The sequence below is a fragment of the Streptomyces sp. NPDC087787 genome (assembly GCF_044743035.1).
Classification (GTDB): domain Bacteria; phylum Actinomycetota; class Actinomycetes; order Streptomycetales; family Streptomycetaceae; genus Streptomyces.
The window spans coordinates 57,672-147,480 of sequence record NZ_JBIUVQ010000019.1 but is presented as its reverse complement, the minus strand read 5'-3'; the positions used below and the strand labels follow the sequence as shown (position 1 = coordinate 147,480).

The window sequence follows — 89,809 nt, the reverse complement described above, 5'->3', positions numbered from 1 at the left end:
TCCGTGCGCAGCGGGTTGATCTCCGAGACGGCGCCGACGAACGTGGTTTTGCCCACGCCGAAGCCGCCCGCCACCACGATCTTCGCGGAGGTGGTGGAGCGGGAAGGACCGCCGCTAGAGCTTGCGAAGTCCACTGAGCACCCTTTCGAGCAGTGTCACGTCTGGCTGGCCACCGGCGTTCTCGTCGCCGCCGGGCTGATGGATGGCGACCAGGCCCGCCTCCGCCAAGTCGGCGACGAGGATCCTGGCCACGCCGAGAGGGATCGAAAGCAGGGCCGAGACCTCGGCCACCGATTTGATCTCGCGGCACAGATGGCAGATCCGCTGATGTTCGGGCAACTGGCCCTGCATCTGGTGCGGCTGCGCGGTGGTGTGCACCAGCGCCTCTATGGCGAGCTGGTACCGCGGCCTGGTGCGGCCGCCCGTCATGGCGTACGGGCGCACCAGGGGGTTGTTCGACGCCCCCGCGGGCGCCGGTTCAGGGGTGCGTGGCTGCGGCTGCACCGGCTGGATACGCGGCGCGGACGGCTGGTCGTACGGAGACGGACCAGGGCCCTGCGGCGTGTATGGCTGCCGGTGGTGGGGGGTGGAGGGAAAACCGTACCGGTTCGCCGAACCGTCGCCCGCGCCCTGTGCGGGGCCGTACGACCAGTTGCCCGAAGACGAACCGCCTGGGAGTGTTGCCACGTTCTCTCCTCCTCCGACTGTGCCGGGCCCCCACGGGGTGGGAGCCGCGTCCCGAAACCTTACGGCCCCGGGACGCCAAAAAGCACCGTCTGTCTGTTAGTTGAGAAGGCTCCCCTGGAGTTCCGCCCGGAGATCCGGCGTCAGGACCGTGCCCGCGCGGTCCACCAGAAGGGCCATCTCGTATCCGACGAGGCCGATGTCCGCATCGGGGTGTGCGAGAACCGCGAGCGACGAACCGTCGGAGATGGACATGATGAACATGAATCCCCGCTCCATCTCCACAACCGTCTGGTTCACGCTGCCGCCCTCGAAGATGCGCGAGGCACCGGCGGTCAGCGAGGTCAGACCGGAGGCAACGGCCGCGAGCTGGTCGGCGCGGTCGCGGGGGAAGCCTTCGGACATCGCCAGAAGGAGTCCGTCGGCGGAGACCACCACGGTGTGGGACACCCCAGGGGTGTTGTCCACGAAGTTGGTGATCAACCAGTTCAGGTTCTGTGCCGCCTGGCTCATCGGGCTCACACTAACGCTCCTGGTTGTAGGTGCTGTCAGGACCACTGTGTTCATTTCTTGTGGCCTGACCGTTCTTGTCAATTCCTGCACTGCGTCCGCGTTGGACGCCCTGGCGCAGGTTGCTCAGCCTGCCCCGGATGTCCTCGGGGGCGCGGGAGACCTGTGGGCCTCCCTGCGGGGTTGATTCCGCGGTGCCCTCGACCAGGTTGGCCTTGGGCACGCGCCGTGGCAGTCCGGAGGAGGTCACCCCGCCTGCCTTGGGCTTGCGAACCTGCGAAGCCTGCTGCCAGCGTTTGTCGTTCGCTGAATGCCAGCCGTCGCCGTCGCCCGCCGAAGTACCGTTCGGAGCTTCCTGGTCCACGGGCCCCGCGCCGTTCGAACCGCTCGCGACGGGTCCCCGACGGGGCAGCCCGGCGTCGGTCAGCTCGTGGGCGGCGGAAGGGGCCGGTCCCGGACGGTCGAAGCCTACGCGGTCCGCCGCGCCCGCGTCAGTGGCCTGCGCGGATTCCGCTTCCGGAGCGTACTCGTCCGGGTGGCCGTTCTGGTACCCGCCCTGCTGCGGCCAGCCGTCCTGGTAGGACTGCTCCTGGAAGCCGGCGTACGTCTCCGGCGCCGCGGCGTGCGCGGACGTGTGCTCCTGCTGCCCGGCTTCCGCATAGCCGGGGCCGGGGTAGCCGCCGTTGGACGAGTAGGCATCGCCCTGCGACAGGCCGGCGTCCGGCGCGTAGTACCCCTCGTCGTACGCCGGCCGGCCCTGCTCGTCGTAGGCCGCCTGCTGCTGGTCGTACGCCGTGTGCTGCGGTTCCTCGTACGACGTCTGCTGGTCGTACCCGCCCTGCTCCGGGAAGGGAGCCTGGCCGGTGTCGTACAGCGGCTGCTGACCGGTGCGCTCGTCCGGGTACCCGGCGGGCTCGGCCGTCTCCGGGCCCGCAGCCCCGTCGTGCGTCTGGGCCCCCAGGGCGGCGCGGCGCTCCTCGCGCTTGAGGGAGCGGCCGACGGGGTCCAGTTCCCGGGAGCCGTCGGAGGCGTCGGCGTACCGGCTGTCGTCGAAGCCGAGTTCCGCGGCGGTGCGCATCGGCTGCGAAGCGCCGAAGTCCTCGCCCTGCACCCCCTGCTCGGGGATGATCTGCGAGACGGTGAAGTCGTCGCGGTCCAGCGCCTGCTCGCCGCCACCGCCGTGGGTGATCGCGTCCGGCAGCATGACCAGCGAGGTGGTGCCGGCCTGCTCGCCGGAGGGGCGCAGCTGCACGCGGACGCCGTGCCGGTCGGCGAGACGGCCGACCACGAACAGGCCCATGCGCTGGGAGATCGCCGCGTCCACGGTGGGCGGGTTGGCCAGCTTGTGGTTGATGTCCGCGAAGTCCTCGGCGGTCAGGCCGATGCCCTTGTCGTGGATCTCGATCATGACCCGGCCGTCGGGCAGCCGGGTCGCGGTGACCCGGACCTTGGTCTGCGGCGAGGAGAACGTGGTGGCGTTCTCCAGCAGCTCGGCCAGCAGGTGCACGAGGTCGGTCACCGCGCGGCCGTGGATCTCGGCCTCGGGCACGCCGGACAGCTCGACGCGCTCGTACTGCTCCACCTCGGAGGAGGCGGCGCGCAGCACGTCGACCAGTGGGACCGGCTGGTCCCAGCGGCGGCCGGGCTCCTCGCCGGCGAGGACCAGGAGGTTCTCGCCGTTGCGGCGCATACGGGTCGCCAGGTGGTCCAGGCGGAAGAGGTTCTCCAGCTGGTCCGGGTCGGCCTCGTGGTTCTCCAGGTCGGTGATCAGGGTCAGCTGACCCTCGATCAGCGACTGGTTGCGTCGCGACAGGTTGGTGAAGATCGCGTTGATGTTGCCCCGCAGCAGGGCCTGTTCGGAGGCGAGCCGGACGGCCTCGCGGTGCACCTGGTCGAAGGCGCGGGCGACTTCGCCGATCTCGTCGGTCGAGGTGATCGGGATCGGCGCGACCCGGGTGTCGACACGGCCGGGGTCGGTCCGCGAGAGCTGGTCGACCAGCATCGGCAGGCGCTGCTCGGCGATGCCGAAGGCGGCGTTGCGCAGCCGGCGCATGGAGCGGCTCATCTGGCGGGCCACCAGACCGGCCAGGATGAACGCGGCGAGCAGGGCGACCACGACGATCGCGCCGGTGATGAACGTCGACTTCTTGGCGTTGTCGGCGATCGCGGCGGCCTCGTTCACCGCGGTGTCGGCCATGTCCGACTCGATCTGGCGGTAGGCGTCGAACTTGAGGGTGGTGACGGCCCACCAGTTCTCGGGCGTGATGCCCTGCTGTGCCAGGGCCGTGCGCGCCGCCGGGTCCGTGCTGCTCAGCGTGGCCAGCGCGGTGACCATTTGGGTCGGGTCCTGCGGCGGGGGCACGTAGTTCGGGTTCTTGGCCTTGGCCTGTTCGGCCATGGCCGCGGCCTTGTCCTGGATCTCCTTCTTCAGCGCGTCCAGCTTGTCCGCGTCCTCCTGGGTGCCACCGCCGATGTACTCCTCGACGGCGATGCCCTCCAGGTAGGCGTAGGACGACAGGGCGACGCGCTGGCCGGCCAGGCCGGTGGCGTCCGGGCCGGGCTTGATCAGCAGGTGCATGCCGATCGAGCGCTCCAGGGACAGCGCGGCCTTGGTCAGCGAGATGGCGTAGACGGTGCGGCCGTAGGAGGTGATGTTGCCGGTGCCCAGGCCGAGTTCGTTGGCGAACTCCATCAGCGGGTGGGCGACCTTGACGTAGCCCTCCTCGGTCTGCGCGCCGGGCAGCTTGGAGGTGAACGCCGCGGCCCGCAGCTTCTGCAGCTCGGGCTCCGTGTCGCGGAACAGCTTGAGCCGGCGCTCAAGACCGGCCTTGTGCGGCATGGACTGCGCGGCCTCGTTGAAGACGTCGGCCGCCTTGTCGGTCTGCCGGCGGGCCTCGGTGACGTCCGGGTCGTCCTGGCCCTTGCCCAGGAGCAGGGGGGCCGCGCTGACGTCACGCTCGTGGTAGAGGGCGTCGGCGTAACCCAGCGAGGCCTGCACCAGGCGGGCGGTGTGCTCGGCGTCCTGGGCGTCCTGCCAGGTGTTGATGGAGCTGTTGACCTGGAAGCCGCCCATGACGAGGCCGACCAGTACGGGCAGGAGCAGGATCGCGTTCAGCCGGGTTCGCACCCGCCAGTTGCGCGGGGAGAAGCGGCCACCACTCGCGGTGGCCGCTGCCGTCGGTTGCGAACCGGGCACGTGCGCGGGCGCCGCAGCACGCGGCGGCGGGGTGAAATTGCCCCGGGCCGACGGCTCGGGGCCGTTCTTGCTTCGCCTCACTCGACCAACAACCTCTCGGCGGGTCGGCACCTAGGTCGTGCCGCTGTGTCTCAGAACCTTGTCCGCCATCGACGGACCACTACCGGTGAGTACGTCTTTGGCCATGGGGTAGTTCAGGCATTCCAGCACGTCGACATGCGCACTTCCAAACAGCGGAAACGGGTGGTTCCGCGTGACGCACGTCCCACATAAAACGGTCATAAACAACTAGCCGCCGCAAAAGTCCGGGGGGTTGTGCGCACAGCGGCATCGCATGTGCGCGACGCGTGGCCATACCACGCGATTCCTCTGCCGAAACGTTATGAACACCGGGGCCGACCGTGTCAATGGACCCGGCCGGCCCCGGTGTGTCTACGACAACTGCCCTATGTCGCTCCCGACTTGGGAGCTGTATCTGGACCCCTGTTACCGCAGCCGGGCCATGAGGGCGTGTTCCACCAGGGTGATGAGGGCGGATTTGGCGTCGGCGCGGTGGCGGGCGTCGGTGGTGATGATGGGGGCGTCGGGGCCGATCTGGAGTGCTTCGCGGACTTCGTCGGGGTTGTAGGGCTGCTGGCCGTCGAAGCCGTTGAGGGCGATGACGAAGGGCAGTCCGCTGTTCTCGAAGTAGTCGACGGCGGGGAAGCAGTCGGCGAGGCGGCGGGTGTCGACGAGGACGATGGCGCCGATGGCGCCGCGGACGAGGTCGTCCCACATGAACCAGAAGCGGTCCTGGCCGGGGGTGCCGAACAGGTAGAGGATCAGGTCCTGGTCGAGTGTGATGCGGCCGAAGTCCATGGCCACCGTGGTGGTGGTCTTGTCCCCGGTGTGGGTGAGGTCGTCGATGCCCGCCGAAGCGGACGTCATCACGGCCTCCGTGCGCAGCGGGTTGATCTCCGAGACGGCGCCGACGAACGTGGTTTTGCCCACGCCGAAGCCGCCCGCCACCACGATCTTCGCGGAGGTGGTCGCCCGACCCCCGTCAGAGCTTGCGAAGTCCACTGAGCACCCTTTCGAGCAGCGTCACATCCGGTGCGCCACCGTTGTTCTCGTCCCCGCCCGGCTGGTGGATGGCCACCAGGCCGGCCTCAGCAAGGTCCGCGACGAGGATCCTGGCCACACCGAGCGGCATGGACAGGAGCGCCGAGACCTCCGCCACGGATTTCACCTCGCGGCACAGATGGCAGATCCGCTGGTGCTCCGGGAGCAGTCCCATCAGCGCTGCCGGGTCGGCCGTGGTGCTGATCAGCGCCTCGATGGCGAGCTGGTAGCGCGGCCGGGTCCGGCCGCCGGTCATCGCATAGGGACGTACCAGCGGCTGGTCGCCCTCATCCCCGTACGGCTCAGCGTACGGATCATGAGAGGCGGGGGGCGGGGTCATGAATCCTCCGGGCGGGCGGGACAGCAAGTCGGTCAGTCAAGCCGTCTGACGGGGCCGGTGGGGGGATTGTGGCGGCCGGACGGTGATTTGGTGAGTTGGATGGTGCCGGAGCCGGTCAGTGCAGCAGACTGCCCTGTAGTTCGGCGCGCAGATCTGGCGTCAGGACCGCCCCCGCGCGGTCGACGAGCAGCGCCATCTCGTAGCCGACGAGGCCGATGTCGCACTCGGGGTGGGCCAGGACCGCCAGGGACGACCCGTCCGACACGGACATCAGGAAGAGGAAGCCGCGCTCCATCTCGACGACCGTCTGCGACACATTGCCGCCCTCGAAGATCCGGGAGGCCCCGGCGGTCAGCGAGGTGAGACCCGAGGCCACGGCCGCGAGCTGGTCTGCGCGGTCCCGGGGGAAACCTTCGGACATCGCCAGTAGGAGTCCGTCGGCGGACACCACGACGGTGTGGGACACCCCGGGGGTGTTGTCCACGAAGTTGGTGATCAACCAGTTCAGGTTCTGTGCCGCCTGGCTCATCGGGCTCAACTAACGCTCCTGCTGGTGAGTGGGGCTGGGGAAACTGCCCGTCTGACCGTTACCGGCCTGACGGCCCTGTGCGATGCCCCGACGGAGATTGGTCAGCCGGCCGCGTACGTCGTCAGGCGCACGCGAGACCTGCGGACCGCTCTGGTGCTGTTGCTGCTGAGCCGTGCCCGGGACGAGATTGGCCCGGGGCACCCGGCGCGGCAGGCCGGAGGTGGTGACTCCGCCCGCAGCCGGCTGCCTGACACGTTCGGCCTGCCGTACGAGTTCGTCGTTCGGCGAGGTGCGCCAGGCGGAGGCGGCGGGACGCTGGGGGGCCGCAGGAGTCTGCGGCTGTTGCGGCTGCGGCCGCTGAGACTGCTGCGGCTGCTGGGGAGCGGCCGGAGCGGGAGCCGCTTCGCCGTGCTGCTGCTGCCGCTGTTCACCGTGGAACCAGTTGGTCTCCAGGGTGTCGAACAGCGGCGTACGGCCGTCGCCGGGACCCGGGGCCGGCGGCAGGGCCCAGGCGTCGTCCGGCCGCTGCTGCGGGGCACCCTGGCTGCCCGGCTCCGGGCGGGCGGGGCGCTGCTGCGGCCGCTGGGCGGCCGGACCGCGCAGCCCGCCGAAGTCGGCGGGACCACCCGGGTGGGCGTTCCGGCCGGGTGCGGCGTTGTCGTGGCCGGGCTGTGCGAACTGGCCGGTGGAGCCGTTGTCGTGACCCGGCTGTGCGAACTGGCCCGTGTTGCCGTTGTCGTACTGCTGCTGTGCGGCGAACTGGCCGGTGGAGCCGTTGTCGTACTGCTGCTGTGCGGGGAACTGGCCCGTGTTGCCGTTGTCGTAGCCCTGCTGGGCCGCGAACTGGCCGGTGGAGCCGTTGTCGTACTGCTGCTGTGCGGGGAACTGGCCCGTGTTGCCGTTGTCGTAGCCCTGCTGGGCCGCGAACCGGCCCGTGTCGGCCGGGTTGTTCTGCCCGGACTGACCGTAGACGTCCGAGCGGACGAACTGGCCCGTGTTCTGGGAGCCGTCCGTACCCGGCTGCGGCGCGTCGAAGTCGGGGCGGGGGAACGCCGAGGTGTCCGCGGCGGAGCCCGGGCCCTGCCGGTCGTCGAAGCGGGGTATCTCGGCCGTCGCGCCGGGTCCCTGCCGGTCGTCGATCCGCGGCATCTGCGAGGTCTGCGCCGAATCCCGCTCGTCGTGGCCGCGCGGTGCGTCCAGAGCGGCCCGGTGCTGAGCGTTCTCGTCGGCCCAACCCTGCGTACGGGACGGCCCGTTGCCGCCCGGCAGCTCGGCACGCGGGGCGCCGCGCGGCGGCAGCTGCGGCTGCCGGCCGGGCTCGCCGCCGTTCCCGCGCTGCGGGGGAACACCGCCGCGCGCGCCGCCGTAGGCGTCCTGACGGCGTCCGTCGCCGAAGCCCTGCGACTGCTGCTGGGCACCCGGGTGCCGTCCGTCGCCGAAGCCCTGCTGACCGCCCGCGCCGGGACCCTGCTGGCCCTGCGGCCCGCCGGGCGCCTGGCCGAAGGCGCCTGCCATGCCCGACGCGCCCGGACGGCCCTGCTGCGGCTGCCCCGGACCCTGCTGTCCGCGCGCTCCGCCCGGACCGCCGCCCTGGCGGCCGGCGCCGGGCAGCGCGGCCCGCGGGCCCTGGCCGCCACCGACCTGGCCGCGTGGAGCGGCTCCGGCACCGAGCCGGCCCGCCCCGCCCTGCTGACCGCCCGCGCCGAGGGCTCCACCGCCCTGCTGACCGCCCTGACGGCGGGCCGCGGCGGCACCGGCGGCGGCAGCCGCGGCGGCCGGACCGCCCGCGCCCGGGCCGCCGGGCTTGCCCCCGCCCGGCTTCTTCCCGCCCTGGGCGACATCGACGGGCAGCATGACGAGAGCCGTCGTACCACCGGAGTCGGAGGGGCGCAGCTGGATGCGGATGCCGTGACGCTGGGACAGACGACCGACCACGAACAGACCCATGCGGCGGGAGACCGAGACGTCCACGGTGGGCGGCGCGGCGAGCCGCTCGTTGATCGCGGCCAGGTCCTCCGGCGACAGACCGATACCGGTGTCGTGGATCTCGATCAGCACCCGGCCGTCCGGCAGCGCGTGACCGGTGACCTTGACCTTGGTCTGCGGGGAGGAGAACGAGGTGGCGTTCTCCAGCAGCTCGGCCAGCAGGTGCACGAGGTCGTTGACCACGCGGCCGGCGACCTCGGTGCCGGGCACCGAGGCCAGCTCGATGCGCTCGTACTGCTCCACCTCGGACGCGGCGGCGCGGAGCACGTCGACCAGCGGGACCGGACGGGTCCAGCGGCGGCCGGGCTCCTCACCGGCGAGGACGAGGAGGTTCTCACCGTTACGGCGCATGCGCGTGGCGAGGTGGTCGAGCTTGAACAGCGAGGACAGCTGGTCCGGGTCGGCCTCGCGGGACTCGAGTTCGGAGATCAGCGAGAGCTGGCGCTGGATCAGACCCTGGGAGCGGCGCGAGAGGTTGGTGAACATCGCGTTGACGTTGCCCCGCAGCAGGGCCTGCTCGGCGGCGAGGCGGACCGCCTCGCGGTGCACCTCGTCGAAGGCCGTGGCCACCTGGCCGATCTCGTCGCGGGAGTGCACACCGACCGACTCGACGGACGTGTCGACGTCCTGCGGGTCGGTCTCCGAGAGCTGGCGGACCAGCTCGGGCAGGCGTTCCTGGGCGACCTTGGTGGCGGTCTCCTGGAGCCGGTGCAGCGAGCGGATCATGGAGCGGGCCACGACGAAGGCGCCGACCAGCGACACGCCGAGGACGAGCAGGATCAGCACACCGGAGACGATGGCGTCGTACTCGGTGGCGCTGCGCAGCTCGCGGGCCTTCTGCTCCATCTCCTCGAGCAGCGTGTGCTCGATCTTCTTCATCTGCTCGATCTTGGTCGAGCTGTCGTCCACCCAGTCGCGGTAGGAGCGCTTGTTGGCCGCCTTGACGCCGTCGGGGTTGTCCAGGACGCGCTTGGCGTAGGTGTCCGCGGACAGAATCGTCGGGTTGCCCTCCGAGATGGGCTTGATGAGCTCCTCGGAGCCCTCCCCGTAGATGTTGCGGAAGCTGTTGAGGTCGGAGGTCTGACTCTCCAGCGCCTGCTGGGCGTAGAGGCGGTCGTTGTCCGAGAGGTTGCCGACGTTGATGTTGTTGGCCGGCAGGGCGGCGGCGATGACGGCACGCTGGACGGACGCGTACTCCTTGGCGGAGGAGAAGGCGGACAGGGCACGCGTCCGCTGGATCATCTGCGGGTTGCTGGTCGCCTCGGCCATGTCCTGGGAGAGGGCGAGCAGCTCGGTGATGAGCCGGTGGTAGCTCTCGACCGTGCGGGCCGAGTTCTCCTTGGACTGGTACGCGTCCTTGCGGATCTTGCCGAGGCCGTTGAGGTCGCTGGCCAGGCCGACCAGGGTGTCGCGGACACCGAGGAGGTTGCCGTCCTTGCTGGCGGCGTCGATCTCCTCGGACGCGGTCAGGAAGTTGGCGCGGGCGCGGTCGGTACGGTCCCGGTAACCCTGGATGGTGATGGCGCTCGCGGGCGAGGGGTTGGTCAGCGGGCCCGCGGACTGGTCGCGCTCCTCCTGGAGCGCGGCGGCCAGTTCGGTGGCCTGCTTGGTCATGACCGTCAGCAGCTTCATGTTGTCGAGCTGCTGGATGTCGTCCATGCTCTCGCTGATACGCAGCCCACCGAGCGTGGTGGCGGCGGCCACGGGCAGCGTGAGCAGTGCCACCAGACGGGTGGAGATGCGCCAGTTGCGCAGTGCCATGCGCGAACCGGTGCCCACCGGAGTCTGGTTCCCGGACTGCGTGGCCGCCGAAGCCGGGCCCGACGCCGGCGCACCGGTCGGGCCGGTCGTGCCCGAGCGTCCGGTTCGCTCCGCGCCGTCGCCGCCCGAAGCCGGATTCTGGGCGTGCTGGGGCGAGGAGCTGACGGCCATGGGGCCAGTCCCGCCGTGCGGCTCCGGCTCCGCCGAAGCGCTGCCATCCCTCTTGAAACGTCCCTGCACTAGCGTCGCAACCTCTGGACCAGGCGTCCCCCCGCGCGAACGGAAGGACGGTGTCGGCGTTGTGGGAAGAGCCCTGAACGCACTTCCCGGATGGTCGTGAGTGACCGGCGCTGGCTCCCCCTTCTCACCGCCACTCGGCGCTGCGTTGCGCCCCCTGCGCGCCGGCTCGATCCTGCGGCGGTCCGTGGCATTCCAGCACAGTGGCGGATCTCCAACAAGGCATGTGGGCCAGGCTGTGACCTCCGTGACAGCCCGTGAGTGACGGGTTACCTGCCGTGGAAAGTGATCTCCCGTATAGGGGACATTTCGCTACGTACCCGCGAGTCACTTAAGGTGTCCCGGTCGGCATGATCGGGAGCGGAATGATGGCTTCAGTGGGTCAATGTCCGATTCGGCGCTCAGGGGCGCGCCTGCGAATCGCCCGGATTGTCCATGGCTTCGTGAGCAAACTCACACCGACATCACGGGCTCTTCACGCCTTCGGCCGGGAATTGAATGTTTAGCCTGACGCTTTACAGGGATGGCAAATCCGACAACCGGCGCCCGAACGTGGGGTCATGCGGCCTCCCGGTGCCCGTAGACGACAAGGTCTCGTACAACCGTGAAGACGACGATGATGTTCCGCAACATAGCCAACCCCCGGCGCACGACGCTGACGCACCTCGAGGGAACCGAGACGTTGCAGATGCCGGAGCAGCCGGAGCACTCCGTCTCCCTTCCCGAGCAGACCGCCAACCCCCGACGCACCATTCTCATGGAGGCACCCGTCGCGGCCGTCGCCGCGGAGTAGCACGCGGTCCGGACACGGACGAAGGATCACGGGGCGTTCCGCGCGGGACGCCCCGACTCATGCCCCGCACGCCGTAATCGCGCGAGGTCCGGGGCCCGGCCGCGTTAGCCTGGAGCGTCAGACTCCAGCCGTTTCAGTCAAGGGGCCAAGCAACCCGTGCGCATCGCCAGGTTCTCCATCGACGGGAACGTCGCCTTCGGCGCGGTCGAGGGCGACAAGCCGGACGAACTCGTCCTCGACATCATCAAGGGCATCCCGTTCGCGGACTTCGAGCTCTCCGGCACCCGGGTGCCGCTGAGCAAGGTACGGCTGCTGCCGCCGGTGCTCCCCAACAAGGTCGTGGCCTTCGGCCGCAACTACGCCGAGCACGCGCGCGAGCTCGGCAACGAGGTGCCCGACGCCCCGTTCGCCTTCTTCAAGCCGTCCACCTCGGTGATCGGCCCCGGCGACCCGATCCAGTACCCCTCCTTCTCCCAGGAACTGCACCACGAGGCCGAGCTGGCCGTGGTCATCGGCCGCATGTGCCGCGAGGTCCCGCGCGAGCGCGTCAAGGACGTGATCCTCGGCTACACCTGCGCCAACGACGTCACCGCCCGCGACGTGCAGCGGCGCGAGAAGCAGTGGGCCAGGGCCAAGGGCTTCGACACCTCCTGCCCGCTCGGCCCCTGGGTGGAGACGGACATCGACCTCACCGCCGCGGCCGACCTGACCATTCAGCTCACCGTCAACGGCGAGCAGCGGCAGCTCGGCCGCACCAGCGAGATGATCCACCCGATCGAGGATCTGATCGTCAACATCTCCGAGGCCATGACGCTGCTCCCCGGCGACGTGATCCTCACGGGCACCCCCGCAGGGGTCGGCCCCCTCAACGTCGGCGACGAGGTCGCCGTCACCATCGAAGGCATCGGCACTCTCACCAACAAGGTTGTCAAGCGTGGCTAGCGCACCAGACTCCCCAGTACGCGTACGTTTCTGCCCGTCCCCCACCGGTAACCCCCACGTGGGCCTGGTCCGCACCGCCCTGTTCAACTGGGCGTTCGCCCGGCACCACCAGGGCACGCTGGTCTTCCGCATCGAGGACACCGACGCGGCCCGCGACTCCGAGGAGTCCTACAACCAGCTCCTCGACGCGATGCGCTGGCTGGGCTTCGACTGGGACGAGGGCCCCGAGGTCGGCGGACCGCACGCGCCGTACCGGCAGTCGCAGCGCATGGGCATCTACGCCGACGTCGCCCGCAAGCTGCTCGACGCCGGACACGCCTACCACTGCTACTGCTCCCAGGAGGAGCTGGACAGCCGCCGCGAGGCCGCCCGCGCGGACGGCAGGCCGTCCGGCTACGACGGCCACTGCCGCGACCTGAGCACCGCGCAGGTCGAGGAGTACAAGGCGCAGGGCCGGGCGCCGATCGTCCGCTTCCGGATGCCCGACGAGACGATCACCTTCACGGACCTGGTCCGCGGCGAGATCACGTACCTCCCGGAGAACGTCCCGGACTACGGCATCGTCCGCGCCAACGGCGCCCCGCTGTACACCCTGGTCAACCCGGTCGACGACGCGCTCATGGAGATCACCCACATCCTGCGCGGCGAGGACCTGCTCTCCTCCACCCCGCGCCAGATCGCCCTGTACAAGGCGCTGATCGAACTGGGCGTCGCCAAGGACATCCCGGCCTTCGGGCACCTGCCGTACGTGATGGGCGAGGGCAACAAGAAGCTCTCCAAGCGAGACCCGCAGTCGTCGCTGAACCTCTACCGCGAGCGCGGCTTCCTGCCCGAGGGCCTGCTCAACTACCTCTCGCTGCTGGGCTGGTCGCTCTCGGCCGACCGGGACATCTTCTCCGTCGAGGAGATGGTCGCGGCCTTCGACATCGCGGACGTGAACCCCAACCCGGCCCGCTTCGACCTGAAGAAGTGCGAGGCGATCAACGCCGACCACATCCGCCTGCTGGACGTGAAGGACTTCACCGAGCGCTGCGCCCCCTGGCTCAAGGCCCCCGTCGCGCCGTGGGCGCCGGAGGACTTCGACGAGGCCAAGTGGCAGGCGATCGCCCCGCAGGCGCAGACGCGTCTGAAGGTCCTGTCCGAGATCACGGACAACGTCGACTTCCTGTTCCTGCCCGAGCCGGTCTTCGACGAGCCGAGCTGGACCAAGGCGATGAAGGAGGGTTCCGACGCCCTGCTCCGCACCGCCCGGGAGAAGCTGGAGTCCGCCGACTGGTCCTCCCCCGACTCCCTGAAGGAGGCCGTCCTGGCCGCCGGCGAGGCCCACGGCCTCAAGCTCGGCAAGGCCCAGGCCCCGGTCCGCGTCGCCGTCACCGGCCGCACGGTCGGCCTGCCCCTCTTCGAGTCCCTGGAGGTCCTGGGCAAGGAGAAGACGCTGGCACGGATCGACGCGGCGCTCACCAGGCTCGCGTCCGCGTAAGCACCGTGTGACGCACACAGGGCGGCAGCCGGCTCGGCTGCCGCCCTGTCATATGAGGACAGCCGCGGGCAGGGGTGCCTGGTGCGCGACGGCCTGCGGAACCCGGGCCGCTTTCGCGTACCGTCGGTGTCATGCCGATCAAAGCCGTGCTCTGGGACGTCGACGACACGCTCTTCGACTACACCACCGCCGACCGCGCCGGTATGCGCACGCACCTGGTCGCCGAGGGGCTGCTCGACGGGTACGCGACCGTGGAGGACGCCCTGGCGCACTGGCGGCGGATCACCGACGAGCAGTGGGCACGGTTCTCGGCGGGGGAGGCGACCTTCGAGGAGCAGCGGCGGGACCGGGTGCGGGTCTTCCTCGCCCGGCCGGAGCTGGCCGACGACGAGATCGACGCGTGGTTCGCGCGCTACCTGGGGCACTACGAGGCCGCCTGGGCGCTCTTCCCGGACGTGCTGCCCGTCCTGGACGCGCTCGCCGCCAGCCACCGGCACGCCGTGCTGTCCAACTCCAGCATCCACGTCCAGGAGCGCAAGCTGCGCGCCCTCGGCGTGCGCGACCGCTTCGAGACCGTGCTGTGCGCCGCGGAACTCGGGGTGTCCAAGCCGGAGCCGCGGGCGTTCCACGCGGCCTGCGAGGCGCTGGAACTCGGCCCGCACGAAGTGGCGTACGTCGGCGACCATCCGGACATCGACGCGCGGGGCGCCGCCGAGGCCGGGCTGCTGTCGGTCTGGATCGACCGCGCGGGCGTGCACGCCGGCGGCCGGGACGGCGGCGGTTGGCGCCGGATCGCCTCGCTCGCCGAACTGCCCGCGATCCTCCGCGCCGATACCCGTTTTGGAGCCCCGTCCACCTTCAGGTAATGTTCTTCCTGCGCCGCGGGGCGGACCGAAGGTTCGGAGCCGCGGATGCAACACTAGAAGAGGATCCCGACGGGATCTTGCCTTCCAGTGGCCTATGGTGTAATTGGCAGCACGACTGATTCTGGTTCAGTTAGTCTTGGTTCGAGTCCAGGTAGGCCAGCTCGCAGAGCTCATCTGCACCGCGGATCTCATCCGCAGGCCCCCGTTGTGTAGCGGCCTAGCACGCTGCCCTCTCAAGGCAGTAGCGCCGGTTCGAATCCGGTCGGGGGTACGGATCTCAGGAGTGTTCCGGAGATCAAGGGCCCCCGTTGTGTAGCGGCCTAGCACGCCGCCCTCTCAAGGCGGTAGCGCCGGTTCGAATCCGGTCGGGGGTACGACTGGTCTAAACCATCATTGGTCTATGGTGTAATTGGCAGCACGACTGATTCTGGTTCAGTTAGTCTTGGTTCGAGTCCAGGTAGACCAGCTCGGGCCTGCGGAAACGCAGTGTCCACGCCCCCGTTGTGTAGCGGCCTAGCACGCCGCCCTCTCAAGGCGGTAGCGCCGGTTCGAATCCGGTCGGGGGTACGCAGTCGGAAGGGCCCTCCCCCTGGGGAGGGCCCTTCTGCGTGTTTCCCTTGTTGGTCATGGCGATGGGACCGACGCTCGCGGAACTCCACCGCGACCGTGACGGCGGACTCCTCGGAGCCAGGCAACTGCTGGCGGGGCCGCGCGAGGTGCACATCGTGCAGTACTGGGGGTCCAAGGAGAAGCTCCTCGCCCACGCCACCGCGCCCGACCGGAGCCACCGCCCGGCCTGGTCCGCGTTCAACCGCCGGCTGCTGCGCGAGGGAAGGGGCAGGGTCGGCTTCGGGCACGCGACCTACGTGGTCCCGGCCGGCGCCCATGAGGCCACCTGAGTGTGCTGTGTCCCCAGTCCATGCCTGTGGCGACCTCTGTGTCCGCAGTCCATGCCTGTGGTGTCTGTGACGTCTGTGTCCGCAGCGGCTGGCGCGCAGGGCGGTGGACAACGGGCCGACCCCGGCCGAGAGTCGCTCGGCCGGGGTCGGGTGGTCATGTGTGGGCGTTGGTGTCGGTGTCCCGTGCGCGGGGCCTGCCGCGGCGTTGAGGCCGGCCCTGCGGGGCGCGGGGGTCAGCCGGAGCGGCGCAGGGCCTCGGACAGGCGTGCGGCGGAGTCGATGACCGCCTGGGCGTGCATGCGCCCGGGGTGGCGGGTGAGGCGCTCGATGGGTCCGGAGACCGAGACGGCGGCCACCACGCGGTTGGAGGGGCCGCGCACCGGCGCGGAGACGGACGCGACGCCCGGCTCGCGCTCGCCGATCGACTGGGCCCAGCCCCGGCGCCGTACGCCCGACAGGGCCGTCGCCGTGAAGCGGGCGCCCTGGAGACCGCGGTGGAGCCGCTCCGGCTCCTCCCAGGCCATCAGGACCTGCGCCGAGGAGCCCGCCTTCATCGTGAGCGTGGAGCCGACCGGGACCGTGTCCCGAAGGCCGGACAGACGCTCGGCCGCGGCGACGCAGATGCGCATGTCGCCCTGGCGGCGGTAGAGCTGCGCGCTCTCGCCCGTCACGTCCCGCAGGTGCGTGAGCACCGGCCCGGCGGTGGCCAGCAGGCGGTCCTCGCCCGCGGCCGCGGCCAGCTCCGCGAGGCGCGGGCCGAGGATGAACCGGCCCTGCATGTCGCGCGCCACCATGCGGTGGTGTTCCAGCGCCACGGCCAGCCGGTGGGCCGTGGGTCGTGCCAGTCCGGTGGCCGCGACCAGGCCCGCGAGGGTGGCCGGACCGGACTCCAGAGCGCTCAGGACAAGGGCTGCCTTGTCCAGAACGCCGACGCCGCTACTGTTGTCCATGCAACGATACTTGCGTCTCACTCTGTGAAACGCAAGTTCAATTTTCCGTGGAACACGCCACTCTGGTAGTCACAGCGGCCCGCGTCGACCGGCGGGCTCTGCGGCGGACGCCCGAAGGGGGGCGCGGGTGCCGCATCCTCAAGATCTCTAGTTGGGCCGGCGCGCTTCGCGTCCGGCCGGAGGGAAAGCGATGGGTAGGACACTCGCGGAGAAGGTCTGGGACGACCACGTCGTCCGGCGCGCCGAGGGCGAGCCCGACCTCCTCTTCATCGATCTGCACCTGCTGCACGAGGTGACCAGCCCCCAGGCCTTCGACGGCCTGCGCAAGAGCGGCCGCGGTGTGCGCCGGCTCGACCTGACCATCGCGACCGAGGATCACAACACCCCGACCCTGGACATCGACAAGCCCATCGCGGACCCGGTCTCCCGCGTCCAGCTGGAGACGCTGCGCAAGAACTGCGCCGACTTCGGGGTCCGGCTGCACCCGCTGGGCGACGTCGAGCAGGGCGTCGTCCACGTGGTGGGACCGCAGCTCGGTCTGACCCAGCCCGGCACCACCGTCGTCTGCGGTGACTCCCACACCTCCACGCACGGCGCCTTCGGCGCGCTGGCGTTCGGCATCGGCACCTCCCAGGTCGAGCACGTGCTCGCCACCCAGACCCTGCCGATGGCCCGCCCGAAGACCATGGCGATCACCATCGAGGGCGAACTGCCCGAGGGTGTCACGGCCAAGGACCTGATCCTGGCGATCATCGCGAGGATCGGCACCGGCGGCGGCCAGGGCTACATCCTGGAGTACCGCGGCTCCGCCATCGAGAAGCTCTCGATGGAGGCCCGCATGACCATCTGCAACATGTCGATCGAGGCCGGCGCCCGCGCGGGCATGATCGCCCCCGACGAGACCACCTTCGCCTACCTCCAGGGCCGCCCGCACGCCCCCGAGGGAGCCGACTGGGACGCCGCGGTCGCGTACTGGAGGACCCTGCGCACCGACGACGACGCCGTCTTCGACGCCGAGGTCGTCATCGACGCCGCCGAACTGTCCCCGTTCGTCACCTGGGGCACCAACCCCGGCCAGGGCGCGCCGCTTTCGGCCGACGTCCCCGACCCCGCTTCGTACGAAGACGCTTCGGAGCGCCTGGCCGCCGAAAAGGCCCTGGAATACATGGGGTTGGAGGCCGGACAGCCGCTGCGCTCCATCGGCGTGGACACCGTCTTCGTAGGCTCCTGCACCAACGGACGCATCGAGGACCTGCGGGCCGCCGCCGACATCGTGCGGGGCCGCAAAGTCGCCGACGGCGTACGGATGCTGGTCGTCCCCGGCTCCGCGCGCGTGGGTCTCCAGGCCGTCTCCGAGGGCCTGGACGTGGTCTTCAAGGAGGCCGGCGCCGAATGGCGGCACGCGGGCTGCTCCATGTGCCTGGGCATGAACCCCGACCAGCTCGCCCCCGGCGAGCGCTCCGCCTCCACCTCCAACCGCAACTTCGAGGGCAGGCAGGGCAAGGGCGGCCGCACCCACCTGGTCTCCCCGCAGGTCGCCGCGGCCACCGCGGTCCTCGGCCACCTGGCCTCCCCGGCCGACCTGTCCGACGCCGCCGCCCCCACGCCCGCTGGAGTCTGAGAGATCATGGAAGCCTTCACCACCCACACCGGCCGGGCCGTCCCGCTGCGCCGCAGCAACGTCGACACCGACCAGATCATCCCCGCCCACTGGCTCAAGAAGGTCACCCGCGACGGATTCGAGGACGGACTCTTCGAGGCCTGGCGCAAGGACCCCGACTTCGTGCTCAACCGCCCGGAGCGCGACGGCGCCACGGTCCTGGTCGCCGGCCCCGACTTCGGCACCGGCTCCTCCCGTGAGCACGCCGTCTGGGCGCTGCAGAACTACGGCTTCAAGACCGTGATCTCCTCCCGCTTCGCCGACATCTTCCGGGGCAACTCGCTGAAGAACGGCCTGCTCACGGTGGTCCTGGACCAGAAGGTCGTGGACGCCCTGTGGGAGCTCACCGAGAAGGACCCCCGGGCCGAGGTGACCGTCGACCTGGTCGCCCGCGAGGTGCGCGCCGAGGGGATCACCGCCTCCTTCGAGCTGGACGAGAACTCCCGCTGGCGGCTGCTGAACGGGCTGGACGACATCTCCATCACCCTCCAGAACGAGACCGACATCGCCGCGTACGAGGCGAAGCGCCCGGCCTTCAAGCCGCGCACCCTGCCGGTCTGATCCCCGGCCCCGGCCGATGACCGGCCGCCGAGCCGGACACCCCTCTCCGGCGCCGTGGCAAGTCGACTTTCGGCCACCGTACGACCCGGCTGTACCCCCGATCGAGGCGATCGGGGGTACAGCCTTTTTTATGTCCGTACCACCCGGCGCGCCACCGTCGAGACGCTCAACTTCCCACGTTAAGCGGGATGTTGCCGGGGTAGACGAGGCTCCGGAGCCTGCCCGGCGCAGCCGCCCGGACGGTCGCCGCAGGCGTCAGTTGCCCCCCAGCGCAGGCGACAACTCGCCCCAGATGGCACAATCTGTGCATGGACAACGACGGCCAACTCGAGCTCTATACGGCGGTCGCGGCCCAGCTCAAGGAAGCGCACCAGAGGGTGCGCGCACTGCAAGTCCCGGAGAGCGTACGGATGGCGCTGACCCGGAAGCTGCTGGTCATTACGGCCGCGGCCAAGCACGATCTGGCCGGTGCGACAAGGCGTCTGGAGCGGTTCATGGCAGACCTCGACCAGGGGCGAATCCCCGGCGAGGAAGGCTGAACAGCCCGAGGCCGTCGAGTCCGTTGCGGCACAAGGGTGATTAGCCCGTTTCGTGTTTGATTTGCGGTATATATCTGCCTAACGTGCGAAAACGCTTGAACACTTTCGTTCCGGCAAGGTCTCCGAAGGGGAAGACGTGAACAAGGCGCAGCTCGTAGAAGCGATTGCCGACAAGATGGGCGGCCGCCAGCAGGCCGCCGATGCGGTGGACGCGGTACTGGACGCCGTCGTCCGCGCGGTCGTCGCGGGAGACCGGGTCTCGGTCACCGGCTTCGGGTCCTTCGAGAAGGTCGACCGTCCCGCCCGTTACGCGCGCAACCCGCAGACGGGTGAGCGGGTGCGGGTCAAGAAGACCTCCGTTCCCCGCTTCCGGGCCGGCCAGGGCTTCAAGGACCTGGTGAGCGGCTCGAAGAAGCTCCCGAAGCACGACATCGCGGTCAAGAAGGCGCCCAAGGGCAGCCTCTCCGGGCCGCCCGCCACCATTGCCAAGGCCGTCGGCAAGAAGGCCGCGGCGAAGAAGACCACCGCGGCCGCGAAGAAGACGGCCGCGAAGAAGGCCGCGCCGGCGGCGAAGAAGACCACCGCCAAGAAGGCCGCCCCGGCCAAGAAGACCACGGCGGCCGCCAAGAAGACGACGGCCACGAAGGCCGCCGCCAAGAAGACCACCGCCAAGAAGGCGCCGGCGAAGAAGGCCGCGGCCAAGAAGGCCCCCGCCAAGAAGTCGACCGCCCGCAAGACCACCGCCAAGAAGACCGTCGCCCGCGGCAAGTAGCGGCGCAGGGGCACTCACGCGCCGGGCCGGACTCCCGAGGGAGCCCGGCCCGCGGTGTGTTCGGACTCCGCCGGCGCGGCCGCGGGGTGCCTCGCGCCGCGTGGACGGTCCTCCCGCCTGCTCAGAACGTCTGCAGCGTCACCAGGGTGATCCGCAGGCCGTTCCCCTCGCCCTCGGTCTCGATCCGCACCCGCTGTCCCGGCCGCAGCAGCCGCAGACCGCCCGCGTCGAACGCCGGCGCTTGGAAGGACACCGGGGTGCCGTCGTCCAGCAGCACCTGCCCGCTGCGGCTCTCGGGGTCGTACGTGTATGCGGTCGCCTGCATGACGGCAGCCTACTGCCCCCGGGCCGGCAGCCGCGCCGCCACCGCTGCCGTCCGCGGCCCCACGCCGAGGGCCAGAGCCGCCCGCAGATCGTCCCCGGTGTCCACGTCCTGGCGCACGGATTCCACCGCGTCCAGGGACAGTTCCACCGCGCCGGACGCCCGGTGACGGGCCCGGGAATCGGTACCGAAGGAAGGGAGCAGCGGATGTCCGGGGGAGGCCGCCAGCAAAGTCGTGCCGACGGCCGCGGAATCCGCGAGAAATGCCCGCGGGAATTGCCCGGCCATCGCCAGGACCCGGGCCAATTCCATGGGCCGCAGCGCGGGAAGATCGGCGTTCAGGGCCGCCACCGGAGTCCGGGGGCGCGCGGCCCGCACCACCGCCGCTCCGTGCGCGAGGGCGGCGTTCAGGCCGGCCCGCGGATCGTCCGCGACGATCCGGGCGCCCACCGCCGCCAGCTCCCGCGCCGCCTCGGTGTCGTCCGTGACGACCACCACATCCGCGACGCCCGGGCAGGCCAGCGCGGCCGCCACCGTGTCCATGGCGAAGGCGAGGGCCAGGCCGGGACGCACCCCGTCGCCGGCGGTGTCCGACAGCCTGCTCTTGGCCCGGTTCAGGGGCTTCAGGGGAATGACCAAGGTCCACTGCACCGGCGTTCCGCCCCTCTCGTGTGGTCCTCATTGTCCCCCGGACCGTCCGGCGGACCGGGAAGGGAAGAGGCGCGAAGCCCCCTTCCAAAGACGCTCCCCGTGACGTGCGGGCGTACGGTGTTCTCGACAGACAGGCGGCCTGGGGCGACACTTGTGCGGCCCCCCAGGCCCTAGAGGAAGGTGTCCGCGTGCCCCGCCGCAGAATCGGCTTTTGGTATCGCTTCGCAGCGGCGATCTGCAAACCGCCACTGGTGGTTCTGATGAAGCGGGACTGGCGCGGAATGGAGCACATTCCGGCCGACGGCGGATTTATCACCGTGGTGAACCACAATTCGCACGTCGACCCCTTCGCGTACGCCCACTATCAGTACAACACCGGGCGCGTTCCGCGATTCCTGGCGAAGAGCGGGCTTTTCAGGAAGGGACTGGTGGGCGCCACGATGCGCGGCAGCGGGCAGATCCCCGTCTACCGCGAGAGCACGGACGCGCTGAGCGCGTTCCGCGCCGCCATCGACGCCGTGGAGCGCGGCGAGTGCGTCGCCTTCTACCCCGAGGGCACTCTCACCCGCGACCCCGACGGCTGGCCGATGACGGGCAAGACCGGCGCCGCCCGGGTCGCCCTCCAGACCAAGTGCCCGGTGATTCCGGTCGCCCAGTGGGGCGCCAACGAACTGCTGCCGCCCTACGCCAAGAAGCCCGACCTGCTGCCCCGCAAGACCCATCACGTGCTCGCCGGGCCGCCCGTGGACCTCTCCCGCTTCTACGACCAGGAGATGACTCCGGAGCTCCTCAAGGAGGCCACCGAGGTCATCATGGCGGCCATCACCCGCCAGCTGGAGCAGATCCGGGGGGAGAAGGCGCCCGCCGAGCCGTACGATCCCCGCCGGGAGCGGATCGAGCAGCGCCGCCGAACCGAGGCGCAGACACAGGGCAGGACCGTGCCGGCCGCGCAGCGCGGGCCGGACGTGCGGGAGTCCGTACAGGAAGAGGGGCAGGGCGCGTGAGCAAGCCGGTCAAGGCGGCCGTCTTCGGTACCGGATCGTGGGGCACCGCCTTCGGCATGGTCCTCGCCGACGCCGGTTGCGAGGTGACCCTGTGGGCCCGCCGCGCCGAACTCGCCGACGCGGTCAACTCCACCCGGACCAACCCCGACTACCTGCCCGGAGTCGAGCTCCCGGAGAACCTGCGGGCCACGGCCGACGCCGCCGAGGCCGCCCGCGACGCCGACTTCACGGTGCTCGCCATCCCCTCGCAGACCATGCGGGCGAACCTCGCCGAATGGGCGCCGCTGCTCGCCCCCGACACCGTCCTCGTCTCCCTGATGAAGGGCGTCGAACTCGGCTCGGCCATGCGGATGAGCGAGGTGATCGAGGACGTCGCCAAGGTGGGCGCCGACCGCATCGCCGTCGTCACCGGGCCCAACCTGGCCCGGGAGATCGCCGCCCGCATGCCGGCCGCCGGTGTGGTCGCGTGCACCGACGAGGACGTGGCCCGCCGGCTGCAGGCCGTCTGCCACACCCCGTACTTCCGGCCCTACACCAACACCGACGTGGTCGGCTGCGAACTCGGCGGTGCCGTCAAGAACGTGATCGGTCTGGCCGTCGGCATCGCGGACGGCATGGGTCTCGGCGACAACGCCAAGGGCTCGCTCATCACCCGCGGCCTGGCCGAGACCACCCGGCTCGGCATGGCCCTGGGCGCCGACCCGCTCACGTTCTCCGGACTCGCCGGCCTGGGCGACCTGGTGGCCACCTGCTCCTCGCCGCTGTCGCGCAACCACACCTTCGGCACCAACCTCGGCAGGGGCATGACCCTCCAGGAGACCATCGCGGTCACCAAGCAGACCGCCGAGGGCGTCAAGTCCTGCGAGTCGGTGCTGGATCTGGCCCGGCGGCACGGCGTCGACATGCCCATCACGGAGACCGTCGTCGGCATCGTGCACGAGGCCAAGCCGCCCGTGGTGGCCCTCAGGGAGCTGATGTCGCGCAGCGCCAAGCCCGAACGCCGCTGAAACCCGCCCCGTTCGGCCGTCCGCATCACGTAGCGCGACCGTCCGTGCGACGCTGAGCGACGGGCCCCGGGGCGGGCACTGACGTCACGGATACCAGCGGGTACTCTCATCGCGATATGAGCAGCGAGAACCTCCCCCAGAGCCCCGAGCAGCCGTCCCGCAAGCCCCGCGTGGCCGTCGTGTGCGGCGGCCGCAGCTCCGAACACGGGATCTCCGTGGTCACCGCGGGCGCGGTGCTGAGTGCCATCGACCGGACCAAGTACGAGGTCCTGCCGATCGGCATCACCCGTGACGGCCGCTGGGCCCTGACCGCCGACGAGCCGGAGCGCATGGCCATCACCGAGGGCCGCACCCCGAGCGTCGAGGAGCTCGCCGACTCCGCCGAGGGCGGCGTGGTGCTGCCCGTCGACCCGTCCAACCGCGAAGTCGTCTACAGCGAGCCCGGTTCGGTGCCCAAGGTGCTCGGCGAGGTCGACGTGGTCTTCCCGGTGCTGCACGGTCCCTACGGCGAGGACGGCACCCTCCAGGGCCTCCTGGAGCTGTCCGGCGTGCCGTACGTGGGCTCGGGCGTGCTCGCCTCGGCCGTCGGCCAGGACAAGGAGTACATGAAGCGGGTGTTCACCTCCTTCGGGCTCAAGGTCGGCCCGTACGTGGTGATCCGGCCGCGCGAGTGGGCGCGGGACCCGTCCGCCGCCCGCAAGAGGATCGTCGACTTCGCCGGCGAGCACGGCTGGCCGCTGTTCGTGAAGCCCGCGCGCGCCGGTTCGTCGATCGGCATCACCAAGGTCGACGACCTGTCCGGCCTCGACGAGGCGATCGAGGAGGCCCAGCGGCACGACCCGAAGGTGCTCGTGGAGGCCGCGCTGCGCGGCCGCGAGATCGAGTGCGGGGTGCTGGAGTTCGAGGACGGCCCGCGGGCCTCCGTACCGGCCGAGATCCCGCCGCCCGAGGCGCACGCGTACTACGACTTCGAGGCCAAGTACATCGACTCCACGCCCGGCATCGTGCCCGCCCCGCTGACCGACGAGGAGACCGCCGAGGTGCGGCGGCTCGCGGTGGACGCGTTCGAGGCGGCCTCCTGCGAGGGCCTGGTCCGCGCGGACTTCTTCCTCACCGAGGACGGCGAGTTCGTGATCAACGAGATCAACACCATGCCCGGCTTCACGCCCATCTCGATGTACCCGCAGATGTGGCAGGCGAGCGGGATCAGCTACCCGGAACTGGTGGACCAGCTGATCCAGGCGGCACTGCGCCGCTCCACGGGCCTGCGCTGACCCCGTACGTCCAGGGGGCCCGGGACACCTTCCGGTGTCCCGGGCCCCCTGGACGTGTGCCAGGCGCTCAGTCGGCGATCCCCTTGGGGATCGCCTTCCTCACGGCCGGGGCCAGATCGACCAGCGGCGCGACCCCGTGGTCCGTCCGCCCCGCGGGGATCGTCACCTCCACATAGGCCAGGCGCAGTGCGGTGGTGAAGCGGAACGAACCGTCCCCCTGCTTCTGCAGCAGCCAGTTCACATCGTTCACCTCAGCCCCGTCGGACTCAGGATCGTCCATCGCGGCGGGCCGCGGGACACCGCAGCGCAGTATGATCGCCGGGCTTCCCCAGCCCGCGGTCAGCACGGAGGCGGGCCGGGGGTCCTCGCGGCCCAGTCCGTCCACTTTCCCGGGCAGTTCCCGGTCCAGATCGCGGCACAGTCCGGCCACCGACGGCCCGGGGGCGGGAACCGCCACGGTGGCGCTGTCGCCGCTCGGGGAACAGCCCGCGACGGTGACCAGCGCGGCGAGGACGGGCAGGCCGAGAAGCCGGTGACGGAAGAAGCTCACCGGCCAAGGGTAGACGGGGGCTACAGATGCACGACCGGGCAGGTCAGGGTTCGTGTGATGCCGTCCACCTGCTGGACCTTCGCGACCACCATGCGGCCCAGGTCGTCCACCGTGTCGGACTGGGCGCGCACGATGACGTCGTAGGGCCCCGTCACGTCCTCGGCCTGGATCACTCCAGGGATCTTGCCGATCGTCTCTGCGACGGTCGACGCCTTGCCGACCTCCGTCTGGATCAGGATGTACGCCTGTACCACGGAACCTCCAGGGCGGCCACGAGGATCATCTGGGGGAAAAGGAACGCCACGGTATCGCGTCGTCACACGCCGTGGGGAGACCCGGGAGAGCCGTGACGCACGCGCCGGGGTGCAGGTAGGACAGAAGTTGACGGTCATCTCGACCGTAGCGAGGACCGCGTTGACGCGCGACCGGGAACGTGATCCGGGAACGCAACCGGAATACACAGGGACAGAAGGGGCGAAAGGCCGATGAAGGGCACTGTTGGTGAGCTCGGGGAGTTCGGGCTCATCAGGGAGCTCACCTCCCGTCTCACCACCACCCCGGCGGTCCGGGTCGGCCCCGGCGACGACGCCGCGGTGGTCGCCGCCCCCGACCGCAGGGTCGTGGCGAGCACCGACATACTCCTCGAGGGACGGCACTTCCGCCGGGACTGGTCCACGGCGTACGACGTGGGCCGCAAGGCGGCCGCCCAGAACCTCGCGGACATCGCCGCCATGGGCGCCGTGCCGACCGCGCTGCTGCTCGGCCTGGTCGTCCCCACCGAACTGCCGGTCGCCTGGCCCACCGAGCTGATGGACGGCCTGCGCGACGAGTGCCAGGTCGCCGGGGCCGCCGTCGTCGGCGGTGACGTGGTGCGCGGCGACACGATCATGGTGTCGATCACCGCGCTCGGTGATCTGCGCAACCACGAGCCGGTCACACGCGCCGGCGCACAACCCGGCGACCTGATCGCGGTGACCGGCTGGCTGGGCTGGTCCGCGGCCGGGTACGCGGTGCTCTCCCGGGGCTTCCGCTCGCCCCGCGCCTTCGTCGAGGCGCACCGCCGTCCCGAGCCGCCGTACCACGCGGGGCCCTCGGCCGCCGGGCTCGGCGCCACCGCGATGTGCGACGTCAGCGACGGACTGATCGCCGACCTCGGGCACATCGCCGAGGCCAGCAAGGTCCACATCGACATCCGCTCGGGAGCCATAGACATCCCCTCGCAGATGAACGACATCGGGCAGGCCGTCGGCGTCGACCCGTTGCAGTGGGTGCTGACCGGGGGAGAGGACCACGCGATCGTGGCGGCCTTCCCGCCGGACGTGAAGCTGCCGGCCCGCTGGAAGGTGATCGGCGACGTGCACAGCCCCTCGGCGCTGCCCCAGGTCACGGTCGACGGCGCGCCGTGGACCAGCAAGGGCGGCTGGGACCACTTCGGGGACATCGAGTCGTGACCGCCGCCCCTCCCCGGGTACTGACCGTCGCGGGCTCCGACTCCGGCGGCGGCGCCGGCATCCAGGCCGACCTGAAGACGATGCTCGCGCTCGGCGTGCACGGCATGAGCGTGATCACCGCGGTGACCGCGCAGAACTCCCTCGGTGTGCAGGGGGCCTGGGAACTGCCCGTGGAGGCGGTCCGGGCCCAGTACCGCAGCGTCGTGGACGACATCGGCGTCCAGGCGGTGAAGACCGGGATGCTGGGCTCGGCGGAACTGGCCGGGGCGGTGGCCGAACTGATCGCCGGGACGGACGCGCCCGCGGTCGTCGACCCGGTCGGCGTCTCCAAGCACGGCGACCCGCTCCTCGCCGGGTCCGCGCTTCGGACCGTACGCGAAAGGCTGCTCCCGGTGGCGACCGTCGCCACGCCGAACCTCGACGAGGTGGCCCAGCTCACCGGCGTCCGGGTCCGGGCGGAGGAGCAGATGCGGGAGGCCGCGGCGGCGATGCTGGCGTTCGGGCCGGAGTGGGTGCTGATCAAGGGCGGCCACCTCGCCGGGCGGGAGGGCGGTGACCAGGCCGTGGACCTGCTCACCGACGGCGCCGAGGAGCACTGGCTGCGCGCCCCCCGGTACGACAACCGGCACACGCACGGCACCGGCTGCACCCTCGCCTCCGCGATCGCCTCGCACCTGGCGAAGGGCCGGTCGGTGCCGGAGGCCGTGACGGAGGCCAAGGCGTACGTCACCGGCGCGATCGCGGCCGGCTTCGCGCTCGGCGGGGGGATCGGACCCGTGGACCACGGCTGGGCCCTGCGGAGGCCTTGGGCGGGGTAGTCGCGCGGCCCGCGCACCGGCGGCCCGCACGGCTCCCGGTGTGCGGGCACGCGTGCGCGTGGCAGGCGTGCGCGGGCACGGCAAAAAGCCGGTCCACCGAGGTGGACCGGCTCAGTGCAGCGAACCAGCGGTGGCCGCGCGCTTAGCTGTTGCTGTGCGTCAGCGCGAGACCTTGCCGGCCTTGATGCACGAGGTGCAGGCGTTCACGCGCTTCGGCGTCCCGCCGACCACGGTACGCACGCGCTGGATGTTCGGGTTCCAGCGACGGGGCGTACGGCGGTGCGAGTGCGAGATGTTGTTGCCGAAGCCCGGCCCCTTGCCGCAGACGTCGCAGTTGGCAGCCACGGGTCACTCCAAAGACTTCAGATGCACTTACGGTTGATCCCGGCATGCCGGGATCAAGATCTCAGGCTCGGAGAGCCCTTCTTGAAATCTGAGTGGCGTTGCCAGGGGGGAAAGCCCGATCAGGATCGGGCAACCGGAGCAGCATACAACGGCTGCGTCCGTAAGGCGAAACTACCACGGCGGCTCCGCTGCCCCCGCGGGCCCTCTTCCGTCGGGCACCGCCCCTGGGTCTACGCTGCGTCCAGTCCAGCAGCTCAGGGAGGCGCAGGTGGCGCAGGTGGCGCAGACGTTCGACGCGCCGGCGGTGCGCACCTGGTGCGGACTGGCGCTGCGGGCCCTGGGACGCGCGCGCGAGGAGATCGACGCGATCAACGTCTACCCCGTGGCCGACGGGGACACCGGCACCAACCTGTATCTGACCGTGGAGTCCGCCGTCGCGGCGGTGGAGGCCGTGTTCGCCGCGCACGAGGTGGGCGACGGGACCGGCGTGGCCCTCCCCGGCCCTTCCCTGGCCGACGCCGCGCGGGCGATGGCGCACGGCGCGCTGATCGGGGCCCGCGGCAACTCCGGGACCATCCTCGCCCAGCTGCTGCGCGGCATGGCCCAGGTGTTCGCCGCCGACGGTGACCGAACCCGGACCGACGGGCGCGGTCTCTGCCTGGCCCTGCGGCGCGCCGCGGACTCCGCCCGGCAGGCCGTGGCGCACCCGGTGGAGGGCACGGTCCTGTCGGTGGCCTCGGCCGCCGCGGACGCGGCCACCGGGGCGCGCGGAGACTGCGGTGCCGTCGCCCTGGCCGCCTACGAGGGCGCCTGCGCGGCCCTCGCAGCGACCCCCGGCCAGCTGGCGGTCCTGGAGCGTGCCGGGGTGGTCGACGCGGGCGGGCGGGGACTGGTGGCGGTCCTCGCGGCCCTGGTGGAGACGTGCACGGGACGGGCGCCGGAGCAGGGCACGTCCCCTTCGGCGGTCGCGGTGCCGGGTGACGGCGGCCCGACGGTGCCGCACGCGCGTGTGTGCTCCGCCGGGGACGACGGGCCCGGCGCCTGCGCGCCGCCCGCGAGCGGTCCCGCCTTCGAGGTGATCTACCTGCTGGACGCCGAGGACGCGGCCGTCGCCCGCCTGCGCGAGCGGCTCGACGGGCTGGGGGACTCCCTCGTCGTGGTCGGCGGCGACGGCCTGTGGAACGTTCACGTGCACGTCGACGACGCCGGCGCGGCCGTGGAGGCGGGCGTGGAGGCCGGGCGGCCGCACCGCATCCGGATCACGCACTTCGCCGCCGACGACGCGCACACCGGCGGACCCGGGCGGCCGCCGCACCGGGAGCGGGCCCAGCGCGCCGTGGTGGCCGTCGTACCCGGCGAGGGCCTGGCCGGGCTCTACACCGAGGCCGGGGCGACCGCGGTGCTCGCCAGGCCCGGGGAGCAGCTCGCCAGCGGGGAGCTCGTCGACGCCGTACGGCGGGCACACGCGCGCGAGGTGGTCCTGCTGCCCAACGACCCCGAGCTGCGCCACACCGCGTCCGCGGCGGCCGAGCAGGCCCGCGGTGACGGTGTCCGTGTGGCCCTGATCCCGACCCGGTCGGCGGTGCAGGGCATCGCCGCCCTCGCCGTGCACGAGCCGGAGCGCCGCTTCGACGAGGATGTCGTCGCCATGACCTCGGCGGCCGGCGCCACCCGGCACGCCGAGGTCATCGTCGCCGAACGCCAGTCGTGGACCACGGCCGGCATCTGCCAGGCCGGTGACGTCCTCGGTCTCATCGACGGGGACGTGGCCGTGATCGGCTCGGACGTCTCGGCCACCGCCGAGACCGTCCTGGACCGCATGCTCGCGGCCGGCGGCGAACTGGTCACCCTCGTCCTCGGAGACGAGGCCCCCGACACGATCGCCACCCGCCTCCAGACCCGGGTCCGCGAGTCCTACCTCGCCGTCGACACGGTCATCTACGAGGGTGGCCGCCAGGGAGCGCTGCTGCTCATCGGCGTGGAGTGAGCCACGCCTCCCCGTCCGGCCACCGCCGGTCAGTCGTCCGGTCCCTGCTCCAGCGCGCGCAGGAGCCTTTCGGCTCGTGCGCGCCGGGGTGGTGCCTCGGTGTCTCCGTCGTCGGCGTCCTCGTAGGCCGCCAGCACGGCACGTGCGTGTGCCGTGGCTTCGGCGGGGCGGCCCAGGTCGGCTGCCAGACGGCCCGCGGCCAGTTCCGCCGCGGTGCGGTCGTGCAGGCCGGCCGGACCCAGCAGGGCGAAGGCGGCGATCGCCTGCTCCAGCCTGGCCAGGGCCTCCTCGGCCACGGCCTCGTCCGCCGCGCCGCCCGCGAGCAGGTCGCCGAACTGCCGGTGGGTCTGCCCGAGTTCCGCGACCAGCCGCTGCCGCGCCGCCGCGTCGTCCACCGCCTCCAGCGCCGCCTCGCACTCCGTGACCGCGGACCCCATCAGCTCCCGCGCCGCGTCCGGGCCGGCCCCGGTGCCCGATGCCAGCCACGCGCGTGCGCGCAGGGCGCGGGCCAGGCCGTGCACGTCGCCCAGGGACCGCCACAGGTCGCCCGCGCGCGTGTACGCACGATCCGCCTCCTCGTGCAGCCCCGCCCGGCTCAGCGACTCGGCGGCCAGATGGGCGAGGGTCGCGTGGTCCTGCTGCTCGGGCCAGTGCCGTGCGATCTCGGCGGCCTGCAGCCGGCGTTCGGCCGCCGCCCGGTGTTCCCCGAGCTCGCTCAGACAGTCGCCGAGCCACCACTGCGTCTGCACGACGGCCCCGTCGCCGTGCGTGTCCGCGGACAGGTCGGGCAGCGCGGACTCCAGCACCTCCGCGGCCTCCGCCCACCGCCCCAGCCGCAGCAGCAGACCGCCGAGCTGCTGCCGGGCCCAGGCCCCGAGCGCCGGTCCCTCGCCCGCCTCGTCGGCCCAGTGCGCGGCCTCCAGGGCGTGTTCCGCCGCCTCCTCGGTCCGGTCAAGACCGCCGAGCACCTCGGCGAGCTGAAGGTGCAGCTGTGCCCGGCCCGCGGCCTCAAGATACGTCCCGCCGTGCTCCAGGGCCGCCCGCAGCGCCCGCTCGGCGCCCTCCGGGTCGCCCAGATGGTGCGCGAGCGCCGCGAGCCGTGCCTCGTACTCCACCGCGAACCACGGCACACCCGCCCCGGCGTACTCGGCCGCGGCCCGCTCGAACAGCTCCGCGGCGCCCCGCAGGTCACCGGCGCGCGCGGCGGTCTCGGCGAGCATCGCCCGCGCCTCGGCCGCCCGGGCCGCCAGCCGCACATCGTCCCCGGTGTGCCCCTCCACGAGGGCCAGGACCTCCCGCACGGCCTCCTCGGCGGCGGACAGCGCCCCCGGGTCCACGGGCCCCCCGGCCTCGTACACCGGCCGCATCAGGATCCGTGCCCGTCCCATCACCACGGACGCGGTCTGCCGAACGCCGGTGCCGTCCTGCGCGTACAGCGCGAGGACGCGCTCGTAGGGCTCGGCGACCGCGGCGAGCGCCCCGTCCACATCGCCGGTCAGTGCCCTCATGTACGCGGCACGCGAGCGTGCCGCCAGCGCCTCGCCCGGGTCGCCCGCCCGCGCGTACCACTCGGCGGCCCGCTCGAACAGCGCGACACCCTCGGGGCCCCGGCTCATCGCCTCGTGGTCGGCGATGTCCGCCTGGTCACGGGCCGCCAGCTCGACGCCCTCCGCGGCCCGCGCGACCGCCGCCCACGCCTCCGTGGCGTGCGGCCGCAGGGTGTCCGACAGCCGCCGCGCCTCGGTGATCAGCGCGGGCAGGCCGGCTTCTCCGGCCGCCGCTGCCGCGGTCGCCGCTTCAGCCGTCTCCGTGGGGAGCGCCCGCGCGGCGGGAGCCGAAGCCGTGCCGGCGGGCCGCCGCGCCGTGCGCACGCCCAGCGGCAGCCGCTCCACCAGCGGGCGCCGCGCCATGTGCGCGCGTGCCCGCTCGCCCACCCGGGCCGTGCCGTTGCGCTCGTCGAAGCGGACCGCCAGGGCCGCCGCCTCCGCGCGCGCGTGCGCGGCGAGTTCGCCGGCCGTCCAGTCCCGCCCCGCGGGACCGGGCACCGTCTGCCCGTCCCACCCCAGCTCGACCAGCCGCTCCATGAGCAGGGCCGTCACCGCCAGGAAGTCCAGCCTGCTGAGCGGGTTCCCGTCGTCCGTGAAGTACGCGGGCCGCTCGGCCAGCAGCTCCAGGGCCCGCGCCTCGTTGCCGGTCAGCGCGCAGAACGCCACATGGTCGGCGTAGGCGCCCCGCATGCTCTCCATCGGTCGCACCAGCCTCAGGCCCCGCAGATGGTGAGCGCGCGCCTCGTCGAGGCGGCCGAGTCGCAGCAGGGGCAGCAGCGAGGAGGCGAGGACGCCGTGCGGCTCGTGGGCGCAGGAGAACTCGCCGTCCAGCACCGGTCGCCACAGCTCGACCGCCTCCGCGTCCCGGCCGCACTCGGCCTGCCACAGGCCCTGGTCGTGCAGTTCGCAGGCGTGGCAGTCGGCCATGCTGTCCCGGTCGGCGGCCAGCCACGCCGCGTACGCACGCTCCGCCCGCGCGAGGTCCCCGATGTGCCGGGCGACACTGAACTCGGCGCTGCGCACGGCACGTTCGGAGTGGCCGGCGAGCCGGTATCGGTGCTCCATCTCGCCGAGCCACTTCTCGATCGCGGCCAGCGGGATGTGCGGCTGCCCCAGCATGCCCGCCGACATCCACTTGAAGACCCAGTGCAGCGAGTGGGTCTCGTACTCGTCGAAGTCCTCGGGGTGGTCGTCCCACATGCGCAGCAGCCGCGCGAACGGGACGAACATCTTGTCCTTCTCGGAGCTGTAGTTGTAGACCTTCAGCTGGTGTCCGAGCGCCTCGATCACGGCGAGCGGGATGTTCAGCCGCTCGGCCTCGGCGAGCAGCAGCTCCGCGCGCGCGTTGCGGGCCGGGCCCTCCGGCCGCTCGCCGTTGGCGGCCAACTCGCGGCGCAGCGAGTCGAAGTCGGTGATCTCACTCATCGGTGGCCGTCCCCCGTCGCGTCGGTGTCGCCGTGCGTGGCCCACTCCAGCAGGCCGATGAACGCCCGGTTCAGCAGCGCCGAGTCCGCCGGCCGCAGCGGACGCTGCGCCATCAGCAGCGCCTGCCCATACAGCGACTCGGTCGCGGTGCCGATGAGTTCCGGGTCGCCGAGCGAACCGATGCGGCGGATCAGCGGGTTGAGGTGGTTGAGCACCAGACGCGCGCGTGGGGCGCCGCCGCGCAGCGAGCCGAGGATGCCCGCCCACAGGTCGTCGGCCTGCTCCTCGGCCTCGGCGCGGGCCTGCTCGTGCCGGGCCGCCCGGTCGTCCAGGTGCAGCGCCGGCACGGACAGCGGGTGGAAGGCGCGCAGCACGACGTCGCAGCCCAGCGGGTCCAGCCGGGCCCGCGCGGCGGCCAGGAACCCCGACAGGGCCAGCTCCTCGGCCGGGTCGACGGAGTCCAGGTGCGCGGTCACGGTGTCCGCGTCCAGCTCGGCGACCACCGTCCCCGGTCGCACCGACGGCAGCGCCTCGACCAGCTCGCTGTCGTAGGTGTAGCCGCCGTTGACGACGCCGACGCCCTGCGCGGAGGCGATCGGCGCGACCTGCCGGTACTCCTCGACCGTCCGCGTGAAGTGCACGACGGGGTGCCGTCGGGCGAACTCCTCCAGGGACAGCCGCCCGTCGGTCGTCTCGAAGGGCAGCCACGGCAGCATCGTGCGCAGCATCTCCGCGTCGTGCCGGGCCAGCGACTTGACACCCAGGAAGTGCACCGACAGGAACGCCTCCAAGCGCTCCGGATCGCCGGCCGCGAGAGAGGTCAGCCAGGACCGTATCCGCTCCCCGAGCGCCTCGCGCACGGCGGCCAGCGTCTCGTCCTCGTACAGCGACTCCCGCGAGGCGGTGGGCCGCAGACTGTCCGTGTCGAGCACGCAGCGCACGAAGAACGCCCAGTCGGGCAGGAGCTGTTCGGCCCGCTCGGTCAGCAGCATGCCCTTCAGGTGCACGCGGTGACCCGCCCGCTGCGCCGGGCTGACCGCCGACGGCAGCACGTAGGCCACCCCGCGGATCCCGGCCAGCGGCACGTCCAGGCCGATGGCGTCCAGCGGGGTGAACCCGAACACCTCGTGGCAGTGCCGGGCCAGGGCGACCCGGCGGGCCGCGGGGGAGGGGTACGCCCGGTCCCAGGGCGCCGGCAGGTCGGTGACCGCCTCCTCGCCCACCCGGACGTCGTAGGGCAGCAGCGACCCGAAGTCCCGTGCCAGCGCGAGCACACGCTGCTCGGTGAGCCACTCGCCCGCCCCGGCCCGGGCCTGGAGGTGCACGGTGGTGCCGGGTTCCGGGCGGGCGGAGTCCGGCAGGGTCCGCACGGTGTACGAGCCGTCGTCGCGCGCCGTCCACTCCACGGGAGGCGCCTCGGGCGTCCGGGCGCTGCGGCTGACCACCCGGATCCGTTCGGCCACCACGAAGCAGGCCAGCAGGCCGATGCCGAACTGGCCGAGGAAGTCCGAGCGCGTCTCCCGCAGGCCCTCGGCCCGCTTGGAGCTGCGGCCGATGGTGGCCAGCAGTTCGTGCACGTCGGACTCGGTGAGGCCGACGCCGGTGTCCTCCACCCGGAGGGTGTCGCCGTCCGCGAACAGCCGTACGCGCGCCGGGGCGCCGGGCTCCTCCGCGCGCCGGGCGGTGATGGCGTCCACGGCGTTCTGGAGCAGTTCGCGCAGGTAGACCTTGGGGCTGGAGTACAGGTGGTGCGAGAGCAGGTCCACCAGCCCCCGCAGATCGACCTGGAACATATGGGCCGGGCGGGGCTCGCCGGACTGTGATGAGTGGGATGCCTGTGCTGACTGTGAGGTCTGGAAGTCCATCGTCGCAGCGCCGGTGGGGGGATCTCAGGTCGGCGCGGGGTAGGGCGGCACCTGTGAGGCGGCAGCCGCGGGGATGGCCGGAGCGCGTCATCCTAGGCCCTGCACGGACCGGCTGACCAGGGGTTTCCCCGGAGGTTTACGGCATTGTCGGTGCCGTGGTGTGCAATGGATCTCGTGCCCGCACTGCAAGAACCACTGAAACAGCCACTGAAGTCAGTGCTCGGCCCCGCCACCGCGAAGGTGATGGCCGAGCACCTCGGCCTGCACACCGTCGGCGACCTCCTGCACCACTACCCACGCCGGTACGAGGAGCGAGGCCAGCTCACCCACCTCGCCGACCTGCCCATGGACGAGCACGTCACGGTGGTCGCCCAGGTCGCCGACGCCCGCCTGCACACCTTCGCCTCCTCCCGCGCGCCCCGCGGCAAGGGCCAGCGCCTGGAGGTGACGATCACGGACGGCAGCGGCCGGCTCCAACTGGTCTTCTTCGGCAACGGCGTGCACAAGCCCCACAAGGAACTCCTGCCGGGCACGCGCGCGATGTTCGCGGGCAAGGTCTCGGTCTTCAACCGCCGACTGCAACTTGCCCACCCGGCGTACGAGTTGCTGAACGGAGAGGACGGGGAGGCGGTCGAGAGCTGGGCCGGCGCGCTCATCCCGCTGTACCCGGCCACCGCCAAGCTGGAGTCCTGGAAGATCGGCAAGGCGGTCCAGACCGTCCTGCCCAGCGCCCAGGAGGCGCTCGACCCGCTGCCCGAGTCGCTGCGCGCGGGCCGCGGCCTGGTCACCCTCCCCGAGGCCCTGCTCAAGGTCCACCGCCCGCACACCAAGGCGGACATCGCCGACGCCCACGCCCGGCTGAAGTGGGACGAGGCCTTCGTCCTCCAGGTCGCCCTCGCCCGCCGACGCCACGCGGACACCCAGCTCCCCGCCGTCGCCCGCGTACCCGGCCCGGACGGTCTCCTCGCGGCCTTCGACGACCGCCTCCCCTTCACCCTCACCGACGGCCAGCGAAAGGTCTCCCGCGAGATCTTCGCCGACCTGGCCACCGAGCACCCGATGCACCGTCTGCTCCAGGGAGAGGTCGGCAGCGGCAAGACGCTCGTCGCCCTGCGCGCCATGCTCGCCGTCGTCGACGCGGGCGGGCAGGCCGCGATGCTCGCGCCCACCGAGGTGCTGGCCCAGCAGCACCACCGGTCGGTCACCGAGATGATGGGAGAGCTGGCCGAGGGAGGCTTGCTGGGCGGCGCCGAGCACGCCACCAAGGTGGTGCTGCTCACCGGGTCCATGGGCGCCGCGGCCCGCCGGCAGGCCCTGCTCGACCTGGCCACCGGCGAGGCGGGCATCGTCATCGGCACGCACGCGCTGATCGAGGACAAGGTCCTGTTCGACGACCTGGGACTAGTCGTGGTGGACGAGCAGCACCGGTTCGGCGTCGAACAGCGCGACGCCCTGCGCGGAAAGGGCAAGCAGCCCCCGCACCTGCTGGTCATGACCGCCACTCCCATTCCGCGCACGGTCGCGATGACGGTCTTCGGCGACCTGGAGACCTCCGTCCTCGACCAGCTCCCGGCGGGGCGCTCGCCCATCGCCAGCCACGTCGTCCCGGCCGCCGACAAACCGCACTTCCTGGCCCGGGCCTGGGAGCGGGTGCGCGAGGAGGTGGCGAAGGGCCACCAGGCGTACGTGGTCTGCCCGCGCATCGGGGACGAGGAGGACGATCCGAAGAAGGCCGCCGCGAAGAAGTCCGCCGAGGACGAGGCGGAGAAGCGCCCGCCGCTCGCCGTGGTGGACATCGCCGACCAGCTCGGCAGGGGCCCGCTGCACGGCCTGGGGGTCGAGGTGCTGCACGGCCGTATGCAGCCCGACGACAAGGACGCGGTCATGCGCCGCTTCGCCGCCGGCGAGACCGACGTCCTGGTCGCCACCACGGTCATCGAGGTCGGTGTGAACGTACCGAACGCCACGGTGATGGTGATCATGGACGCCGACCGCTTCGGCGTCTCCCAGCTGCACCAGCTGCGCGGCCGCGTCGGCCGCGGCTCGGCGCCCGGCCTGTGCCTGCTGGTCACCGAGATGCCGGAGGCGAGCGCCGCCCGGCAGCGGCTGAACGCGGTGGCCTCCACCCTCGACGGCTTCGAGCTCTCCCGCATCGACCTCGAACAGCGCCGCGAGGGCGACGTCCTAGGCCAGGCCCAGTCCGGTGCCCGCTCCAGCCTGCGGGTGCTCGCCGTCATCGAGGACGAGGAGATCATCGCCGAGGCGCGCGAGGAGGCCGCCGCGGTGGTGGCCGCCGACCCCGAGCTGGAGCGCCTGCCCGGGCTGCGCACGGCGCTGGACGCGTTGCTGGACGAGGAGCGGGAGCAATACCTGGAGAAGGGCTGACAGACTGGGACCGGCCCGCACCCGAGCCGCCCCCCACGGCCGCCACGACCAGGCCGTCCCCGACAAGCAAGGACCAGACATGACCCGCGTGATCGCCGGCCGGGCCGGCGGACGCCGTCTCGCCGTACCGCCGGGCAACGGAACCCGCCCCACCTCGGACCGGGCGCGCGAAGGCCTGTTCTCCACCTGGCAGTCGCTGCTCGGCGGCCCGCTGGACGGCGAGCGCGTCCTGGACCTGTACGCCGGCTCGGGCGCCGTCGGCCTGGAGGCGCTGTCGCGGGGCGCCGGGCACACCCTGCTCGTGGAGGCCGACCAGCGAGCGGTCCGCACCGTCCGGGAGAACGTGAAGGCGCTCGGCCTCCCCGGCGCCGACGTACGTGCGGGCAAAGCGGAACAGATCGTCCACACGTCGCCCCCGGCGAAGCCGTACGACCTCGTCTTCCTCGACCCGCCGTACGCGGTCTCCGACGACGATCTTCGCGAGATCCTGCTCACACTCCGCACTCAGGGGTGGCTCGCGGCCGACGCCCTCGTCACCGTGGAGCGCAGCACCAGGGGCGGGGAGTTCACGTGGCCGCCGGGATTCGAAGCGATCCGGGCCCGTCGTTACGGCGAAGGGACGTTTTGGTACGGTCGCGCCGCCTCTACGTGCGAAGACGCACGATGACCGAACCGGAGAGCGAGGGATTTCAAGTGCGCCGCGCCGTCTGCCCCGGGTCGTTCGACCCCATCACCAACGGACACCTGGACATCATCGCCCGCGCCTCCCGTCTCTACGACGAGGTCTACGTCGCGGTGATGATCAACCAGTCGAAGAAGGGCCTGTTCGAGATCGACGAGCGGATCGACCTCATCCGGCAGGTCACCGCCGAGTACGGCAACGTCCGCGTCGAGGCCTTCCACGGCCTCCTCGTCGACTTCTGCAAGCAGCGCGACATCCCGGCCATCGTCAAGGGTCTGCGCGCCGTCAGCGACTTCGACTACGAACTGCAGATGGCCCAGATGAACAACGGCCTCTCCGGGGTCGAGACGCTGTTCGTGCCCACCAACCCCACCTACAGCTTCCTGTCGTCCTCCCTGGTCAAGGAGGTCGCGGCCTGGGGCGGCGACGTCTCCCACCTGGTGCCGCCGCAGGTCCTCGAAGCCCTCGCCGGGCGGCTGAAGAAGGACTGAGGCGGGTGACGGCCCGTCACCCGGTGTCCGGCGATCACCTCATGGACGTACAGTCGTCCCGTCCGTCTCCGACACATCGGTAGTCCAACACACCTGTAGAGAGTGGCGAGCACACGGTGGACGTGCAGAAGAAGCTCGACGAGATCGTGTCCACGGTCTCCAGCGCCCGGTCCATGCCCATGTCGGCGTCGTGCGTGGTCAACCGCGCCGACCTGCTCGCACTGCTCGACGAGGTGCGCCAGGCCCTGCCCGGCTCCCTCGCCCAGGCCCAGGAGCTGATCGGCGACCGCGACCAGATGGTGCAGGAGGCCCGGCGCGAGGCCGAGCGGATCATCGAGACGGCGCACGCCGAGCGCGGCTCGCTGATCTCCGGCACCGAGGTCGCCCGCCGCTCCCAGACCGAGGCCGACCGGATCCTCGGCGAGGCCCGGCAGGAGGCCGAGGAGGTCCGCGCCGAGGCCGACGAATACGTCGACTCCAAGCTCGCCAACTTCGAGGTCGTCCTCACCAAGACCCTCGGCTCGGTCGGCCGCGGCCGCGAGAAGCTGCTCGGCACCGGCCCCGGCCTCGACGAGGACGGCTACGAGGACGAGGACGCCCCCGAGCGCAGCCACGACCCCGAGACGCTGCGCCGCAACGCCGACGCGTACGTCGACGCCAAGCTCGGCGCCTTCGAGGCGGTCCTCGCCAAGACCCTGGAGGCCGTCGGCCGCGGCCGCCAGAAGCTGCACGGCCGCATCGCCACCGACGACCTCGGCGCCCTCGCCGACGACACCACCACCGTCCAGCACTCGAGCGACGCCGACTACCTCGCCGACCTCGCGGCCCTGGCCGACGCCCCGGCCGCCGTGCCGGCCCCGGCGGCCCCGCCCGCCGAGCAGCCCGCCCCGCCGCAGTACGAGCCGCAGCCGGCCTACGGCTACCAGCAGCCCGGGCAGGCCGATCCGTACGGCGGCTACCAGCAGGGCTACGGCCGGCAGGACCAGTACGGCTACCAGCAGCCCGACCCGTACGCCACCGCCGACGCCACCGGATACGCCCAGGCGCAGGGCGCCTCCTTCCAGGCCTACGACGCCCAGCCGGGCGCCTACGACCCGAACCAGGCCCAGCAGGACCCTCAGGACCACCACGGCTACGCACAGCCGCAGGCCCACGCCCTCGACGAGACCAGCCTCTTCGACACCGGCATGATCAGCGCCGAGCAGCTGCGCGCCTACGAACAGGGCCGAGGGCTGTAGGCAGGCCGCCGATTGGGCCGAGAGCCAAAGGTCAAGTATCCTGGCCCTTCGGTCGCGCATACGTCCGCGATCCGCGCTGCCCGGAACATCACCGGGAAAGCGTCCCCCCGAGTTTGGAAACCGAAAGCAGGAATGGCTCAGAACGCCCGCCTCGACCACCGCGACCCTCTCGTGTTCGACACGCACGAGCTGGGGCGGCGGCCCGGCGCGCTGCAGCGCCTGACCCGCACGGTCCCCGCCCCCAAGGACCTCGGTCTCCAGGGCGTCGTCGGAGTGCCGGAAGGCGCCCCGGTGGAGCTCGAACTCCGGCTCGAGTCGGTCATGGAAGGGGTGCTCGTCACAGGCACCGCCCGTGCACAGGCCGAGGGGGAGTGCGTAAGGTGTCTGGAGCCGCTCGAGCTCGATCTCGAAGCGGACTTCCAGGAGCTGTTCTCGTACCCTGACGCCGACGAGCGGGGCCGCGTGTCCGCGGAGCCCGACGCCGACGCCGAGGACGACGAGGACAGGCTCTTCCTCGAGGACGGACTCTTCGGCCTCGAACCTCTGCTGCGCGATGCGGTGGTGCTCGCACTGCCGATGCAGCCGGTGTGCCAGGAAGACTGCCCTGGGCTGTGCTCCGAGTGCGGTGCGCGGCTCCTGGACGACCCGGACCACCACCATGACGCCGTCGACATCCGTTGGGCGGCTTTGCAGGGACTCGCCGACACCATGAAGGACGGCGAGAAGGACGAGATGAGCGGCGGCGCGCCTCGATCGGCACGCCCCGACGAGAAGCAGGAGAAGTAGCCGTGGCTGTTCCGAAGCGGAAGATGTCGCGCAGCAACACGCGCCACCGCCGGTCGCAGTGGAAGGCTGCGGTCCCCACCCTGGTTGCGTGCGAGCGCTGCCACGAGCCCAAGCAGCAGCACATCGCGTGCCCGTCGTGCGGCACCTACAACAAGCGCCAGGTCCTCGAGGTCTGAGCGGCTGGTGAGAGGCACTGTGTCCACTGCCAAGAAGGCGGAAGGCGCCGAAGCGGGCAACCACCGCCGCCGCGGAGCCGCTCCGTCGGACAACACGGCCTCGTCCCACACGCTTCTGGAAGGGCGGCTCGGCTACAAGCTCGAGTCCGCCCTTCTGGTGCGCGCGCTGACCCACCGTTCCTACGCGTACGAGAACGGCGGTCTGCCGACGAACGAGCGGCTGGAGTTCCTCGGTGACTCCGTCCTCGGCCTGGTCGTCACGGACACGCTGTACCGCACCCACCCCGACCTGCCCGAAGGCCAACTGGCCAAGCTGCGGGCCGCGGTGGTCAACTCGCGTGCGCTGGCGGAGGTCGGGCGCGGCCTCGACCTGGGCGCCTTCATCCGGCTCGGCCGCGGTGAAGAGGGCACGGGCGGCCGGGACAAGGCGTCCATCCTCGCCGACACCCTGGAAGCGGTGATCGGCGCGGTCTACCTCGACCAGGGCCTCGACGCGGCCTCCGAACTGGTGCACCGCCTGTTCGACCCGCTGATCGAGAAGTCCTCCAACCTCGGAGCCGGCCTGGACTGGAAGACCAGCCTCCAGGAGCTCACCGCGACCGAGGGGCTCGGCGTGCCCGAGTACCTGGTCACGGAGACCGGCCCCGACCATGAGAAGACCTTCACTGCTGCCGCTCGCGTCGGAGGCGTCTCGTACGGCACCGGCACCGGCCGCAGCAAGAAGGAGGCGGAACAGCAGGCCGCGGAGTCCGCGTGGCGGGCCATCCGGGCCGCGGCGGACGAGCGCGCCAAGACGGTGGGATCCACCGACGGCGCCGGTGACGCGCCGGCCCCCGCCTGAGAACCGGAAAACCGAGCGCGGCCGTCCGGCGGTACTCCGCCCGCGGGCCGCGTCCAGCAGAACGCGACCGAGCGCCCGTCCCCGCCCCGGGGCGGGCGCTCGGCCCGTGACGCGGCCACATCGGCCGCGACGTGTGAACGGGGGAGTCATGCCCGAGCTGCCCGAGGTCGAGGTCGTACGACGCGGACTGGAACGGTGGGTCGCGCACCGCAGCGTCGCCGACGTCGAGGTGCTGCACCCGCGTGCCGTACGCCGCCACCCGGCCGGCGCCGAGGACTTCGCGCACCGCGTCCGGGGTCACCGGCTCGGCCTGCCCGGCCGCCGCGGCAAGTACCTGTGGCTCCCCCTGGAGGACAGCGGCCAGGCGGTCCTGGCCCACCTGGGCATGAGCGGCCAGCTACTGGTCCAGCCCGTCGGCGCGCCCACCGAGAAGCACCTGCGCATCCGCGTCCGCTTCGCCGACACGTTGACGTCAGCCGATCGCGCGGCTGGGGCCACCGAACTCCGCTTCGTCGACCAGCGCACCTTCGGCGGCCTGTCGCTGCACGACACCACCCCCGACGGGCTGCCCGACGTCATCGCGCACATCGCCCGCGACCCCCTAGACCCGCTGTTCGACGACGAGGCCTTCCACCAGGCCCTGCGCCGCAAGCGGACCACCATCAAACGGGCCCTGCTCGACCAGTCCCTGATCAGCGGTGTCGGCAACATCTACGCGGACGAGGCCCTGTGGCGCTCCCGCGTCCACTACGAACGGCCCACCGCGACCTTCACCCGCCCCGGCACGGCCGAACTGCTCACCCACGTCCGGGAGGTGATGAACGAGGCCCTCGCCGTCGGCGGCACCAGCTTCGACAGCCTCTACGTCAACGTCAACGGGGAGTCCGGCTACTTCGACCGCTCCCTGGACGCCTACGGCCGCGAGGGCCTGCCCTGCCGCCGCTGCGCCACCCCGCTGCGCCGCCGCCCGTGGATGAACCGCTCCAGCTACTACTGCCCGAAGTGTCAGCGGGCGCCGCGCGCGGTGTCGTAACGCTCGCGTGCCGCCAGGACGTCGTCCATGCGCCCCTCCACGCAGTGGATGAGGGCCAGCAGGCGTTCGGCGACCTCGCGGCCCAGCGCCGTGAGCTCGTAGTCCACCCGCGGCGGATTGGTCGGCCGGGCCTCCCGGTGCACCAGGCCGTCCCGCTCCAGCGCCTGGAGGGTCTGGGACAGCATCTTCTCGCTCACGCCGTCGACCCTGCGGCGCAGCTCGTTGAAGCGCAGCGAGCCCTCGTACAGGGCGCCCAGCGCCAGCCCGCCCCAGCGCCCCGTGACATGCTCGAGCGTCCCGCGCGAGGGACAGGCCCTGGCGAACACGCTGTACGGGAGGTCCTGGGGCTGCGGGGTGCTCATACCCTCCAGCGTACTGGCGCACAGCGCTGACCATCAGACGGCGCTAACCACGAGTCAGTGCCCCCCGACCGTTCGGAGACCCGAGTCGGAGCCCCGATTCGCGGTCAGGGCACAGGCCGAGGGTGTGGATGTCCCACGCCTTGCAGACTCCGGGTGGCCCCGGCCTGGACCGCCGCTGCCTGGACCGCCGCCTCTACGAGCTGGGACGGCCCGACCGGCCGAGCACGGAGACGGAGCGCCTGCAGCCGCAACCCGCACGCGTGGACATGTGGCCCATGGACGGCCGGCATGAGTGTCCGCGATCGAAGCGTCCCCGACCCGTCACTTCCCCGGCTCCCCCAGGTCAGTACCCGAAGTCCTGCGTCCACCACGGACCGCCGGAGCCGAAGTGCACGCCGACGCCCAGGGTCTTGAAGTCGCAGTTCAGTATGTTGGCGCGGTGGCCCGGGCTGTTCATCCAGGCGTCCATCACCGCCGCCGCGTCGGCCTGCCCGCGGGCTATGTTCTCGCCGCCGAGGCTGGTGATGCCGAGCTTCGCCGCCCGGTCCCACGGCGAGGCGCCGCTGGGGTCGGTGTGGTCGAAGAAGTTCTCGGCGGCCATGGCCTCGCTGAAGTCCTGGGCGAGGCCGGCAAGCGCGCTGCTCGCCGTCAGCGCGCTGCACCCCACCTTCGCCCGCTCCTCGTTGACGAGCCTGAGCACCTCGGCCTCGACGGCCGCCTGCGTGGGGGCGGCGGTCGGGGCCTCGGTCTTCGCCGGGGCGGCCTGGGAGGCGGTCTCGGCCGGCGCGGTCTCCGGCTTCTCCGGGGCGGTGGTCGGCTTCGCCTCCGGTGCCTCGGTGGGCGTGGCCGACGCCTCCGCGTCCGGCTTCGAGGCCGGAGCCGACTCGGAGGCGGACCGCTGCGACGGCACGGGCCGGTCCGCGCCGCGGCTCGTCGTGGAGCCGCCGGCCTGGCCGCCCGCGTCGGCGCTGCCGGAGGTACCGCCCAGCGGGGCCTCGCTGTTCGTCGGCGAGCCCGCGGCCTGCACCTTGTCGGCGCCGCCGCCCGGGCCGCCCAGCTTGTAGTTCTCCAGACCGGGCACCGCGCCGGTGGCGACCGCGACGGTGCCGAGGGCGACCGCGGCGGAGACCCCGAGCAGCCCCGTGCGGACCGGCGTCGCGGCCTTCTTCTTCCGGCGGTGCCCCCGCTCCCGCGGCCCGTCCGCCGGGCTGAAGCCGTCCGCCGGGAAGATCACGGTGGTGCTTGCGTGGGCGGAGCCGTCGTCCGTGTCGAAGAGGTACTCCGGAGCAGGAGCCGTGGTGGGGGCGTCGCTGTACAGGTCCGGGTTCAGATAGGGCGCGATGCCCAGGCGGCCGTCGTCGCCCTGCGGGCGGCTGTCCCACGGATCGCGGTCGGGCTCGTACTCGTACGAGCCGTGCGTCCGACTGTCCCCCGTGGCGCGGCCCGTGGCGGCGCGGCCGGCGTCCCAGCGTCGGTGGCGTCCCATGTGCTGGCCTTCCTCGTCTCTCTCGGTCGACGCGCGCCCTGAGCCGACGCGGTCAACCCAACTCACACGATCGAGTGAGTTTCAGATGAGATTCATTGGATCGGGACGGTACCGCATGGCGCCAGGGGCGGAGGTGCCGCGAGAGACATTGGCCGGTTAGGTTGCACCCATGAGCGAGGATGTTCGACTGGTCGCCTGGGTCCGCGGACACGTCCAGGGAGTGGGTTTCCGCTGGTTCACGCGGGCCAGGGCGCTGGAGATCGGTGACCTGAGCGGTTTCGCCCTCAACCTGGGGGACGGGCGCGTGCAGGTGGTCGCCGAGGGCGCCCGCGAGGGGTGCCAGAAGCTCCTGGACTGGTTGCAGGGCGGCGACACGCCCGGACGCGTCGACGGTGTCACCGAGATATGGGACACACCTCGCGGCGGCTACGACGGGTTCGCGATCCGCTGACCGTGTGGCGCGGTGGGGCCCCGACGGCGGCGGCGGCATCTGCCACCGGCACCTGCCCGGAGGGAAAAGGAGCAGGTGGTTGCCAAGAAACGCGCGGCATGGCAGGCTCCGCACAGCAGGATGATCCGCACGCCCCGAAGGGCCCGCAGGAGTCGCAGCGCCACCTGGTTTCCGGTCGCGCGCCCCCGGGACACCCATGGATACGGGGCGTGATCGTGTTGACCGTCAAACTTTTTGGTGAGACGCTGAAAGCCCGCGCACCTCAGCTGTTTGGCATGGATGAACGGCACCACAACTCAGGCAGTGCCAAGCACCACGGGTGCAAATCCCTCACGACCCACACCGCTTCGGTCGGTCACTCAGTGTGGAGGACCATCCATCATGGCAAAGGCGCTTCTCGGTTACGTCGGCGGCTCCGACCCTCGACTCCTCGCCGAGATGCGACGGCTCCAGCAGCGCGTCCAGGACCTGGAATCCGAGCTTGTGCGGATCCAGGCGGAGAACGACGCCCTGACGGCTGCCGCTTCTCACGACAGGATCATGGAGCGCGTCGACGCACACCAGGCGGAGCCTGCGCTCACCTGATCACTGCATCACACAACGACACAGGGGTTGGGCTGTCGTCAACCGCTCAGTTGTCAGAGTTGCAAGGGACGCTTCGGCGTCCCTTCGTTCTTTCCCCCCGCCCTTCTTGCCCCGCCTTCGTTGCCCCCGCGCATCCTTTCACCGTCTTTGACATTTGGTCTGCCCTGCATATTCAGAGACGAAACCGCGCGGTTGCGGGGGTTGGTGAAGTGGGGTAGTGGCTGCCGGTAAAGTCCGGCTGCGTGCACCTCAAGGCCCTGACCCTCCGCGGGTTCAAGTCGTTCGCCTCGGCGACCACGCTCCGGTTCGAACCGGGGATCACGTGCGTCGTCGGTCCGAACGGCTCGGGCAAGTCCAACGTCGTGGACGCGCTCAGCTGGGTCATGGGTGAGCAGGGGGCCAAGTCGCTGCGCGGCGGCAAGATGGAGGACGTCATCTTCGCCGGCACCACCGGGCGCCCGCCGCTCGGCCGCGCCGAGGTGTCCCTGACCATCGACAACTCCGACGGGGCCCTGCCCATCGAGTACGCCGAGGTCACCATCACGCGGATCATGTTCCGCAACGGCGGCAGCGAGTACCAGATCAACGGCGACACCTGCCGGCTGCTCGACATCCAGGAACTGCTGTCCGACTCCGGCATCGGCCGCGAGATGCACGTCATCGTCGGCCAGGGCCAGCTCGACTCCGTCCTGCACGCCGACCCCATGGGCCGCCGCGCCTTCATCGAGGAGGCCGCGGGCGTCCTCAAGCACCGCAAGCGCAAGGAGAAGGCGCTCAGGAAGCTGGACGCCATGCGGGCCAACCTCGCGCGCGTGCAGGACCTCACCGACGAACTGCGCCGCCAGCTCAAGCCGCTCGGCCGGCAGGCGGCGGTCGCGCGCAGGGCCGCGGTCATCCAGGCCGACCTGAGGGACGCGCGCCTGCGGCTCCTGGCCGACGACCTCGTCGGCCTGCGCGAGGCGCTGAGGACCGAGGTCGCCGACGAGGCGGCCCTGAAGGAACGCAAGGAAGCCGCCGAGCAGGAGCTGAAGAAGGCGCTCCAGCGCGAGGCGCTCCTCGAGGACGAGGTGCGCAGGCTCGTCCCGCGCCTCCAGCGCGCCCAGCAGACCTGGTACGAACTGTCCCAGCTCGCCGAGCGCGTACGCGGCACGATCTCGCTCGCCGACGCGCGCGTGCACAGCGCCACCTCCGCGCCGCCCGAGGAGCGGCGCGGCCGCGATCCCGAGGAACTGGAACGCGAGGCCGAGCGCGTCCGCGAGCAGGAGGCGGGGCTCGAGGCGGCCCTGGAGGAGGCCCAGCACGCCCTGGACGACACCGTCGCCCACCGCGCCGAGCTGGAACGGGAACTGGCCGTCGAGGAGCGGCGCCTGAAGGACGCGGCCCGCGCCATCGCCGACCGCCGCGAGGGCCTGGCCCGGCTCGGCGGCCAGGTGAACGCGGCCCGTTCGCGCGCCGCCTCCGCCCAGGCCGAGATCGAGCGGCTGGCCGCCGCCAGGGACGAGGCCCAGGAACGTGCCGTCCACGCCCAGGAGGAGTACGAGGCGCTCAAGGCCGAGGTCGACGGACTCGACGCGGGCGACGAGGAACTGGCCGGGCGGCACGAGGCGGCGAGGACGGCGCTGGCCGAGGCGGAGGCCGTCCTCACCGCGGCCCGCGAGGCGGTCACCGCGGCCGAACGCAAGCGGGCGGCGACCCAGGCCCGGCACGACGCCCTCGCCCTGGGCCTGCGCCGCAAGGACGGTACGGGCGTCCTGCTCGGCGCCAAGGGCCGCCTCACCGGCCTGCTGGGCCCCGCCGCCGAACTCCTGACGGTCACCCCCGGCTACGAGACCCCCCTGGCCACCGCCTTCGGCGCCGCCGCCGACGCCTTGGCCGTGACCACCCCCACCGCGGCGGCCGACGCCCTGCGCCTGCTGCGCAAACAGGACGCGGGCCGGGCCGCGCTGCTCCTCGCCGGCCCCTCACCGGAGACCACCGAGGCCCCGCCCGGCCCGGCACCGGACCACCCCTTCGCGGCCGAGTTCGTACGCGGTCCCGCCGGGCTGATGCCCGCCGTGCGGTGGCTGCTGCGGGGAATCGTCGTGGTGGGGACGCTGGAGGACGCGGAGGACCTGGTTCTCGCCCGGCCGGAGCTGACCGCGGTGACCGCCGAGGGCGATCTGCTCGGGGCGTACTTCGCCCAGGGCGGCTCCGCGGGTGCGCCCAGCCTGCTGGAGGTACAGGCCTTCGTGGACGAGGCCGCCGCCGAGCTGGAGCGGCTCGCCGTGCGGTGCGAGGAGCTGACCGAGGACCAGCAGCGGGCCGCCGAGCGGCGCGGCCGGTGCGCGGCGCTGGTCGAGGAACTGGGGGAGCGGCGGCGGACCGCCGACCGGGAGAAGTCGGCCGTCGCCCAGCAACTGGGCCGGCTCGCCGGACAGGCACGCGGCGCCGCCGGGGAGGCCGAGCGCTCGGCCTCCGCCGCCGCCCGCGCTCAGGAGGCCCTCGACAACGCCCTCCAGGAAGTGGGCGAGCTGGCCGAGCGGCTCGCCGTGGCCGAGGAGATGCCGATCGAGGAGGAGCCCGACACCTCCGCACGCGACCGGCTCGCAGCCGACGGTGCCAACGCCCGCCAGACCGAGATGGAGGCCCGCCTCCAGGTCCGTACGCACGAGGAACGGGTCAAGGGGCTGGCCGGCAGGGCCGACTCGCTGGACCGGGCCGCCCGCGCCGAACGCGAGGCACGCGCGCGTGCCGAGCAGCGGCGCGCCCGGCTGCGCCACGAGGCGGAGGTGGCCTCGGCCGTCGCCGCCGGCGCCCGGCAGCTGCTCGCCCACGTCGAGGTCTCCGTGGCCCGCGCCGAACAGGAGCGGTCCGCCGCCGAGGCCGCCAAGGCCCGTCGCGAGCAGGAACTGACCGCCGCCCGCACCGAGGGCCGGGAGCTCAAGGCCGAACTCGACAAGCTGACCGACTCGGTCCACCGGGGCGAGGTGCTCGGCGCCGAGAAGCGGCTGCGCATCGAGCAGCTGGAGACCAGGGCCCTGGAGGAACTCGGGGTCGAACCGGCGGGCCTGATGGAGGAGTACGGGCCGCACCAGCCGGTACCGCCCTCGCCCCCCGCCGAGGGCGAGCAGCTCCCGGAGGACCCCCAGCACCCCCGCAACCGGCCCCGGCCCTACGCACGGGCCGAGCAGGAGAAGCGGCTGAAGGCCGCCGAGCGCGCCTACCAGCAGCTCGGCAAGGTCAACCCGCTCGCCCTGGAGGAGTTCGCGGCGCTGGAGGAACGCCACCAGTTCCTCAGCGAGCAGCTCGAGGACCTCAAGAAGACCCGCGCCGACCTGTTCCAGGTCGTCAAGGAGGTCGACGAGCGCGTCGAGCAGGTCTTCACCGAGGCCTACCGGGACACCGCCCGCGAGTTCGAGGGCGTCTTCGGCAGGCTCTTCCCGGGCGGCGACGGCCGGCTCGTACTGACCGACCCCGACAACATGCTCACCACGGGCGTGGACGTCGAGGCGCGCCCGCCGGGCAAGAAGGTCAAGCGGCTGTCCCTGCTCTCCGGCGGCGAGCGGTCGCTGACCGCCGTGGCGCTGCTCGTCTCCATCTTCAAGGCCCGTCCGAGCCCCTTCTACGTCATGGACGAGGTCGAGGCGGCCCTCGACGACACCAACCTCCAGCGGCTGATCCGGATCATGCAGGAACTCCAGGAGGCCTCGCAGCTCATCGTGATCACGCACCAGAAGCGCACGATGGAGGTCGCCGACGCGCTCTACGGCGTCTCCATGCAGGGCGACGGCGTGTCGAAGGTCATCAGCCAGCGCCTGCGGTAACGGCCCGCCGCGTGAGCGGCGGCGGGGGAAGCCGGCGCCCGCGGCGGCTACCCGGCGCGCGTGCGGTGGCGGGCGGGTCCGCGTGCGCTCGCCACTTCGGGGTAGTCGGATCATGCCTGACCCCCACCCCGGCAGCGCGTGCCGGTGTGCCCGAGGAGTACATGTGACCACCACGCAGGCCCCAGGCCCAGGAGCCCGGACAGCCCACCCCGAACATCTCGGGCACGTCATCTTCATCGCCGCGGCCGCCGCCATGGGCGGCTTCCTGTTCGGGTACGACAGCTCCGTCATCAACGGCGCCGTCGAAGCCATCCGGAGCCGCTACGGCATCGGATCCGCGGAACTGGCCCAGGTCATCGCCATCGCCCTGATCGGCTGCGCGATCGGCGCCGCCACCGCGGGCCGTATCGCCGACCGCATCGGCCGCATCCGCTGCATGCAGATCGCCGCGACCCTGTTCACCATCAGCGCCGTCGGCTCCGCCCTGCCGTTCGCCCTCTGGGACCTCGCCTTCTGGCGGATCGTCGGCGGTTTCGCCATCGGCATGGCCTCGGTCATCGGTCCCGCCTATATCGCCGAGGTCGCCCCGCCCGCCTACCGCGGCCGCCTCGGCTCCTTCCAGCAGGCCGCGATCGTCGTCGGCATCGCCGTCTCCCAGCTCGTCAACTGGGGACTGCTCAACGCCGCCGGCGGCAACCAGCGCGGCCGGCTGCTGGGCCTGGAGGCCTGGCAGGTCATGCTCGGCGTGATGGTCGTCCCGGCCGCCCTGTACGGACTGCTGTCCTTCGCCATCCCCGAGTCCCCGCGCTTCCTGCTCTCCGTGGGCCGCCGCGAGAGGGCACGCCGGATCCTCGCCGAGATCGAGGGCGACCACATCGACCTCGACGCCCGCGTGGCCGAGATCGAGAACGCCATGAAGCGCGAGCACAGGTCCAGCTTCAAGGACCTGCTCGGCGGCAGCTTCCTCTTCAAGCGGATCGTCTGGATCGGCATCGGCCTGTCCGCCTTCCAGCAGTTCGTCGGCATCAACGTCGCGTTCTACTACTCCGCGACGCTGTGGCAGTCGGTCGGCGTCAACCCGACGGAGTCGTTCCTCTACTCGTTCACGACGTCGATCATCAACATCGTCGGCACCGTGATCGCGATGATCTTCGTGGACCGCATCGGCCGCAGGCCGCTCGCGCTCATCGGCTCGTCCGGCATGGTCGCCGGTCTCGCCCTGGAGGCCTGGGCGTTCTCGTACCCCCTGGCCGGCGGCAAGCTGCCGGCCACCCAGGGCTGGGTCGCCCTGATCGCGGCCCACGTCTTCGTCCTCTTCTTCGCCCTGTCCTGGGGTGTCGTCGTCTGGGTCCTGCTCGGCGAGATGTTCCCGAACAAGCTCCGCGCCGCCGCCCTGGGCGTGGCCGCCTCCGCGCAGTGGATCGCCAACTGGGCCATCACCGCGAGCTTCCCGTCGCTGGCCGACTGGAACCTCGCCGGGACCTATGTCATCTACGCGGCCTTCGCCGCGCTCTCCATCCCGTTCGTCCTGAAGTTCGTCAACGAGACGAAGGGCAAGGCGCTGGAGGAGATGGGGTGACCGGGCGGCCGCCGGGCCGGTGTTCCGGGGGCACGCGGCCCCGTCGGGACTACCGCTGACCGCGCAGGTGGTCGCGCATACTGGACGCGTTATGGAAACCATCATCCTTGCTGTAGTCATCGCCGTGGTGGTGCTCGGCGCGCTCGGCGGGCTCATCGTCGGCAGCCGGCGGAGGAAGCCGCCGCCCCCGCCGCCGCCCTCGGCGCCCGACATCACCGCCCCTCCGGCCGAGCCACACGTCGGCGAGGAGGCCGAGACGCCGCGGGAGGAGCCGCGGCGGACGATCGAGGAGGTGGACCTCCCCGGCGGCTCGGCTCCCACCGCCGTCGAGGAGCCGCCCGTCGAGGAGCTCCCCGCACCCCCGATCGAGGTGCCCGAGCCCACCGCCGGCCGTCTGGTGCGGCTGCGCGCCCGTCTCTCCCGCTCGCAGAACGCCCTGGGCAAGGGCCTGCTCGTCCTGCTGTCCCGCGAGAACCTCGACGAGGACACGTGGGAGGAGATCGAGGACACGCTGCTGACCGCCGACGTCGGCGTGCAGCCCACCCAGGAACTGGTCGAGCGGCTGCGCGAGCGCGTGCGCGTGCTCGGCACCCGCACCCCCGAGGAGCTGCGCGGACTCCTGCGTCAGGAGCTGCTCACGCTGATCGGGCCCGACATGGACCGCATCGTGAAGACCGAGCCGGCCACCAGCAAGCCGGGCATCGTGATGGTCGTCGGCGTCAACGGCACCGGCAAGACCACGACGACCGGCAAGCTCGCCCGCGTCCTGGTCGCCGACGGCCGCAGCGTCGTGCTGGGCGCCGCCGACACCTTCCGCGCGGCCGCCGCCGACCAGCTCCAGACCTGGGGCGAGCGGGTCGGCGCCTACACCGTGCGCGGACCGGAGGCCGGCGACCCCGCCTCCGTCGCCTTCGACGCGGTGAAGGAGGGCAAGGAGATGGGCGCCGACGTGGTGCTCATCGACACCGCCGGCCGCCTGCACACCAAGACCGGCCTCATGGACGAGCTCGGCAAGGTCAAGCGCGTCGTGGAGAAGCACGCGCCGCTCGACGAGGTGCTGCTCGTGCTCGACGCGACCACCGGACAGAACGGCCTGGTCCAGGCCCGCGTCTTCGCCGAGGTCGTCGACATCACCGGCATCGTGCTCACCAAGCTGGACGGCACGGCCAAGGGCGGCATCGTGGTCGCCGTCCAGCGCGAGCTGGGCGTGCCGGTCAAGCTGGTCGGCCTCGGCGAGGGCCCGGACGACCTGGCCCCCTTCGAACCGGAGGCCTTCGTCGACGCCCTCATCGGCGACTGACCCCCACCCTCCACAGCGCCCGCCCCACCACCGGGGCGGGCGCTTTCGTGTGAGGCCGTCGCGGTGGGGCTGAACCCGCGCCCCGGTCCTCGCTCGCCGACAGGAGGCCGCTCGCCGAAGGAGGTCGCCGCCGTCGCCGTGCCGAGCCCGTCGCGCTACGCCCGGGAGCGGTGGGCCACGTAGGCCAGGGTGCCGAGGAGGAGGCGGGCCTGAGGGGGCTTGGCCGCGTCCAGGGCAGGTGGGCGGAGCCAGCGCACCGGGCCGCGGCCGCCGCGGTCGGAGGGCGGGGCCGTGAGGAACGTACCGGGGCCGAGGCCGCGCAGGTCGAGGGAGCCGGGATCGTCCCAGCCCAGCCGGTAGAGCAGGGCGGGCAGCTCGGCGGCGGCGCCGGGGGCGACGAAGAACTGGGCCCGGCCGTCCGGCGTGGCGGTCACCGGGCCGAGAGGCAGGCCCATCCGCTCCAGCCGGGCCAGGGCTCGGCGCCCGGCCGGCTCTGCGACCTCGATGACATCGAACGCGCGGCCGACGGCCAGCATCACCGCGGCCCCCGGAAGCTCCCGCCACGCCCTGGTCGCCTCGTCGAGCGTGGCCCCGGCCGGGATCCCGGGCGCGAAGTCCAGGGGATGGGCGCCCGGAGCCGGGCAGGCCGTGCGGCCGCAGGAACAGGCCCCGCCGACGGCCCGCGCGCCCCGCACCACGTCCCAGCCCCACAGCCCGGTGTACTCGGCGACCGCCGTGCACTCCGACGAGCGGTACGACCGGCCGCGCCGCCGCGTGCCGGAGCGGATCTCGCGCATACCGCCGATCGTGAAGCCCATGCCCCCTCCAACGGGTCCACCGCCCCGATGGTTACGAGACGAATGTTCATCGTCACCCTCCGTTGCCGCGCCTCCCCGGTGGTGCCGGGTCCGGGCGGCGTGCGGAAGTGCCGCGGGTGGTGCGCCCGGCAGTGCGCGCCCTCGCGTGCACCGCTCCACCCGCCCGCGGCCGGCCTATGTCAAGTGAATCGCTCCTGGGCCGGCGCGGGTTCATACGAAGGGGTGGCGAATGGTGGCGTTTCAGCGATCCCCGTGGCTGAGCGGGTGACCGTAGGATTACTGTGAGTGTGCGAGGCCTGGGGGCACATGCACTCATGGGTATGCCGGAGGCAACTCGGCAGTCGGTTCGAAGGGTGAGAATCGGCGGACGAAAGGCCTTGTTGACCGGCATTCTGATAGGGCTTGGCGCACCAAGCGAGCAAGTGGTCTCAGGGATGGGGGCGTTCCAGTGAGCGGCAACGGCGGAAGCGGGACGAGCGCTGCGAGCGCGGACAAGCGCCCGAACGAGCTGCTCGCCTCGTGGTTCGCGCGCAGCGGCTGGTCCAAGGGCGAGCTGGCCCGCCAGGTCAACCGCCGCGCCCGCCAGCTGGGCGCCAACCACATCTCCACCGACACCTCGCGCGTCAGGCGCTGGCTGGACGGCGAGAACCCGCGCGAGCCGATCCCCAGGATCCTCTCGGAGCTCTTCTCCGAGCGTTTCGGCTGCGTCGTCGCGGTGGAGGACCTGGGCCTGCGCACCGCACGCCCGACGCCCTCCGCCACCGGTGTCGACCTGCCCTGGACGGGCCCGCAGACCGTGGCCCTGCTCAGCGAGTTCTCGCGCAGCGACCTGATGCTGGCGCGGCGCGGCTTCCTCGGAACGTCGCTGGCGCTGTCCGCGGGCCCGTCCCTCATCGAACCGCTCCAGCGCTGGCTCGTGCCCGTGCCCCCGGCGCCCCTGGCGGAGCCCGAGCCGCAGGCCGCCTCCCGCCGCCCCGGCCGGCTCTCCCGGCCCGAGCTGGAGCTGCTGGAGACCACCACGGTGATGTTCCGGCAGTGGGACGCCCAGTGCGGCGGCGGCCTGCGCCGCAAGGCCGTCGTCGGCCAGTTGCACGAGGTGACGGACCTCCTCCAGGAGCCCCAGCCCGAAACCACCGGCCGCCGGCTGTTCAAGGTCGCCGCCGAACTCGCCGAACTGGCCGGCTGGATGAGCTACGACGTGGGACTCCAGCCCACCGCCCAGAAGTACTTCGTGCTCGCCCTGCACGCCGCCAAGGAAGCCGGCGACAGGCCGCTCGGCTCCTACGTCCTGTCCAGCATGAGCCGCCAGATGATCCACCTCGGCCGCCCCGAGGACGCCCTGGAGCTCATCCACCTCGCGCAGTACGGCAGCCGCGACTGCGCGAGCCCGCGCACCCAGTCCATGCTGTACGCGCTGGAGGCCCGCGCCTACGCCAACATGGGCCAGCCCGGCAAGTGCAAGCGCGCCGTGCGCATGGCCGAGGACTCCTTCGGTGACGCCGAGGACTGGGACGAGCCGGACCCCGACTGGATCCGCTTCTTCTCCGAGGCCGAGCTGTACGGAGAGAACTCCCACTCCTTCCGCGACCTCGCCTACGTCGCCGGCCGCAGCCCCACCTACGCCTCCCTGGCGGAGCCACTGATGCGGAAGGCCGTGGACCGGTTCGCCGAGGACCACGAACACCAGCGGTCGTACGCCCTGAACCTCATCGGCATGGCCACGGTGCAGCTGCTCCAGCGCGAGCCCGAGCAGAGCACCGAGTACGCGAGGCAGGCCATGAGGGTGGCCAAGAAGGTCCGCTCCGAGCGCGTGAACACCCGTATCCGCAAGACCGTCGACAACGCCGTGCGCACCTACGGGGACGTCGCCGAGGTCATCGACCTGACCGAACAGCTCGCCCTCGAACTGCCCGAGACCGCCGCCGAGGCCGTCTGACAGCGCCTCCCCGACCCCGGCCGCGGCCGGCCCTCCCGAACTGCCCGACTCGGCTCCCCCATGCCTGGTCATCGGAAGGCCGCCCGCGGTCGGCCTGTTCTTCCGTACGGGCTTCACGGCACGTCATCACGCGATTCACCGCCACGTAACACAGCAGACCTCTTCGTCATCCGGGCGAAACAACGAGAGGCGTCCGCCGAAACCGCGCTCGGCCAGTCTCGTGACACGGTCGGCCGGCCCACTTCACGCCGACTCGCCGACCGGACCGAGCAAGGCTTCGCCCGGCCGCCCGCACGGGGCCGTACCGACCGACGAGGAGACGCCGATGGCACCAGCCGCCATCATGCTGGCGGCGGACGCGCCCAAACTGTCGTCCGCCAACACCGGCTTCATGCTCATCTGTTCCGCCCTCGTGATGCTGATGACCCCCGGACTGGCCTTCTTCTACGGAGGCATGGTCCGGGTCAGGAGCACGCTGAACATGCTGATGATGAGCTTCATCAGCCTCGGAGCCGTCACCGTCCTGTGGGTGCTCTACGGCTTCTCGATGGCCTTCGGCACCGACCGGGGCTCCCTCATCGGCTGGACCTCCGGCTTCGTCGGCTTCAGCGGCATCGGCAGGACCGAACTGTGGCCCGGACACACCATCCCGGTCTTCGTCTTCGCCGTCTTCCAGCTGATGTTCGCGATCATCACCCCCGCTCTGATCAGCGGCGCCCTGGCCGACCGGGTGAAGTTCAGCGCCTGGACACTGTTCCTGGTGCTGTGGGTCACGGTCGTGTACTTCCCGGTCGCCCACTGGGTCTGGGGCCCCGGCGGCTGGGCCGGCACACTCGGAGTGATCGACTTCGCGGGCGGTACCGCCGTCCACATCAACGCCGGCGCGGCGGCGCTCGGCGTGATCCTCGTCATCGGCAGGCGCATCGGATTCAGGAAGGACCCGATGCGCCCGCACAGCCTCCCGCTCGTCATGCTCGGCGCGGGCCTGCTGTGGTTCGGCTGGTTCGGCTTCAACGCCGGCTCCTGGCTCGGCAACGACGACGGCGTCGGCCCGCTGATGTTCGTCAACACCCAGGTGGCCACCGGCACCGCCATGCTCGCCTGGCTCGCCTATGAGAAGGTCCGGCACGGCGCGTTCACCACCCTCGGAGCCGCCTCCGGCGCGGTCGCCGGACTGGTCGCGATCACCCCGTCCGGCGGCGCCGTCTCCCCGCTCGGCGCGATGGCCGTGGGCGCCGTCGCCGGAGTCCTGTGCGCCATGGCGGTCGGCCTGAAGTACCGGTTCGGCTACGACGACTCCCTCGACGTGGTCGGCGTCCACATGGTCGGCGGCGTCGTCGGCTCCCTGCTGATCGGCTTCTTCGCCAGCGGCAAGGGCCAGTCCGCCGTCCGGGGCCTGTTCTACGGCGGTGGCCTGGAGCAGTTCTGGAAGCAGTGCGCCGGAGTCTTCGCCGTCCTCGCCTACTCCCTGATCGCCTCCGCGGTCCTCGCCTTCCTGCTGGACCGGACCATCGGCATGCGGGTCACCGAGGACGAGGAGGTCTCCGGCATCGACCAGGCCGAGCACGCCGAGACCGCGTACGACCTCACCGGAGCGGGCGGCGGCGTCGGCGGCGTCGCCGCCCCGGCCCTGGCCGCCGCGCAGATCAAGAAGGCCGCCACACGCAGCAGGAAGGTGGACGCATGAAGCTCATCACCGCCGTGGTCAAGCCCCACCGGCTCGACGAGATCAAGGAGGCCCTCCAGTCGTTCGGCGTCAACGGCCTCACCGTCACCGAGGCGAGTGGCTACGGACGCCAGCGCGGCCACACCGAGGTCTACCGCGGAGCCGAGTACACCGTCGACCTGGTGCCCAAGATCCGCATCGAGGTGCTCGCCGAGGACGACGAGGCCGACCAGCTGATCGAGGTCGTCGTCAAGGCCGCCCGCACGGGCAAGATCGGTGACGGCAAGGTCTGGTCGGTGCCGGTCGAGACGGCGGTACGGGTCCGCACCGGCGAGCGCGGCCCGGACGCGCTCTGAACGGCGAGGACAGGAGCCGCCGATGACGGGCGCGGACGTACGAGGCGAAGCGGAGAAAGGCTACGCGGCGGCCCGGCTGTGGCTCCTCACCGAGGGGACACCGTCGGGGCGACCGCGCCGGACCGCGCTCGCCGGACTGACCGACGGCTGGCTCGCGGAGCTGTTCACCGCGGCGGCCGGTGGGCTGCGGGGCGTCGCCCTCGTCGCCGTGGGCGGCTACGGGTGCGGAGAGCTGTCGCCCCGCAGCGACCTGGACCTGCTGCTCCTGCACCACCGCGGCGACTTTGAGGAGATCGCCGCCCTCGCCGACCGCCTCTGGTACCCCGTGTGGGACCTCGGTCTCGCCCTCGACCACGCGGTCCGCACCCCGGCGGAGGCCCGCAGGGCGGCGCGCGAGGACCTCAAGGTCCAGCTCGGCCTGCTGGACGCCCGGCACCTCGCCGGCGACCTCGGCCTGACGACCGCACTGCGCACCACGGTCCTCGCCGACTGGCGCAACCAGGCGCCGGAACGGCTGCCCGAACTCCGCGAACTGTGCGCCGAACGCGCCGAACGGCAGGGCGAGTTGAGGTACCTCCTGGAACCCGACCTCAAAGAGGCCCGCGGCGGCCTGCGGGACGCCACCGCCCTGCGCGCCGTCGCCGCCTCCTGGCTCGCGGACGCCCCGCGGGAGGGCCTCGCCGACGCCCGCCGCCGGCTGCTCGACGTGCGCGACGTCCTGCACCTGACGACGGGCCGCGCCACCGACCGGCTCGCCCTGCAGGACCAGGACCAGGTCGCCGCGGAACTGGGCCTGCCCGACGCCGACGCGCTCCTGCGCCAGGTGTACGAGGCGGCCCGTGTCCTCTCGTACGCCGGTGACGTCACCTGGCGCGAGGTGGGGCGCGTGCTCCGGTCACGCGCCGTGCGGCCGAGGCTGCGCGCCCTGCTCGGCGGCGGGAAGCAGGTCGCGGAGCGCACCCCGCTCGCCGAAGGCGTGGTGGAACAGGACGGCGAGGTCGGGCTCGCCCGCACCGCGCGCCCCGAGCACGACCCCGTGCTGCCGCTGCGCGCCGCTGCCGCCGCCGCGCAGGCAGGCCTGCCGCTCTCCCCGCACGCGGTACGGCACCTCGCCACCACCGCGCGCCCCCTGCCCACGCCCTGGCCCGCCGAGGCCCGCGAACAGCTCGTCACCCTGCTCGGCTCAGGCCGTCCCACCGTCGAGGTCTGGGAGGCACTGGAGGCGGAAGGGCTGATCACCCGGCTCCTGCCCGACTGGGAACGGGTGCGCTGCCGCCCGCAGCGCAACGCCGTCCACCGCTGGACGGTCGACCGCCACCTGATCGAGACCGCCGTCCGCGCCTCCGCCCTCACCCGGCGGGTCGGCCGCCCCGACCTGCTCCTGGTCGCCGCGCTGCTGCACGACATCGGCAAGGGCCGGCCCGGCGACCACTGCGCGGCCGGGGAGCCCGTCGCCGTGGAGGTCGCCGGGCGCATCGGCCTCGACCCGGCGGACACCCGGGTGCTCGCCACCCTCGTACGCCACCATCTGCTGCTCGTCCGGACCGCCACCCGGCGCGACCTGGACGACCCGGCCACCGTCCGCGCCGTCGCCGAGGCGGTCGGCACCCAGAGCACCCTCGAACTGCTGCACGCCCTCACCGAGGCGGACGCCCAGGCCACCGGGCCCGCCGCCTGGTCGTCCTGGCGCGGCTCCCTCGTCACCGACCTGGTCGGACGGGTCCACGCGGTCCTCGCCGGGGACATGTCCGACGAGCCCGAGCCCGCCGCGCCCACCGCCGAGCAGGAACGTCTCGCCATCGAGGCCTTCCGCACCGGCGGGCCGGCCCTGGCCCTGCGGGCGCGGACCGAGCCGCCCGTCGAGGAGCACCCGGGGGAGCCCGAGCCGCTCGGCGTCGAACTGCTGATAGCCGTTCCCGACCAGCCCGGCGTCCTGCCCTCGGTCGCCGGAGTGCTGGCGACCCACCGGCTCACCGTCCGCACGGCCGAGCTGCGGCCCCTGGACCTGCCGGACGGCGTCGAGGGCGGCTCCGTGCTCCTGCTCGACTGGAGGGTCGCCGCCGAGTACGGCGCACTGCCCCAGGCCGCCCGGCTGCGTGCCGACCTGGTCCGGGCCCTGGACGGCTCCCTCGACATCGCCGGCCGCCTCGCCGAACGCGACGCCGCCTACCCGCGCCGCCACGGCGTGGCCGCGCCCCCGCCCCGGGTCACGGTCGCCCCGGCCGCCTCCCGGCACGCCACCGTGATCGAGGTCCGCGCCCAGGACGCGCCGGGACTGCTCTTCCGGATCGGACGGGCGCTGGAGGACGCGAAGCTACGGGTGCGCAGCGCCCACGTCAGCACGCTGGGCGCGAACGCCGTGGACGCCTTCTACGTCACCGGCCCCGCGGGCGACCCGCTTCCCGGCCAGGAGGCGGCGTCGGTGGCGCGACGGCTGGAGGAGGCGCTGCGGACGTGACGCGGCGCACGGGCGGGGACGAATCCCTTGCGGGGCCGGATACCCTGGAGGGCGATCCATCCTGTCGCCTATGCCGAGGACCGACGCCGCCGTGTTCGATACTCTCTCCGACCGCCTCTCAGCCACCTTCAAGTCCCTCCGGGGCAAGGGGCGCCTCAGTGAAGCGGACATCGACGCCACGGCTCGCGAGATCCGCATCGCGCTGCTCGAAGCCGACGTCGCCCTCCCGGTCGTGCGTTCGTTCATCAAGAACGTCAAGGAGCGCGCCCTCGGCGCCGATGTCTCCAAGGCGCTGAATCCCGCCCAGCAGGTCCTCAAGATCGTCAACGACGAGCTGGTGACCATCCTCGGCGGGGAGACCCGCCGTCTGCGCTTCGCCAAGCAGCCGCCCACCGTGATCATGCTGGCCGGTCTCCAGGGTGCCGGTAAGACCACCCTCGCCGGCAAGCTCGGCAGGTGGCTCAAGGAGCAGGGCCACTCCCCGCTGCTGGTCGCCTGTGACCTCCAGCGCCCGAACGCCGTCAACCAGCTCAGCGTCGTCGCCGAGCGCGCCGGCGTCGCCGTCTACGCGCCGGAGCCGGGCAACGGCGTGGGCGACCCGGTCAAGGTCGCCAAGGACTCCATCGAGCACGCGCGGACCCAGGTCCACGACATCGTGATCGTCGACACCGCCGGCCGCCTCGGCATCGACCAGGAGATGATGCAGCAGGCGGCGGACATCAGGGACGTCGTCAGCCCCGACGAGATCCTGTTCGTCGTCGACGCGATGATCGGCCAGGACGCCGTCAACACCGCCGAGGCCTTCCGCGACGGCGTCGGCTTCGACGGCGTGGTGCTGTCCAAGCTCGACGGTGACGCCCGCGGTGGCGCGGCCCTGTCGATCCGGCAGATCACCGGCAAGCCGATCATGTTCGCGTCCAACGGTGAGAAGCTCGACGACTTCGACGCCTTCCACCCGGACCGGATGGCCTCCCGCATCCTCGACATGGGTGACCTGCTCACCCTGATCGAGCAGGCGGAGAAGACGTTCAGCCAGGAAGAGGCCGAGAAGATGGCCTCCAAGCTGGCGTCCAAGAAGGGCCAGGACTTCACCCTGGACGACTTCCTGGCCCAGATGGAGCAGGTCAGGAAGATGGGCAGCATCAGCAAGCTGCTCGGCATGCTGCCCGGCATGGGCCAGATCAAGGACCAGATCAACAACATCGACGAGCGGGACGTCGACCGCACGGCCGCGATCATCAAGTCGATGACCCCGGGCGAGCGCCAGGACCCGACCGTCATCAACGGCTCGCGCCGCGCCCGTATCGCCAAGGGTTCCGGCGTCGAGGTCAGCGCGGTGAAGAACCTGGTCGAGCGGTTCTTCGAGGCGCGCAAGATGATGTCCCGCATGGCCCAGGGCGGCGGGATGCCCGGCATGCCGGGGATCCCGGGCATGGGCGGCGGTCCCGGCCGGACCAAGAAACAGCCGAAGAAGGCCAAGGGCAAGCAGCGCTCCGGCAACCCGATGAAGCGCAAGCAGCAGGAGCAGGAGGAGGCCGAGCGCCGCGCCGCCGCCCAGTCCGGCGGCGCCCTCGGACTGCCGCAGCAGGGCGGCCAGGACTTCGAGCTTCCGGACGAGTTCAAGAAGTTCATGGGCTGAGGCCCACCCGAGCGCCGTACGGGATCCGCGTGTCACCCGTACGGCGTCTTGACGCGACGAGGGCGCCCTTCCGTGGAGGGGCGCCCTCAGCGCGTGCCGGGGTGCGCCATGTGCCGTAACGTCCAGATATGAGCAATGCCGCGCCGTCGCGCGATGGCTCCGACCAGCCGTGGCGTACCGAGGGCACGCCGGACGAGCCGCCCGGGCGGCCCGGTGGCAGGCGGATGCGCGGCAGGTGGTGGGGGCTGCTCGTCACCGCGGTGATCGTCTTCCTGGTGGCCTACGGCGGGCTGAGCTACTACAACCAGGGCAACGAGCCGACGATCTCGTACACCGAGTTCAGCAGGCAGCTCGGCGCCGGCAACGTCGCCACGGTCTACTCCAAGGGCGACGCGATCCAGGGCCGGCTCAGGAGCGCCCAGGCCAATCCGCAGGGCGGGGGCAAGTACACCAAGTTCAAGACCCAGCGCCCGGCCTTCGCGGACGACAAGCTCTGGCAGAGCCTGAGCAGCCACCATGTCACGGTGACCGCGCAGCCGGTCGTGCAGGAGCGCGGCCTGCTGCCGAACCTGCTGCTCTCGCTGGCGCCGATCGTGGTGCTGGCCGCGCTGTGGATCTTCTTCGCGCGGCGGATCGGCTCGGGTCTCGGCGGGCCGGGCGGTCTGCTGGGGCGCAAGGCGCCGCCCAGGCCGGTCGAACTCCATCCGGGCACCCAGCGCACCACCTTCGCGGACGTGGCGGGCATCGACGAGGTCAAGGGCGAGCTGGACGACGTCGTGGACTTCCTGGAGCATCCGGACGCCTATCGCCACATGGGCGCGAAGATGCCGCGCGGGGTGCTGCTCACGGGGGCGCCGGGCACGGGCAAGACGTTGCTCGCGCGGGCCGTGGCCGGTGAGGCGGGTGTGCCGTTCTTCTCGGCGTCGGCGTCCGAGTTCATCGAGATGATCGTGGGGGTGGGTGCCTCCCGGGTGCGCGAGCTGTTCGCCGAGGCCCGCAAGGTGGCGCCGTCGATCGTGTTCATCGACGAGATCGACACCATCGGCCGGGCCCGGGGCGGCGGCGCCTCGATGGGCGGGCACGACGAGCGCGAGCAGACGCTGAACCAGATCCTGACGGAGATGGACGGCTTCTCCGGCTCGGAGGGCGTCATCGTGCTCGCCGCCACGAACCGCGCCGACGTGCTGGACCCCGCGCTGACCCGGCCGGGCCGTTTCGACCGGGTGGTGAGCGTCTCCCCGCCCGACCGGGGCGGACGCGAGGCGATCCTGCGGATCCACACCCGCCGGATCCCGCTCGCCCCGGACGTGGATCTCGCCCGGGTGGCGCGTACGACTCCGGGCATGACCGGGGCGGAGCTGGCCAACCTCGCCAACGAGGCCGCCCTGCTCGCGGTCAAGCGGCGGCAGGAGCAGGTGACGCCGGCCGACTTCTCGGAGGCGCTGGAGAAGGTCCAGCTCGGCGCGGAACGTGCGCTGGTGATGCCCGAGGAGGAGCGCAGGCGCACCGCGTACCACGAGAGCGGGCACGCCCTGCTGGGCATGCTCCAGCCCGGCGCCGACCCCGTTCGCAAGATCACTATCGTGCCGCGCGGCAGGGCGCTCGGAGTGACGCTGTCGACGCCCGAGTCCGACAAGTACGCGTACACGGAGGAGTACCTGCGGGGCCGCATCATCGGCGCGCTGGGCGGCATGGCGGCGGAGCACGTCGTCTACGGGGTGATCACGACCGGCTCCGAGCACGACCTGGAACAGGTCACCGGCATCGCCCGCGGGATGGTGGCCCGCTGGGGCATGAGCGAGCATCTGGGCCGCCTCTCCGCCCTCCCGGACGACGCCCAGCAGGCCTACGGGCTCGCCGCCGCCCCGCAGACCCTGGACGCCATCGACAGCGAGATGCGGCGCATCGTCGACGAGTGCTACGACGAGGCATGCCGCAAGCTGCGTGACCACCGGGAGCAGCTGGACGCGCTGGCGCAGGCGCTGCTGGAGAACGAGACGCTGGAGGAGGCCGACGCCTACCGGGTCGCCGGGATCACCCGGCTGCGCAAGGAGGCGGAGGCCGGCGACGGCGTCCGGTGAGACCCGTCCCGCGAGTTCAGGGCGTCCGTGCGATCAGGTACCGGAAGACGTTGGGCATCCACACCGTGCCGTCCGGGCGCTGGTGCGCGTGCAGGGCCTCGGTGAGTTCCTTGTCGACCTGGTCCTGGTCGGTGGCGGCGACGGCCGCGTCGAACAGCCCCGTGGAGAGCAGTCCGCGCACCGCGCTGTCGAGGTCGGCGTACCCGAACGGGCAGGCGACGCGGCCGGAACCGTCGGGCCGCAGACCGGCGCGCTGGGCCACCTCCTCCAGGTCGTCGCGCAGGGCGGGGCGCCAGCTTCCGGGACTGCGCAGCGGATCGGCGAGCTTGGTGGCCACCCGCAGCACGGACGAGGTCGCACAGCGCTCCGGCGGTCCCCAGCCGGCCAGGACCACGGGCGCGCCCTTCTCAGTGAGCGGTGTCGCGGCGGCCAGCAGGCCGGCGAGCCCCTCCGAGTCGCCCGCGAGGCAGCCGATCGGCTCGAAGGCGGTCACGAGGGTGTACGGGTCGGCTCCGGGATCGGCGGCGTCCCGTGGCGAGCCGTCGACGATCCGGGCAGTCGTACGCGTACGTGTGTTCCACGGCTCCGGCAGCAGCCGCTGCCGGGCGAGGGCGAGCCGTTCCGGGCAGGAGCGGTCGACGCCGGTGACCGTCGCGCCTCTGGCCGCGGCCAGGAGCAGGGCGAGTCCGGCGCCGCAGCCGAGGGCCAGCAGCCTGGTGCCGGAGCCCACCTCCAGTCGCGCGTAGACGGCCTCGTGAAGCGGGACCAGCATCCGCTCCTGGATCTCGGACCAGTCACGCGCGCGTGCGCGTGCATCCGGGTCGGCCGCTGTCGCCGTGTGTCGTAAGTGCCGCCGCACGAGCGCAGGTGTCATGGATAGGCGCCCCAATCCGCCGAGTGCTGCCGTTGTGCCCGGTTCCGTGGCCCCCGTGCAGTGCGCTCCCACTTCCCCCGTATGCCAGGTAACTCCGTGCCCTCGCTCGCGTCCAGGGGTCGCGGGGCCCCGCTTGCGTCCTGGGGCGGTACGGGCCGGGATTTCACGTACCGGCAACCTGGGGCCGAGATCGACGTGGCCGGAAGTCGGCTGTCCCGTGGGCCGGTGTCGGATGCGGCGAGCGCACCGGGTAACGTCGGGGGTCTCCGACCGGTTGAGGCTCTTTGGCCCGGGAAGCGGCCGAAACGCCTCTTGCGCGTGGCCCGATCCCGCCGCCCCCGGCGTGCGGGAGTGTCGTACGCGCCGGCGCGTACTCCCTTTGCGCACCACCTTGGGAGGAGCTGTGCGGCTTCTCCGCAGATCAGCGCACCCGCCCTCGTCAGGACGCATCAGTGACGACTGACGGGTACGTGCAAATTATTTGGGATGCCCCGGAATAGGAACACAGCGGCCCCTCGGCTCGTTGTCATTACGTGAGCACGACACCACCTGTTCTCGCCGCAGAGCTGGCGCAGGCGTGGGCCGACATTCAGCGGTACCACCCCGAGCTGCCGGACCTTGCCGCGCCTGAGTCCCTGATCGGGGAGTCCTCGTCCGCATGCGGACACGAACTCTCCTTCGAGCGACTGCTTCACGAGGCAGTCCATGGCGTAGCCGCCGCGCGCGGCGTACGCGACACGTCCCGTGCCGGCCGCTACCACAACCGCAGGTTCCTCGCGATCTCCGAGGAGCTGGGCCTGGACCACCCCGAGGAGCCGCATCCGAGCAGCGGCTTCTCGCTGGTCACGCTCAGCCCCGAGGCGAAGCGGCGCTACCGCCCGACGATCGAGCGCCTCCAGCGTGCGCTGAAGGCGCACTCGGCCGCCATCTCCACCGACACCGGCCGCAGCTTCCGCGGACCCGCCGCCCGGCACGGCTCCTCCGGTGGCGGGGTCAGGGTCAAGGCGGTGTGCGACTGCGGCCGCAATGTGCGGGTCGTCCCCTCGGTCCTGGCCCAGGCCCCGATCATGTGCGGCGGCTGCGGCAAGCCGTTCAGGATCCCGGAGCCGGTGGGCGCGGCGGCCGGCTGACCGGCCGGCGGCGTCCCGGCATCTCGTGGGTGCCGGACGAGCAGCAGGACGGTGCGCGGGACGCCGCCGTACACGGCGGCGTCCCCGTCGACGCGGGCAGGACCCCGCGTTTCGCGGCACCCGGGCGCCGGGTGCCGCTCAGTCGTGCCCGGAAGCCGCCCCGGCGCCCTCCGCGGAAAGGGCCCCACGGGGTGTGGCACAATGGCTAGCTGTACTCGACAGCCGCACAGGACCCCTCTCTCCTCCGGCTGACGCGTCCGTCGGGCACTCGGGTACCGCAACCCCACGCGGCGTCTCCGCCGTGCCCAACCACGTCAAATCCAGGAGAACCCACTCCCGTGGCAGTCAAGATCAAGCTGAAGCGTCTGGGCAAGATCCGTTCGCCTCACTACCGCATCGTCGTCGCCGACTCCCGTACCCGCCGTGACGGCCGGGCCATCGAGGAGATCGGTCTGTACCACCCGGTGCAGAACCCCTCGCGCATCGAGGTCAACGCCGAGCGTGTGGCGTACTGGCTCTCCGTCGGCGCCCAGCCGACCGAGCCCGTGCTCGCCATCCTGAAGAAGACCGGCGACTGGCAGCAGTTCAAGGGCGAGCCCGCCCCTGCGCCGCTGCTCCAGCCGGCCGAGAAGGCCACGCGCCCGTCGTTCGAGGCCCTCGGTGGTGACGACGAGAACAAGGGTGAGGCCATCACCCAGAAGAAGAAGGCTGAGAAGAAGGACGAGGCCGGCGCCGAGTCTTCTTCGGCTGAGTCGACCGAGGCCTGAGCAGCATGCTCGAGGAGGCGCTTGAGCACCTCGTGAAGGGCATCGTCGACAACCCTGACGATGTGCAGGTCGCCTCGCGCAACCTGCGCCGCGGGCGCGTGCTCGAGGTCCGGGTCCACCCGGACGACCTCGGTAAGGTGATCGGCCGCAACGGCCGCACCGCGCGCGCCCTGCGCACCGTCGTGGGCGCCATCGGCGGCCGCGGAGTCCGTGTCGACCTCGTCGACGTGGACCACGTCCGCTGACGCTTTTCGCAACCGGCTCGGGCCGGGGAGGGCCGCTGGGCCGTCCCCGGCCCGTAGTCGTATGAGCCGCCCGGTGGCTCGTGTTCTGACGTTCCGACAGGAGATCTTCCACGTGCAGCTGGTAGTCGCACGGATCGGCCGCGCCCACGGCATCAAGGGCGAGGTCACCGTCGAGGTACGTACCGACGAGCCCGAGCTGCGGCTCGCCCCCGGCGCCGTCCTGGCCACCGACCCGGCGTCCGCCGGTCCGCTGACCATCGAGACGGGCCGCGTCCACAGCGGTCGCCTCCTGCTGCGCTTCGAGGGCGTGAGCGACCGCAGTGCCGCCGAGGCCCTGCGCAACACCCTCCTGATCGCCGAGATCGACCCGGAGGAGCTTCCCGAGGGCGAGGACGAGTACTACGACCACCAGCTGATGGACCTCGACGTCGTTCTGGAGGACGGCACGGAGATCGGCCGGATCACCGAGATCTCCCACCTGCCCTCCCAGGACCTGCTGATCGTCGAGCGTCCGGACGGCACCGAGGTGATGATCCCGTTCGTCGGGGAGATCGTCACCGAGATCGACCTGGAGGAGCAGCGGGCGGTCGTCGACCCGCCGCCCGGCCTCTTCGACGACCGCTCCGAGCCCGACGAGGCCGCCGACGCGCCCGGCGCCTCCTCGCGCACGCCCGCGGAGGACTCGGAGGACACGGAGGACACGGAGGACACGGGGAACTCGGAGGACGAGTCCTGATGCGGCTCGACGTCGTCACGATCTTCCCCGAGTACCTGGAGCCCCTGAACGTCTCCCTCGTCGGCAAGGCACGCGCGCGCGGGCAGCTGAACGTGCACGTCCACGATCTGCGCGGCTGGACGTACGACCGCCACCACACGGTCGACGACACGCCCTACGGCGGCGGTCCGGGCATGGTCATGAAGACCGAGCCCTGGGGCGACGCCCTGGACACCGTCCTCGCCGACGGCTACGAGACCGGCTCCCACGCGCCCGCGCTCATCGTCCCGACACCCAGCGGCCGCCCCTTCACCCAGGAACTCGCCGTGGAGCTCTCCGAGCGCCCCTGGCTGATCTTCACACCGGCCCGCTACGAGGGCATCGACCGCCGGGTGATGGACGAGTACGCCACCCGCATGCCCGTCTACGAGGTCTCCATCGGCGACTACGTCCTCGCCGGCGGCGAGGCGGCCGTACTGGTCGTCACCGAGGCCGTGGCGCGGCTGCTGCCGGGCGTCCTCGGCAACGCCGAGTCGCACCGCGACGACTCCTTCGCGCCCGGCACCATGGCCAACCTCCTGGAGGGCCCCGTCTACACCAAGCCGCCCCTCTGGCGCGGCCAGGGCATCCCCGAGGTGCTGCTCAGCGGCCACCACGGCAAGATCGCCCGCTGGCGGCGCGACGAGGCCCTGCGGCGCACGACGGCCCACCGGCCCGACCTGATCGAGCGCTGCGATCCGAAGGTCTTCGACAAGAAGGACCGCGAGATGCTGTCCATCCTGGGCTGGGCGCCGGACCCCGAGGGCGGGGCGCGGGGCCGATTTTGGCGCCGGACCGACGGCGTGGAAGAATAGACCGCTGTTGTGCGCCGTCCGGCGTGCGCCCCTGCCGCAGGGGGACACGACGCCCGTTCCGACCCGCGCAGCACCCGATCCCGTACATCTAGTTCCCGTTGATGACCTGTGGCATCAACGAAGAAAGCAGACGAAATGTCTCACCTGCTCGACTCCGTCGACGCCGCGTCGCTGCGCGAGGACGTCCCGGCCTTCCGCCCGGGCGACACCGTCAACGTGCACGTCCGCGTCATCGAGGGCAACCGCTCCCGTGTGCAGCAGTTCAAGGGCGTGGTGATTCGTCGCCAGGGCTCCGGCGTGCGCGAGACCTTCACGGTCCGCAAGGTCTCCTTCTCCGTCGGCGTCGAGCGCACCTTCCCGGTGCACACCCCGATCGTGGAGAAGATCGAGCTCGTCACCAAGGGTGACGTGCGCCGCGCCAAGCTGTACTACCTGCGTGAGCTGCGCGGCAAGGCCGCGAAGATCAAGGAGAAGCGCGAGCACTGAGCGCCTCCCGGAGTTCATGGCGGGGCCGGATAACATTCGGCCCCGATGGACACCGAAGCACAGCAGACGGAGCGCGACCGCTCCTCCCGCCCTTGTGACGGCGAACCCGGGACGACCCCGGGGACGCGGGGGCCGGAGGAACGGTCGCGTTTCGCGTTGATCTCGCGGATCACCGAGTGGCTCCCCGGCGGGAGGATCACCCTGACCGCGCTGAGCTGCCTGGTCCTCCTGCTGCTCCTCAACACGTTCGTGATCCAGCCGTTCGAGATTCCGAGCGGATCCATGGAACCGGGATTGAGGATCGGGGACCGCGTTGCCGTAAACAAGTTGGCGTACCGTTTTGGAGCCGTGCCGCGGCGCGGCGACGTCGTCGTGTTCGACGGCACCGGGTACTTCGGGGACGGCGACTACATCAAACGCGTTGTGGGTGTGGGCGGAGACCATGTGGTCTGCTGTGACAAGGAGGGCAGAATCCAGGTGAACGGCCGGTCGGCCGACGAGTCGGCGTTCCTCCATCCCGGTGACAGCCCGTCCACCGTGCCCTTCGACGTGGTCGTGCCCGAGGGCACCCTGTTCGTCCTCGGTGACCACCGCGGCGACTCCAGCGACTCCCGCGACCATCTGGGCTCGCCGGGCGGCGGCATGATCCCGGTCGGCGAAGTGATCGGCCGGGCCGACTGGATCGTCTGGCCCTTCGGCCACCGGACCCACCTGCACCGCCCGGACGCGTACGCGCGCGTGCCGGCGGCCGGCCACGCGGACGGCACCCATGGGTAGCCGCGGCAGACCGCGCGGCGTCTCCGCCAACGCCGCCGACAACCTCCTGCCCACCGGGGCACGGCGTGCCGCAGGCCCGGCCGGCGGGCGCAGCCGCGCGGAGCGGCGCAAGCTGCAACGCAAGGTCAAGCGGCGGCGCAGGCGCTCCGCGGTCCGGGAGATACCGCTCCTGGTCGGCGTCGCCGTGCTCATAGCCCTGGTGCTGAAGACCTTCCTCGTACAGGCCTTCGTGATCCCGTCCGGCTCCATGGAGCAGACGATCCAGATCGGCGACCGGGTCCTGGTCGACAAGTTCACCCCGTGGTTCGGCGCCAAGCCGCAGCGCGGGGACGTCGTCGTCTTCCACGACCCCGGCGGCTGGCTGGCCGGGGAGCAGACCGCCCACAAGGACGACCCCGTCGGCGTCAAGCAGGTCAAGCAGGGCCTGACCTTCATCGGCCTGCTGCCCTCCGACGACGAGAAGGACCTCATCAAGCGGGTCGTCGGCGTCGGCGGTGACCACGTCAAGTGCTGCGACACGCAGGGCAGGATGACCGTCAACGGCGTTCCCCTGAACGAGGCGGCTTACCTCCATCCGGGCAACGCACCCTCCAACACCCAGTTCGATATCACCGTCCCCCGGGGCCGGCTGTGGGTGATGGGCGACCACCGGGACAACTCCGCCGACTCGCGGGCCCACCAGGACACCCCGTACGGTGGCACCGTCGCGGAGACGTCCGTGGTGGGGCGGGCCATGGTCATCGGCTGGCCCGTCGGCCACTGGACCATGCTGAAGGAGCCGAAAACCTTCTCCTCCGTGTCCGACGCGGCGGCGGGGTCGACCGCCGCTCCCCGGCTGTCGCATAGGGTTGCACCGGACGATCCGAACGGATCGGTTCGACTCCCGAGCCCTGCGGAACTCCCGCTCGTTATGGGAGTGGTGGGCCTGCGCCGCGCATGGGGCAGGCGGTGGCACGGAGTGAGGAGTTGGCGTGGGGGATGTGGCGGTCGGCGCACGGTCCGGACACGACGGCGAGGAGCACCGCGGACACCCCGAAGGAGCGGCGGACCCCGCTGCGCGCGGCGCCGTGGCCTCCGGGAGTGAGAGCGAAACAGCCGAGGACGGCACGGTGACGGAGTACAACGACGGCGGTGACCAGGGAAGCGGGAGCACCCCCGAGGCGAGGAAGCCCCGCTCCTTCTGGAAGGAGCTGCCCATCCTGATCGGTATCGCGCTGGTACTGGCGCTGCTGATCAAGACCTTCCTCGTACAGGCGTTCTCGATTCCCTCGGACTCGATGCAGAACACCCTTCAGCGGGGCGACCGCGTCCTGGTCGACAAGCTGACCCCGTGGTTCGGCTCCGAGCCCGAGCGCGGCGAGGTCGTCGTCTTCCACGACCCGGACGACTGGCTGGCGGGCGAGCCGGCGGCCAGCCCGAACGCGCTGCAGACGGTGCTCAGCTGGATCGGCCTGATGCCGTCCGCGGAGGAGAAGGACCTCATCAAGCGCGTCATCGGCGTCGGCGGCGACACCGTGGAGTGCAAGAACACCGGCCCGCTGCTGGTCAACGGCAAGCCGCTGGACGAGCAGTCGTACGTCTACGCGGGCAACACGCCGTGCAGCGTCGACGACCAGGGCGGCCAGTTCAAGGTGCACGTGCCCAAGGGCTTCATCTGGGTCATGGGTGACCACCGGCAGAACTCCCGGGACTCGCGCTACAACCAGAGCGACGAGAACCACGGCATGGTCCCGGTGAAGGAGGTCGTCGGCCGTGCCATCGTCAAGGCCTGGCCGATCAACCGCTGGGGAACGCTGCCCGTTCCGGACACCTTCGACCAGCAGGGCATCAACCAGCGGTCCTCGGCGGCGGGCGCTCTGTCGGTGGCCCCCGAGGGTGTGGCCCTGACCGCGGTCGTGCCGGTGGCGGTGTGGCGGCGCAGGCGGGCGGCGAAGGCCGCGGCCGGCACGGGCACGCCCACGACGGCCACGGGAGGCCGCTGAGCCCCGCCCGCGGCGGCCCGCGCTCGTGAGTCCACCGCTGTGAAGCCCTTGTGGAGCGTGCGGCGGTGGCCGGGCAGGAGGGGCTGACCCGTTCCGGTACCGACCGGTAGGGTGCGGGTCCATGGGTGGTGAGAGCGCGACGCGTACGTCCCCGCGCAGCGGCGGCACAGGCAGGAACCCGGTGGGCGGCAGAGCCGGACAGCGGCTGTCCGGACTGGCCGTGGCCGTGGGGCTGGCGCTGTTCCTCGCGGGATTCGTGTGGGCGGCGGTGGTCTACCGCCCGTACACCGTGCCCACCAGTTCGATGGCGCCCACGATCGGCATCGGCGACCGGGTGCTGGCCCAGCGCGTCGGCGGCGACCAGGTGCACCGCGGTGACGTGGTCGTCTTCCACGACAAGAACTGGGTGCAGAACTCCGCCGTGATCAAACGCGTGGTCGCCGTCGGCGGCGACACCGTCTCCTGCTGCGAGAAGGGCAGGCTGACCGTCAACGGCAAGCAGATCGACGAGCCGTACCTGAAGGGCGCCGTCGCCGAGGCCGGCGGCTTCCCGACCGTGAAGGTGCCCCAGGGCCGGCTGTTCCTGCTCGGAGACGAACGCCAAGGCTCCCTGGACTCCACCGCCCACCTCACCGACGCGGCCGCGGGCACCGTCTCGCGCGACGCCGTGGACGCCCGGGTCGACGCCGTCGTCTGGCCCATGAAGGGCCTGCTGGAGCGCCCCACCGGCTTCCAGGCGCTCGGTGCCCTCTCCCAGCCGGGCCCGCTGCGCACGATCACCACGATGATCGTGGCGGGCGCCGTCCTGGTCCTCGCCGGGGGCGCCTACGGCCCGGTCGCCGCGCGGCTCGGCGGCTCGCGCGCCCGCACCCGGACGGAGCCGGCCGGTGCTCGCTGAGGACGCCGGGGGCGCCGGGAACGCGGACGGCCGGCCCGGAGGGCTGCGCAAGGTCGCACGGGTGGTCCTGCTCGACCCCGAGAACCGCGTCCTGCTGCTGCACGGCCACGAACCGGACGACCCTGCCGACGACTGGTGGTTCACCCCGGGCGGCGGCCTGGAGGGCGCCGAGACGCGCGAGGAGGCCGCCCTGCGGGAACTCGCCGAGGAGACCGGCATCACCGAGGTCGAACTCGGCCCGGTGCTGTGGCGCCGGACGTGCTCGTTCCCGTTCGCGGGCCGACGCTGGAACCAGGACGAGTGGTACTACCTGGCCCGTACGGACCGGACGGCGGTCGAGGCCACGGCCCTGACGGAGCTGGAGCGGCGCAGCGTCGCCGGAGCGCGCTGGTGGACGTGTCAGGAACTGATCCGGGCACATGAGACGGTGTATCCGACCAGACTCGCCGAGCTGCTGCGCACACTGCTCGACGAAGGTCCCCCGGCCGGGCCCGTGACCCTCGACACCGAAATCGTCTAGGGCCTCATGGGACTGGCGCACAATGGTGGGATCGCACGGCTGAAGGGGAACATGCCATGAGCGCCGAGGACCTCGAGAAGTACGAGACCGAGATGGAGCTCAAGCTCTACCGGGAGTACCGCGATGTCGTCGGTCTGTTCAAATTCGTGATCGAGACCGAGCGGCGCTTCTACCTCACCAACGACTACGAGATGCAGGTCCACTCAGTGCAGGGTGAGGTGTTCTTCGAGGTGTCGATGGCCGACGCCTGGGTGTGGGACATGTACCGGCCGGCCCGGTTCGTGAAGCAGGTACGCGTCCTCACGTTCAAGGACGTGAACATCGAGGAGCTGAACAAGAGCGATCTGGAGCTGCCGGGCGGGTGAGGGTCGTTCAACCGACCCTCACCCGCGCCCCCGCCTCGATGCCGCTGCTCTCCTGTTGTCACTCGCGTGAGTGACCGCGTTGTCCACAACCGGTGAGTAGCCCACCAAGATCCACTCCGTGGGGCCGGATGCGTGACCGTGGGCGCCGGAGGTGGTGCCGACATGAACGCACGAAGCGCGCTCGGCAGGTACGGAGAGGGCCTGGCGGCCCGGCGGCTGACGCAGACCGGCATGACGGTCCTGGAGCGCAACTGGCGCTGCGGCAGGACCGGTGAGATCGACATCGTGGCCCGGGACGGCGACGTCCTGGTCGTCTGCGAGGTGAAGACCCGCCGGGAGGGGCTCTTCGAGCACCCGATGGCCGCGGTCACACCGGAGAAGGCCGAGCGGCTGCGCGGCCTCGCGGAACGCTGGATCCAGTCCCACGGAGGGGCGCCGCCGGGAGGCGTCCGCATCGACCTGGTCGGCGTCCTGCTGCCCCGGCGCGGCGCCCCCTTGGTCGAGCACGTACGGGGGGCCGCCTGATGGGCTTCGCGCGTACGTGCTCCGTGGCCCTCGTCGGTGTCGAGGGCGTGGTCGTCGAGGTCCAGGCCGACCTGGAACCGGGCGTCGCCGCCTTCACCCTGGTGGGCCTGCCGGACAAGAGCCTGACCGAGAGCCGGGACCGGGTGCGGGCCGCGGTGGTCAACTCCGGCGGCGAGTGGCCGCAGAAGAAGCTCACGGTCGGACTCAGCCCGGCCTCGGTGCCCAAGGCCGGCAGCGGCTTCGACCTGGCCGTGGCCTGTGCGGTGCTCGGCGCCGCCGAGCGGATCGACCCCCGGGTACTCGCCGACATCGTGATGATCGGGGAGCTCGGCCTGGACGGGCGGGTGCGCCCCGTCAGGGGCATCCTGCCGGCGGTGCTGGCCGCCGCCGACTCCGGTTACGAGCAGATGGTCGTGCCCGAATGCGCCGCCGCCGAGGCCGCGCTGGTGCCCGGCGTCTCCGTCCTCGGCGTCCGAAGCCTGCGGCAGCTGATCGCGGTGCTGACCGACGAGCCGGTGCCCGAGGAGGACCCGGACGAGCAGGGGCGACCGGACCCGCTCCTTGCGGGCCTGCGCCTGCCCGGCACGGGAGCGGCCGCCGGAATGCACAGCGTGGGCGCCGCCCAGCAGGACCAGGGACACGACCTCGCCGACGTCGTCGGCCAGGTCTCGGCCCGTACGGCGGTCGAGGTCGCCGCGGCCGGGGCGCACCACCTGTTCCTCGAAGGACCGCCGGGCGCGGGCAAGACCATGCTCGCCGAGCGGCTGCCCGCCCTGCTGCCCCGCCTCGCCCGGGAGGAGTCCCTGGAGGTGACGGCGATCCACTCGGTGGCCGGACTCCTGCCGCCGGGCAGACCGCTGATCGACCTCGCCCCCTACTGCGCCCCGCACCACTCGGCCACCATGCAGGCCCTCGTCGGGGGCGGCCCGGGCGTCGCCAGGCCGGGGGCCGTGTCGCTGGCCCACCGTGGCGTGCTCTTCCTGGACGAGACCCCGGAGTTCAGCAGCCACGCCCTCGACGCCCTGCGCCAGCCGCTGGAGGCGGGCCATGTGGTGATCGCCCGCAGCTCCGGGGTGGTGCGGTACCCGGCGAAGTTCCTGATGGTGCTCGCCGCCAACCCCTGCCCCTGCGGACGGTTCTCGCTGCGGGACACCCTGTGCGAGTGCCCGCCCTCGGCGGTCCGCCGCTACCAGGCCAGACTGTCCGGGCCGCTGCTCGACCGGGTCGACCTGCGGGTCGAGGTCGACCCGGTCACCCGCTCCGAACTCACCCGGCGCGAGGCCGGGGGCGAGGCCACGGCGGCGGTGGCCGACCGGGTGCGGGCCGCCAGGGAACGCGCGGCGGCCCGGCTCGCGGGCACGCCGTGGCGGACCAACAGCGAGGTGCCCGGCCGCGAGCTCCGCAGCCGCTGGCAGGCGGCGGCCGGCGCCATGGACGAGGCCGAGCGCGGTCTGGAGCGGGGGGTCCTCACCGTGCGCGGACTCGACCGTGTCCTGCGAGTCGCCTGGACGGTCGCGGACCTCGCCGGCCACGACCGGCCCGGCGCGTCGGACGTCGCCCTGGCGCTGCAACTGCGCACCGGAGTGCCCCGGGGCGTGCCCATGGCCATCGGGGCGCCGGCGTGAACACCGTCCCGCCCCCCGACGGCGAGCTGCTCGCCCGGGTCTTCCTCGGCCGGGTGCTGGAGCCCGGGGACGCGGTCGGCGGGCGGTGGCTGCGCGAGTTGGGGGCGGTGGAGGTGGCCCGGCGGCTGCGCGAGGGCGCCCCCCGGCTCGCCGGGGTGTCGGACAAGCGGTGGGCGGGGCTGTGCGCCCGCGCGGCAGGGGCCGATCCCGGACGGGACCTCGCCGCGGCGCGGGAGGCCGGGGTGCGGTTCGTGCGCCCCGGGGACACCGAGTGGCCCGCGCAGCTCGACGACCTCGGCGACGCGCGGCCCACGGGACTGTGGGTGCGTGGCCGGCCCAGCCTGCGGATATGGGCGCTGCGCTCGGTCGCGGTCGTCGGCGCCCGCGCCTGCACCCAGTACGGCGCCCACATGGCCGCGGCCCTCGCCGCCGGCCTCGCGGAGCACGGATGGGTCGTGGTCTCCGGCGGCGCCTACGGAGTCGACGGGACCGCCCATCGGGGCGCGCTCGCCGCGGGCGGTGCCACCGTCGCGGTACTGGCCTGCGGCGTCGACCGGCCCTATCCGCGCGGGCACACCGAGTTGATCAGCAGGATCGCTCAGCAGGGACTGGTGATCGGCGAGTTGCCGCCCGGTGACCACCCCACGCCGAGCCGGTTCATCGTCCGCAACCGGGTGATCGCGGCGCTCACCCGGGGCACCGTGGTCGTGGAGGCCGCCCACCGCAGCGGATCACTGGTCACCGCACGGGCGGCGTTGCGGCTGGGACGGCACACCATGGGGGTGCCCGGACCGGCCACCAGCGCGCTCTCCGCCGGTGTCCACGAACTCCTGCGCGACGGGGCGGTGCTGGTCACCGACGCCGCGGAAGTCGTCGAACTCGTCGGAGACATGGGCGAACTCGCCCCGGACCGGCGCGGGCCCGTACTCCCGCGCGACCTGCTGGAACCGGACGCCCGGCAGGTTCTGGCCGCGTTGCCGGCGCGCGGCGGGGCGACGCCGGACGAGGTCGCCCGCGGTGCCCGGACGACCACGGACGACGCGATCGCGAAACTGTACGAACTCCGGTCACTGGGTTACGTCGAACGACACGGCGATGGATGGAAGTTGACACGCCAGGCGCTGATCTCGGCCCGGGAAGGGCGCGAGCGGTGCTGACCGAGCGTGTTCGGCCGTCCGGGGGAGGCCCGACGCCGTTGGGGATTCCCGCAGTTGGGCGCCGCGGTGGTCACCGAGGGTGACAGGCGTGACCCGGTGGGGCGCATCGCGGAACGAATCTGCGCACGCTTCGCGCCCCGTCCTTAGCGCACCGCGACACTTCAGTCACGCTACGCTCACGTGGTTCGGACCGCAGATACCACCCAGACCGACAGCTCACTCGGACGCCCGCATTCCACCGCAGAACGACGCAAGGCGACTCATGCCCCAGCACACCTCCGGGCCCGACCGGGCGGCGATCCCCCCAGCCGCCCGTGACGGTGGCAGCGTGCGGCCGCCCGCTCCTTCGACGCTCGAGGAGCTGTGGCGGTCGTACAAGGCGACGGGGGACGACCGGTTGCGGGAGCAGCTGATCCTGCACTACTCGCCGCTGGTGAAGTACGTGGCGGGCCGGGTGAGCGTCGGCCTGCCGCCCAATGTGGAGCAGGCCGATTTCGTCTCCTCAGGGGTCTTCGGGCTCATCGACGCGATCGAGAAGTTCGACATCGAGCGGGAGATCAAGTTCGAGACCTACGCGATCACCCGGATCCGGGGCGCGATGATCGACGAGCTGCGGGCGCTGGACTGGATCCCCCGCTCGGTACGGCAGAAGGCGCGGAACGTGGAGCGGGCGTACGCGACCCTGGAGGCCCGGCTGCGACGCACCCCGACGGAGGTCGAGGTGGCCGCCGAGATGGGCATCGCGGTCGACGAACTGCATGCTGTTTTCAGCCAGTTGTCGCTGGCCAACGTGGTGGCGCTGGAGGAGCTGCTGCATGTGGGCGGCGAGGGCGGCGACCGGCTGAGCCTGATGGACACGCTGGAGGACACCGCCGCCGACAACCCGGTGGAGGTGGCCGAGGGCCGGGAGCTGCGGACGTTCCTGGCCCGTGCGATCAACACGCTGCCCGAGCGGGAGAAGACCGTCGTGATGCTCTACTACTACGAGGGCCTCACTCTCGCCGAGATCGGCCATGTGCTCGGTGTGACCGAGAGCCGGGTCAGCCAGATCCATACCAAATCGGTGCTCCAGCTGCGGGCGAAGCTGGCGAGCTTCGGCCGCTGACCCGGGCGGAGTCGCTCCCGGTCCGGGTGGCACATCCGTAAAGTGGTTGACGTGCCAAGGATTCGAGCGGCCTCCGTGGCCGAGCACCGGTCGATGCAGCGAGCCGCCCTGCTGGACGCGGCGCGGACCCTGCTGTCCGAGGGCGGGACGGAGGCGCTGACCTTCCCGGCCCTGGCGGAGCGGACGGGGCTCGCGCGTTCGTCGGTGTACGAGTATTTCCGGTCGCGGGCCGCCGTGGTCGAGGAGCTGTGCGAGGCCGACTTCCCGGTGTGGGCCGCGGAGGTCGAGGCCGCGATGGCCTCCGCCGACAGGCCCCCGGCCAAGGTCGAGGCGTATGTGCGCAAGCAGCTGGATCTGGTTGGGGACCGGCGGCACCGGGCCGTCGTGGCGATCTCGGCGAGCGAGCTGGACGCGGGCGCCCGGGAGAAGATCCGGGCCGCCCACGGCGGGCTCGTCGCCATCATCGTGGAGGCGCTCGGCGAGCTGGGCCACGAGCAGCCGCGGTTGGCGGCGATGCTGCTTCAGGGCGTGGTGGACGCGGCGGTACGTCGCATCGAACTGGGCGCCGCGGAGGATCCGGCGTCCATCGCCGAGGCCGCCGTCGCCATGGCCCTGCGCGGCGTCTGCGGCTGACCCTGCGGCGAGGCGCCGGTGCCACGCCCTCCGTGACCAGCGCAGGGGCATCAGGGCAGTGGCACACCCAGGACCGGGAGCAGTCTCGTTGGTCCGTTCAGGAGCCATGGGGGGAGCAGGAGGAGAGGGTTCAGGTAGGTCCTGCCGCGCAGCAGGCCCCAGTGGACGCACGGGCCTTCGCAATGCCGGCCCGTGGCCTCGACCGTGCCGACGACCGCGCCCGCCGTCACCTCGTCGCCCTGCTTCACCGACGCCCTCACCGGCTCGTACGTCGTCCGAAGCGGTGGTTCGCCGGTGCCGGACAGCTCGATCGACACCACGCCCCTGCCGGCCACCGGGCCCGCGAAGAACACCCGCCCCGCCGCCACCGCCCGGACCTGGGCACCCGGCGGCGCGCTCAGGTCCACGCCCCGGTGCCCGGGCCCGTAGACCGTCGCCGGTGGATCCCAGCCGCGCAACACCCCGGGCCGCACCCCCACCGGCCACACCCGACCCACGGCGGGCACGGGCGCATCCTCTTCCCCGGACCCGGACCCGGACCCGGACTCGGACCCGGACCCGGACTCGGACCCGGACCCGGACCCGGACTCGGACCCGGACCCGGACCCGGACTCGGAATCGGGACCGGGAGCCTGGCCGGGATCGGGGCCTGGCCCGGGACCGGGACCTGACCCAGGGCCAAGTGGCCCAGGGCCTGGCCCAGGACCGGCCGGCGTGGTGGGGTGGTCGCCCGCCCAGGTCGTCCATGTCACCGAGCCCGCCAGCGCCGCCGAGGCCGCGAGCGCCATCAATACCACCGAGGCCACCAGGGCCATAAGGGCCACCGAGGCCGCCGGGGCCGCCGCCCGTCCGGGCAGAAGACGCCGCCGGACGCCGGCGGCCGTCCGTCGCATCGCACGCATCCGAAACATGCGCCCACCGTCCCGCACCCCGCCGGCTGCGACCGGAACCTGTGGACGACTCACCCATTGTGGACAGCGGCGTCACCCGGCGCCCCGCGGGTCCCGTACACTTCTGGTGGCGACCCGGGTCACTGGGTCGACTTCGCACGCCCCGACACTCGGACCGGCAACGGCCGGTGTCAGCGCCCCTCGGTCCCTCGTGGCACGGCGCACCGCGGGCGTCAGGCGCGGAAGCCGTCCGGCATCCGCGGCACAACCGAGAAACTCAAGGAGATACGGCCATGGCCGTCGTCACGATGCGGGAGCTGCTGGAGAGCGGCGTCCACTTCGGTCACCAGACCCGTCGCTGGAACCCGAAGATGAAGCGCTTCATCTTCACCGAGCGCAACGGCATCTACATCATCGACCTGCTCCAGTCGCTGTCGTACATCGACCGCGCCTACGAGTTCGTCAAGGAGACCGTCGCCCACGGCGGCACGGTCATGTTCGTCGGTACGAAGAAGCAGGCGCAGGAGGCCATCGCCGAGCAGGCCACCCGCGTCGGCATGCCCTACGTCAACCAGCGCTGGCTGGGCGGCATGCTCACCAACTTCTCGACCGTCTACAAGCGCCTGCAGCGCCTGAAGGAGCTCGAGCAGATCGACTTCGAGGACGTCGCGGCCTCCGGTCTGACCAAGAAGGAGCTCCTGGTCCTCTCCCGCGAGAAGGCCAAGCTGGAGAAGACCCTCGGCGGTATCCGCGAGATGCAGAAGGTGCCCAGCGCCGTCTGGATCGTGGACACCAAGAAGGAGCACATCGCGGTCGGCGAGGCCCGGAAGCTCAACATCCCGGTCGTCGCCATCCTCGACACCAACTGTGACCCCGACGAGGTCGACTACAAGATCCCGGGCAACGACGACGCGATCCGCTCCGTCACCCTGCTCACCCGTGTGATCGCCGACGCGGTCGCCGAGGGCCTCATCGCCCGCTCCGGTGTCGCCACCGAGGGCAAGGGCGAGAAGGCCGCGGGCGAGCCGCTCGCCGAGTGGGAGCGCGACCTGCTCGAGGGTGAGAAGAAGGCCGAGGAGGCCCCGGCTGCGGAGGCTCCCGCCGCGGAGGCCCCTGAGGCTCCCGCCGCGGAGGCCCCGGAGGCTGCCGCCGCCGAGGCTCCGGCCGCCGAGGGCGAGCAGGCCTGACCCGTCAGCGCCAGCGTTGACGGCGGGAGCGGCGACATGAAGTCCGCTCCCGCCGTTCACCCGTAGGTCAGTACCGAGTCGGGAATCTGCAGCTACATGTAGACCGCAGACCGTGCAGATCTTCGATCCTCCAGACTTCGAGAAAGATTCACAGACTCATGGCGAACTACACCGCCGCCGACGTCAAGAAGCTCCGTGAGCTCACCGGCGCCGGCATGATGGACTGCAAGAAGGCGCTGGACGAGGCCGAGGGCAACGTCGAGAAGGCTGTCGAGGCGCTCCGTATCAAGGGCCAGAAGGGCGTCGCCAAGCGCGAGGGCCGCTCCGCCGAGAACGGCGCCGTGGTCTCGATCATCGCCGACGACAACTCCTCCGGTGTCCTCGTCGAGCTGAAGTGCGAGACGGACTTCGTCGCCAAGGGCGAGAAGTTCCAGGCCGTCGCCCGCACGATCGCCGAGCACGTCGCCAAGTCCTCCCCGGCCGACCTCGACGGCCTGCTCGCCTCCGAGATCGAGGCCGGCAAGACCGTCCAGGCGTTCGTGGACGAGGCCAACGCCAACCTCGGCGAGAAGATCGTCCTGGACCGCTTCGCGCAGTTCTCCGACGGCTTCGTGACCGCGTACATGCACCGCACGATGCCCGACCTGCCCCCGCAGATCGGTGTCCTCGTCGAGCTCGACAAGCCGAATGCCGAGGTTGCCAAGGGCATCGCCCAGCACATCGCCGCCTTCGCGCCGAAGTACCTCGCCAAGGAGGACGTGCCGGCCGACATCGTCGAGTCCGAGCGTCGTGTCGCCGAGGAGACCACCCGCGCCGAGGGCAAGCCCGAGGCCGCGATCGCCAAGATCGTCGAGGGCCGCCTGAACGGCTTCTTCAAGGACGCGACGCTGCTCGGCCAGCCCTACGCCCTGGACAACAAGAAGTCGGTCCAGAAGGTTCTGGACGAGGCCGGTGTCACCCTGAAGCGCTTCACGCGCATCAAGGTCGGCATCTGAGTCCACGGTCCGTACCGCGACGGACCCCCGACCCCGATAGGGTCGACAGCAGTCGTCCACGTCGCGCGCGTGTGCAGCCACACGCGCGTGACGGACGGCAGCAGATCTGACGAGGAGGCCATTGCCGCTGCATGGGATGCGAATCACGCCCCACCGGCAATGGCCTTCTTCGCATGTGCACCACGTAACAGAGGCGGGATCTCATGACCACCAAGGCCCAGAAGAGCGACGACGGCAAAGTACCCGGCCGGTTTCTGCTGAAGCTGTCAGGAGAGGCCTTCTCCGGCGGCGGGGGCCTGGGAGTCGACCCGGACGTGGTGCACGCCATCGCCCGTGAGATCGCGGCGGTCGTACGCGACGGAGCGGAGATCGCGGTCGTGATCGGCGGCGGCAACTTCTTCCGCGGTGCCGAACTCCAGCAGCGCGGCATGGACCGCGCCCGCTCGGACTACATGGGCATGCTCGGCACCGTGATGAACTGCCTCGCCCTGCAGGACTTTCTGGAGAAGGAAGGCATCGACAGCCGGGTCCAGACCGCCATCACCATGGGCCAGGTCGCCGAGCCGTACATCCCGCTGCGCGCCGTGCGCCACCTGGAGAAGGGCCGCGTGGTCATCTTCGGCGCCGGTATGGGCATGCCGTACTTCTCCACCGACACCACCGCCGCCCAGCGCGCCCTGGAGATCGACGCCGAGGCGCTGCTCATGGGCAAGAACGGCGTGGACGGGGTTTACGACTCCGACCCGAAGGCCAACCCGGACGCCGTGAAGTTCGACTCCCTCGGCTACGGCGAGGTCATCACGCGGGACCTGAAGATCGCCGACGCGACGGCGATCACGCTGTGCCGGGACAACAAGCTCCCGATCGTCGTCTTCGAGCTTCTGAAGGAGGGCAATATCGCCCGCGCCGTCAAGGGTGAGAAGATCGGCACGCTTGTGGGCGACCAGGGCGACCAGGGCGACCAGGGCGACCAGGGCAGCCGGGACTGACCGGCCGACCCCGTACCGCGGGTCGCCGGAAAGAGACCTGTCCGGGCGCCGGACGGGACGGACTCCGACCGGAGGATGGACAATGTCCTGCCGGTCGGGAACCGTGCAGGAAGAACGCGACGAAGCCGGTCGCCGGTCCCGACAGGGAACCGCAGCCGGGCCTACTCAAGACACGCAGGAGCAAGTGGTGATCGAAGAGACCCTCCTCGAGGCCGAGGAGAAGATGGAGAAGGCCGTCGTGGTCGCCAAGGAGGACTTCGCCGCGATCCGCACCGGCCGTGCGCACCCGGCGATGTTCAACAAGATCGTGGCCGATTACTACGGCGCGCCGACGCCGATCAACCAGCTGGCCTCGTTCTCCGTGCCGGAGCCGCGCATGGCCGTCGTGACCCCGTTCGACAAGACCGCGCTGCGCAACATCGAGCAGGCGATCCGCGACTCCGACCTGGGCGTCAACCCGAGCAACGACGGCAACATCATCCGCGTGGTGTTCCCCGAGCTCACCGAGGAGCGCCGCCGCGACTACATCAAGGTCGCCAAGGGCAAGGGCGAGGACGCCAAGGTGTCCATCCGCTCCGTGCGCCGCAAGGCCAAGGACGCCATCGACAAGATGATCAAGGACGGCGAGGTCGGCGAGGACGAGGGCCGTCGTGCGGAGAAGGAGCTCGACGACACCACCGCGAAGTACGTGGCGCAGGTGGACGAGCTGCTGAAGCACAAGGAAGCGGAGCTGCTCGAAGTCTGATGGACGACACTTCCTGGGGAGCGCCGCGGCAGGCCGGGTACTGGGGGCCCGCGGACGGGCCATCCGCCCATCAGGGGGGACCCGTCCCGGGGGCCGCTCCGGCGGGTGCCGCGTACGATGCGCATGACGCCCAGCGGACCCGCCCCATGCCCGTCGTGCCCGACGCGCCCGCTCACGGCGGAAACCAGGATGACGACCGCGGTGCCGCCCAGCCGGGCGGCGCCTCGTTCCGCGACGACATGCCGCAGCAGCCGCACCAAGCGCCGCAGCCGTGGCCTCACGACACGCCGCAGACACCGTCCTTCCACAGGACGGCGTCGCAGAATCCGGAGCCCATGCCCGACGCCCCGCAGCCGGCGCCCGCGCCGCAGAAGAAGAACGCGGGCCGCGACCTGGGCGCCGCCATAGGCGTCGGCCTCGGACTCGGCGTGGTGATCGTCGTGTCGCTGTTCGTCGTCAAGGCCGTCTTCGTGGGCGTCATCGCGATCGCGGTCGTGGTCGGCCTGTGGGAGCTCACCAGCCGGCTCCAGGAGCGCAAGGGCATCAAGGCGCCGCTCGTGCCGCTGGCGGTCGGCGGTGCGGCCATGGTGGTCGCCGGGTACGTCCGGGGTGCCGAGGGTGCCTGGGTGGCGATGGCGCTGACGGCGCTCGCGGTCCTGGTCTGGCGCATGACGGAACCGCCGGAGGGTTACCTCAAGGACGTCACGGCCGGCGTCTTCGCGGCGTTCTACGTGCCGTTCCTGGCCACGTTCGTCGCGATGATGCTGACCGCGGACGACGGTCCGCGCCGCGTGCTGACCTTCCTCCTGCTCACGGTTGTCAGCGACACGGGCGCGTACGCCGTCGGCTGGCGTTTCGGCCGGCACAAGCTCGCCCCGCGCATCAGCCCGGGCAAGACCCGCGAGGGCCTGTTCGGCGCGGTGGCCTTCGCGATGGTGGCCGGCGCGCTGTGCATGCAGTTCCTGATCGACGACGGCGCCTGGTGGCAGGGCCTGCTGCTCGGCCTCGCGGTCGCCGCCACCGCCACGCTCGGCGATCTGGGCGAGTCCATGATCAAGCGGGACCTGGGCATCAAGGACATGGGCACCCTGCTCCCCGGCCACGGAGGGATCATGGACCGCCTGGATTCCCTGCTGCCCACCGCGCCCGTGGCCTGGCTCCTGCTGGTCCTCTTCGTCGGCTCCGCCTGATCCCGCGACCGGCCATCGAGCCCCCACCCGACAGGTGGGGGCTCGATGCCGTTCCCCCCGTGGATCAGGATTCAGTGGTCGGCTTGCGTCCTGCCGTCCACGGGTCGTGCCGCCCTGTAGAGGGTGAACGCCCGATGAGCGACTTGAGCCGCCAGGAGCGCGAACAAGGTTCCCCCCAGGCACCGTGTGAGAAGGCTCCACCAGTCCACTGCCGGCCCCGCAAGAATCCGCACCGTCCACCAGACGTCGTAGGCCACCTTTCCGGCCAGTCCCGCAGCCAGGAGAGCGGCGGTCCACCAGCGCTTGGGCCACCCATCGGTCATGTCTCTCCCCCTGGCGAAATCACTCACCATCACCGGCCGTCTCCGGAGTGTGCCATGCCCGCTGCCTGCCCGTTCAGGCAGGAGGCGCGTCGGCGGACGCGATGGGCAACGGTGCGGCGGGCTGCGGCGTCTGGACGAGTGCCGGCTTCATCTTGGGCCAGGCTGTGTGAGGAGGGCTTGTGGCGCGGGGCATGCAGGAGCAGGACGGTGCGGGGCGTGAACTGAACGCGTACGAGCGGGTGCTCGCTGAGGACCGTCGGGTCGTGCGCGAGATGCTCCGTGTGAGTACCGGCGGTGCCCATGCCGGGCTCGCCATCATGGTCATCGTCGTCGCCTTGATCGCTGCCGCTGGCGGCGCCCAGTGGGCTCTGATGGTCGGTGGAGCGGTCGCGGCCTGGTTCGCCGTCGCCCTTCTCGCGGTTGTCCGTGGCGGGCGCCGCGGGTGGGCCGCCGTCACGCGGTCTTACCTCCTGACTTTCGGCTGGGCCAGTTGGCTGTGACTGCCGCGGCCGTTGTGTGGCTGGCATGGCCATGCCCCGCCGGCTGTAGGCTGCGCCGGCAGGCGCGACCACACGAGGAACCTCATGGAGCAATCGACGTCCACGCCGAACCGTCTGGCCAACAGCGGCCTCGGAGCCGTTCCGGCGGTTGTCCGCCTTGCGTACGCGACGCAAGCCGATACCGCCATCGCACGGCTTGCGGCTGGTCTGGGCGTGATCGGGTTCGCTGCCCTGACGGTGCGGGGATATCGACTCAGTGTGACGTACGAACACTCGCGGCTGGTGATCCATGGCTACCTGCGCACACGAGTGATCGACCGAAAGCGCATCACGGAGATCACGGACTTCCCCGCGGTGCGGTGGACGGCTCGCAACGGACGTAAGCGATGGACCCCCCTCACGGCGTTCATGACGAGCCCGGGTGAAATCTCGGCAACCCGTCTCCAGAAGGATCGTGTCATCAGGAAGCTGCGACAGTGGGCGCGGCATTAGCATCCCCGGGCGCCCTGCGGCAGCGCGGATTGGATCTGCGACACTGGTACAGCCATGCCTAAGCCCGGAGAACTCACTTTCGTCGCCCCGCGCGGAGCCAAGAAGCCGCCGCGGCATCTTGCCGACCTGTCGCCCGCCGAGCGCAAGGAGGCTGTCGCCGCGATCGGCGAGAAGCCGTTTCGTGCGAAGCAGCTCTCGCAGCACTACTTCGCGCGGTACGCGCACGACCCGGAGCAGTGGACCGACATCCCCGCCGGGTCCCGCGCCAAGCTCCAGGAGGCGCTGCTTCCCGAGCTGATGACGGTCGTACGGCATCTGTCGACCGACCAGGGGACCACCCGCAAGACGCTGTGGCGCCTGTTCGACGGCACGCTCGTGGAGTCGGTGCTCATGCGCTACCCGGACCGGGTGACCATGTGCATCAGCTCGCAGGCGGGCTGCGGCATGAACTGCCCGTTCTGCGCCACGGGACAGGCCGGGCTCGACCGGAACCTGTCCACCGCCGAGATCGTGCACCAGATCGTCGACGGGATGCGCGCCCTGCGGGACGGCGAGGTCCCCGGTGGTCCCGCGCGCCTGTCGAACATCGTCTTCATGGGCATGGGCGAGCCGCTCGCCAACTACAACCGCGTCGTCGCCGCCATCCGCGCCCTGACCGCCCCCGAGCCGGACGGCCTCGGGCTGTCCCAGCGGGGGATCACCGTCTCGACGGTGGGCCTGGTTCCGGCGATCCACCGGTTCTCCGACGAGGGCTTCAAGTGCCGGCTCGCCATCTCCTTGCACGCACCGGACGACGAACTGCGCGACACGCTCGTCCCGGTCAACACGCGGTGGAAGGTGCGGGAGGTGCTCGACGCCGGATTCGAGTACACCGCCAGGTCCGGGCGCCGGCTGTCCATCGAGTACGCGCTGATCCGGGACATCAACGACCAGGCGTGGCGTGGCGACCGGCTCGGCCGGCTGCTCAAGGGCAAGCCCGTGCACGTCAACCTCATCCCGCTGAACCCGACGCCCGGCTCGAAGTGGACCGCGTCCCGGCCCGAGGACGAGAAGGCGTTCGTCGAGGCGATCGCCGCCCACGGTGTGCCGGTGACCGTCCGGGACACCCGGGGCCAGGAGATCGACGGCGCCTGCGGTCAGCTGGCCGCCACCGAAAGGTAGCCGGGCGGTGGCCGGACGGTAGGCTGGGAATCTACACATCTTCATATTCCGACAGGGGAGCGCCACAGCGCTGAGAGTGCGGCACCGGCCGCAGACCCTCTGAACCTCGCCCAGGTCATTCTGGGTAGGAAGTTCGGTCATCACTCAAGCTGTTGTGCCCTGCCCGGGTGTCCCTCGCGGACCCCGGGCAGGGCCGCGTCTCTTCCTGGCCAACCCCCAGGAGGACATCCAGTGCACATCAAGACGTTCGCCGTAGCCGCGGTCGGGCTCGGCCTGGTCACGCTGTCGGCGTGCGGCTCGTCACCCGACGGCAAGGGCTCCGCGGGCTCCAAGACGGTGACCCTCGTCAGCCACAACTCGTGGGCCGCCTCCAAGAGCGTCATCGCCGACTTCGAGAAGAGCTCCGGCTACAAGGTGAAGGTCCTGGAGGACGGCGACGCCGGCCAGGCCGTCAACAAGGCCATCCTCACCAAGGACAACCCGCAGGGCGACGTCTTCTTCGGCGTCGACAACACCCTGCTGTCCCGCGCCCTGGACAACGGGCTGTTCCAGCCGTACGAGCCGAAGGACGCCGACCTGATCCTGCCGCAGTACCGGGTCGACGAGGCCAAGCACCGGGTCACGCCCATCGACACCGGCGACATCTGCGTCAACTACGACAAGAAGTACTTCGCCGACCACCGGCTGACCCCGCCAGCCTCGTTCGACGACCTGATCAAGCCGGAGTACAGGAACCTCCTCGTCACCGAGAACGCCGCCACCTCCTCGCCCGGCCTCGGCTTCCTGCTCGGCACCGCCGCCAGGTACGGCGACCAGGGCTGGCAGGACTACTGGAAGAAGCTCAAGGCCAACGGCGTCAAGGTCGTCGACGGCTGGGAGCAGGCCTACAACCAGGAGTTCTCCGGTTCCGCGGGCGGCAGGAAGGCCAAGGGCGACCGGCCCCTCGTCGTCTCCTACGCCTCCTCGCCGCCCGCCGAGGTCATCTACGCCGACCCGCGGCCGAAGACCGCGCCGACCGGCGTCGCGCAGGGCACCTGCTTCCGCCAGGTCGAGTACGCGGGACTGCTCAGCAACGCCAGGAACACCGAAGGGGGCAAGGCCTTCCTGGACTTCCTGATCACCAAGGAGTTCCAGGACGACATGCCGCTGAGCATGTTCGTCCACCCGGTGCGCGAAGCCGCCCAGGTGCCGCCGGAGTTCGTGAAGTACGGCCCCCAGGCCAAGAACCCCGAGACCCTGGCCCCCGACAGGATCGCCGCCAACCGTGACCAGTGGGTCAAGTCGTGGACCTCGCTCGTCCTCAGGTAGGCCGCGGACGCGGCCGCCGGACGGGGAACGCGGCGCGGCTCGGCCTCATGGCCGTGCCCGTCGCGTTCTTCGCGGTGTTCTTCGCCTACCCCGTGACCGCGATCGTCCGGCGCGGCCTGGAGACGGACGGGGCCTGGCAGTTGGGGCGGATCACCGATGTGTTCGGACAGTCCGACATCCGGCACGTGCTGTGGTTCACCACCTGGCAGGCGCTCGCCTCCACCGCGCTCACCCTGCTCGTCGCCCTGCCCGGCGCCTATGTCTTCGCCCGCCTCGACTTCCCCGGCCGGCACGTCCTGCGGGCCGTCGTCACCGTGCCGTTCGTGCTGCCCACCGTCGTGGTCGGCACCGCGTTCCTCGCGCTGGTCGGGCGCGGCGGCCTGCTCGACGAACTGTGGGGCGTCCGGCTGGACACCACGGTGTGGGCGATCCTGCTCGCCCACGTCTTCTTCAACTACGCCGTCGTCGTACGGACCGTGGGCGGACTGTGGGCGGGGCTCGACCCGCGCCAGGAGGAGGCGGCCCGGATGCTCGGCGCCTCGCCGCTGACCGCCTGGCGCAAGGTCACCCTCCCCGCGCTGGCCCCAGCGGTGGGCGCCGCGGCGCTGATGGTCTTCCTGTTCACGTTCACCTCCTTCGGCGTGGTGCAGATCCTCGGCGGCCCCGCCTTCTCCACCCTCGAAGTGGAGATCTACCGGCAGACCTCCGAGATCTTCGACCTGGCGACCGCGGCGGTCCTGACGATCCTCCAGTTCGCAGCGGTGGGCGCGATCCTCGCCGTGCACGCCTGGACCGTACGGCGCCGGGAGACCGCGCTGAAGCTGGTGGACGCCTCGCTGACCGCCCGCCGGCCGCGCGGCGCCGGGCAGTGGACGCTGCTGGCCGGCGTCCTCGCCACCGTCGCCGTCCTCCTCGTGCTGCCGCTCGCGGTGCTGGTGCAGCGGTCGCTCGCCGCGCCCGGCTTCGGCTACTACCGGGCGCTGACGAACGCGGACGGCGGCACCTTCCTGGTCGCGCCGATCCACGCCGTCGGCACCTCCCTGAGCTACGCCGCCGCGGCGACCGCCATCGCCGTGGTGATCGGCGCGCTCGCCGCCGCCGCTCTCACCCGCCGGGACGCCGGCCGGCTCGTGCGCGGCTTCGACGCGCTGCTGATGCTGCCGCTCGGGGTCTCGGCGGTGACCGTCGGCTTCGGCTTCCTGATCGCCCTGGACCGGCCGCCACTGGACCTCAGGCAGTCCTGGATCCTGGTCCCGCTCGCGCAGGCCCTGGTCGGGGTGCCCTTCGTCGTACGGACCATGCTGCCCGTGCTGCGCGCGGTGGACGTACGGCTGCGGGAGGCGGCGGCCGTGCTCGGGGCCTCGCCGTGGCGGGTGTGGCGGGAGGTCGACCTGCCGCTCGTACGGCGGGCGCTGCTGATCGCCGCCGGTTTCGCCTTCGCCGTGTCCCTGGGGGAGTTCGGGGCGACCGTGTTCATCGCGCGGCCCGACAGCCCGACGCTGCCGGTCGCCGTGGCACGGCTGATCGGCCGCCCCGGCGACCTCAACTACGGCCAGGCGATGGCCCTGTCGACGATTCTGATGGTGGTGTGCGCGGTGGCGCTGCTGGTGCTGGAGCGGCTGCTCCCCCAGTCTCGAACAAGCTCGACCGGGGGGACCCCCATCGATCGGAGCGGGGAGTTCTAGATGCTGCTGAGCCTCGATGCCGCGACCGTGCGCTTCGGCGGACGGGCCGTGCTGGACGCGGTCGACCTCTCGGTCGCCGAGCACGAGATCGTGTGCGTGCTCGGACCCAGCGGCAGCGGCAAGTCGACGCTGCTGCGCGCGGTGGCCGGGCTTCAGCCGCTGGACTCCGGACGGGTGCTGCTGGACGGGCGGGACCAGTCGGGGGTGCCGGTGCACCGGCGCGAGGTGGGGCTGATGTTCCAGGACCACCAGCTGTTCCCGCAGCGGGACGTGGCCGGCAACGTCGGTTTCGGACTGCGTATGCGCGGCGCGGTGAAGGGAGAACGGGACGCCCGGGTGGGGGAGTTGCTGGAGCTGGTCGGGCTGCCCGGGGCCGGGCGGCGTGCCGTGGCCGCGCTCTCCGGCGGGGAGCAGCAGCGGGTGGCCCTGGCCCGGGCGCTCGCCCCCCGGCCGCGACTGCTGATGCTGGACGAGCCGCTGGGCCAGCTCGACCGCTCGCTGCGGGAGCGTCTCGTCGTCGAACTGCGGGAGCTGTTCGGGCGGTTGGGCACGACCGTGCTCGCCGTCACGCACGACCAGGGCGAGGCGTTCGCCCTCGCCGACCGGGTCGTGGTGATGCGGGACGGCCGGATCGCCCAGTGGGGCACGCCACTCGAGGTGTGGCAGCGGCCGGCCGATGCGTTCGTGGCACGTTTCCTCGGCTTCGAGAACGTGGTGGAGGCGAGCGTGGACGGAGAGGTCGCGGTCACCCCGTGGGGCAAGGTGCCGGTGCCCGACGGCTCGGCCCAGGGCTCCCGCACCCTCCTCGTCCGGCCCGCCGGAGTCCGCCTGGTCCCCGCCGACGAGGGTCTGTCCTGCACGGTGACCGCGCGCACCTTCAAGGGCACCCACGTCACCGTCCACCTCCAGCCCGCCAACGCCCCGCGTCTGGAGGCGGCCTGCGCCCTGCGTACGGCACCGGAGGTCGGGGACGAGGTGGCGGTGGAGTTCGACACGGCCGAAATCCTGGTGCTGGAATGATCGCGCGGCACCTAGTGTGCGGAGCATGACGCTACTTGCCTACGACCGTTACTGCGATCAAATCACTTACCAAATCGACGAGTTGAGGTCTCTGGTCACCTCCGGGGCCGACTTGTCCAGCACCGTGCCGACCTGTCCGGACTGGACACTGGAGAAGCTGGTCCGGCACGTGGGCGGCGCCCTGCGCTGGGCCGAGGCGCTGGTCAGGACCCGCGCGCAGGAGAACATCCCGCCCACGGAGATCCCGCTGGCCGTAGGCCCCGAGGCGCAGGGCGACCCGGTCGCCCTTGACGCCTGGCTGGCGGAGACCGGCCGCATCCTCGTCGGGGCCCTCCGCGAAGCCGGACCGGACACGAAGGTGTGGACCTGGGGCGGGATCCTCGACGCCGGCTTCTGGGCCCGCCGGATGACCCACGAGATCACGATCCACCGTGCCGACGCGGCGCTCACCGCGGGCCGGCC

Annotated in this window: 83 protein-coding genes, 5 tRNA genes, 1 pseudogene and 1 riboswitch (1 of these 90 running past the window's edge); of the genes and pseudogenes, 68 read left to right on the top strand and 21 right to left on the bottom strand. The window is 71.7% G+C overall.

The window, feature by feature from the left end; genetic code table 11:
* The 8 genes and pseudogenes from ACIOWN_RS27735 to ACIOWN_RS27700 all read right to left on the bottom strand — a co-directional run.
* A pseudogene (locus tag ACIOWN_RS27735) lies at positions 1 to 134 on the bottom strand (ATP-binding protein); the annotation flags it as partial.
* Positions 115 to 687, bottom strand: coding sequence for a DUF742 domain-containing protein (locus ACIOWN_RS27730; protein WP_326804252.1), 573 nt, complete (start codon positions 685 to 687; stop codon positions 115 to 117). The gene ACIOWN_RS27730 and the pseudogene ACIOWN_RS27735, both read right to left, overlap by 20 nt.
* Before the next feature lie 96 nt (positions 688 to 783).
* Positions 784 to 1,197 (bottom strand): roadblock/LC7 domain-containing protein, encoded by a 414-nt coding sequence (locus tag ACIOWN_RS27725; RefSeq protein ID WP_100572183.1) that lies wholly within the window; start codon positions 1,195 to 1,197, stop codon positions 784 to 786.
* 10 nt (positions 1,198 to 1,207) lie between these two features.
* Positions 1,208 to 4,471, bottom strand: a complete 3,264-nt coding sequence (locus ACIOWN_RS27720) for a nitrate- and nitrite sensing domain-containing protein (protein WP_401983635.1) — start codon at positions 4,469 to 4,471, stop codon at positions 1,208 to 1,210.
* Between the two features lie 405 nt (positions 4,472 to 4,876).
* A complete protein-coding gene (locus ACIOWN_RS27715) occupies positions 4,877 to 5,452 on the bottom strand; it encodes an ATP/GTP-binding protein (RefSeq protein WP_100572092.1) in 576 nt (191 codons plus the stop codon).
* Positions 5,433 to 5,831 carry a DUF742 domain-containing protein gene (locus ACIOWN_RS27710; protein ID WP_358735643.1) on the bottom strand — a complete coding sequence of 133 codons (399 nt, stop codon included), beginning with the start codon at positions 5,829 to 5,831 and terminating at the stop codon, positions 5,433 to 5,435. The genes ACIOWN_RS27715 and ACIOWN_RS27710 overlap by 20 nt, the downstream gene beginning before the upstream one ends.
* 115 nt (positions 5,832 to 5,946) lie before the next feature.
* Positions 5,947 to 6,360, bottom strand: coding sequence for a roadblock/LC7 domain-containing protein (locus ACIOWN_RS27705; RefSeq protein WP_362353581.1), 414 nt, complete (start codon positions 6,358 to 6,360; stop codon positions 5,947 to 5,949).
* Positions 6,361 to 6,369: 9 nt separating this feature from the next.
* Complete coding sequence (locus ACIOWN_RS27700; RefSeq protein ID WP_401983634.1) at positions 6,370 to 10,347, bottom strand: nitrate- and nitrite sensing domain-containing protein; 3,978 nt, start codon at positions 10,345 to 10,347, stop codon at positions 6,370 to 6,372.
* A 601-nt stretch (positions 10,348 to 10,948) separates the two neighbouring features.
* Between ACIOWN_RS27700 and ACIOWN_RS27695 the strand changes: the two genes are divergently transcribed.
* From ACIOWN_RS27695 to ACIOWN_RS27650, 10 genes are all read left to right on the top strand, one after another.
* Positions 10,949 to 11,137, top strand: a complete 189-nt coding sequence (locus tag ACIOWN_RS27695) for a hypothetical protein (protein WP_362353550.1) — start codon at positions 10,949 to 10,951, stop codon at positions 11,135 to 11,137.
* Between the two features lie 156 nt (positions 11,138 to 11,293).
* On the top strand, positions 11,294 to 12,079 hold the full coding sequence (locus tag ACIOWN_RS27690; protein ID WP_100571776.1) for a fumarylacetoacetate hydrolase family protein: 786 nt from the start codon (positions 11,294 to 11,296) through the stop codon (positions 12,077 to 12,079).
* Entirely contained in the window at positions 12,072 to 13,559 is a 1,488-nt protein-coding gene (gene gltX, locus ACIOWN_RS27685) for a glutamate--tRNA ligase (protein ID WP_362353548.1), read from the top strand. The genes ACIOWN_RS27690 and gltX overlap by 8 nt, the downstream gene beginning before the upstream one ends.
* 131 nt (positions 13,560 to 13,690) lie before the next feature.
* Positions 13,691 to 14,425, top strand: coding sequence for an HAD family hydrolase (locus ACIOWN_RS27680; RefSeq protein ID WP_401983631.1), 735 nt, complete (start codon positions 13,691 to 13,693; stop codon positions 14,423 to 14,425).
* An 88-nt stretch (positions 14,426 to 14,513) separates the two neighbouring features.
* Positions 14,514 to 14,585 (top strand) — tRNA-Gln (locus tag ACIOWN_RS27675).
* A gap of 38 nt (positions 14,586 to 14,623) precedes the next feature.
* Positions 14,624 to 14,696 (top strand) — tRNA-Glu (locus ACIOWN_RS27670).
* Between the two features lie 30 nt (positions 14,697 to 14,726).
* Positions 14,727 to 14,799 (top strand) — tRNA-Glu (locus ACIOWN_RS27665).
* 20 nt (positions 14,800 to 14,819) lie between these two features.
* A tRNA-Gln gene (locus ACIOWN_RS27660) sits at positions 14,820 to 14,891 on the top strand.
* A 28-nt stretch (positions 14,892 to 14,919) separates the two neighbouring features.
* Positions 14,920 to 14,992, top strand: a tRNA-Glu gene (locus tag ACIOWN_RS27655).
* 59 nt (positions 14,993 to 15,051) lie between these two features.
* Positions 15,052 to 15,324: a monooxygenase family protein gene (locus ACIOWN_RS27650; RefSeq protein ID WP_401983630.1), complete on the top strand. Its 273-nt coding sequence runs from the start codon at positions 15,052 to 15,054 to the stop codon at positions 15,322 to 15,324.
* Positions 15,325 to 15,557: 233 nt separating this feature from the next.
* Here the strand turns inward: ACIOWN_RS27650 and ndgR are convergent, their stop codons facing one another.
* On the bottom strand, positions 15,558 to 16,274 hold the full coding sequence (gene ndgR, locus ACIOWN_RS27645; RefSeq protein ID WP_100571774.1) for an IclR family transcriptional regulator NdgR: 717 nt from the start codon (positions 16,272 to 16,274) through the stop codon (positions 15,558 to 15,560).
* A 190-nt stretch (positions 16,275 to 16,464) separates the two neighbouring features.
* Between ndgR and leuC the strand changes: the two genes are divergently transcribed.
* The 4 genes from leuC (at position 16,465) to ACIOWN_RS27625 (ending at position 19,806) form a co-directional block, all read left to right on the top strand.
* Entirely contained in the window at positions 16,465 to 17,895 is a 1,431-nt protein-coding gene (gene leuC / locus ACIOWN_RS27640) for a 3-isopropylmalate dehydratase large subunit (RefSeq protein WP_362353542.1), read from the top strand.
* Between the two features lie 6 nt (positions 17,896 to 17,901).
* Positions 17,902 to 18,495 carry a 3-isopropylmalate dehydratase small subunit gene (gene leuD, locus ACIOWN_RS27635; protein ID WP_362353541.1) on the top strand — a complete coding sequence of 198 codons (594 nt, stop codon included), beginning with the start codon at positions 17,902 to 17,904 and terminating at the stop codon, positions 18,493 to 18,495.
* 308 nt (positions 18,496 to 18,803) lie between these two features.
* The gene (locus tag ACIOWN_RS27630; protein ID WP_362353539.1) at positions 18,804 to 19,034 is read left to right on the top strand and encodes a hypothetical protein; all 231 of its coding nucleotides are present in this window, start codon (positions 18,804 to 18,806) and stop codon (positions 19,032 to 19,034) included.
* A 136-nt stretch (positions 19,035 to 19,170) separates the two neighbouring features.
* Positions 19,171 to 19,806: an HU family DNA-binding protein gene (locus tag ACIOWN_RS27625; RefSeq protein ID WP_362353537.1), complete on the top strand. Its 636-nt coding sequence runs from the start codon at positions 19,171 to 19,173 to the stop codon at positions 19,804 to 19,806.
* A 121-nt stretch (positions 19,807 to 19,927) separates the two neighbouring features.
* On the opposite strand, the gene ACIOWN_RS27620 is transcribed toward ACIOWN_RS27625, so the two are convergent.
* Together ACIOWN_RS27620 and cofC are read right to left on the bottom strand one after the other, a co-directional pair.
* Positions 19,928 to 20,131: a hypothetical protein gene (locus ACIOWN_RS27620; protein ID WP_362353535.1), complete on the bottom strand. Its 204-nt coding sequence runs from the start codon at positions 20,129 to 20,131 to the stop codon at positions 19,928 to 19,930.
* Between the two features lie 9 nt (positions 20,132 to 20,140).
* On the bottom strand, positions 20,141 to 20,779 hold the full coding sequence (gene cofC, locus ACIOWN_RS27615) for a 2-phospho-L-lactate guanylyltransferase (protein ID WP_401983628.1): 639 nt from the start codon (positions 20,777 to 20,779) through the stop codon (positions 20,141 to 20,143).
* A 188-nt stretch (positions 20,780 to 20,967) separates the two neighbouring features.
* Between cofC and ACIOWN_RS27610 the strand changes: the two genes are divergently transcribed.
* From ACIOWN_RS27610 to ACIOWN_RS27600, 3 genes are all read left to right on the top strand, one after another.
* Positions 20,968 to 21,783: a lysophospholipid acyltransferase family protein gene (locus ACIOWN_RS27610; protein WP_362353531.1), complete on the top strand. Its 816-nt coding sequence runs from the start codon at positions 20,968 to 20,970 to the stop codon at positions 21,781 to 21,783.
* Entirely contained in the window at positions 21,780 to 22,790 is a 1,011-nt protein-coding gene (locus ACIOWN_RS27605; RefSeq protein WP_362353529.1) for an NAD(P)H-dependent glycerol-3-phosphate dehydrogenase, read from the top strand. Before ACIOWN_RS27610 ends, ACIOWN_RS27605 begins: the two co-directional genes overlap by 4 nt.
* 116 nt (positions 22,791 to 22,906) lie before the next feature.
* A complete protein-coding gene (locus ACIOWN_RS27600) occupies positions 22,907 to 24,064 on the top strand; it encodes a D-alanine--D-alanine ligase family protein (protein ID WP_362353527.1) in 1,158 nt (385 codons plus the stop codon).
* A gap of 67 nt (positions 24,065 to 24,131) precedes the next feature.
* Here the strand turns inward: ACIOWN_RS27600 and ACIOWN_RS27595 are convergent, their stop codons facing one another.
* Positions 24,132 to 24,614 (bottom strand): DUF3515 domain-containing protein, encoded by a 483-nt coding sequence (locus ACIOWN_RS27595; RefSeq protein WP_401983627.1) that lies wholly within the window; start codon positions 24,612 to 24,614, stop codon positions 24,132 to 24,134.
* Positions 24,615 to 24,634: 20 nt separating this feature from the next.
* Entirely contained in the window at positions 24,635 to 24,868 is a 234-nt protein-coding gene (locus ACIOWN_RS27590; protein WP_100571763.1) for an Lrp/AsnC family transcriptional regulator, read from the bottom strand.
* 231 nt (positions 24,869 to 25,099) lie between these two features.
* Between ACIOWN_RS27590 and ACIOWN_RS27585 the strand changes: the two genes are divergently transcribed.
* Both ACIOWN_RS27585 and thiD read left to right on the top strand, forming a co-directional pair.
* Positions 25,100 to 26,065 (top strand): thiamine-phosphate kinase, encoded by a 966-nt coding sequence (locus ACIOWN_RS27585; protein ID WP_401983626.1) that lies wholly within the window; start codon positions 25,100 to 25,102, stop codon positions 26,063 to 26,065.
* Entirely contained in the window at positions 26,062 to 26,883 is an 822-nt protein-coding gene (gene thiD, locus ACIOWN_RS27580) for a bifunctional hydroxymethylpyrimidine kinase/phosphomethylpyrimidine kinase (RefSeq protein WP_362353521.1), read from the top strand. Before ACIOWN_RS27585 ends, thiD begins: the two co-directional genes overlap by 4 nt.
* Before the next feature lie 159 nt (positions 26,884 to 27,042).
* On the opposite strand, the gene rpmB is transcribed toward thiD, so the two are convergent.
* Positions 27,043 to 27,228 (bottom strand): 50S ribosomal protein L28, encoded by a 186-nt coding sequence (rpmB, locus tag ACIOWN_RS27575; protein ID WP_004924906.1) that lies wholly within the window; start codon positions 27,226 to 27,228, stop codon positions 27,043 to 27,045.
* A gap of 268 nt (positions 27,229 to 27,496) precedes the next feature.
* Here rpmB and ACIOWN_RS27570 point away from each other — a divergent pair, with 268 nt between their 5' ends.
* On the top strand, positions 27,497 to 29,215 hold the full coding sequence (locus ACIOWN_RS27570; protein WP_362353519.1) for a DAK2 domain-containing protein: 1,719 nt from the start codon (positions 27,497 to 27,499) through the stop codon (positions 29,213 to 29,215).
* Between the two features lie 29 nt (positions 29,216 to 29,244).
* On the opposite strand, the gene ACIOWN_RS27565 is transcribed toward ACIOWN_RS27570, so the two are convergent.
* Together ACIOWN_RS27565 and ACIOWN_RS27560 are read right to left on the bottom strand one after the other, a co-directional pair.
* Entirely contained in the window at positions 29,245 to 32,187 is a 2,943-nt protein-coding gene (locus ACIOWN_RS27565; protein ID WP_401983624.1) for a tetratricopeptide repeat protein, read from the bottom strand.
* Positions 32,184 to 34,052, bottom strand: a complete 1,869-nt coding sequence (locus ACIOWN_RS27560; RefSeq protein WP_401983622.1) for an HSP90 family protein — start codon at positions 34,050 to 34,052, stop codon at positions 32,184 to 32,186. The genes ACIOWN_RS27565 and ACIOWN_RS27560 overlap by 4 nt, the downstream gene beginning before the upstream one ends.
* 165 nt (positions 34,053 to 34,217) lie before the next feature.
* Between ACIOWN_RS27560 and recG the strand changes: the two genes are divergently transcribed.
* From recG to mutM, 8 genes are all read left to right on the top strand, one after another.
* On the top strand, positions 34,218 to 36,437 hold the full coding sequence (gene recG / locus ACIOWN_RS27555; RefSeq protein WP_362353514.1) for an ATP-dependent DNA helicase RecG: 2,220 nt from the start codon (positions 34,218 to 34,220) through the stop codon (positions 36,435 to 36,437).
* 79 nt (positions 36,438 to 36,516) lie between these two features.
* Entirely contained in the window at positions 36,517 to 37,104 is a 588-nt protein-coding gene (gene rsmD, locus ACIOWN_RS27550; RefSeq protein WP_362353512.1) for a 16S rRNA (guanine(966)-N(2))-methyltransferase RsmD, read from the top strand.
* Between the two features lie 26 nt (positions 37,105 to 37,130).
* On the top strand, positions 37,131 to 37,610 hold the full coding sequence (gene coaD / locus ACIOWN_RS27545; RefSeq protein WP_362353579.1) for a pantetheine-phosphate adenylyltransferase: 480 nt from the start codon (positions 37,131 to 37,133) through the stop codon (positions 37,608 to 37,610).
* Between the two features lie 116 nt (positions 37,611 to 37,726).
* Complete coding sequence (locus tag ACIOWN_RS27540) at positions 37,727 to 38,848, top strand: ATP synthase F0 subunit B (RefSeq protein WP_362353510.1); 1,122 nt, start codon at positions 37,727 to 37,729, stop codon at positions 38,846 to 38,848.
* A 132-nt stretch (positions 38,849 to 38,980) separates the two neighbouring features.
* On the top strand, positions 38,981 to 39,634 hold the full coding sequence (locus ACIOWN_RS27535) for a YceD family protein (protein ID WP_362353508.1): 654 nt from the start codon (positions 38,981 to 38,983) through the stop codon (positions 39,632 to 39,634).
* Positions 39,635 to 39,636: 2 nt separating this feature from the next.
* Positions 39,637 to 39,810, top strand: coding sequence for a 50S ribosomal protein L32 (gene rpmF / locus ACIOWN_RS27530; RefSeq protein ID WP_003951102.1), 174 nt, complete (start codon positions 39,637 to 39,639; stop codon positions 39,808 to 39,810).
* 7 nt (positions 39,811 to 39,817) lie between these two features.
* The gene (gene rnc, locus ACIOWN_RS27525; RefSeq protein WP_362353506.1) at positions 39,818 to 40,651 is read left to right on the top strand and encodes a ribonuclease III; all 834 of its coding nucleotides are present in this window, start codon (positions 39,818 to 39,820) and stop codon (positions 40,649 to 40,651) included.
* A 148-nt stretch (positions 40,652 to 40,799) separates the two neighbouring features.
* The gene (mutM, locus tag ACIOWN_RS27520) at positions 40,800 to 41,684 is read left to right on the top strand and encodes a bifunctional DNA-formamidopyrimidine glycosylase/DNA-(apurinic or apyrimidinic site) lyase (protein WP_362353504.1); all 885 of its coding nucleotides are present in this window, start codon (positions 40,800 to 40,802) and stop codon (positions 41,682 to 41,684) included.
* On the opposite strand, the gene ACIOWN_RS27515 is transcribed toward mutM, so the two are convergent.
* Together ACIOWN_RS27515 and ACIOWN_RS27510 are read right to left on the bottom strand one after the other, a co-directional pair.
* On the bottom strand, positions 41,657 to 42,046 hold the full coding sequence (locus tag ACIOWN_RS27515) for a helix-turn-helix domain-containing protein (RefSeq protein WP_362353503.1): 390 nt from the start codon (positions 42,044 to 42,046) through the stop codon (positions 41,657 to 41,659). The genes mutM and ACIOWN_RS27515 overlap by 28 nt on opposite strands.
* Before the next feature lie 343 nt (positions 42,047 to 42,389).
* Positions 42,390 to 43,532, bottom strand: a complete 1,143-nt coding sequence (locus ACIOWN_RS27510) for a CAP domain-containing protein (RefSeq protein WP_362353501.1) — start codon at positions 43,530 to 43,532, stop codon at positions 42,390 to 42,392.
* Between the two features lie 169 nt (positions 43,533 to 43,701).
* Here ACIOWN_RS27510 and ACIOWN_RS27505 point away from each other — a divergent pair, with 169 nt between their 5' ends.
* The 5 genes from ACIOWN_RS27505 (at position 43,702) to ftsY (ending at position 51,250) form a co-directional block, all read left to right on the top strand.
* Positions 43,702 to 43,983, top strand: coding sequence for an acylphosphatase (locus ACIOWN_RS27505; RefSeq protein ID WP_100571746.1), 282 nt, complete (start codon positions 43,702 to 43,704; stop codon positions 43,981 to 43,983).
* Positions 43,984 to 44,364: 381 nt separating this feature from the next.
* A complete protein-coding gene (locus ACIOWN_RS27500) occupies positions 44,365 to 44,568 on the top strand; it encodes a hypothetical protein (RefSeq protein ID WP_009190853.1) in 204 nt (67 codons plus the stop codon).
* 242 nt (positions 44,569 to 44,810) lie between these two features.
* Positions 44,811 to 48,371, top strand: coding sequence for a chromosome segregation protein SMC (smc, locus tag ACIOWN_RS27495; protein ID WP_401983619.1), 3,561 nt, complete (start codon positions 44,811 to 44,813; stop codon positions 48,369 to 48,371).
* 163 nt (positions 48,372 to 48,534) lie between these two features.
* On the top strand, positions 48,535 to 49,950 hold the full coding sequence (locus ACIOWN_RS27490; RefSeq protein ID WP_401983617.1) for a sugar porter family MFS transporter: 1,416 nt from the start codon (positions 48,535 to 48,537) through the stop codon (positions 49,948 to 49,950).
* A 91-nt stretch (positions 49,951 to 50,041) separates the two neighbouring features.
* Positions 50,042 to 51,250, top strand: a complete 1,209-nt coding sequence (ftsY, locus tag ACIOWN_RS27485; protein ID WP_100571742.1) for a signal recognition particle-docking protein FtsY — start codon at positions 50,042 to 50,044, stop codon at positions 51,248 to 51,250.
* 155 nt (positions 51,251 to 51,405) lie between these two features.
* Here ftsY and ACIOWN_RS27480 read toward each other — a convergent pair whose 3' ends face one another.
* The gene (locus ACIOWN_RS27480; protein WP_362353497.1) at positions 51,406 to 52,068 is read right to left on the bottom strand and encodes a bifunctional DNA primase/polymerase; all 663 of its coding nucleotides are present in this window, start codon (positions 52,066 to 52,068) and stop codon (positions 51,406 to 51,408) included.
* Positions 52,069 to 52,516: 448 nt separating this feature from the next.
* On the opposite strand from ACIOWN_RS27480, the gene ACIOWN_RS27475 reads away from it, so the two are divergent.
* The 6 genes from ACIOWN_RS27475 (at position 52,517) to ftsH (ending at position 62,204) form a co-directional block, all read left to right on the top strand.
* A complete protein-coding gene (locus ACIOWN_RS27475) occupies positions 52,517 to 54,004 on the top strand; it encodes a hypothetical protein (RefSeq protein ID WP_362353496.1) in 1,488 nt (495 codons plus the stop codon).
* 325 nt (positions 54,005 to 54,329) lie between these two features.
* The gene (locus ACIOWN_RS27470) at positions 54,330 to 55,691 is read left to right on the top strand and encodes an ammonium transporter (protein WP_362353494.1); all 1,362 of its coding nucleotides are present in this window, start codon (positions 54,330 to 54,332) and stop codon (positions 55,689 to 55,691) included.
* Positions 55,688 to 56,026 (top strand): P-II family nitrogen regulator, encoded by a 339-nt coding sequence (locus tag ACIOWN_RS27465; protein WP_362353492.1) that lies wholly within the window; start codon positions 55,688 to 55,690, stop codon positions 56,024 to 56,026. The genes ACIOWN_RS27470 and ACIOWN_RS27465 overlap by 4 nt, the downstream gene beginning before the upstream one ends.
* 22 nt (positions 56,027 to 56,048) lie before the next feature.
* Positions 56,049 to 58,484 (top strand): [protein-PII] uridylyltransferase, encoded by a 2,436-nt coding sequence (locus tag ACIOWN_RS27460; RefSeq protein ID WP_401983615.1) that lies wholly within the window; start codon positions 56,049 to 56,051, stop codon positions 58,482 to 58,484.
* 91 nt (positions 58,485 to 58,575) lie between these two features.
* The gene (gene ffh, locus ACIOWN_RS27455) at positions 58,576 to 60,123 is read left to right on the top strand and encodes a signal recognition particle protein (RefSeq protein WP_362353575.1); all 1,548 of its coding nucleotides are present in this window, start codon (positions 58,576 to 58,578) and stop codon (positions 60,121 to 60,123) included.
* A 128-nt stretch (positions 60,124 to 60,251) separates the two neighbouring features.
* Positions 60,252 to 62,204, top strand: a complete 1,953-nt coding sequence (gene ftsH / locus ACIOWN_RS27450; protein ID WP_401983614.1) for an ATP-dependent zinc metalloprotease FtsH — start codon at positions 60,252 to 60,254, stop codon at positions 62,202 to 62,204.
* A 16-nt stretch (positions 62,205 to 62,220) separates the two neighbouring features.
* Here the strand turns inward: ftsH and ACIOWN_RS27445 are convergent, their stop codons facing one another.
* Positions 62,221 to 63,078: a methyltransferase domain-containing protein gene (locus ACIOWN_RS27445; RefSeq protein WP_401983612.1), complete on the bottom strand. Its 858-nt coding sequence runs from the start codon at positions 63,076 to 63,078 to the stop codon at positions 62,221 to 62,223.
* A gap of 533 nt (positions 63,079 to 63,611) precedes the next feature.
* Here ACIOWN_RS27445 and ACIOWN_RS27440 point away from each other — a divergent pair.
* From ACIOWN_RS27440 to ACIOWN_RS27360, 17 genes are all read left to right on the top strand, one after another.
* Positions 63,612 to 64,208, top strand: a complete 597-nt coding sequence (locus ACIOWN_RS27440) for a hypothetical protein (protein ID WP_362353484.1) — start codon at positions 63,612 to 63,614, stop codon at positions 64,206 to 64,208.
* Between the two features lie 338 nt (positions 64,209 to 64,546).
* Entirely contained in the window at positions 64,547 to 64,975 is a 429-nt protein-coding gene (rpsP, locus tag ACIOWN_RS27435) for a 30S ribosomal protein S16 (RefSeq protein ID WP_362353482.1), read from the top strand.
* Positions 64,976 to 64,980: 5 nt separating this feature from the next.
* Positions 64,981 to 65,220: an RNA-binding protein gene (locus tag ACIOWN_RS27430; RefSeq protein ID WP_003973401.1), complete on the top strand. Its 240-nt coding sequence runs from the start codon at positions 64,981 to 64,983 to the stop codon at positions 65,218 to 65,220.
* 112 nt (positions 65,221 to 65,332) lie between these two features.
* Positions 65,333 to 65,956 (top strand): ribosome maturation factor RimM, encoded by a 624-nt coding sequence (gene rimM / locus ACIOWN_RS27425; protein WP_362353480.1) that lies wholly within the window; start codon positions 65,333 to 65,335, stop codon positions 65,954 to 65,956.
* Complete coding sequence (trmD, locus tag ACIOWN_RS27420) at positions 65,956 to 66,789, top strand: tRNA (guanosine(37)-N1)-methyltransferase TrmD (protein ID WP_362353478.1); 834 nt, start codon at positions 65,956 to 65,958, stop codon at positions 66,787 to 66,789. The genes rimM and trmD overlap by 1 nt, the downstream gene beginning before the upstream one ends.
* A 135-nt stretch (positions 66,790 to 66,924) precedes the next feature.
* A complete protein-coding gene (rplS, locus tag ACIOWN_RS27415) occupies positions 66,925 to 67,275 on the top strand; it encodes a 50S ribosomal protein L19 (protein WP_100571731.1) in 351 nt (116 codons plus the stop codon).
* Between the two features lie 45 nt (positions 67,276 to 67,320).
* On the top strand, positions 67,321 to 68,052 hold the full coding sequence (gene lepB, locus ACIOWN_RS27410) for a signal peptidase I (protein WP_362353476.1): 732 nt from the start codon (positions 67,321 to 67,323) through the stop codon (positions 68,050 to 68,052).
* Positions 68,045 to 69,136 (top strand): signal peptidase I, encoded by a 1,092-nt coding sequence (lepB, locus tag ACIOWN_RS27405; protein WP_362353475.1) that lies wholly within the window; start codon positions 68,045 to 68,047, stop codon positions 69,134 to 69,136. Before lepB (ACIOWN_RS27410) ends, lepB (ACIOWN_RS27405) begins: the two co-directional genes overlap by 8 nt.
* On the top strand, positions 69,024 to 70,034 hold the full coding sequence (gene lepB / locus ACIOWN_RS27400; protein WP_362353473.1) for a signal peptidase I: 1,011 nt from the start codon (positions 69,024 to 69,026) through the stop codon (positions 70,032 to 70,034). The genes lepB (ACIOWN_RS27405) and lepB (ACIOWN_RS27400) overlap by 113 nt, the downstream gene beginning before the upstream one ends.
* Positions 70,035 to 70,155: 121 nt before the next feature.
* On the top strand, positions 70,156 to 70,932 hold the full coding sequence (lepB, locus tag ACIOWN_RS27395; protein ID WP_362353471.1) for a signal peptidase I: 777 nt from the start codon (positions 70,156 to 70,158) through the stop codon (positions 70,930 to 70,932).
* On the top strand, positions 70,922 to 71,452 hold the full coding sequence (locus ACIOWN_RS27390; protein WP_362353469.1) for an NUDIX hydrolase: 531 nt from the start codon (positions 70,922 to 70,924) through the stop codon (positions 71,450 to 71,452). The genes lepB (ACIOWN_RS27395) and ACIOWN_RS27390 overlap by 11 nt, the downstream gene beginning before the upstream one ends.
* A gap of 56 nt (positions 71,453 to 71,508) precedes the next feature.
* Positions 71,509 to 71,817, top strand: coding sequence for a DUF2469 domain-containing protein (locus tag ACIOWN_RS27385; RefSeq protein ID WP_043444228.1), 309 nt, complete (start codon positions 71,509 to 71,511; stop codon positions 71,815 to 71,817).
* Positions 71,818 to 71,979: 162 nt separating this feature from the next.
* Positions 71,980 to 72,342 carry a YraN family protein gene (locus ACIOWN_RS27380; protein WP_362353467.1) on the top strand — a complete coding sequence of 121 codons (363 nt, stop codon included), beginning with the start codon at positions 71,980 to 71,982 and terminating at the stop codon, positions 72,340 to 72,342.
* Positions 72,342 to 73,967: a YifB family Mg chelatase-like AAA ATPase gene (locus ACIOWN_RS27375; protein ID WP_362353465.1), complete on the top strand. Its 1,626-nt coding sequence runs from the start codon at positions 72,342 to 72,344 to the stop codon at positions 73,965 to 73,967. Before ACIOWN_RS27380 ends, ACIOWN_RS27375 begins: the two co-directional genes overlap by 1 nt.
* Positions 73,964 to 75,124, top strand: a complete 1,161-nt coding sequence (gene dprA, locus ACIOWN_RS27370) for a DNA-processing protein DprA (RefSeq protein ID WP_362353463.1) — start codon at positions 73,964 to 73,966, stop codon at positions 75,122 to 75,124. The genes ACIOWN_RS27375 and dprA overlap by 4 nt, the downstream gene beginning before the upstream one ends.
* Positions 75,125 to 75,386: 262 nt before the next feature.
* The gene (whiG, locus tag ACIOWN_RS27365) at positions 75,387 to 76,229 is read left to right on the top strand and encodes an RNA polymerase sigma factor WhiG (protein WP_362353462.1); all 843 of its coding nucleotides are present in this window, start codon (positions 75,387 to 75,389) and stop codon (positions 76,227 to 76,229) included.
* Positions 76,230 to 76,304: 75 nt separating this feature from the next.
* Positions 76,305 to 76,862, top strand: a complete 558-nt coding sequence (locus ACIOWN_RS27360; protein ID WP_362353573.1) for a helix-turn-helix domain-containing protein — start codon at positions 76,305 to 76,307, stop codon at positions 76,860 to 76,862.
* Between the two features lie 50 nt (positions 76,863 to 76,912).
* Here ACIOWN_RS27360 and ACIOWN_RS27355 read toward each other — a convergent pair whose 3' ends face one another.
* The gene (locus ACIOWN_RS27355) at positions 76,913 to 77,368 is read right to left on the bottom strand and encodes a M23 family metallopeptidase (protein WP_362353460.1); all 456 of its coding nucleotides are present in this window, start codon (positions 77,366 to 77,368) and stop codon (positions 76,913 to 76,915) included.
* Between the two features lie 677 nt (positions 77,369 to 78,045).
* Between ACIOWN_RS27355 and rpsB the strand changes: the two genes are divergently transcribed.
* From rpsB to ACIOWN_RS27295, 12 genes are all read left to right on the top strand, one after another.
* Positions 78,046 to 78,939: a 30S ribosomal protein S2 gene (gene rpsB, locus ACIOWN_RS27350; RefSeq protein ID WP_362353458.1), complete on the top strand. Its 894-nt coding sequence runs from the start codon at positions 78,046 to 78,048 to the stop codon at positions 78,937 to 78,939.
* 158 nt (positions 78,940 to 79,097) lie between these two features.
* Positions 79,098 to 79,934 (top strand): translation elongation factor Ts, encoded by an 837-nt coding sequence (gene tsf / locus ACIOWN_RS27345; RefSeq protein ID WP_401983609.1) that lies wholly within the window; start codon positions 79,098 to 79,100, stop codon positions 79,932 to 79,934.
* 203 nt (positions 79,935 to 80,137) lie between these two features.
* The gene (gene pyrH, locus ACIOWN_RS27340) at positions 80,138 to 80,923 is read left to right on the top strand and encodes a UMP kinase (RefSeq protein WP_401983608.1); all 786 of its coding nucleotides are present in this window, start codon (positions 80,138 to 80,140) and stop codon (positions 80,921 to 80,923) included.
* Between the two features lie 187 nt (positions 80,924 to 81,110).
* Positions 81,111 to 81,668: a ribosome recycling factor gene (gene frr, locus ACIOWN_RS27335; RefSeq protein WP_362353452.1), complete on the top strand. Its 558-nt coding sequence runs from the start codon at positions 81,111 to 81,113 to the stop codon at positions 81,666 to 81,668.
* The gene (locus tag ACIOWN_RS27330; RefSeq protein WP_362353450.1) at positions 81,668 to 82,858 is read left to right on the top strand and encodes a phosphatidate cytidylyltransferase; all 1,191 of its coding nucleotides are present in this window, start codon (positions 81,668 to 81,670) and stop codon (positions 82,856 to 82,858) included. The genes frr and ACIOWN_RS27330 overlap by 1 nt, the downstream gene beginning before the upstream one ends.
* A gap of 514 nt (positions 82,859 to 83,372) precedes the next feature.
* Entirely contained in the window at positions 83,373 to 83,681 is a 309-nt protein-coding gene (locus tag ACIOWN_RS27325) for a hypothetical protein (RefSeq protein ID WP_362353448.1), read from the top strand.
* 84 nt (positions 83,682 to 83,765) lie between these two features.
* Positions 83,766 to 84,173 carry a hypothetical protein gene (locus ACIOWN_RS27320; protein ID WP_401983607.1) on the top strand — a complete coding sequence of 136 codons (408 nt, stop codon included), beginning with the start codon at positions 83,766 to 83,768 and terminating at the stop codon, positions 84,171 to 84,173.
* A 54-nt stretch (positions 84,174 to 84,227) separates the two neighbouring features.
* Positions 84,228 to 85,334 carry a 23S rRNA (adenine(2503)-C(2))-methyltransferase RlmN gene (gene rlmN, locus ACIOWN_RS27315; protein ID WP_401983605.1) on the top strand — a complete coding sequence of 369 codons (1,107 nt, stop codon included), beginning with the start codon at positions 84,228 to 84,230 and terminating at the stop codon, positions 85,332 to 85,334.
* 43 nt (positions 85,335 to 85,377) lie between these two features.
* A riboswitch (TPP riboswitch) is annotated at positions 85,378 to 85,483 on the top strand.
* An 82-nt stretch (positions 85,484 to 85,565) separates the two neighbouring features.
* Positions 85,566 to 86,642 (top strand): thiamine ABC transporter substrate binding subunit, encoded by a 1,077-nt coding sequence (locus ACIOWN_RS27310; protein WP_401983604.1) that lies wholly within the window; start codon positions 85,566 to 85,568, stop codon positions 86,640 to 86,642.
* Positions 86,618 to 88,327, top strand: a complete 1,710-nt coding sequence (locus ACIOWN_RS27305; protein WP_362353440.1) for an iron ABC transporter permease — start codon at positions 86,618 to 86,620, stop codon at positions 88,325 to 88,327. The genes ACIOWN_RS27310 and ACIOWN_RS27305 overlap by 25 nt, the downstream gene beginning before the upstream one ends.
* Positions 88,328 to 89,347 carry an ABC transporter ATP-binding protein gene (locus ACIOWN_RS27300; protein WP_401983603.1) on the top strand — a complete coding sequence of 340 codons (1,020 nt, stop codon included), beginning with the start codon at positions 88,328 to 88,330 and terminating at the stop codon, positions 89,345 to 89,347.
* A 25-nt stretch (positions 89,348 to 89,372) separates the two neighbouring features.
* Positions 89,373 to 89,809 carry the 5' portion of a maleylpyruvate isomerase N-terminal domain-containing protein gene (locus tag ACIOWN_RS27295; RefSeq protein WP_401983602.1) on the top strand. The gene runs 358 nt beyond the window's last position, so the window shows 437 of its 795 coding nt (coding positions 1-437); it begins with the start codon at positions 89,373 to 89,375; its stop codon lies beyond the right edge, outside the window.

Coding starts and splice junctions, on each gene's coding strand:
- ACIOWN_RS27725 (WP_100572183.1), bottom strand. CDS start 1,197: ATGAGCCAGGCGGCACAGAACCTGAACTGGTTGATCACCAACTTCGTG.
- ACIOWN_RS27710 (WP_358735643.1), bottom strand. CDS start 5,831: ATGACCCCGCCCCCCGCCTCTCATGATCCGTACGCTGAGCCGTACGGG.
- ACIOWN_RS27705 (WP_362353581.1), bottom strand. CDS start 6,360: ATGAGCCAGGCGGCACAGAACCTGAACTGGTTGATCACCAACTTCGTG.
- ACIOWN_RS27680 (WP_401983631.1), top strand. CDS start 13,691: ATGCCGATCAAAGCCGTGCTCTGGGACGTCGACGACACGCTCTTCGAC.
- ACIOWN_RS27650 (WP_401983630.1), top strand. CDS start 15,052: ATGGCGATGGGACCGACGCTCGCGGAACTCCACCGCGACCGTGACGGC.
- ndgR (WP_100571774.1), bottom strand. CDS start 16,274: ATGGACAACAGTAGCGGCGTCGGCGTTCTGGACAAGGCAGCCCTTGTC.
- leuC (WP_362353542.1), top strand. CDS start 16,465: ATGGGTAGGACACTCGCGGAGAAGGTCTGGGACGACCACGTCGTCCGG.
- leuD (WP_362353541.1), top strand. CDS start 17,902: ATGGAAGCCTTCACCACCCACACCGGCCGGGCCGTCCCGCTGCGCCGC.
- ACIOWN_RS27630 (WP_362353539.1), top strand. CDS start 18,804: ATGGACAACGACGGCCAACTCGAGCTCTATACGGCGGTCGCGGCCCAG.
- ACIOWN_RS27620 (WP_362353535.1), bottom strand. CDS start 20,131: ATGCAGGCGACCGCATACACGTACGACCCCGAGAGCCGCAGCGGGCAG.
- ACIOWN_RS27600 (WP_362353527.1), top strand. CDS start 22,907: ATGAGCAGCGAGAACCTCCCCCAGAGCCCCGAGCAGCCGTCCCGCAAG.
- ACIOWN_RS27585 (WP_401983626.1), top strand. CDS start 25,100: ATGAAGGGCACTGTTGGTGAGCTCGGGGAGTTCGGGCTCATCAGGGAG.
- ACIOWN_RS27565 (WP_401983624.1), bottom strand. CDS start 32,187: ATGAGTGAGATCACCGACTTCGACTCGCTGCGCCGCGAGTTGGCCGCC.
- ACIOWN_RS27560 (WP_401983622.1), bottom strand. CDS start 34,052: ATGGACTTCCAGACCTCACAGTCAGCACAGGCATCCCACTCATCACAG.
- recG (WP_362353514.1), top strand. CDS start 34,218: ATGGATCTCGTGCCCGCACTGCAAGAACCACTGAAACAGCCACTGAAG.
- rsmD (WP_362353512.1), top strand. CDS start 36,517: ATGACCCGCGTGATCGCCGGCCGGGCCGGCGGACGCCGTCTCGCCGTA.
- ACIOWN_RS27535 (WP_362353508.1), top strand. CDS start 38,981: ATGGCTCAGAACGCCCGCCTCGACCACCGCGACCCTCTCGTGTTCGAC.
- mutM (WP_362353504.1), top strand. CDS start 40,800: ATGCCCGAGCTGCCCGAGGTCGAGGTCGTACGACGCGGACTGGAACGG.
- ACIOWN_RS27515 (WP_362353503.1), bottom strand. CDS start 42,046: ATGAGCACCCCGCAGCCCCAGGACCTCCCGTACAGCGTGTTCGCCAGG.
- ACIOWN_RS27510 (WP_362353501.1), bottom strand. CDS start 43,532: ATGGGACGCCACCGACGCTGGGACGCCGGCCGCGCCGCCACGGGCCGC.
- ACIOWN_RS27505 (WP_100571746.1), top strand. CDS start 43,702: ATGAGCGAGGATGTTCGACTGGTCGCCTGGGTCCGCGGACACGTCCAG.
- ACIOWN_RS27500 (WP_009190853.1), top strand. CDS start 44,365: ATGGCAAAGGCGCTTCTCGGTTACGTCGGCGGCTCCGACCCTCGACTC.
- ftsY (WP_100571742.1), top strand. CDS start 50,042: ATGGAAACCATCATCCTTGCTGTAGTCATCGCCGTGGTGGTGCTCGGC.
- ACIOWN_RS27480 (WP_362353497.1), bottom strand. CDS start 52,068: ATGGGCTTCACGATCGGCGGTATGCGCGAGATCCGCTCCGGCACGCGG.
- ACIOWN_RS27470 (WP_362353494.1), top strand. CDS start 54,330: ATGGCACCAGCCGCCATCATGCTGGCGGCGGACGCGCCCAAACTGTCG.
- ACIOWN_RS27465 (WP_362353492.1), top strand. CDS start 55,688: ATGAAGCTCATCACCGCCGTGGTCAAGCCCCACCGGCTCGACGAGATC.
- ACIOWN_RS27460 (WP_401983615.1), top strand. CDS start 56,049: ATGACGGGCGCGGACGTACGAGGCGAAGCGGAGAAAGGCTACGCGGCG.
- ftsH (WP_401983614.1), top strand. CDS start 60,252: ATGAGCAATGCCGCGCCGTCGCGCGATGGCTCCGACCAGCCGTGGCGT.
- ACIOWN_RS27445 (WP_401983612.1), bottom strand. CDS start 63,078: ATGACACCTGCGCTCGTGCGGCGGCACTTACGACACACGGCGACAGCG.
- ACIOWN_RS27430 (WP_003973401.1), top strand. CDS start 64,981: ATGCTCGAGGAGGCGCTTGAGCACCTCGTGAAGGGCATCGTCGACAAC.
- trmD (WP_362353478.1), top strand. CDS start 65,956: ATGCGGCTCGACGTCGTCACGATCTTCCCCGAGTACCTGGAGCCCCTG.
- rplS (WP_100571731.1), top strand. CDS start 66,925: ATGTCTCACCTGCTCGACTCCGTCGACGCCGCGTCGCTGCGCGAGGAC.
- lepB (WP_362353476.1), top strand. CDS start 67,321: ATGGACACCGAAGCACAGCAGACGGAGCGCGACCGCTCCTCCCGCCCT.
- lepB (WP_362353475.1), top strand. CDS start 68,045: ATGGGTAGCCGCGGCAGACCGCGCGGCGTCTCCGCCAACGCCGCCGAC.
- lepB (WP_362353471.1), top strand. CDS start 70,156: ATGGGTGGTGAGAGCGCGACGCGTACGTCCCCGCGCAGCGGCGGCACA.
- ACIOWN_RS27385 (WP_043444228.1), top strand. CDS start 71,509: ATGAGCGCCGAGGACCTCGAGAAGTACGAGACCGAGATGGAGCTCAAG.
- ACIOWN_RS27380 (WP_362353467.1), top strand. CDS start 71,980: ATGAACGCACGAAGCGCGCTCGGCAGGTACGGAGAGGGCCTGGCGGCC.
- ACIOWN_RS27375 (WP_362353465.1), top strand. CDS start 72,342: ATGGGCTTCGCGCGTACGTGCTCCGTGGCCCTCGTCGGTGTCGAGGGC.
- whiG (WP_362353462.1), top strand. CDS start 75,387: ATGCCCCAGCACACCTCCGGGCCCGACCGGGCGGCGATCCCCCCAGCC.
- rpsB (WP_362353458.1), top strand. CDS start 78,046: ATGGCCGTCGTCACGATGCGGGAGCTGCTGGAGAGCGGCGTCCACTTC.
- tsf (WP_401983609.1), top strand. CDS start 79,098: ATGGCGAACTACACCGCCGCCGACGTCAAGAAGCTCCGTGAGCTCACC.
- pyrH (WP_401983608.1), top strand. CDS start 80,138: ATGACCACCAAGGCCCAGAAGAGCGACGACGGCAAAGTACCCGGCCGG.
- ACIOWN_RS27330 (WP_362353450.1), top strand. CDS start 81,668: ATGGACGACACTTCCTGGGGAGCGCCGCGGCAGGCCGGGTACTGGGGG.
- ACIOWN_RS27325 (WP_362353448.1), top strand. CDS start 83,373: ATGCAGGAGCAGGACGGTGCGGGGCGTGAACTGAACGCGTACGAGCGG.
- ACIOWN_RS27320 (WP_401983607.1), top strand. CDS start 83,766: ATGGAGCAATCGACGTCCACGCCGAACCGTCTGGCCAACAGCGGCCTC.
- rlmN (WP_401983605.1), top strand. CDS start 84,228: ATGCCTAAGCCCGGAGAACTCACTTTCGTCGCCCCGCGCGGAGCCAAG.
- ACIOWN_RS27300 (WP_401983603.1), top strand. CDS start 88,328: ATGCTGCTGAGCCTCGATGCCGCGACCGTGCGCTTCGGCGGACGGGCC.